This is a genomic window from Pseudoduganella ginsengisoli, assembly GCF_009720865.1.
Classification (GTDB): Bacteria; Pseudomonadota; Gammaproteobacteria; order Burkholderiales; family Burkholderiaceae_D; genus Rugamonas; species Rugamonas ginsengisoli.
The window spans coordinates 1-83,485 of record NZ_WNLA01000026.1; the positions used below are offsets into that span (position 1 = coordinate 1).

The following is an 83,485-nucleotide window of genomic DNA, read 5'->3' on the forward strand; positions in this document are numbered from 1 at the left end:
GCCGGTGGCAAACCAGCCTGCCGTGGCCGGCGCCGCCGTCAAGCCTGGCGCGCAGCCAGCTAACCCGGCAGCACCTGCCGCCGCGCCTGCGCCAGCCGCACCCGCCCCGGCGGGCGCCCTGGTGCTGACGGCCACCGAAGATTCGTGGATCACCATCCAGGTGCCAGGCATGAAGAAAGCACTGGTATCGCGCATGTTGAAAGCAGGCAGCACGGAAACCATCGACATTCCTGAACCGGCACTGCTGATCGTCGGCAAGCCCACCGGTGTGAAGGCCACCTTGCGCGGCGCAGCGCTGGATTTGCCAGCCGTTCCCGGCGGCACGATTTCGCGCGTGAACATTAAATAATTTGCAGATGATTAGGTAAGCAGCATGTCTGATACGAATATGGCCATCCCCTCCGGCCCGCTGGCGCGCCGCGGCAGCCGCCGCGTGCTGATCCAGCATGGCGAACGCAAGATCTGGGTCGGCGGCGACGCGCCCGTCGTGGTGCAATCGATGACCAATACCGACACGGCCGATGCCGTCGGTACGGCCATCCAGATCAAGGAACTGGCGCGTGCCGGTTCGGAACTGGTGCGCCTGACGGTGGACCGTCCGGAAGCAGCGCAAGCGGTGCCGTACATCCGCGACCAGCTCGATAAAATGGGCGTCGACGTGCCGCTGGTGGGCGACTTCCACTACAACGGCCATACGTTGCTGACCGAGTACCCGGACTGCGCGCGGGCGCTGTCGAAGTACCGCATCAATCCGGGCAACGTGGGCAAGGGCGCCAAGCGCGATACGCAATTCGCGCAAATGATTGAAGTGGCGATGAAGTATGACAAGCCGGTGCGTATCGGCGTCAACTGGGGCAGCCTGGACCAGGCGCTGCTGGCCCGCATCATGGATGAAAACGCTGCGCGCGCGACTCCATGGAGCGCACAAGCCGTCATGTATGAAGCGCTCATCACGTCGGCCATTGAAAACGCCGTGCGCGCGGAAGAGCTGGGCATGGGCCGCGACAAGATCATCCTGTCGTGCAAAGTGTCGGGCGTGCAGGATTTGATTGCCGTCTACCGCGAACTGGCAAAACGCTGTGATTACCCGCTGCACCTGGGCTTGACCGAAGCCGGCATGGGCAGCAAGGGCATCGTCGCCTCGACGGCGGCCTTGTCCGTCCTGCTGCAGGAAGGCATTGGCGACACCATCCGTGTTTCGCTGACGCCGGAACCGGGCGGCGACCGCACCAAGGAAGTGGTGGTCAGCCAGGAAATCCTGCAAACCATGGGCTTGCGCAAATTCACCCCGATGGTGATTGCCTGCCCGGGCTGCGGCCGCACCACGTCCACCGTATTCCAGGAATTGGCGGACGATATCCAGACCTTCTTGCGCGAGCAAATGCCGGAATGGAAAAAGACATATGCGGGCGTGGAAAACATGAACGTGGCCGTGATGGGCTGCATCGTCAACGGCCCTGGCGAATCGAAACACGCGAACATCGGCATCAGCTTGCCGGGCACGGGCGAATCGCCGGCGGCCCCGGTATTTGTCGATGGTGAAAAAGTGGCGACCCTGCGCGGCGATAACATCGTCGGCGAATTCCAGGCCATCGTCCTGAACTACGTTAAAACGAATTACGGTACTACTAAAAATGTCTGAAAATAAAAAAGCGGAAAAAATTGTCGGCATCAAAGGCATGAATGATTTGCTGCCGCTTGACGCGCACCTGTGGGAATTGTTTGAAAACACGGCGCAATCCGTGGTGCAAAGCTATGGCTTCCAGCAAATCCGCACGCCGATCGTGGAAGAGACGCGTTTGTTTGCGCGCGCCATCGGCGCCGTGACGGACATCGTTGAAAAAGAAATGTATTCGTTCACGGACTCGATGAACGGCGACCAGCTGACGCTGCGTCCGGAAGGCACGGCCGGTGTCGTGCGCTCCGTGCTGGAACACAACCTCGTGTACAACGGCCCGATGCGCATGTGGTACAAGGGCCCGATGTTCCGCCACGAAAAGCCGCAGCGCGGCCGCTACCGCCAGTTCCACCAGTTCGGCTGCGAAGCGGTCGGCTTCACGGGCCCGGACGTGGACGCGGAAATGATCATGATGTGCCGCCGCCTGTGGGATGACCTGGGCCTGGATAAAATCCGCCTGGAATTGAATTCCATTGGCGACGCGGCCGAGCGCGCCGCGCACCGCGTGGAACTCATTAAGTATTTCGAAGCCAACATCGATGTGCTCGATGAAGAAGCCAAGCGCCGCCTGCACGCGAATCCGCTACGCATCCTGGATACGAAAAATCCGGCCATGCAAGACCTGGTCAACAATGCACCGAAGCTGATGGCATACCTGGGCGAAGCGTCGCTGGCCCACTTCGAAGGCGTACAGAAAATCCTGAAGGCGAACAATATCCCGTTCACCATCAATACCCGGCTGGTGCGCGGCCTCGATTACTACAACCGCACCGTGTTTGAATGGGTGACGGATGAACTGGGCGCGCAGGGCACCGTGTGCGCCGGCGGCCGCTATGACCCGCTGATTGAATCGTTTGGCGGCAAGCCGACCCCGGCAGTGGGCTTTGCCATGGGCATCGAGCGCCTGATCGAACTGATGAAAGCCAATGGCGAACCGGCGGCAGCCAACCAGTGCGACGTGTACCTGGTGCACCAGGGCGAAGCCGCGCAAATGCAGGCATTCATACTGGGTGAGCGCTTGCGCGACGCGGGCCTGGATGTCGTCATGCACTGCGCAGCGCTGACGGGCGCGGGCAGCTTCAAGTCGCAAATGAAAAAAGCCGATGGCAGCGGCGCGTCGTTTGCCGTCATCATTGGCGAAGATGAAGTGACGAACAATACGGCTGCCGTGAAAGCCATGCGTGCTCAGGAAGGCGAGCAGCAGCAGGCAACGGTGGCGTTTGACGACGTGGTCGATTACATTGTCGACCAGATCGCTGACGGCGGGGAGGAGCACCACCACTTCCACGTGCACGACGAAAACTGCAAGCACTGATCTTAACCTTTTAACCCTCAAGACGAAGAAACATGGCATACGATCTCGAAGAACAAGAACAGATAGCCACCCTTAAAGCGTGGTGGAACCAGTACGGCAACCTGACGTCGTGGGTGCTGATCGCCGGCCTGGCCGCGTATTCGGGCTGGAATGGCTGGAACTGGTACCAGCGTGACCAGGCTTCGTCCGCATCGAACCTGTACTACGAACAGCAGGATGCACTGCAGGCGAAAGACAATGCCAAAGTCCAGCGCGCTACCGCCGACATCGAAAGCAAGTTTGCTTCCACGGCGTATGCGCCGATGGCGGCGCTGGCTGCCGCCAAGTACGCGTTCGACGCCAATGATTTGAAATCCGCCAAGACCCAGCTGCAATGGGTGATGGATCACGGCAACGATGAATACAAGGCGCTGGCGCGCGTGCGCATGGCTGGCGTGCTGCTGGATGAAAAAGCGTATGACGAAGCGCTGAAAGTGCTGTCGGTGGAAGTGCCGGCGCAGTTTGCCGCTGCCGTGGCGGACCGCAAGGGCGATATTCTGGCGGCGCAAAACAAGCTGGCTGAGGCGCGCACTGCCTACACGGCTGCTTTGGCTGCCACGGACAAGAAGAATCCTGGCCGTCAATTAATCCAGATCAAGCTGGAATCGGTGGGTGGTACGGCGCCGGCTGAGCCGAAAGCTGCTGCTTAAGCATTACGACATTACGTCGTCACGTTATTCTGCGGCGCTGTCGTTATGCTGGCATGGCGGATTACGCCTTCGGCTAATCCGCCCTACGGCAAGGACGGTAGGGCGGATTAGCGCGCAGCGCGTAATCCGCCATGCTCTGCCGCGAACCTAAGTAAGGATTTATATGCGCATCACCGGAAAAGTTCTCAGCGTCGCCCTGCTGGCCGCCATGGCTGCGGGTTGCAGCTCGCTGAACCCGTTTGCCAGCGAACCGAAAGACAAACCAGCCGCCCTGGTGGACATCAAGGGCGGCATGGCCGTCAAGACTGCATGGAAATACTCGCTGGGCAAAGCGGGCGCCTACACGTTCAATCCAGCATTTGCCGCCGGCAGCGTGTTTGTCGCCGACGCCGATGGCAACGTGGCGCGCCTGGACGCTGCCACCGGCCGCGAACAGTGGAAAGTCAAAGCCGGTTCCGATTTGACGGCCGGCGTGGGCGTCAGCCCGGACGGCAACCTGGTCGTGGTGGGCGGCGTCAAAGGCAATCTGATTGCGTTTGACGGCTCCGGCAAGCAGCTGTGGAAAGTGCAGGCCACCAGTGAAATCCTGTCGTCGCCCGTGGCGAACAGTGAAGTCGTCGTGGTGCGCAGCGGCGACAACCGCGTGACGGCGTATGAAGCAGCCACCGGCGCCAAGCGCTGGTCCGTGCTGCGTACGACGCCGGCGCTGACCCTGCGCAATGCGCCGGGCATCGTCATTGCCGGCGCCAACGTGTACGTCGGCCAGCCCGGCGGCAAGCTGCTGGCGCTGACCCTGGCGACCGGCGTGCCGCGCTTTGAAGTGGTGGTGGCCGAACCGCGTGGTGCAACGGAACTGGAACGCGTGTCCGACGTGTCCGGCACGCCGTTCGTGTATGAAAACGATATCTGTGCGGTGACGTACCAGGGCAAGGTCGGCTGCTTCGACCTGGCTGCCGGTACGGCGCGCTGGACCAAGCCAGCCTCGTCCGATGTGGGCGTGGGCGCCGACCAGCGCTTTGTATTTGTTTCGGACGCAGCGGGCGCCGTATTGGCGTTTGCCCGCGAAGGCGGCCAGAGCGCGTGGAAGAACGACAAGCTGGGCAACCGCCGCCTGTCGACGCCCGCGTCGTTTGGCCGTGCCGTCGCTGTCGGCGACCTGGAGGGCTATGTCCACCTGCTGTCGCGTGAAGACGGCGCCATGTTAGGTCGGGTCGCCACCGACGGTTCGGCCATCCGGTCGACTCCCGTCCTGGCGGGCTCGAATTTGATTTTCCAAACCCAGAATGGGACTGTGGCCGCCATCGCGGCCGAGTAAAAAAATAATGAAGCCGGTAATTGCACTTGTAGGTCGACCCAATGTCGGGAAATCGACCCTTTTTAACCGTCTGACCCGCTCGCGCGATGCGCTGGTGGCGGACATGCCTGGCCTGACGCGCGACCGCCACTATGGCGAAGGCCGCGTTGGCGAACGGCCTTTCCTCGTGGTCGATACGGGTGGTTTCGAGCCCGTCGCCAAGGAAGGCATCATGTTCCAGATGGCCTTGCAGACCAAACAGGCGGTGGCGGAAGCCGACGTGGTGATCTTCCTCGTCGATGGCCGCCAGGGTTTGACCCCGCACGATAAAACCATCGTCGACTTCCTGCGCAAATCCAACCGTCCCGTCATGCTGGTGGTAAACAAGGCCGAAGGCATGCGCTACACGTCCGTGGTGGCGGATTTCTACGAGCTGGGCATGGGCGATCCGTATGTGATCTCCGCGGCGCACGGCGACGGCGTGCATGATCTCGTCAATGAATCGCTGGACATCGCATTCCAGCAGCGTCCTGCCGACGCAGAAGAATTGCTGCCGGAAGCGGCCGGCGCAAAGATTGCGCTGGTGGGCCGCCCGAACGTGGGCAAGTCCACGTTGATCAACACGCTGCTGGGCGAAGAACGCGTGATCGCGTTCGACATGCCGGGCACGACGCGCGATTCAATTGAAATTCCGTTTGAACGCGACGGCAAAAAATATACGCTGATCGATACGGCCGGTATCCGCCGCCGCGGCAAAGTGTTTGAAGCCATCGAGAAATTCTCGGTGATCAAGACCTTGCAATCGATCTCGGAAGCCAACGTCGTCATCTTGATGCTGGATGCGCAGCAAGACATTTCCGAACAAGATGCGCACATTGCCGGCTTTATCCTGGAATCGGGCCGCGCACTGGTGGTGGCCGTCAATAAATGGGATGGCTTGCAGTCGGACGACCGCGACGAAATCAAGATCGACCTGGACCGCAAGCTGAATTTCCTCAGCTTCGCCAAGATGCACTTTATTTCGGCATTGAAAGCGCAAGGCATCGGCCCGCTGATGAAATCCGTGGACCAGGCGTACGCCGCCGCGATGGCCAAGCTGCCGACGCCAAAGCTGACGCGCGCGCTGGAAGAAGCCGTGGAAAAGCAGGAACCGAAGCGCAAGGGTGGCATGCGTCCGAAGATGCGTTATGCGCACCAGGGCGGCATGAATCCGCCGATTATCGTTATCCACGGCAACTCGCTGGATGCGATCGCGGAACCCTACAAGCGCTACCTGGAAAAGCATTTCCGCGATACGTTCAATCTGGTAGGGACGCCGCTGCGCATTGAATTCCGCACGGGTAAGAACCCATTCGATACCCGAGAGAAATAATCACGGTTTTTCTCTCGGTTTTCAGCGTACTGTGCGCTGCACAAAACGCAAAAACAGGTTACAGTAGCTTAGCAGCATTAATCCGCAGGCACGGATTAATGCTTGGCACTTGAAATCCAGCGAGTCGCCTCCAAATCTTACACAACAACATAAATGGAGCTGTTATGAGCAACAAAGGGCAATTGTTACAAGACCCATTCCTGAATGCACTGCGCAAGGAACACGTTCCTGTCTCGATCTACCTGGTCAATGGCATTAAATTGCAGGGCCATATCGAATCTTTCGACCAATACGTCGTACTGCTGCGTAACACCGTGACGCAAATGGTGTACAAGCACGCGATTTCCACCGTGGTACCAGCCCGCGCTGTTAACCTGAACATCGATAACGATTCGGAATAAGCATTGCGCCTGGCTTTACCTCTTCAACATAACCTGGCCGTCGTATGCGTGCAGCACTAGTCGGTGTGGACTTCGGTCAGGGCGATTTCGCCGCCAGCATCGAAGAATTGATGCTGCTTGCCCGTTCGGCCGGGGCCGAGCCCGTGACCACTATCACGGGCAAGCGTTCCAGTCCGGATGCCGCGTATTTCGTCGGCAGCGGCAAAGCTGATGAAATCGGTTTTGCCGTGCAAGACCACAAGCTGGAAATCGTCATTTTCAATCACGCGCTGTCGCCTGCACAGCAGCGTAACCTGGAAAAGCGCCTGAATGTGCGCGTGCTGGACCGCACCAGCCTGATCCTCGATATCTTTGCGCAGCGCGCGCAAAGCCATGAGGGCAAGCTGCAAGTGGAACTGGCGCAGCTGCAGCATTTGGCCACGCGCCTGATTCGCGGCTGGACCCACCTGGAACGTCAAAAGGGTGGTATCGGTTTGCGCGGCCCGGGTGAAACCCAGCTGGAAACTGACCGCCGCCTGATTGGCGAGCGCGTGAAAATGCTGCGTTCCCGCCTGGCCAAGCTGCGCAAGCAGCATGAAACCCAGCGCCGGTCCCGCGGCCGCAGCCATACGTTTTCCGTGTCGCTGGTCGGCTATACCAATGCCGGCAAATCCACCATGTTCAATGCCATGACCAAGGCCGGTGTCTATGTGGCGGACCAATTGTTCGCCACCTTGGATACCACGTCGCGCCGCGTCTATATGGGCGAGGAAGTGGGCAATGTCGTGGTGTCGGACACGGTAGGTTTCGTGCGCGAATTGCCGCACCAGCTGGTGGCGGCATTCCGCGCCACGCTGGAAGAAACCATCCATGCGGATTTGCTGCTGCACGTGGTGGATGCGGCCAGCCCCGTGCGCATGGAACAAATCGAGCAAGTCAATCTGGTGCTGAAGGAAATCGGCGCCGACCACATTCCGCAAATTCTTGTGTGGAACAAGATCGATGCGGCCGGTCTGGAACCGGCGGTCGAGCGTGGGGAAGATGGTAATATTTCCCGCGTTTTCACCAGCGCCCGTACGGGCTTAGGTCTGGATTTGCTGCGCGGCGCCATCACGGAAGCTGCCAAATCCGCACCTGGCATGGCATATTTGTACGAAGAGGCGGAAAGTGATTCCTCGCAGGAGGAGGAACTGGACGCCCATTCCACTTTCACCCAAGCCGGATCACATTAGATGCCTTTTTCCTCCTTAAAAAAAAGAATAGGCTTGAAGCTGAATTTGAACGATCCCCGCTGGGGCTCGGATAACAAGGACGGCAACAAGCAGGCCCAAGAAGGCAAGAAGCCCGATGGTCCTCCCGACCTCGACCAATTGTGGCGCGACTTCAACCAGCGCCTGAACAGCATGTTTGGCAACCGTAACCGCAATGGCGGTGGCGGCGGTGGTGGCAATGGCGGCGGCAGCGACATGCGCGGCGCCGGCATTACCGTGGGCGCTGTGGCGGCCGTGGCTGGCCTGATCTGGCTGGCCAGCGGTGCATTCATTGTGCAGGAAGGCCAGACCGGCGTGATTTTCACGTTCGGCGAATACAGCCATTCGACCGGCCCCGGTTTCAACTGGCGCTGGCCGTATCCATTCCAGCGCGATGACATCGTCAACCTGTCGCAAGTGCGGACCGTGGAAGTAGGGTATCGCGGCAGCGTGCGCAACAAGCAGGCGCGTGAATCGCTGATGCTGACGGACGATGAAAACATCATCGACATCCAGTTTGCCGTGCAATACAAGCTCAAGGATGCCGTGCAGTGGCTGACCATCAATGCCGAACCGGCTGAAACCGTGCGCCAGGTCGCGGAAACTGCGATCCGCGAAGTGGTGGGCCGCAGCAAGATGGACTTCGTCCTGTATGAAGGCCGTGAAAAAGTCGCGTATGACACGCAGCGCCTGATGCAAGCCATCCTCGACAGCTATAAGGTCGGTGCGCAAATCACCAACGTGACGATGCAGGGCGTGCAGCCGCCGGAGCAGGTGCAGGCGGCGTTTGACGATGCCGTCAAAGCCAGCCAGGACCGCGAGCGCCTGAAAAATGAAGGCCAGGCGTATGCCAATGACGTCATTCCGAAAGCGCGCGGCCTGGCGTCGCGCCTGACGCAGGAAGCGGAAGCGTACCGTTCGCAAGTGGTGGAAGTGGCCGAAGGTAATGCGGCCCGCTTCAAATCCGTGCTCAATGAATACCAGAAAGCCCCGGTCGTCACGCGCGACCGCATGTACCTGGACACCATGCAGCAAATCTTTTCGTCCACCAGTAAAGTCATGGTGGATTCCCGCAGTGGCAGCAACCTGCTGTATTTGCCGATGGATAAGCTGATTGCCCAGGCTGCGGCGCAGGATGTGGCGAAAGCCAATACCACGCCGCCTCCGCCGCAAGCGATCATGCTGCCGCCGGAAAGCATGCCGCAGGTTGAAATTTCCAGCCGCGCGCGCGACAGCCGTTCGCGTGACGCTTCGCGTGAGCGGGAGGGCCGTTAATGAATCGTTTGATTACCATCCTGGTCACCGGGTTTGTCGCATTGATGGTGCTGTCGTCGACCGTGTTCGTGGTTGACCAGCGCCGCTATGCCATCGTGTTTGCGCTGGGCAGCGTGAAGGAAGTGATTTCGTCGCCGGGCCTGCACTTCAAATTGCCGCCGCCATTCCAGAATGTGATTTACCTGGACAAGCGCATCATGACCATTGATTCGCCGGATGCCGACCGTTTCATTACGGCGGAAAAGATGAATATCCTGGTCGATGCATTCGTCAAATGGCGCATCGCGGAACCGCGCCTGTATTTCGTCAGCTTTGGCGGCGATGAAGGCCGTGCCCGCGACCGCATGTCGCAAATCGTGAAGGCTGCCATGAACGATGAAATCACCAAGCGCACCGTGCGCGAAGTGATTTCCGGCCAGCGCGGCGCCGTGATGGAGGCCATTCGTGCCAAGGTTGTCAAAGAAGCCAAGCAAATCGGCGTCGATATCGTCGACGTACGCCTGAAGCGCGTGGATTATGTTGAGCAGATTAACAACTCCGTGTATGAGCGCATGAAGGCCGAGCGCACGCGCGTGGCCAACGAATTGCGTTCGACGGGTGCGGCCGAGTCCGAGAAAATCCGTGCCGATGCGGACAGGCAGCGCACCGTGATCCTGGCGGAAGCGTACAAGGAAGCGGAGAGCATGAAAGGCGAGGGCGACGCAAAAGCCAGCCAGATTTACGCCGACGCGTTTGGCCGCAATCCTGAGTTCTACAAGTTCTACCGTTCGCTGGAAGCGTACCGCAGTTCATTCAAGAACCGCAGCGACGTGCTGGTGGTAGATCCGAATTCGGAATTCTTCAAGTACTTCAAGGGTAACGGCCCGGCCGGGAAATAAACCCCTCCCCATGAAACGCCGCCTCCGGGCGGCGTTGTCTTTCCGGCTTTCATTTCCAAAAATACCGTTTTTCGCGTACAATATGCGGTTCGGTCATTCCTTTTCCGAGCGGCGCCGGCAGGCGCGTTGACGTTCTTTTACGATATTTCTCTCCATGCCGAATTGGCTATTGCCTGAACATATTGCGGACGTATTGCCGTCCGAAGCGCGCAAAATCGAAGAATTGCGCCGCCTGATGCTGGACAACTTCCGCCGCTATGGCTACGAACTGGTCATGCCGCCGCTGCTCGAGTACGTCGAGTCGCTGATGACCGGCGCCGGCCAGGATGTTGAACTGCGCACTTTTAAACTGGTTGACCAGATTTCCGGCCGCATGCTGGGCCTGCGCGCCGACATGACCACGCAAGTGGCCCGTATCGATGCGCACTTGCTGAACCGTCATTCCGTGACGCGCCTGTGCTATGCGGGCAGCGTGCTGCATACCCGTCCGTCGGGCTTGCATACGACGCGCGAGCCGCTGCAGATCGGCGCCGAGATTTACGGCCATGCCGGCCTGGAAGCCGATGCGGAAATCCAGGAACTGGCGCTGGCGTCGCTGGCGCTGGCCAATTTCACGGACGTGCGCCTGGATTTGTCGCACGTGGGCGTGCTGCGCGCCATCATTGCGGAATGCCCGCAAGCGTCGAAAGACGAGGCAGCCTTGTCCACGCTGTTGCGCGGCAAGGATGTGCCGGGCCTGGAAGTGTTGACGGAAAATTATTCCCCGGTGGTGCGCGATGCATTGCGCGCGCTGCCGAACCTGTACGGCGACGTTGAAGTGCTGAAAAAAGCACGGCAAGTGTTGCCGGACGTGCCTGGCGTTGCCAAGGCGCTGGCCGAACTGGCCGCGCTGGCCGGCTCCGCCATTGGCCGTGCTGAAGTCGCCATCGACCTGGCCGACTTGCGCGGCTACCAGTACGAAAGCGGTGCGATGTTTGCGCTGTACGTGCCTGGCTTGCCCAACGCTGTGGCGCGCGGCGGCCGTTATGACCATGTCGGCGAAGCGTTTGGCCGGGCTCGTCCCGCCACCGGCTTCTCGATGGACTTGCGCGAACTGGCGCGCTTGCTGCCAACCGCGGAACGCAAGCATTCGATCCGCGCGCCGTGGGGCAATGCGCCTGAATTGAAGGAAAAAATTGCCGCGCTGCGCAAGGCCGGCGAAGTGGTGATCCAGAGCTTGCCGGGTCACAGCGAAGAACAGGACGAGTTCGAGTGCGACCGCGCGCTGGTGCTCGACGATAGTGGTAGCAACTGGATTCTTAAAAACTTAGGTTGATGTGATGTCGAAAAAAAATATGGCAAAGAACGTGGTTGTCATCGGCACCCAATGGGGCGATGAAGGTAAGGGCAAGATCGTCGATTGGCTGACCGATCACGCCCAGGGCGTGGTGCGCTTCCAGGGCGGCCACAATGCCGGCCATACCTTGGTGATCGGCGGCGTGAAAACCGCGCTGCAACTGATCCCTTCGGGCATCATGCGCCCGGGCGTGGCATGCTACATCGGTAACGGCGTGGTGCTGTCCGTGCCGGACGTGCTGCGTGAAATCGACAAGCTGGAAGCTGCCGGCGTCGAAGTGGCCAACCGCCTGAAAATTTCCGAAGCGTGCCCGGTCATCCTGCCTTACCACACCGCGCTGGACGCGGCCCGTGAAGCGGCCCGTGGCGCCGCCAAGATCGGCACCACCGGCAAAGGCATCGGCCCTGCGTACGAAGACAAAGTCGCGCGCCGCGCGATCCGCGTGGCCGACTTGCTGAACGCCGAGCGTTTCGCGGAAAAGCTGAAAGAAAACCTGGACTACCACAACTACGTGCTGGAAAACTATTTGAAAGCGCCGAAAGTGGATTACCAGAAGACCCTGGACGATGCGCTGGCTTACGTGCCGCGCCTGCGTCCGATGGTGTCGGACGTGTCGTCCGACCTGCACAAGACCTTTAAAGCCGGCGGCAACCTGCTGTTCGAAGGCGCACAAGGTTCGCTGCTGGACATCGACCACGGCACCTACCCGTTCGTGACGTCGTCGAACTGCGTGGCCGGCAATGCCGCCGCAGGCGCCGGCGTGGGTCCAGGCATGCTGCACTACATCCTGGGTATCACCAAGGCGTACACCACCCGCGTGGGTTCCGGTCCGTTCCCATCGGAACTGCCGACCGATGCCGGCGTGGGCCACCACCTGTCGTCCGTTGGCCATGAATTCGGCACCGTGACGGGCCGTGCCCGCCGCTGCGGCTGGTTCGACGCCGCGCTGCTGCGCCGCTCGACCCAGATCAACGGCGTGTCCGGCATGTGCATCACCAAGCTGGACGTGATGGACGGCCTGGAAACCATCAAAATCTGCACCGGCTACACGCTGGACGGCCGCACCGTGGACATCTTCCCGGTCGGCGCAGAAGACGCAGCTCGCTGCCAGCCTATCTACGAAGAGATGCCAGGCTGGACCGAGAGCACCGTTGGCGCCAAATCGCTGGCGGCGCTGCCTGCAAACGCGCGCGCTTACATCAAGCGTATCGAAGAACTGGTTGGCGTTCCAGTTGACATGGTTTCGACCGGCCCGGACCGCGAAGAAACCATCGTGCTGCGCCATCCTTACGAATAAGGACCGAAAACACAATGAGCACCCCTCCCTCCGACGACAAGCACCTGTGGGTGTCCTGGGACGAATACAACCGCCTGGTAGAGCGCCTTGCTCTGAAGGTGTATGAATCTGGTTGGAAATTCGATATGGTTCTGTGCCTGGCGCGCGGCGGCGTGCGTCCTGGCGACGTGTTCTCGCGTATCTTCGACGTACCGCTGGCTATCTTGTCGACCAGCTCGTACCGCGCCGACAAAGGCACCGTACAGGGCGACCTGGACATCGCCAAGTACATGACGATGACCCGTGGTCCGCTGTCGGGCAAGATCCTGCTGGTCGATGACCTGGCGGATTCCGGCGTGACCCTGATGAAGGTGGTGGACCACGTCAAGGCCAACTTCGAAGGCGTGACGGAAGTGAAAACCGCAGTGATCTGGACCAAAGGTTCGTCGGCCTTCAAGCCTGACTACCAGATGCAGGAACTGCCGCACAACCCATGGATCCACCAGCCGTTCGAAGACTACGACGGCATCCGCCCGCACCAGCTGGCGGCATGGATCAAGAAGGGCGAAGCTGCGAAGTAATTTGCGGATGAGCGAAGAAAGCGGGCTGCGGCCCGCTTTTTTTACGCTGGTGATCCGGACAGAGCACGTTTGAGTAAGTTTGAGCACGTTTGAGCAGCGAGTTTGAGCACTTTCGTGCGACAGGCGTGGCCAGGGCAGGGGCGCTGCCTCACGTCAAATGATTCCTCTGGGATACTCTCGTGGTGTAGACTGTATCATTCCGCCGAAAGCACGCTACCCATGACCCAAGACTTCTTCCAGACATTCATCCTGCTGTTGCTCGTGACCGACCCATTCGGCAACGTGCCGTTATTCGCAACCGCGCTGGCCACGGTGCCACCGGCGCGCCGCCCGAAAATCGTCGTGCGGGAATGCCTGATTGCGTTTGTCGTGCTGCTGGTGTTCATGTTTTTTGGCAGCCATTTCCTTAAGGCGCTGAGCCTGTCTGAAGCATCGCTGCGCATTGCCGGCAGTGTGATCTTGCTGCTGATCGCGATCCGCATGATTTTCCCGCATCCCGATGGCGTGCTCGGCCGTAGTGAAGGCGGCGAACCGTTCATCGTGCCGCTGGCCATTCCCGCGCTGGCCGGTCCCTCCGCGCTGGCGACTGTGCTGCTGTTTTCCCGTGAAAGCACGGGCGAAGTGGTGATCCACGTGGCGGCATTGGGCGCCGTGGTGATCGTGTGGCTGGCTGTCTTCCTCGGCGCCGAGCGCTTGCAGAAAGTACTGGGCCCGCAAGTCATGACGGCGTTTGAACGCTTGATGGGCTTGATCTTGGCAGCCATGTCGATTGAAATGCTGCTGGGCGGCATCCGGGAATTCGTGAAGACGCTGTAAAAAGCGAAACGCAACAAATTTAGTAACCAGCTCGCCTGATGTCGGTTGGTAGGCTATTGTTATATTTGCATTGCTTATTTTATCTAAGGAAAACTGTGCGTCATTTTATTGCTGTTGCTGCTTTATTTCCAGTGCCGCGCTGGCCAGCGAGCCGGCAGCTTGCTATGTGAACAGGGATCAGACGGGAGATTTTATCCCTGAAAAAGTCTTGCCTGTCCGCGCCAATACCGGCACTGGTGTACAAATACAGCGATTATTGAATGACAATAAACGCGCGATCGTAAAATGCATTCAGCGCAATGTTGAGAGAGAGGGGTGGCCGGTAACCGGAGCGGCCATCAAATACGGTTTGCGTATTTCTGCCGAAGGCAAACTGGCGCAAGTTTCTGTTTTGAATTTCGTCGGCACAAACGATGCTTTATTAATGGCTTGCATAGGCAGGCTGGTGTGTGATTGGAAGTTGGACGGCGGTACGGAAAGCCAGGAGCAGTTGCTTGAGTTGCCAATCAACTTGACGGAGCTCGTCCAGGGCCGTTCCGATGACCGCCTCAGGCATTAAGCTGCCATTGGCCTAGGCAGCTTAATGCCGCTTGGCTGGCGGGACTTGCGCGTACGCGTGCAGGCGCGGTCAATGCGGTCTGGCCTCTTCTTCTGCCAGTGGATCGGCATGCCGGTGTACCAGCAGCCATTGCCCATCCTTGCGCCGGAAGGTTTCCGTTACGCGCAAAGTCATCGCGACGGTTTCCGGTTTGCCGGCAAACCGGACTTTCGCGTGCTGTAGCCCGGTCCAGAACGCCAAGTCGCCGCTGGCGGACATTTGTAAGACTTTGAATTTGCTTTCGCCGGATTCAAATGTCCTGGCGCCGCCGGCATTGGCCTCGTTGACTTCATCGGCGCCCTGTATCACGCCGCCTTTCGGACCAAAAAAAGTGGCTGGCGACGTGGTGGCCGAGATCGCCGCCAGCGGTGCAACATCGCCATTGACGTACGCGTCCGATGCGCGTTCACGTTCTTTCATGAAATGTTTGAAGTCATCCAGCTCCTTGCTCATCTGTGCCTCCATTGGGGAACATCGTCAACACAATGAGCATCCGCAGCAGATGCATCGATGTCTATGCGGTAGCGCACGCAACCGTCATCGCTGTTCAGCCATGCGATAAGTCCAGCGCATATTTTCCTGCCACCGACGACAGCGCCGCATACGCGCCGTCAAAGTCATACTGGTCCAGGCACCGTTGTATCGAGCGGGCGTCTTCCGCACCAAAACTTGCCGTGAATTCATCACTGTGGCTGGCGAAGCAATCAACGGCATCGGAATCCATGCTGCGCATCAGCGCGGCCAGCTGTTGCAAGTCGGCTTGCCACTCCACGTGAGGGCGGCCGGCGACGTTGGCCGCCTTTTCCGGCGGATACCCGGCAACGATACCGTCGCACACCCTGGACAGTTCCCAGCGCAATTCATGCAGGTAGCCTTCCGTTGCCGCCATCGTGGCCGGGTTATGCAACGCATGTTCTATATCGTCGGCAAGCTGCTGGACACGCTGCGCGCCCAGGCTGCCGGCCAGGCCGCGCAGTGTGTGGGCATGGCGTACCGCGCTGGTGGTATCGTGCTGTTGCAGCGCGGTTTCAATGCGGTGCGCCGCATCGCGCTGGCCGTCGGCGAAACGCCGCAGCAGCTTGGCCAGCAAGGCTTCGTTGCCGTTGACACTGGTCCGTGCGCGCGCCAGGTCTATGCCGGGCAGCACGGCAGGCACGGCTGGCGCGTGGCCAGCGCCGCGTGGTGGCGGCTGGTCCGCGCTGAGGAACGCGGACAGGCGCTGCGCCAGCATGCGGTACAGGTCGGCCGGAATCAGCGGCTTGCTGATATGGTCGTTAAACCCTTCTTCCTTGCAGCGCTGGCGCTCTTCATACATGGCGCTGGCTGTCATGGCAATCACAGGCAGGGCAGCATAGCTGGCGTCGGCGCGGATGTGTTTGGTGGCCGCGTGGCCATCCATGTCCGGCATTTGCAAATCCATCAAGACCAGCTGGTAATAATCGGGCGCATGCGCGTGCAGGCATTCCAGCGCCAGCCGTCCATTGGCCGCCACGTCCACTTCAATGCCGCAGCGGGTCAGCAGCTCGATGGCGATTTGCTGGTTGATGTCGTTGTCTTCCGTCAGCAAAATGCGGACGCCTTCGAAGCGGGGTATCTGTCCCGCAGCGTGGTGCGATGCCGTACGGCGCGACGCCGTTGCGGGTGCCGTGTGCCGTGCCGTCTCAAACCACAGGTCGAATACAAAGCGGCTGCCCACGCCCGGCGTGCTTTCTGCGCGGATCGTGCCGCCCATCAGTTCAACCAGGTTTTTAGAAATACTCAAGCCCAGGCCCGTGCCGCCAAACCGGCGCGTGGTGGAGCCATCGGCTTGCGTGAACGCCTGGAACAGTTTGCCCAGCTGTTCCGCCGTCATGCCGATCCCCGTATCCCGCACGGCAAATTCCAGCCGCGTACGGCGCTGGTCAGCGCTGGATTCCAGCACGCGGATCGCCAGCTCGACTTCGCCCTCTGCCGTGAACTTGATCGCATTGTTGAGCAGGTTGATCAATACTTGCCCCAGCCGCAGCGCATCGCCGTGCAAGTGGCGCGGCACGTCGGCCGGGACGTCGACGTGGCAGTCCAACCCTTTGTCCACGGCGCGCCCGCCCGTGATGGCCGCCACGTGGGCGAGCGCGTCATCGAGGTCAAAGTCGGCAAGGTTGATATCGAGCTTGCCGGCTTCGATTTTTGACGAGTCCAGGATGTCGTTGATGATGCCCAGCAGTGAATTGCCGGCGTTGTGGATTTTTTGCACGTAGTCGCGCTGCTTGGGCGACAAGTCCGTGCCCAGCGCCAGGTGTGACAGGCCAATCACGGCATTCATCGGCGTACGGATTTCATGGCTCATATTGGCCAGGAACATGGATTTGGCCTGCGTCGCTTCTTCGGCCTTGCCGCGCGCCGCCTGCGCTTCCTTGAACAGCAGCGCATTTTGCAGCGCCACGCCGATGTGGGCTGCAATGGTTTCCAGCAAGCGCTGGTCGTTGGCGTGATAAATGCGGCCGGGCCGGATGCTTTGCACGGACACGACCCCTTGCGCCACGCCGCCCGCCATGATGGGGACGCCGAGGTAAGAATACACTTCGCGCCCCACCATGGCGGCGCCCGGGCCGCTGCGGCGCGCTTCGCCATTGCCGGCCACCAGCAGGCTTTGTCCGGTGTCGATGATGGTGCTGGTCACGCCTTCGCCATAACGCAGCGGTGTTTCATCTTCGGCGTAGACGTAGGGGAAGTGGAACCAGCCGGACGCGCGGTCGAGCAGGGCGACATAGGCAATGTCGGCATCGAACACGTCGCGCACCTGGCTGCCGACTGCCGCGATCAAGCCATCGAAGTCCAGCTTGCTGGCCAAATGCTGCGCCACCTGGTTGACGGTGGCCAGTTCGGCGCTGCGTTCGTCGGCTTCTTCTTTTTGCTGCACGACTTCCGCCGTGCGGGCCGCGATTTCCCTTTCAAACGTCTCGTGCAGCGCGGCCACCTGGCGCATGCGCCAGCGGTAAGCCGCATATAAAGTGCCGCCAAACAGCAGCGCCATGGCGCTGCGGAACCACCACGTCTGGTACCAGGCCGGCAGCACGTCGACGTCGATGGCCAGCATTTGTTCAGTCCACACGCCGGCGCGGTTGCTGCCCCGTACCTGCAGCGTGTAGTGGCCCGGCGCCAGGTTCGTGTACGACGCCAGGCGCCGGCTGGCGTCCGTGGCAATCCAGTCCTTGTCGAAACCGTCCAGGCGGTACGCGTAGCGGTTCAGTTCCGGCGCGCTGAAGTCGAGCGCGGAGAATTCAACGGCGAAACTGTTTGCGTCCGGCAGAATGGTCAACTGCGTACTGCCCGGCACTTGCTTACCGCCCACGCGGATATCGGCCGCCACCACGGGCGGACGCTGGCGCCATGGCTGCAAGCTTTCCGGCGCGATGACCGTCAAGCCCTCGGTACCGCCAAACAGCAATTCGCCCTCGGCCGTGACGGCGCCGGAATTATTCCAGTAGCCGGGATACGCCACGCCGTCGGCGCGCTTGAGCGTATCGATGGCGAACGTGGCCGGGTCGATGCGGGCGATGCCGTCATCGGTGCTGGCCCACATATAGCCCTGCCGGTCAGGCAGTAATTTACTGATGTTGAGGTTGGGTAAGCCCTGCGCAGCGCCCAGCCGGTGGAAGCGCGGCTGGCCATCCGCCCCCCGGCCCAGCATGACATCGATGCCGCCGAAACTGCCGATCCACAGCCGGCCCTGGCGGTCTTGCGCCAGCGCCGTGACCCAGCCATTGGACAAATTCTGGATGGTCTCGGCCACCGTGCCGGTGGCGGTATCGATACGGTGCAATCCGTTATTGCTGCCCGCCCACAATGAGCCGCCCGTACCATTCATGACGACTGTGACGTAGGAACTGGCCAGCCCCGGTATGCGCACGGATTGTGCACCGCCGGCCAGGGGCAGGGCAACGGCATGCAGGCCATTGTTCTTGGTGCCGATCCACAGCGTATCGCCGATCGGCTCCAGCACGCGGATATCTTCCTTGGAGTTCAGCCCGGCCACGGGCACCGGGGCCACGGCCTTGCCGCGGCTGTCGGTGCGGTACAGGCCGGAGGTGGTGCCGACCGCCACGTCGCCACTGGCCAGCGGCACCATGCTGGTCACGCCCGCTTGCGGCAGTGCGGCATGCGCACCGGCCGGTCCGCTCAGCAAACTGGTGATGGCGCCGCTGGAGGGTTCCAGGATGTGGATGGCGCCGCTCAGCGTTCCCAGCCACACTTGACCGGAAGCGGCGGGCATGACGGACAGTACTTCCAGTGCCGGGATGCGCTGGCTTTGCCCCACGGTGGCGGTGGCCCATCCGGAATACTGGCGGCTGATGCCGTTGTCGGTGGCCAGCCACAGCACGCCCGCGCTGTCGCGCAGCATGGCGCGCACGTTATTGTTGATCAGGCTGTCTTGCGAATAGGGATCGTGGCGGATCGTGTGCGTGCGCAGCGACGCGGTATCGACGGCAATCAAGCCATCGGCATAGCTGCTGAGCCAAATCTCGCCGGGACGGGGTTCGCCGATCGCGGGAATACTGCGCGGCGCCGGCATGGTTTTAATGGCGCCGGTTTTCGGATCCAGCACCATCGCGCCATGCGCGTGCGTGCCGATCCACAGTCGCCCATCGCTGGCGCTAAACAGGCTCGCTACCGTGATGGCGTCGCCGTTGGCGCTGGGCAGTTTGACCACGGCGAAGCGTTTGCTTTGCGCATCCCAGCGCGCCAGCCCATTGGTGGTGCCGGCCCACAGCGTGCCGGCCGCATCGCGGTGCAGGGCGCGCACGCCGTCCGACGGCAAGCCATCCGCTTGACGGTAATGGACGACGGCGCCGCGCCCTGGTTCGGCGTTGGCGGGAAGGCGGTCCAGTCCGCCATTGGTGCCGACCCACAAGCCGCCGTCGCCATCATCGGCCAGCGACGTGATCCAGTCGGCAGACAATCCCGTGGGGCCGGCGCGGAAATTGATGAAGTGATCGCGCGCGCGGTCGTAGCGCGCCAGTCCGCCGCTGCTGGTGCCGATCCACAGGCGGCCTGCGGCGTCGGCATGCAGCGTGTTGATGGGGTTGTCCGGCAGCGAATGAACGTCGCCGGGAATATGCAGGTAATTGCGGAAGCGGTAGCCATCCCAGCGCCCCAGGCCGCCCTGTGTGCCCACCCACATAAAGCCGTCGCGGTCTTGCGCCAGCGCCATGATGAGGGAGTTGGGCATGCCGGCTTGCGGCAAGATATGCTGGAACAACGGCGGCGCCAATTGCGCCCAGCGGGCCAGCGGCGGCGCCGATGGCGCAGCCGGCTGCGCCGCCAGGCAAGTCAGGCCGAGGAGGGCCGCAGCGCTTGAACGCCGGCACCGCCAAAGGAAGGAACGCATTTCAGGGCAGGACGCAAGTGGATGAGCGTTTCAGTATAGTTGATTATTTGAAATCAAAAATACTCCTGCCCCAAAATGTTAACTCAGACGCAACAATTTCACGAAATCACGTCTGTCCCCGGCGCGCCAAACAATTGCTCCTTCAGCTTGTGCAACTGGTCGCGCACCTGCGCCGCCTTTTCGAACTCCAGGTTCTTCGCGTGATCCAGCATGAGTTTTTCCAGGCGCTTGATTTCCTTGCTGATTTGCTTCTCGCTCATGGACTCGTACTTGGCCGCCGATTCCGCCACGGCCATTTCATCCTTGGCTTCCTGCGGGCTATACACGCCGTCGATCATGTCCTTGATGACTTTATGCACGCCGCGCGGCGTGATGCCGTTGGCTTCGTTGAAGGCAATCTGCTTGGCGCGGCGGCGCTCCGTTTCACCGATGGCTTTTTCCATGGATTCCGTGATGCGGTCCGCGTACAGCAGCGCCACGCCGTTCAAGTTACGCGCGGCGCGGCCGATGGTCTGGATCAGCGAACGTTCGGAACGCAGGAAACCTTCCTTGTCCGCATCGAGCACGGCCACCAGCGACACTTCCGGCAAGTCCAGCCCTTCGCGCAGCAAGTTAATGCCGACCACCACGTCAAACGTACCGATCCGCAAATCCCGCAGGATTTCCACGCGCTCCACGGTTTCAATATCCGAGTGCAGGTAGCGCACCTTGATGCCGTGGTCGGATAAATATTCCGTCAACTGTTCCGCCATGCGCTTGGTTAAGGTCGTGACCAGCGTACGTTCATTCTTGGCAATGCGGTCCTGGATTTCCGACATCAAATCATCGACCTGCGTGCGGGCAGGGCGCACGATGACTTGCGGGTCCACCAGCCCGGTCGGGCGCACGACTTGCTCAACGACATTGTCCGCATGCTGCTTTTCATATTCCGCCGGCGTGGCGGACACGAAGATCGTTTGCCGCATTTTTGCTTCGAATTCTTCGAATTTCAGCGGCCGGTTATCCAGCGCCGAAGGCAGGCGGAAGCCATAATCGACCAGGTTGGTTTTACGGGAGCGGTCGCCGTTATACATGGCCGACAACTGGCCAATCAGCACGTGCGATTCATCGAGGAACATCAGGGCATCTTTAGGCAGGTAATCGACCAAGGTGGGCGGCGGTTCGCCCGGCATCGCGCCGCTCAGGTGGCGCGAATAGTTTTCAATGCCTTTGGTAAAGCCGATTTCCGCCATCATTTCCAGGTCGAAGCGCGTGCGCTGTTCCAGCCGCTGTTCTTCCAGCAACTTGTTTTGGCTGCGGAAAAATTCCAGCCGGTCGCGCAGTTCCGCCTTGATGGATTCAATCGCGCGCAGCACCGTGGAGCGCGGCGTCACGTAGTGCGAACCCGGATACACGGTGAAGCGGGGAATCTTGGTTTTGACTTTACCCGTCAGCGGATCGAACAGTTGAATGGAATCGATTTCATCATCGAACATATCCAAACGCACGGCCAAATCCGCGTGTTCGGCCGGGAAGATATCGATGGTATCGCCGCGCACGCGGAACGTGCCGCGGCCGAAATCCATTTCATTGCGCGTGTATTGCATCTGGATCAGGCGCGCAATCACGTCGCGCTGCGCGACCTTATCTTTCTGGCGCAACGTCAAAATCATCTGGTGGTATTCGTTGGGATTACCAATACCGTAAATCGCCGACACGGTGGCCACAATGACCACGTCGCGCCGCTCCATCAGCGACTTGGTGCACGACAAGCGCATCTGTTCAATGTGCTCGTTGATCGACGAATCTTTCTCGATGAACAAGTCGCGCTGGGGCACATATGCCTCCGGCTGATAGTAGTCATAGTAAGAGACGAAGTATTCCACCGCGTTTTCAGGGAAAAATTCCCTGAACTCGCTGTACAGCTGAGCCGCCAGCGTCTTGTTCGGTGCGAACACGATGGCCGGGCGGCCGCTGCGCGCGATGACGTTGGCCATCGTGTACGTCTTGCCGGAACCCGTCACCCCCAGCAAAGTCTGGAATGACAAGCCATCCTCGATGCCTTGCACCAAACCGTCAATCGCGGTCGGCTGGTCGCCGGCGGGAGGGAAGGGCTGGTGCAGCTTGTAGGGGGAATCGGGGAAGGTGACGACAGTGGCCGCTGATGCTGCGGATCCATGCAAATCTTGCATAGTGGTGGGACCTCAACTTTTGATAGAATATGCGATTGTTGGCGTGCGAGACCGGATTTTGTTCGGGCGCACACCCTTCTGCAGCGAAACGCTTCCAATTGACTTCAATCTTATCATGACGACTTCTTCCGTTTTCAGCGCCATCGAGATGGCTCCGCGCGACCCGATCCTCGGCATCACCGAGGCCTTCAATGCAGACACCAACCCAGCCAAAATCAACCTGGGCGTGGGTGTCTATTATGACGACAACGGCAAAGTGCCGCTGCTCGCCTGCGTGCAGAAAGCTGAAGCGATTCTGATTGAACAAGCTGCGCCGCGCACCTACCTGCCAATCGAAGGTCTGGCGACCTACGACAAGGCAGTGCAAGAGCTGGTATTTGGCGCCGACAGCGCGGTAATTCAAGAGAAGCGTGCCGTCACCGTGCAAGCCATCGGCGGCACCGGCGCCCTGAAAATCGGCGCGGACTTCCTGCAGCGTTTCGCTCCAGGCGCGCAAGTGTACATTTCCGACCCAAGCTGGGAAAACCACCGCGCGCTGTTTGAAAGCGCTGGTTTCAAAGTCAACAACTACACGTACTACGATCCAAGCACCGCCGGCGTGAACTTCGCCGGCATGCTGGCTGACCTGAAGGCCATGCCGGCCGGTTCCGTCGTGCTGCTGCACGCGTGCTGCCACAACCCGACCGGCGCCGACCTGGACGCCGACCAGTGGGGCCAGATTATTTCCGTCATCACTGCCAACGGCCTGATTCCATTCCTGGACATGGCTTACCAGGGCTTCGGCGCTGGTATCGCAGAAGACGGCGCCGTGGTACGCCGCTTCGCTGACGCCGGCGGCCCGCTGCTGATCTCGAACTCGTTCTCGAAATCGTTCTCGCTGTACGGCGAGCGCGTGGGCGCGCTGTCCGTGGTGGCTTCGTCGGCGGAAGAAGCTGCCCGCCTGCTGTCGCAATTGAAGCGCGTCGTGCGCACCAACTACTCGAACCCGCCAGTGCACGGCGGCAAGGTTGTATCGACCGTGCTGACCACCCCGGAACTGCGCCAGCTGTGGGAAGATGAACTGGCTGCGATGCGCGTGCGCATCAAGGAAATGCGCAATGCGTTCGTCCAGAAGCTGAAACAAAAAGCCCCGTCGAAAGATTTCGAATTCGTCAACAAGCAAGTTGGCATGTTCTCCTACTCGGGCCTGACCAAGGCGCAAGTGGAAGCGCTGCGCGCGGAATCGATCTACGCGGTTGATACCGGCCGTATCTGCGTGGCGGCCCTGAATTCGAAGAACATCGACAAGGTGGTTGACGCTATCGCCAAGGTGCTCTAAAATCTTTGTCTTCGGATGTTTCTGAAGACTAATCCCTGATAGCTCAGTCGGTAGAGCGACGGACTGTTAATCCGCAGGTCCCTGGTTCGAGTCCAGGTCGGGGAGCCAAAAGTCTTGAGTAACAACCTCTAATCCCTGATAGCTCAGTCGGTAGAGCGACGGACTGTTAATCCGCAGGTCCCTGGTTCGAGTCCAGGTCGGGGAGCCAGAATCTTCAGCATGAAGCCCAGCCCACATGGCTGGGCTTTTTGCATTCCGCCTTCCTTCTCAAGTGACCCACATGGACAATATCGATCAGCGTTACCTCGTACAGCAAAATAAAATCAGCGATGGCGAGAAAAAGCCGCCGGTGTTTGCCCGGGTCATGCGCAGCAAGGAAGGCGTGTTTGAAGGCGTGTCCTTTATCAAAAACAAGGAAAAGGCCACAGTGATGACGATGGCCGAAGCGGAAGAGGCAATTGCCTGGGCCACGAAAAAGAAATCCGGCGCCAAGGATTATGTGACCAAAATTATTTGCGTTGGCCAGTAATGCAAAAAGCCCAACTTTTAATGGTTGGGCTTTGGTATTTCCCGTTACAGACCTTTGACTTGCAGGGTCTGCTCTGCCGTTTTAATGTTGAACAGGCGGTCAATGTTCGGATGTTTGCCCGGGTTGGCAATGGCGTCCTGCGTGTGTTCCGCATAAATCTTCACGCCCAGCGCTGCTGCTTCCGGGGTAATCGCGCCCAGCGTTTGCGCCAGCCACGCATACACGCGCAGCGAGCCGGCCTGGCCCGGCTTATTTTCAATCTTGGCGACCGAAGTACCGGACTGGTCGATCAGTTCGATGGCGGGCACTGTATCCAAAACAGGAAGCAGGGACAGGTTGTCGGAAAATTTGTCGCTAAAGTTTGGAAGCTGCATAAGGACTCTTGCCAGTCTTAATTTGGTTAAAACCCGTATTTTGTCACATATTGCGCTTTGCCTGCTGCCTGCCACCGGTGCCGTTCTTCGCAGCAAATGGTACGACGCTGTGCGCCGCGACCGCATGCTGCGCCTTCCGGCGGCCTTTCAACCAGTGCCAGATAAACGGCGGCGCCAGCGCAACGCCCAGTCCCAGGTGCGTCAACGCCGTCAGCGGACCCAGGCCGTCATCGCCAAGGTAATAAATACCGACGGCGGTGAAGCACAGCAGCACCATATTGGCGGCCAGCAGCGCGCCGCTGACCCGCTGCTTTTTCTTGCGCCAGCCGGCCCGCATATGCACGCTCCACAACGAGCCGATGAATGCCGCCGCGATAAAGGCGGCAGTGGCGTGCAAGGCGGCCGTGACTATGCGGGCTGTGCCGGAAACGCGCCAGGGGACATCGATCTCGCCTTTGAGGAACAGCGTTTCAGGCGCCAGCAGCAGCCCGCTCAAGAACAGGAACAACAGGGCTGCCAGCAGCGCCCGCAAATAGTGTTTGGGATAGCCCTTCATGATTCAATGTGGAGTTGGAAAGCCAGGCAGATAACCGCCTAAACCCAAGACTGTAGCATGCCGCATGTCAGCCGGCGTGACTGCGGCGACTTTGGCCAGTGCATCGGCGCGCCATGCGGACCGGGCGATCACGGTGTGCACGCCCGCATGCGCCGTGGCGCCGTCCGGTGCGATCACGAGGGCAGGGAAGCTGTCATCGCGCTGCGAGGCCACCAGCGACGTGGCGACAGCCGCGTTGCGCAGCTGGCCCAGCTGCACGATGCGCCCGTCCGGTTCGCGCCGCGATACCGGCAGCGCCAGTTCGCCATACACGCGCAAATCGCCGCCGGCATTGACCCAGCCTGCGGGCGCACCGGCGCGGCGCAGCGCCTGGATACCGGCATCGACCGCATAGCCTTTGGCGATGCCATCGAGCGTCAGGCGCAGCGGACGGCGCAGGCGCACGGCGCCGGGCGCCAGTTCAATGTCGTCGGCGCAGCCGCGCGGCAGCGGGGCGGGGCCGCCATGGTCCGGCAATACACCGGCCATGACCAGATGGCCGCCGACGGTGATATCAAAGCGGCCTTGCGTGCACCGCATCAGTGCGCGCGCCAGCACCAGCAGCCGCACGGTCGCCCGGCTGGCCGGTACGAACGCACCGTTGCCGGCGTTAATGCGGGACAGTTCGCTGGCGCTGTCCTGGAAACTCCACCGCTGCTGGGCCGCTGCGATGGCGGCGAACGCCGCCTGGATCGCCTTCTCGGCGCCAGCGCCGACAGCGGCCGCCTCGACAAAGGTGCCCAGCAGCGGCCGCATGCGGCGCACCGTTTCCATGTCAAGCCTTGCGCAGGTAAAGCTGGTGTATCGTCAGCAAGCGCTTGACGCCATCCGTGACATTGCGGCACGACAGCGTCGCGCCACTGATGTTCTGGATGTCCTGGTCCAGCTTGAAGGGATCGGCCAGCGTCTTGCCAACGAACTGCTTGCGCCAGCCCGCTTCACGGATTTGGCCGCCATGGGTTTCACGGTAGCTCAGCACTTCGACACCCAGCACGCGGCCGTCCGGCGAGATAGCTGTTGCATACGTGATGAACTCGTGCTTGCCGACCACTTCATCGACGATCAGCCAGCCCTCGAGTTTGCCATCCTTGTCAGCGCGCCAGACTTTTTGTTCATCCCAGCGCTGGCGCAGGCCGGAGGCGGCCTTGATGCGGTCGCGCTGGTCTGCCGACAGTTTCAGCGCATGGTCCGTCATCTGTGCACCCGGGAACATCTGCGCCTGGGCCTGGGCCACGGTCAGGTAGTCCGCCGCATAGCCGCTGGGGGCGGCAAGGGCCGCCACGGGAATAAAAAAGGCGCTCCAGTCGCGCATACTCATGGTGGACTCGCTTTAAAAGTTATAGCCAATCTTGACACGGATTTCATTCTTGGTTTTTTCAATCAAGTGCAGGCGCGTATTGGTCTGCCCCTCGTATTGCTCGCCGCCGCCGCGCAACTGGTGGAAGTAAGTGACCGTGGCCCACCATTGCTTGCCGCCATAGTGCAGCGACGGACCGGCAAATGCGGACCAGCGCTCCAGGCCCACTTCCGTTTCATATTCGTGTTCCAGCATGGCTTCGCAGCCGATGTACCAGCCGGGCGCAAAGCGGTACGACAGCCCGGTACCCAGCTTGGTGGAAATCTCCATTTCAGGTTCGGTCGGCCAGTCAAAGCCTTCCGGCAAGCCGGCGATCGGCGCGCGTTTTTCATGCGCGGCGCGCAGGCCGATATTGCCGACCCATGTCAATTCCCCCTCCATGAAGTATTTTTGCGCCTGCAACTGCGCTTCTACTTCGAATTCGCGCTTCTTCTGGCCGGAATGCACATCCAGGCGGCCGTATTCAATCGACATGTAGCCGGACAGGCCGAAGTCATCCTTGGCCGGGCTGAGGAAATTGTATTTGGCCGCCACTTCCACGCCTTGCAGGCGCAGGCCGTTGTGTTTTTCTTTCGGCAGATAGCCATCGATGGTCAGGCCGCTGGTATGGAGCGCCAGGCCATTGAGTTCAGCCGATACTTGGAAGCGGTCAGTGACGCCGTATTCGATTTCCGTTTTGCTATCAGTGGCGCGGTAATGGCCGGCGCCTTTATCGGAGCGCTGCGTGAACCACTGGTAAAACTCGGCTTGGCCTTTCGGTAATACTTCGGCGCCGCGCACGTAACCAAACAGGTTTTCGTCAGCGTGGGCGGAAGAGGCGAGAGTGAGCAGGGCGAGGCAAACCAGCGTACGGCGGAAAGTCATGGTGCAGTCCAGTAGGGAGTGTAAAGGTGATCATTATAAATGAGACTGATTCGCATTATCAATCTTGGTGACACACTCGCATGCCGAACTGTTTTGCCGCTTACCGCACGATGCCGTAGGGCTGTAGCCGGGGAATCCAATGCTGTTCAAAAATCCGCTTGAACCCTGCACTGGTAGGATGCAGCTCGTTGGTCCAGTCTGATTTGTAAGCTGGATCGGGATAGTGCCGCAATGTCCCCCGGCTATCGATGTAATGCACTTCATTGCCCGGCACATCAAATGGCGCCAGCGCTTCCACGTTCAAGCGGTCAATCAAGATCCGCATGATGCCGCAGCGCAGCGGCATGTCTTGCGGAACGTTACGGGCATTCATGGCTTTGGCCAGCCATGGCCCGGTCTGGACCGGCCCTAATTTGAATCCCCGGTTATCCGGCGTCGGGTAGTCATAGCCATGGACGAAGATGGGCCGGGTGACGTCATCGTCGCGGTATGCCCAGCGGATATTGTGGATCAGTGCGCCCAGCGCTTCCGACACCCTGCGCAGCAATTCATCGGCGCCTTGCGGATCAAGGCAGTCCGCTGCCGACGCTGCTCCGGTGCAGTCCGGCTTCAGCGCCAACTGGTAGTCCACCGCATCATTGCCGGCGCCGCTGATATAAAACTCGGAAAAATCATTGAAGTTCGGCGACAGCCAGTGCCGCACTTGTCCTGCATAGCGTCCCGCGCCCACATAATCCTGCAATTGCGCGCCCAGATAGCCGACCAGCCGCACGTTGGCGTGGTCGACGGACGTACGTTTGTGGCGGACGAGGGTTTCCAGCAAATTCGTGTTCGGGTACCAGAACCACGAATCGCCAATGGCCAGCGCCGAGCAAAACTCGCCTGGTTCATCCTGGTCGCCCGGATAGTAGACTTTACCCATTCAGCCTCCTGTAGAAAGGCTCACAGGTTAGCTGATCCGTACCACCGGCCCCCGCACGGTTCAGCTTTTCTTGTACGCGCCCAGGAATTCCACGACCTTGAATTGCTCGCACACCAGCTTCATGGCCGGCGTAAATCCGCCGTTGCGGGCAAAGTGGCGCGAATGGGAAATGCGCCACGCGTCGAGCGACGGCTCGCCCTCGGCGCGGGCAAATTCTTCCGTCACTTCATCGAAACGGCACGTGGTGACTGCCACGGTTTCCACGGTGCAGGCCGGGACGCCGTCGCCATCGAGCACGACGTCGCGTTTGCCCGGTTCCGGGATCGGGGTGCCGGCGGCAGTCAATTTTGCCAGCGGCATGCAGGTCGCGGTTTTTCTGCCGGCCAGGACCAGCAGCAGCATGTCTTCAGCCAGCATGGCCGATGCGCATTGAGACGAGGTATTCGGCATGGTGAAACCTCTGGGAGTCGGATGTTCCATTGTAGCGTTGCTTGAGCAAAAGGCAATCTTTTGCAACGCCCTGCGAGCCTGCAAGCATGTCACGGGCTATGACGTCATGGTATCCGTAATTTTCGATAATTGCTATGTGGAAATTTAAATTGCCGTACGGAAATGAAAGGTGCTATCATAGTGATAGTTAATTGGTTTTCCGTCCACTTCGCCGAGGCCGCTGCAATGTCTGCCCTGAACGCACTTCCCGTCAACAAGCATTACCTCGGCAAGGTCATGGACGTGGCCGAGACGATGGCGGTGGAAGTCATAGTCGACATCCTCGACGTGCGCGGCATGAAGCTGGTGGCCAAGGGCGCCAGGGTCACGCGCGCGCTGCAGGAAAAGCTCATCATGCACAAGCTCAAACGCCCGTTCGAGAGCTGCGTACGGGTGCGGGACGGCGTCGATGCCAATGCCATCGTGACGATAGCCACGCGCCTGATCGATACCAGCGCGCCCGTTGCCCACATCTTGCGCGCCACCAGCACGGGCGGCTCGTCCGCGCTGGCGCACTTGTCGCGCATGGAGTTCGGCAATGCGCTGTCGCTGATGCTGACCGTCTCTGAACGCAATGGCGCCAATGCGCTGGAACACGCGGTCCTGGTCAGCCTGCTGTCGATTTGCATGGCCAAGAAACTGGGGCTGCGCGAAGACGACGTCACCATCGCGGGCCTGGCCGGGCTGCTGCACGATATCGGCGAATTGTATATCGACCCGGCGTATCTGGCGCGCGGCAAGCGCTTGCTGCCGCACGAATGGTCGCACATTGTCGTGCACCCGCGCATCGGCCAGATGCTGATCGATGAACTGGGCGGTTATCCGGCCGCCGTGGGGCGCGCGGTGGCGGAACACCACGAACGCTATGACGGCACCGGTTACCCGCGCCAGATTTCCGGCAACCAGATCAGCGCTGCGGGGCAGGCGGTGTCGGTGGCGGAAATGATTGCCGGTGTGCTGCTGAAAGACCATCCGCTGCAGCGCGCCGAACTGGCATTGAAAATCATCCCCGGCGAACATTCGCATGATTTGCTGTCCGCGATTTCCGGCGCGCTGCGTATCGCCGGGCCGGAGCAGGGCGGCGACGTGCGCGCGCAGGGCGGGGAAAGCGTGGAGCGCCTGTTCTGGCGCATTTCAACCATCCTGGAAATCGGCAAGAACCTGCTGGACGGTCCCGCCGCGAAATCGCCCACCACGCGCCAGCTGCTGGACGCCACGTTGACCCGCGTGCGCCACATCCAGCGCGCCTTCATCAGCACGGGGCTGGACGTCTACGTGCGCCAGCAGCCCGGGTTCAATGGCGGCTGCGATGCCTTGCTGTTTGAGCGCGAAGTGGCGTGCCGCGAATTGCAATGGCGGCTGCGCGACATTGCGCGCGACATGGCGCTGCATACGGCGACGCCCGATGAAAAAGTCGTGCTGGCGCCGCTGGTGCGCATGCTCGATGACGACCGGTCAATGGCTGCGCCCGCGCCTGTGCAGTCCGCGCAGCCGAAATTGTTCATGCCATCCACCACTATTGCCAGCGTGCGCCGCTACGGTACCTGACGCACTGTGGCCGGCCCAGTGGCCGCGTTTCACTCCTGCCGGACGCGGTTTCGCGCCATCACGCAACGGTTTCGTCGTATACAGGTTGCCTTAAAGGTAACGGCACGAGAGAATGCGGCATCCTTTCATCCGTGCGCCTTATGATTGCCCAGAAGTTATCCCGTTTCCCGTTCCTCCGCATGGCGCGCGATTTCCGCTATGCCATGGTGTTCAATGTGGCCTGCGCGCTGGTGGTCACATATGTGCTGAAATCGGATGGCAACTTTTGGAGCAGCCTGGTGATTTCGACTTGCATCGGCACCACGGCCTTCCTGTTGATCGACGGCATCCGGCTGGCAGTGTGGGGCGAAGACGGCGATCCGAACTGGGTGGTGTTTGGCTTGATCATTGCCGCCGTTGCACCGGTGGCGCAAATGGCCGGCGGCTGGCTGGCGGGACAATTCCTCGGCTATCGGTTGCATGGCTTGTTTTCCTTTACCAGTTCCAGCGCCATCAGCAGCCTGACGATCACGCTGATCGCCGCCGCTGCCGCATCGGTATTCTTTGCGCACCGTGAAAAAGTCATGCGCGCGGAAGCGGAGCTGGCGCAGGAAAAAGCCCGCACGGAAACCGTGGCGCGCCAGGCGCTGCAAGCGCAATTGCAGTCGCTGCAGGCGCAAATCGAGCCGCACATGCTGTTCAACACACTGGCCAACCTGCAGGGCCTGATTGCCATCGACCCGCCCCGCGCCCAGCAAATGCTGGACTTGCTGATTCAATACCTGCGCGCCACGCTGACGTCGTCGCGCGCCAGCAGCAATACCCTGGAACAGGAATTCGCGCTGATGGAGGCGTATCTCGGCCTGATGCAAATCCGCATGGGCGAGCGCCTCAGTTATTCGTTTGACTTGCCGCCGGCGCTGCGCGCCCATGAAGTGCCGCCCATGCTGTTGCAGCCGCTGGTGGAAAACGCCATTGCGCACGGGCTGGAGCCAAAGATCGAAGGCGGCCACATCGCTGTCGGCGCCGCGCTGCGCGATGGTGTGCTGGCGCTGACGGTGCAGGATACGGGCCGCGGCCCGGAAGCCGGTCCTGGCAAGAAAGGCACGCATGTCGGCCTGGCCAATACGCGCGAACGCTTGCGCGCCCTATATGGCGACAACGCCAGTCTTACCCTGGAACCAGCGCAGCCTGAGGGCGCGCTGGCCCGAATTACTTTACCTGTCTGATTCCTGCCTGATTCTTATGACCCTGCAAGCCATCATTGCCGAAGACGAAGCTATTCTCGCCGCCACCCTGGCCCATGCTTTGAGCCGCCTGTGGCCGGAGTTGCACATTGCCGCGACCTGTCCGCATGGCGTGGCCGCCGTGGAGAAAACGCTGGCGCTGCGTCCCGACGTGCTGTTCCTGGATATCAAAATGCCCGGCAAGACCGGGCTGGAAGCTGCGGAAGAATTATCGGAGCTGTGGGAAGGGGATAAACCGTTTCCGCAAATCGTGTTTGTCACGGCCTATGACGACTATGCGGTGCAAGCGTTTGAGCGCGAAGCAGCTGATTATGTGCTCAAGCCGGTCAGCGATGCGCGTCTGGCGCGGACGGTGGAGCGCCTGAAGGCGCGGCTGGCAGTCAAGGCGCCCCGTGGCGGGCTGGAAGATTTGCTGGGGCAGATGCGGGCGCTGATGCCGGCATTGCCGGCCGCGCCGGAGCGCCTGTCGGTGGTGCGCGCCGCGGTCGGCAACCAGGTCAAAATGATCCCCATTGGCGACGTCGTGTATTTTGAAGCGCTGGATAAATACGTCAACGTCGTCACGCACGATGGTGAAGCGCTGATCCGCACCAGCCTGAAGGAATTGCTGCCGCAGCTGGACGATAAAGTGTTCTGGCAAGTGCATCGCGGCACGATCGTGAATTCCACGTGCGTGCTGTCGGCGGTGAAGGATGAGGCGGGGAAGCTGGCGTTGAACATGCGCGGGCGCAGCGACAAGGTGCGCGTGAGCCCTTTGTATGCGCATTTGTTCCGGCAGATGTGACGCCAGCAGGGCGGCCAACGTTTCAACGTCCGCGCCGCAAACTCCGTAGGGTGGGTTTTACAAACCCGCCATGTTTGCGCCGCGTTGGCGCACGCACGGCGGATTTGAAAAATCCGCCCTACGTCAAAACGCATACTGCACGTTGGCCACCATCACGTTGCGGGCAACATAGCTGGCGGCGCCACTGTAATGCCGCAAACTGGCGCTCACCAGCCAGGGCGACGCATTCCATGCCGCCCCCACTGAAGCAATCCTGCTTCCTCCATTAGCCCCCTGGCGCACCTGCCACAGCACATCCGCCGCCACTTCCAGGTCGCCGCTGGTCTGCGCCGCCCGCAGCAGCGCATTCCGCTGCCGCCCCCGCGCGGCAGTACGGTCCACCCACGCTTCTCCCAGCACGGCAAACTTGCTCTCCGTCGTCCACGTGAAGCCCGCCAGCGCCTTGCCGCCGCCATCGAAGCGCTGCCACCGTGGCGGCGCCGTGCGGCTGATTACCCACTCGTCATGCCGCTGCTGCAGCAGCACGGAGCCATGCACCTCCATTTCATCGCTGGCCACGTGGGAGAACGACACACCGCCTTCCACGCCATTGCGCTGTGACGCGCGCAGCACCGCATACTGGTCGGTGGAGCCTTGTTGGCGGTACAGCCGCACAGCCAGCGCGCCATCGCCTTTCGGCTGGTCACGCTTACCGTGCCCCGGATTGGTCCACACCACGGTGATGGCGCGGCTGTCGTCAAATGCTTCCCATGCCACCATGGGCACGCCTTCCAGCGTGACGGGATTCAAGGCGCGCCGGTCTTCCTGCTGCACCACATCCAGCGGCCGGAATGCATAGCCGACATCCCAGCTCATGACTTTCTTGCCCACCGTGGCAAAACCGCCGCCCAGCGGGCGCTCCAGCGACAATTCATTCACGCGCAGCAGGTCGCCATCGCGGGTATCGTGCCGCGCCGTGAAAACGCCACGCAGCATATCGCGCTGCCAGCGCAGCTCACCCATGCCGAAACTGTGCGTGGCGCTGCCCAGCGCAGTTTCGACGGACTCGGTTTGCGCCCGCAGGTATAGGGCCGTGCTGTCGTCAGCCAGCGCCGCCTGAGACAACACCAGCAGCGCGCAAGGGATCAAAGACTTCATTGGACGTTGTTTTCGCTTCGGCTTAAATACATGGGATTGAACAGCTCATCGCCAAACTGGCGCGGCTTGCGGCTGACCGTTGCCACCAGCGTGACCCTGTTCGACTGCACTTCATCGACCAGCTTCATTTCCGTGACAGCAGGACGGCCATCGCGCTGTTCCACCTTGAAGTGCGCCTGCTTCAGCTTGCGGTCGGACGCTGCGTACAAGTCCGCATGCACGGGGCGGTAATCGCTTTTCGCCACTTGCAGCACGATGCGCTGGTAACTGAGCGACTTGCGCAGCGCCGTCAAATCCAGTTCCAGGCAAGGCATGCCGTCAACGTCCAGTTCCCGCACAACGGTACCCTGGTAATCGCCCGACCATGTCATGCTGGCGATATCGCCGGTCGATGCCTCGCCCAGCAGCTTTTGCATGGGCGTGATGCGCATCGGCCGCGCGCTACCGGGCGCCAGCAGCCAGAAGTCGTCGCCCGACATCAGCACCTTCAAGCCGATTTCGCCGGGCGTGCGCGCCAGCACGAGCGACTTGCCGCCCGGTTTGATCAACACTTGAAAACGCTTTTCCTTATCCGGCTTGCCGCCTTTGAAGGTTTGCACCAACGTTTCCACTTGCGACGACGCATCCGGCAAGCGGTAGCTGTCGGCTTTTTTCAAGATGGCTTCCGCATCCGGCGCGGACGCATAGGCCAGCGGAACGGCCAGCAGCAGGGCGGCCAAGGCAGGGAGCTTAAACATGGGACAGCGCCTCCACGACAGATTGATGGGCAGCCCGGCGGCTGACGATCCACGATGCGCAAGCCGACAGCAGCGCGACGGTGACAGCTGCACCGGCATACATGGGAATGGAAACCGCAACGGCCAGCGGATAGCCATCCGTGCGGCCCGGGGGCGGCGGCATTTGCACGCCGGCCACCAGCAGGAACAGCGCGACGCCGCCTGCCAGCGCCATGCCGGCCAGCGCACCGCCGGAACCCAGCGCCATGCCTTCCAGCGTAAACACCCGCATCACTTCGCCGGGCGTCGCACCCATGGCGCGCAAGGTGCCGATTTCACGGGTGCGTTCCAGGACGGCCATGGCCAGCGTATTGGTAATGGCGAACAGCACGATGACCAGCACAATCACGCCCAGGAAGCCGAAGATGCGGTCGTACAGGCTTTTCACGCTCAGGTAGAACATGGCTTGCTGCAGCCACGTGCGCACTTCCAGTTTGGCGCCGTGCTGCGCGCGCAATTGTTCGGCCACCGTATCGGACAGCGCCAGGTCTTTTAAATACACGCTGAGCGTGCTGACCTTTTGGGTTTGCAGCAGCGTTTGCGCCGTCGATAAATCCACCATGGCGAGGCGCTTGTCCACGTCGGCAATGCCGGTGCTGACCACGCCCGTCACCACCACGTCAGCGGCATTGAGCGCGCCGTTGACGGTGGTGGACATCAAGGTCAGGGCGCTGCCCGGCTGTGCGTTGAGGATTTTTGCCAGGCCCTTGCCGATCACGATGCCGGGTGCGGAACCGGGTATTTGCGCGTCCAGCAATTCGCCTGCTTCACGCTTCATGAACGGACCCTTGACGACAAATTCCTGCATGGCGTCGACACCGGTGCCGAGGAAGATTTCACTTTTGTCGCCATTGCTGATCAAGCCGGAAAACTGCAGGCGCGGCAGCACGCGCTTGACGTCTGGCCGCGCCATCAATTGCTGCGCGACGGCTTCTGGCTGTTCCAGGCCGTGTTCCAGCGGCAGGTTGTCGATGCCGTCAAATTGGCCGGGAGCGGCAACCACGAGGTGGCCCGTGTCGCGCGCACTGGCTTGCGCCAGCGATTCATACGTGTACAGCGCAAAGCCGCCGCCCAGCAGCGCAGCCGCCGTGCCGGTGGCTGTGATGGCAACCGTCACCAGCGACCGGCGGCGGTTGCGCATCGCGTTTTTCAGCGCCATCGACAGCCATTTGAATTTAGTGAACATGGCGTGCTCCTTCAACCAGGACGCCATCGGCGAGGCGCAGTGCGCGGTCGCAGTGGCCCAGCATGCGGTCGTCATGGGTGGCGACGAGGAACGTCGTGCCTTGCTGATGCGCCAGTTCGCGCATCAGGCTGACAATTTGCGCGGCCGTGACGGCGTCGAGGTTGGCCGTGGGTTCGTCGGCAATCACCAGTTGTGGGCGTTTGACGATGGCGCGGGCAATGGCCACGCGCTGGCGCTGGCCGCCGGACAGCTGGTCGGGACGGTGTTCTTCCAGGCCGCCCAGCCCGACCCGTTCCAGCGCCTCGTGCACGCGGCGGCGGCGCTCGGCGGCATCCACGCCCAGCAAATACAGGGGGAATTCCACGTTGTCATACGCATTCATGACGGGCACCAGGTTAAAACTCTGGAACACGAAGCCGATGGTCTGGCGCCGCAATTGCGTGCGGCGCACGTCGTCGGCGGCAGGCAAGGGTTCGCCGCCATACAGCAGCTCACCCTTGTCGGCGCGGTCCAGCAGGCCGCACAAGTTCAGCAAGGTGCTTTTGCCGCTGCCGGACGGACCCGTGACGGCGGCGATTTCACCCCGTACGACGGCCAGTTCCACGTCGCGCAGCGCGTGGATTGTGTTGCCGCCCAGCGTGAACGATTTGCTGATGCCGCGCAGCGACATCAATGGCTCGCCGGCGCGGCTCACAGGCCCAGCTCCTTCAGGCGGCTGGCGGCGTGCTGTCCTTCCGCCGTTTGCGGCGCCAGTTGCACCACTTGTTTCAGGTACGCGGCTTCCTCGGGTACGCGTTTGTCGGCGGCGGCGGTTTTTGCCGCCAGTGCATACAGGCGGGTGCGTACCGGTACTGGCGCCTGCTCGAACACGGGCGACTTCAGCGCGGCATCCAGCGCGCGCTTGCCGGCCGCGCGGCGGTTCATGAAGTCGGGCAGGGCCAGCAGGGTAGTGGCAGCCACCATGCGCGTCTCCACGCTTTCCGGCGTGCCGTGGAACAGGGCTTCGTCATGCGCCGGCGTCAGCTGCGCCAGCGCTTTTTCAATCGCATCGGCGCCATCTTCCGAATACTTCATCTTATTCCACGGCATCATCGCATCGCGCCCGGCCAGCGACGTGGCCGAACCAGCGTAAGCGGCCAGCAGCGGGTGGCCCGGATTGGCGGCCGCCATTTGCGTAAAGGTGCTGATGGCGGCATCGCGCGCCTTGCCGTCGCCGGCCACACCGGCCATGAATTGCTGGCGGGCTTCCGTAAAGCCTTGCGGTGCGACTTCCTGTGGCGCGGCATGGACAAAGGCGCTGAAGATGGCGGCGGCGCTGCCGAACAGCACTGCGAGGATGGCTGGTTTCATGGTGGTCTCCTTGGTGGGTTGATGGAGACAGCTTAGGAATGGCGGGGCGGGGCAGCCACCGGTGTGCGACGAAACCGGGATTCGCGGGAGCGAAACCGGCGCCGTGCGGAGCGGGATTTTTTTAAGTGGCCTTTGCAAATTGAAAATCAGCCGCTATAATGCGGCCTCTTTTCCCTGATAGCTCAGTCGGTAGAGCGACGGACTGTTAATCCGCAGGTCCCTGGTTCGAGTCCAGGTCGGGGAGCCAGAATTCAAACCACCCGCGCTGGCCGCGGGTGTTTTTATTTCCGGTTGTCACGGCCGGCCTGTTGAGCGCCGGCAGGCAAATGGCGGACAAGGTGGTTGATGGCGATGCCCAGCTCCGCCCGCCACCAGTTTCCCTGTTCCGTGTCCGCATTGCGAACGCTTTCATGTGCCAGCGTCTGTTCGATCCAGCTCAGCGCCCGGATTTTTTGCTGTATCGTGCCGTGCGGGTAGGCTTCGACCGTTGCCATCAGCATCCATGGCATGGTCAATTGCACGAAATGGTCAATTTGCCTGGTTTCGCTTGATTTGATTTCGACATAGGAGTTTTCCCCAAGCGAGGCGGGCACGGGCGACTCCGGGATGTTTTCCAGCCAATCCTGCTCGAGTGAACTGACTTGCCTGGGCATGGCTTCATGCAGGGTATGCATGGCCAAGCCTGAAATACTGCCGGAAATGCTGCTTGCTGTCTGATAAGGATAGGGTTTCCAGCGCGCTTTAGGTTGCCGCACATTTAACAGCCACGCGGCGCCGCGGCTGGCTGCGTCACTGGCGCTCTTCGCCATGGCAGTATCCTTGATGAGTGCAGCGTTCGATTGCTTCAGCAAGCCCAGCGTAGCCCAGGCTGTTGCGTAGACGGATGCATATTGGGGCAGCGTCTTGTCGGGAATCGATGACCAGGAGCCATCTGCATTCTGATGGTTGAGCAGGAATTCGATCTCCACCGGTTCCGCCTCGGTACCGTGGGCGGCAAGGGCGGCCAGAACCCAGCCCGTAATGAAGGTCCAGCCTTTGTTTTCCTTGTCGTCGTTTAGCTCGGCCCAGCAGTTGCACGGGGCAAGCCGCCGTGCGCGGATATAACCGGTTAACTGCGCACCCTGTTGGCTGTTGCGAAGTTCCGCAATGGACAATAGCGTCTGGGACGCGGACCAGCCGGTTAAACCCAAGGTCGGGATCAGATGCGTATCGTTCTGGTTGACGGTATGCAGGCGGTCTTGAATGTCCAGTACAGTGACCTGCATTTCGCTGGTAAGGGGGATGACGTCCGGTGCGGCCATTGCAACCCGGATTACCCTGCCTGAGAACGTCCAGCCTTTGCTCAGGATGTCCGGGTTTTGCTCAAGCATTGCGGCTGCTGCGCCCGCCAACACGATGCTGGCGCGTTTGGCCCAGGATAGCTTGTGGACCCACTCCGCGATCGGGTCCAGTACCGAGTCCAGTAGTCGTTGCCATAATTGCACCAATTTTTCGTTCATGGTCGCCTCCTTTGCGTCCCGTGGTTTCATCGGTTCCGATGGTTAGACCGCTGGCACTGCGCGAAGTTTCATGAACGAGCGAAAAAGAGGCTACTTAGGCTCCATTCTGTTAATTCGAAAATCCCCCAGGTAAGGAAACGGCTGTGGTCGGCGTTCACGTCCTGCACTGCAGCGCGCCGCGCGCAGCGCCCGCTCGCACATGCACGGCTTCATCTCGGCTTTCCGCGCAACCGCCCGGTGCGCCGCGTTGGCGCCAGTCACTAGCAGAACGCTAGGAAAAATTAAAAAATAATTAAGATTGCCTTTTATGTTTGTCAATTTGATATGTTAAAATCATTTCGCTCCAGCAATAGTTTATTTTTCAGTAATGTTTCATCAGCATGGAGCCATTCAAGCCTGGAGGTACAGGCTGAACCTATGTAGTTACTTTTAACCTAACAAAAGTTGCCAATGAAATTGAAATATACAAAGTGTGCTTTAGCCATTGCTTCGTTCGCGGCTGCAATTTCTGCCGCCCATGCACAATCATCGCTGGCGAATCCGTTCGGCGCCACCCCGGCCAATTCGACGGCCGTTTCCGCGATGAACAAGGCGCAAGCCCTGGCGGCATTGCCGGCTGCGGCAAAGGCGCGGGTTACGCAAAAGTTTCTCGATAAATTGCTGGAAAACGAATCAAACGAATTTATCGTGGTGTTCGACGATGAAACACCGCCAACCGTCGCCGCGACGACCGACCTGAACCAGCGGTTGGCCGCCCAGCGCGCGGCCTTTAAGAATACCCGCGCTCGCGTGCGCCAGGCGGTGGCCGGCCATGATGTCGATTTCCGTGACGAACTGACAAACCTGCCGCATGCGCTGGTCCGTACGCGCAACCGCGCCGCCCTGGTCGCACTGCTGAACCAGCCCGGCGTGCAAGGCGTGTACGAGAACGTGACGGTGAAGCCGCACATGAGCATCAGCAATCCGATGATTCATCAGACGAGCGCTCCCGCCAGCCTGCACAAAGGTAACGGCACCACGGTGGCGGTGATCGACACCGGTACCGATTACCGGGTCGCCGACTTCGGCTCCTGCGCGGCGCCCGGCGGCTCTTGCCGCGTTTCCCATGCGGTGAGCGTCGCCGATACCCCCTATACGCTCGATTCGAAGAGTCACGGCACCAACGTGGCAGCCATTGTCGCCAGCGTGGCGCCCGAAACGCGCATCGCCGCCATCGACGCTTTCGATCTGGTCATGGAAGACAATAAGCTGGTAGACAGGACCAGCGCCTATAAGGTCAGCAAAGCAGTCGACTGGATCCTCGCCAACAAGACGGCGCTGAATATTGTTGCCGCCAACATGAGCCTGGGAGGGGGAAAATACACCAGCGCCTGCCCGGCGACGACGCCAGGCACCAGTGAGACCTATTTCGCGATGGCGATTTCGGGGTTGCGTAACGCCAACGTCTTACCGATCGTTTCCGCTGGCAATGATGCGTACACCGACGCGATCAGCATGCCGGCATGTACGCCAGGTGCGATTTCGGTCGGGGCGCTGTACACAGCGAGCTGGAATTCGACAACCAGCAGCGGCTTCAGCTACGGTCCGGAGGGCGCCCCGGTTTGCTTCGATGCGAATGGCACGCCGGCAGCGTACCGCGTGGCGTGTTTCTCCAATTCGAGCAGCGCGTTGACCTTGTACGCGCCTGGCGCCTTCATCACGGCAGGGGGGCTGAAAATGGCCGGCACCTCGCAGGCAGCGCCGCATGTGGCGGGCACCGTGGCCCTGCTGCGCGCTGCGGACGTGGCGCCGAACGAGTCGCTGGACCAGATCCAGGCACGCTTGACGAACTCCTCCCCGACCGGGGCGTCCCTGGGCGTCAAAGATTGGCGCAACAATTTGGTGAAACCACGCCTGGACGTGTTGAGCGCGCTCGCCAATGCGCATTATCAAGTGATGCAAAAAGTGTATATCGCGTACTATGGCCGTCCAGCCGACCCGGGTGGTCTGGCGTTCTGGGCCGTCGCTTTGTTCCGCGGTAACGCCCCGACCACGCTCACTGATTTGGAGGCCGCCTACAGCACGAACGCCGCCGTCAAGGAAGTGGTCGACAGTTTCGCCAATTCCGCCGAGTCGGCCTCGCTGTACGGTGGCAAACCTACCCGTGATTTCGTCACCGCTGTCTACCGCAATGCGTTCAATCGTGAACCGGACATCGCCGGCCGCGACTGGTGGGCAGCACAAATTGACAGCGGCGCCCTGACGCGAGGCAAAGCGGCGCTGTCGATCATGGCGGGGGCGCAAAATTCCGATATCGAAGCGGTCAACCGCAAGACCATTGTGGCGGGCAACTTCACGACCTTGATGGATACCTCGGCCGAGTATAATGCCTTCCTCAAACCCGGCGGCACTGGTCCTGCGCGTGCACGCACCATGCTGTCGTCGGTAGGCGCCACGACCGACACGACTGGATTCTTGCAGACGGTTGCCCAAACCCTGCAAACCATCGTCAGCGAAAACCCATAATCGATTGCAGGGCCGCGCAGGCTGAGTCGGGCCTGCGCGGCTTGGCAAGATCGACAGCGAAAACGCCAGCCTTCACGGGTTGGCGTTTTTTTTGGGTTATCTCACCGGAGCCAGTTATTGATGGTTTGATAATTTCCTGTGGTCAAATGTGAACGCGCCGCTTATCATGGAGGCTTCTTGATCATCACTTGTTCGCCATGTCTCTGATCCGAACCGCCGTTGGCATCCTGCTCCTGTTGGGCAGCATGTCGGCCTGGGCTGAAAACACACCGGTACGCAGCTATGCCGTGCTGTCCCTGGCTGGCGACGCACTTGCGCTGCATGTGCACCGCCACCAGGTCGGCAGCCGAACAGAAAGCGCGCCCAGGGAGGTCAATGCGATCGACGATCCAGTCTTTGATCAGGCGGCTGTCATCGCAGCTCGCGCAGCGTTCCTTCGCCTGCACCCCGGCGCCAAGCTGCAATTGATGACGACCCAGGACAGGGGACTGTACCTGGCTCAAAACAGCATGTTCGAGCGTGCCGAAGCGCATGAGGAAGACCGCGCGTACCTGAAAAAGCTGTTGAAGGAACTGGGCGTAACGCACGCTCTGGTGATCACCAAATTCCGCAGTGTCCCTGAGTTGAAACTGGTGAATACGACGGTAGGAAGCGGGTATCTTGAAGGGCTTGGCTTCTACATCGACGACATGATCGAAACCCGCAACCTCAAGGACCAGACCTCGTCGCGCGGTATGGTCGTGCCATTCGCCTATCTGCGTGTCCGGCTGATCGATGCCGAGACATTAAGTGTGCTGAAGGAGGCCATGTCCAAGCAATCCTTCATTATTACCCGGCCTTCCGCCGACTCTTCGGGCATGGAGACGTTCTTGAACATGCCAAGTGGGGAAAAGACCGGGCATATTCGCCAGGTGCTGGAAGATGCAATCGCCAGCACAGTACAGAACGTCGCGGCGGAACCGCCAATCTCAGTGGAACGGGATCGTAAGAACTAGCGTCGTCTTGCAGTTCAGCAGGGAGGGGCCGTGGCTTGGTCGCTGGGCGAGCCGCGCAACGGGTAAAATGCCCCCCATGTCCACCCAGCTTCCCCTCCTCACGCCAACCGATAAGCTCTTGTCCGGATTGATGGCCCTGATCCAGGATGAGCACGGCGTGGCAGTCCAGCGCCTGCTGGATGTGTGGCAGCGCCCGCTGGAAGAAAAAATCACCAAAGGCTGGACCCAGCGTTTTACCCATCTCGAACGGGGCGAAGAGCCGGGCACGTTGTGGGCCTATCCCGATGCCAGCGAATCGCGCTTCCGCGAAGGGGATTTTTTGTTCCTGCATCAGGGCAACTGGCAAGATGCCCTGTGCCGCCAGCTCACGTTTGAATTCGAAGACGACGAACGGTGGCTGTTGCGGGGCCACCGCGCCGGGGCGGCATTGAACGCTTACCAGGGCGGATTGTGCTATGCCGAAGCCGACTTGAAGGACTTGACGAAGTTTTACAAGATCGCGTTCGATGAGATTGAAGCCGGCTACGTGGGCCGCGAAGTCGTGATGCCGCTGCTGTTGAACCAGTTGCGCATTGAGTTCGACGAGCGCGACATGGCCGATGCCGGCCGCGTTGCACGCGCCGAAGGGTGCAACGACAAGCAGGCCGAAGCCGTCAGCTGGGCGCATGGCGCGCGCCACGTTGCCTGCATCCAGGGCCCGCCCGGCACGGGCAAGACCCGGGTGCTGGCCCTGATTGCGCGGCTAGCCGTGGAGCGCGGCGAGCGCATCCTGATGACGTCCCACACGCATACGGCCATCAACCACGCGCTCAATAAAATCCACGAGCAGGGCGTGCCGGTCGTCAAAGTCGGCGTGCCGACGCAGCGGCGCGGGCTGTCCGCGCAGATCCGCAACGTCGACAGCCTCGATGGCTGGAACGAGCGCCCCACCAATGGCTACGTGGTGGGGGCGACGCCGTTTGCCACCTGCACCGCGCGGCTGCAGAACTATGCGTTCGACACGATTATTTTCGATGAAGCGAGCCAGGTGACGGTTCCGCTGGCGCTGATGGCCATGCGCAAAGGCAAGCGCTTCATTTTCATCGGCGACCAGAAGCAATTGCCGCCCGTGCTGCAATCGCGCTCGGTGCTGGACAAGCACGCGTACTCGGTGTTTGCGCGCCTGACGTCGCCCAAGGCGGAGCACCTGGTCATGCTGGAGGAAACGTACCGCATGAACCGCTGGCTGACCGCATGGCCCAGCAATACGTTTTATGGCGGCGCGCTGCGCGCGGCTGGCGGCAACCGCGAGCGGCGCCTGCAACTGGGGGCCGTGCCGCCGCGTTTTGCACAAGTGCTCGACGGCGCGTATCCGGCCGTGTTTATAGGCACGCCGGACCGCACAGCCCGCATGAAAAACTGGGAAGAAGCCAGGCTGGTGGCCGAAATTTGCGCGGCCGCTGCCGAAGGCGGCCTGGCGCTGTCCGACATCGGCATCGTCACGCCTTACCGCGCACAGGGCAGGGCGATCCGCAATTGCCTGGCGCAGCGCTTCGGCCATGCGGCGGCGCGCCAGGTGGTGGCCGATACAGTGGAACGCATGCAGGGCCAGGAACGTGAAATGATCATCCTGTCTCTGGCGACCGGCGATGAAGTGTTCCTGGGCGCCGTAGCCGAATTCTTTTTCCAGCCGGAGCGGCTGAACGTGTCGGTCACGCGCGCCATGACCAAGCTGATCGTGATCGGCCCCGATGTGCCGGAAGCATCCGGCCATGAAAGTCCCGCATTGCGTACGTGGGTGCACTGGTATCGTGAAATGACCGCGCAATGCCACCGGGTGGACGTATAAGTTATGGCGACGTTCATTCCTGCCCGGGTCGGCGCCCTGGGCGCGCGCAGCATCCACATCAAGCGTGCGCTGGGCCGGCTATCCGACGACTACGTGGTCCGCACGCCGCTGCGTCCTGCTGGCTGGGCGCCTGACTTTTTTATCCAGCACCCGGTGCAAGGCTGGCTGGCGATTGCCGTCAGCGACGCACCGTACGAAGCGCTGGCGGCCGATCAATTATTCGGCGATGGCGAAAGCGACGCATTCGATGTGCTGCTGGCCCGGATGGCGGCGCTGCCGGTGCCGGCCAAGCTCGTGGTGCTGTGGACGTGCAGCGCGGAAGAAGTCCGGCGTGCCGCTGCGCGCTATGAAGCGCAGTGGGGCTTACGGCTGGTGTCGAAGGCCGAATTTCTCGACAACGGTGAAACGCTGTTGCCGCGCCTCGCCGCGCCCATCGCCACCGGCACGGAACAGGCGCTGATGGCGCAGTATTTCGCGGAAGCGGAAATTGCCGCCAGTTGCACCACGCGCCGCCATTTCAACCGCGATAACACGGCCACCTTGCAGCGCTATTTCCTCGACGTGCAACAGGAGAGCGCCGCCAAGCAAGACTTGCTGCTGCCGCAAGGGCAGGCTGCCACCATCCGGGATCATGCGCTGCCGCAGGAGCAGGCCGCCATCAGCCGCGACATCGCCGTGCGCCTGGTGAACGGCGTGGCAGGCAGCGGCAAGACGCTGATTGCGCTGTCGCGCGCCTTGCTGCTGGCGGAACTGCACCCGCAGCAGCGCATCCTCGTGCTGATCCATAATGCGCCCGTGGTAGCCGACGTCAACGCGCAGCTGCGCCGCATACGGGAAGGCAGCGGCTTGCCGGCCAACCTGGAAATCAATACGTTTTCAGCGTGGGTGCACCGGCAATGGCGCAACGTGCACCAGCGCTATCCGCACATGCCGCCCAACAGCCGCATGGTGGAAGAACTGATCCAGCATTTCCGCAGCGGCTATCCGGAGCTGCGGCTGCCCGTGCGCCGGCTCAGGGAAGAACTGGATTTCATCAACGAGTCCCTGATCACCAGCGAAGCGCAGTATTGCCACGCCAGCAGGAGCGGGCGCGGTTTTGCGCTGCGGCCCGCCGAGCGCAACGCCGTATGGGCGCTGCATGGCGCGGTGACGGCGTCGCTGCGCGCACAAGGCATGTCGCTGTGGAGCGCGCTGCCGCTGGACATTAGCCAGTCGGAAGACCGGCATCGGCTGGAAAAATACCATCACGTCTTGATGGATGAAGCGCAGTTTTGCGCGCCGTCGTGGTTCCATATGGTGCGGCTGGCCATGCATCCTGGCAGTTCACTGTTCCTGTGCGCCGATCCGAACCAGGGTTTCATGAAAAGCCGCCTGAGCTGGAAAAGCGTGGGGCTGGATGTGGCGGGGCGGACCCGCAAATTGCGCAAATCCTACCGCACCACGCAAGCGAACCTGGCGTCCGCCAGCATGATCCTGTCGCGCCACACGCAGGGCGACCCGGAAGACTTCCTGGTGCCGGACCTGGACGGCATGGAACCGGGCGTCAAGCCGGCACTCGTCTATACCGACTCGCCGCAAGACGCGGTCGACCGCCTCGTCAATGAATTGGGCGCGTGCGTGCAGGATGGGCGGTTTGCTTTGTCCGACTTGCTGGTGATCTATGGCGACCAGGTCCAGAAAACCCTGCTGTACGGCCGCCTGTGCCAGCGCTTTGGCGCCGGCAGCGTGTGGTGGCTGAACAAGAGCGACCAGCGCAAGGCGCCGCCTGGCGGTGTCCGGCGCAGCCATTTGCGGCTGGCCAACCTTGATACCGCGACGGGACTGGAAGCGGGCGTGGTATTTTTGATCGGCGTGGAAAAACTGCTGGCCGTGGGCCGCTATGCCGGCGTGGACCTCGAGGAAAACGCGCGCAAGCTGTACATGGCCATGACGCGCGCCGGCTTGCGGCTGGTTGTCATTTCGTCGGAGCGGGTGCAGGACAGCATACGGGATGCATTCACCGAATGGACGCCGCCAGCGGCCGGGCAGTGAACCGCCATGCGCCGCATACCAGTCAGCCTGGGGCGATCGGGCTTGCGCGCTGCAGCCGTTGCCACAAGCGCTGCGCCACCGGCCCGTGGCTGGCCTCGCGCAGCCGCATGGCGTGGTGCTGCAGCGTCGCGCCCCGCAAATGTTCGCCAGCCAGCGAAACCAGCCGTCCGGCCGCCAGGTCGGACTGCACCAGGTGTTCCGGCATATGGCCCCAGGCCAAGCCTTGCAATATCACTTCGCGCTTGGTGGCCTGGTCGCCCACGCTGACTTGCTGCGCGCCATCGAGCAAGTGATAGGACGGCGCGGCCCAGTCGGGTGCGCCGTCGCGCAAGATGCATTGGCGCAGGGGCCGCAAGTCCGCCGGCTGCAATAACCTGCCGGATGCTTGAGGCACGAAGCCCGGCGCCGCCACGGGAATCACGCTGACGTCGAACAGGTACAGCGTTTCCAGTTCCGGGCGTGGCTGGTCAAGGTGGTGGATGGCCAAATCGGCTTCTCCGCGCAGCAATTTTGCCCAGGGCGCCGCCAGCACATCGTGGTGGAGCACGGGGCGCGTATGCGGCTCGTCGCGGAAGAACGCGATGAACTGGGACAGCGTGCTGTCCAGCGGGCACAGGTCGCCAATGGTGATGCGCAATTCAGGTTCGGCCCCGCTGCGCAACTGCATCGCGTGGCTGGCCAGCGCCGCGTGCGAACGGACGACTCGTTCGGCTTCCGCGCGGAACGACAAGCCTGCCGCCGTCAGTGTGACGCGGTAGCCGCCGCGGTCCAGCAGCGCCACCCCCACGGTGTCTTCCAGGTTGCGGATGGTGGCGAAAACCGCCGTGTGCGACTTGTTGAGGCGCTGTGCCGCGGCCGCATAGCTGCCTTCCGCCGCCAGGGCAAGAAAGCATTCAAGCTGGTACAGGCTGGGGATGCGTGACATGTTCAGGTTATTGAAACAAGATGGTTCGAATTCGCCAATATCCGTGGCGGCCAGGCCCATTTAAGCTGCGCTTCTCTCAACTCACAAGGAGTACAGCATGCGCGCCATTGTACGGCACCAATTCGGCGGTCCAGAAGTCCTCATCGAGGAAGAGCGGCCCCGGCCCCGGCCTGAACCGGGCCAGGTCTTGATTCAAGTCCAGGCATTCGGCCTCAACCACGCGGAACTCTACATGCGGCGGGGCGAATGGGGCGACGTGGCGCCGGTCAGCGGCATCGAGTGCGCCGGGACAGTGGTGGAAGATCCGGATGGCGTTCTGGCGCCCGGACAAACCGTGCTGGCAGCCATGGGTGGCATGGGGCGCACCATGGCAGGCAGTTATGCGCAATACGTCGTGGTCCGGCGCGCAAACGTAGTGCCGGTGGCATCGGATTTACCGTGGGACCGGCTGGCCATGCTGCCGGAATCCTATGGCGTGGCATGGAGCTGCCTGCAACAGTGCCTGAACGTGCAGCCGGGCCAGCGCTTGCTGGTGCGCGGGGCAAGTTCCGCGCTGGGCCGCGCCGCACTCGACCTGGCCACCATGCTGGGCGTGCGCGCCATCGGGACCACGCGCTCTGCCCGGCACGTGGCCGGACTGCAAGCGCTGGGCGCAGAACGGGTCTTGATTGCAGGCGTGCCGCTGTCCGTGGAAGAGGCGGGGCAGTTTGATGCTGTGCTGGATTTGCTGGGCAACAGTGCTTTGCGCGATTCGCTACGCCTTGCCGCGCCCGGCGGCAGGGTGTGCGTGGCGGGTTTCCTGGCCGGTCTGGCGCCAGTTGAAGCATTCAATCCGCTGGCCGACATGCCGTCCACCGTGCAACTGAGCTTCTTCGGCAGTTTTAATTTTGGCGCGGCAGGACACCCGATGGACGCCATTCCCTACCAGCACATGGCCGACGCCATGGCGGACGGCCGCTTGCGGGGTACGCCCGCCCGGACTTTCCCCTTCAGCGGCATACAGGAAGCGCACGCGCTGATGGAACGCAACCAGGCAAACGGCAAGCTGGTGGTGCGGCTGGACCACTGATCAACAGCCCGCGATCAGCGTGAAAACGGCGTGTTATGGATCATCTGGTCCGGCGCGTCGAACTTGACGGGCTGCCCTTGCAGGTAATTGCGGGCGGCTTCCGCGCCGGCGCTGCGGATCACGTCTTGCATCACGCTGTCATTGGCCACCGTCCATTCACGGAACACGTGGCTGGCCGGCGCGCGGCGCAGCTCTGCCAGCAGCTCGCCACGGCCGATGCCGGCCGCCAGGCGTGCCTCCCATTGCGACGCCCACGCGGCCATGGCGGGATCGTGCCGGTCATGCGCCAGCATGCTGAGCGCCTGGCGCCACTTGCCTGTGTTGCCGGCATACGCGTGCATCAGGGCAGCCATGCGCGTGTATTCGCTGACTTCGCGCCCGTTGCTCCAGGCCAGCTGTGCGGCCGTCATGGTGACTGGGGGTAGCTTGCGCCGTCATCTTGCGCAGCAGCGCTTCGCCGGTGGCGCGGTCGGGACAGGCGGTCAGCGTGGCGGCCATCAGCGCATAGCTGGTGACCGTGTCCGGCAGGCTGGTGTAAGTGATTTGCGCGGCAGGCAGGTCAGGCACGTCCACCTGCAGCACTTTGACGGACGACAGGCGGTAGCGCCACAGCTTTTCGCCGAGCTGGTCCGGCGTGATGCCAAACGCGGTTTCAAACGCCTTCGGCGCAGGTATATCGCGGTTGGCCAGGTTCAGGTAGCGGGCCAGGCGGGCGCGGTTGTCTTCCGACGCCAGCGTGAAGTGCGTCAGCAGCCAGGAGCGGGCCGTGAATTCCAGGCGGTGGCCAGCCGTGCATTGTCCAGCTGGACGATCGGGGCGAATTGCACGCCTGCCGCCTGGACGCCCGGGCTGCAACTGTTAATGACGCCAACTGCATTGGCGGGGAGTTTAGGGGCATGCACTTCCAGTGTGCCGAGCCGGTTATGGTAATACAGTGTCAGTTTGGATTCGTGCTGCTGCTCTTTAAAATACGCCTTGGTATAAACGCGCAGCAGGAAATCCAATCGCTCCATATTGTTCAATAAATCTGTCACGTCTTGCCGCGATGTATTGGAATACACGATGAAATGCTGGCTCTCCGCTTTAAACCAGGCGGAAGGGTTTTTCTGACCCTGTATCGTGATGAGTTCACCGGCCGGCGCCGGGCTGGTTTCCTGTGCACCGGCTGCGTGGGCGCCCAGCAGGGCCATGGCGGCCAGCGCGCAGCCGCCAAGTTGACGTATCAAAGAAAAGGCCATTGCAAATAATAGATAAGTTTTAAATGGGTAGGTATTGCTTTTAAATAATTGCATAATTTCAGATATGCGCCAACTCGTTGGCGGAATAAATTCGCGAATGAAAATACTATTTTCTTTTCCTTATTATGTTTTTTATTAATGCAAGATTTTTATTGATCAAATCGTGCCGTGCGACAGTGCTTGCTGATGGATCGTGTTGAAATATATAATTCGTACACTTCCCAGCCCGGGAATAGCGAAAGGTGAAGGCCGCGACTGACGCGGCCTTTTGTTTTCCGGGCCAACTATAACTACAGCGGAAGAGGGAGACGCCTTGTCAACTGACACACCCACATAAGGAATGTGATGACCAAGATGTCCAACATGCAGAACTTGTCGCTGCTGGCGCTGTCCGCGCTGGCCCCATCGATCGCTGTGGCGCAGGAGGCGCAGCCGGCCAAAGCCGGCCAGCTGGAGACTGTGACCGTAACGGCGCAGCGCCGTACGGAAAACATCCGTGACGTGCCGGTTTCCGTCTCGGCGATCAAGGATGAAAAACTCGATGTATTGATTTCCGGCGGCCAGGATATCCGTGTCCTGGCGGGCAAAGTGCCCAGCCTGAACGTGGAATCGTCGACCGGCCGCGTATTCCCCCGCTTTTATATCCGCGGCTATGGCAATGCCGACTTTTCCACATTCGCATCGCAGCCGGTATCGTTGATCTATGACGACGTGGTGCAGGAAAACCCGATTTTGAAGGGTTTCCCGATGTTCGACCTGGCTGGCGTGGAAGTGCTGCGCGGCCCGCAGGGCACGCTGTTTGGCCGCAATACGCCGGCCGGCGTCGTGAAGTTCGAATCCGCGAAGCCGTCGCTGAAGGGCGTCGAGGGTTACTACAACCTTTCGTATGCGACGCACGCCACGGCCAATGTGGAAGCGGCTGTCAACGTGCCGCTGTCGTCCGAATGGGCGCTGCGCGCATCGACCTTGCGCGCGCACCGCGACGATTACGTATCGAACGTGTACCAGAACCAGCCGGACTCGATGGAAGGCTACAACGAGCACGCCGAGCGCGTGCAGTTGCTGTACAAGCCGAATGGTGATTTCAATGCGCTGTTCAACGTGCACCAGCGTTCCGGCGCCGGCAGCTCGCGCCTGTTCCGCGCCAACATCATCAAGAAGGGTACCAATGATTTCGCGGACGGCTTCGACGCGGAAAAGATTTATACCAATGGCCTGAATTACCAGAACCTGACCACGCGCGGCGCCAACGCCCGCCTGTCGTGGGACTTGGGCGCCGTCAAACTGTATTCGATCACCGGCTATGAAACCGTGGCGCGCTACGTGAGCCGCGGCGACATCGATGGCGGCAACCCGGTCAGCGGTCCGGGCACCGTGCCGTTCCAGGTTGAGACGGCGGGCAGCATTCCCGACTTGAAGCAGTATTCGCAGGAATTCCGCGTTGAATCGAAAGCGTCCGGCCCGTTGAACTGGCAGGCCGGCGTGTATTACTTCGATGAAGACGCCACTGGCAGTACCGATAACTTCAACGTGGCCGGCGCCCGCACCACGCGCGTGACCAGCAACCAGAAAAACAAGGCGTGGGCCGCTTTCGGTTCGGCCAACTACGCGGTCAGCGACGTGTTCACCGTGCGCGGCGGCGTGCGCTACACGAAGGATGAAAAAGACTTCGCCACGCTGGAAACCATCAACACCAAGCTGACTGGCCCGCAAGCCGTCAGCACCAGCAAGGACAAGGTCAACTGGGATTTGAGCGGCACCTATGCGCTGAACAAGGACGTCAGCGTGTATGCCCGTGTGGCGACCGGCTTCCGCGCGCCGAGTATCGCGGCGGCGTCGGCCTCCGTGCCGATCACCGTGGCCGATGCGGAAACGCTGGTGTCGTATGAAGCGGGCATCAAGGCGGACTTGCTGAACCGCCGCGCACGCGCCGCGCTGTCGGTGTACGACTATGACGTGAAGAACCAGCAGTTGACGGTAGTGGGCGGCAATTCCAACGTCACCAAGCTGATCAACGCGGCCAAGACCCGCGGCCGCGGCGTGGAAGGCGAGATCGAAGGCTTCGTCACCAACGACTTCAAGGTATCGCTGTCCGGCTCGTACAACTTCACGGAAATCCGCGATCCTTCGCTGTCCGTCAACAAGTGCGCGCAGTGCACGGTGCTGGACCCGATCAACGCGGCAGGCCGCGTGGTCATCGACGGCAATGCATTGCCGCAGGCGCCGAAGTGGATCATCAACGCCAGCGCGCGCTACAACGTGCCGCTGGCCGATGGCAACCTGTTCGTGCTGACCGACTGGTCGTACCGCAGCAAGGTGAACTTCTTCCTGTATGAAGCCGTGGAATTCACGGGCAAGCCGCTGACCGAAGGCGGCCTGCGCGTGGGCTACAACTGGGCAGGCGGCAAGTATGAAGTGGCCGCGTTTGGCCGCAACATCACCAACACCCAGCGCATCACGGGCGCCATCGACTTCAACAACCTGACCGGCTTCATCAACGAGCCGCGCCAGTGGGGCGTGCAGTTCAAGGGCAGTTTCTAACTTTTGCCCGGGCTGGACAGGCCGCAGTTAGTTGTCTATAATGCGGCCTCTTTTCCCTGATAGCTCAGTCGGTAGAGCGACGGACTGTTAATCCGCAGGTCCCTGGTTCGAGTCCAGGTCGGGGAGCCAGAATACAAGCGGCCCCGCGAGCAATCGCGGGGCCGTTTTCGTTTGCATATTTCCCCAATATTACCCAGTTGGGTAATATTCCAGATTCTGCGCTCCTAGCTGACTATTCGATCTTGGCTTGTCGCTGAGGGTACGCGTGCAAGGGCTGAAACCTGAATACAGAATCTCAGGATTTGGATGTTTGTCGTTTTGCAATAGTGAAGCGCTTTGCTGAACTCTAGATGAATCTCCATATACTGCTGCGAAATCGAAAAAATACTAATTGCTAGGTAGGTCAATGAACAAAACAACTTGTTTCGATGTTTTCGAAAAATGTGTCGCCGCAGTTCAAGCTGGTGAGCTAATTGAGAGCGCGAGTTCCAAAGACAAGGAGTTCCACTTCCAAAACTGGTTTCAATCTCGCCTGCAGGATCTGGCGGTCCATTTCGAGGGCTCCGGCCGCAACACTTATCCTGACTTCTCGCTGGTCGAATTCACCGAAGGTTACGAAATCAAGGGGCTTGCTTGGCCGGGCAGAGAGCGGGACTACGACTCCAATAGCCAAGTCCCGACCGGCTACCATAACGGTCGGCAGATCTTCTATGTTTTTGGACGATACCCTGCAGACCAGAACACCCATATCGACATCGGTAACGGAAAGCGCCAATACCCGGTCGTAGACCTGGTCATTTGTCATGGCGACTTCTTGAATGCGGACCATCATTACGTCCACAAGAACAAAAGCATTAAGGGGTTCGGAACGTACGGCGACATCATGATTCGCGATAGGAAGATGTACGTAGCGCCTACTCCGTTCGCGTTGACGGAAGGCACGACCGGACTAATGACTCTTATCCTGCCGGAAGGCATGGAATACGATGCCGACAAGTTCCAAATAGTCGGCAATCTGCGTCGTGTGGAGGCGGACACGTTGGTTGTCGGCTACAACTTTGACTTGCGGACTAACTCGCTGACCGCAGATCGCATTCCTAATCCGAAGGCTGGCACTGAGCATAAATTCGTAGCCTACCGCCTTCTCAGCCAATCGTCCAAAGCCGTCTCGATGACCGGTGCTGTTCAGCCTATTGATGACAACGTTGGAATTGAAGACGAATGAACGCGATAGTTGAGCATGCCAAGGTCCAGGCATTGGCAGGAGATACAGAACTTGAGCGTGATTTCCCAATGGTGGAAATCAGCCGGGTCGCTGAGCAGGAAAGTTGGCGGAAGGAGATCAACCGTCCGATCTACCACATCCATAAATGGTGGGCCACTCGCCTCGGATCGGTATTTCGAGGAATATCCCTCGCCGCACTGAGCAAGCCGGGGACCGAGACATGGAAGCAGTTCTATCAGCGCCAGAATTTTGCAGGGAAAGTAGTTCTCGACCCATTCATGGGAAGCGGGACCACGTTGGGCGAGGCAGCGAAACTCGGAGCAAATGTGGTGGGGTGCGACGTGAATCCAGTCAGCACCTTCCTCGTTCGTCAGGCGTTCACTCGTGTAGATGAGGCTCAACTGCGTGCTACCTTTGCTAAGCTTGAGCAGGAGGTGGCTCTGCAAATTCGGCGTTATTACCAAACACGGGACCCGCAAACGGGGGAACTGATTCCGGTTTTGTACTTCTTTTGGGTCAAGACCGTAACAACTCCTGGCGGCGAGACAATTCCGCTCCTATCCCGTTATGTATTCTCGCAAGACGCGTATCCGAAGAAGAAGCCGAAGGCGCAAATCATCTGCCCGGGCTGCTGGCAGGTAGTGGAGGGCCGCTATGATGCAACAGATGTGACTTGCCCTCACTGCTCAATCCAGTTCAACCCGCAAGAAGGGCCCGCATCTGGGCAGTACGTTACGTCGAACGCAGGTGAGCGCTTCCGCATTAAGGACCTCCTGCCTTCTGATGGTTCGCCACCTGCGCACAAGCTGTACGCAATGCTGGCATTACGCCCCGACGGCGAAAAGATCTACCTACCGGCCCGTGAGGAGGATCTTTCGCTATTCGCTGAAGCTGAGAGCCGATTGCCACAGGAAACTCTGCCGCTTCCAACTCTTGCTGTGCGGCCTGGCCACAATACTGACCAGGCGCGGGGTTACAACTACAGCAACTGGCGAGATTTCTTTAATTCGAGGCAGTTGCTCTGCCTCGGCATGCTTTTGGAAGCAATCCTCCGCATTGAAGACATACGAATTCAGGAACAATTCTTATGCCTGTTCTCCGGCACCTTGGAGTTCAACAATCTATTTTGCAGCTTCAAGGGAGAGGGGACCGGCGCAGTGAGGCATATGTTTTCCAACCATATCCTGAAGCCTGAACGCGCGCCTTTGGAAAACTCAATTTGGGGCACGAACAAGAGCAGCGGCACTTTCAGTACGCTGTTTGAATCGCGGCTGATACGGGCCAAGCGCTATCTCGACGAACCGTTTGACCTCGAATTCGAAGAAGACCTGCTAGGTGAGCGTGGCAAGACTGCGAAAAAAGTCGTAAGCGATCCATTGCGTGCGAGGCTCGTCAACGAATGGTCCGAGCTGTCGACGGGGGAGCAAGGGATGCTGGTGCTCAACGGGGACAGCTCAAGGCTCCCCGTTCCGGACGCGTCCGTCGATGCCGTCGTTACTGATCCCCCCTATTTTGACTTTGTGCATTACAGTGAACTGAGCGATTTCTTTTTTGCCTGGCTCGCTCCTGTGCTCAAGGGGCGTTATCCATGGTTCAACCGGAGCGATTCCTCGGACAAGGGGGAAGTGCAGCATAAAGATCCACGAGTATTCTCCAAGCAGCTTGCGTCGGTCTTGTCAGAGTGCTGTCGTGTGTTGAAACCTGAGGGTGTGCTTGCGTTCAGCTTCCATCACTCCCGGCCTGAGGGATGGGCCGCGATCCACGAGGCTATCGACGCCGCAGGATTTTCAGTGGTCGCAGCGCATCCCGTCCACGCGGAACTGCGGGCGGCGAGCCCAAAGACGGCGGCCAAGGAACCTATCAGCTTGGATGCAATTCTGGTTTGCAAGAAGAAGGGCCCTCTGGCCAAGCCTTCTCTGGATGACTCAGAGATAGCTCTGCGAACAGCCTCACTTGCAGCAAGGCTTGAAGGCGCGGAAATGAAGATATCGGCAGGAGACAGATTCGTAATCGCAGCCTCACAGGTGCTGGTTGCCGCCACTGATGAGAAGTCTGGTTATGAGGAAATCGTGGCGAGGATAGACTCGATGCGAGAAAGGCTTGCTAGCTCTGCAACTATTACCACAACGGATTAATTTGAGGTGGATAGACATACCCTGATGTTAGCATTTGGGGAGTTTGGGCATTGCGGAACGTTGAGCGGCAATGCCGAATCCGTCGCCTACCGAGCCGGTGCCGGCGCAAACAGGAAGTACTCCGGATGCGCCCGTATCATTTCCGCCGTCTGCGGCGACAGCAGCGGATTCGGCAAATGAAATACTTGCCGGTGTTTGAGGTTGGTGGACAGCAGCTGCTTGCTCCAGCGCTTGTCGAACAGCGCATTGAACGATCCATCGTCCATCATTTTTAACAGCCCCTTTTCGATGCGCTCCGCCAGCCCTTTCTTTTGGGGCGAGACAAAGAAGAACACGGGCGCCGGATACGACAGCGCGATATTCTTCTCGATGACGAAGTCCGGGTCGGGATGCTTGGCCAGTTCATCGTCGATTTCATTGGCGCCCAGCGCAATGCCGTCAAAGCGCTTCACCTTCAGCATCTGGTACAGCGTGTCGTAAGACGCCGACGTCATGACATTGAAGCCGGCGGCCTTGATGATGGCGGTGTCGGGCCAGTCGTGGCCCTGGCCGATGGTGACATTGTTTTTCAAGTCGCCCAGCGTTTTTACGGCAGCGAGCTTGTCCACGCTGTCCTTGCGGATGATCAGCAGGCGTGTGCCCAAGACACCTTTGAGCAGCGGGATCCGCACTGTCAGCACCCCCTGTTCGCGGGCGGCGGACGTCATGCTCCAGAACACATCGAGTTCCTGGCCGCGGCGCAGCTGGGCGAAAGCGCGGTCTTGCGTCATGCGCGTGTCCACCATCTGCCATTGGTCCGGCTCATTGCCCGGCGCCTTGGCCAGCGCGGTTTCCAGCAATTCCATGATATAGCCGGCCCACGGCTCGCGCTCGCTGAACTTCGGCACGCGCAATGGTTCCGCTTGCACGGCGGCGCAGGTGATAGACAGGATCAGGGCTGAGATTAGTCGCATGGATGGGCTCCCAGCCCAGTCTAATGTATTTTGCGGGCCGTGGGCAGGGAGCAGGGGGCGCAGCGTTTGATTCGCGCTACTTCAGTACGGCCTGTACATCGACGATATCGACGCCGTGGCCCAATGCCAGCACCCGCTCCAGCCAAGGCTTGTGCATCGCGCCCACAATGACCAGTACGCGTGCGCCGGGACGTTCACGAAACGACGCCATAATATTCGATGCCATCCGCAAGTTGCGGGTTTCCCAGCCAGCGACATACATGCGCCCATACTGTTGTGGCGACTTGTCCTTTAGCGCCGCGCCAAAGTCGGCGGCGCTGAAAACTTGCTGCACATCGTAGCGATTGATATAGCGGTACAGCGGGACGAAGTCCGATCCCGCGCTTAACTCATCTTCGCGCTGCCGCAAAGGTTGAGTAAGGCCAGCGGCGCCTTCCCACGCCTGCCCGACTGTTTTCCAAAATGCCTGATCATCTGGCACGTCGACGTCGTCGCCAGTATGGTCGTCCATGGGAACCACGCGCGCCAACCCAAGGCGGGCGGCCAGCGGAGCCCCCAGCAGGTAGTTTTCGTTTTGTTTGACTGCCAGTGCCTTCAGCATGGCCACGAGGGATGCGGGGAGTTCCGGTGATTCATGCCGCTCGCTTTCCGGCAATTGCAGCCATTGCGCCAGCGCCGATGCCCGCTCATTGGCTGCCAGGAATATGGCCGCCATGCGGCGGCGCTGGCTGGCAGCGGGTTGCGCCGGCCAGTTTTTCAGCAGCGTGTTCATTTCCGCGATGGCGGAGGGGACATCCAGACCGGTTGCCTGGTACGCGGCCTTCGTATCGCTGCAGAAGGTCGTGACAGAATCGGCGTAAATAGACGGATGGCGCAGCCCCAGGTCGCATCCTTCGCCGGAAATGGCTTCAATCGCGATGATGTCCGGCTTAAATGCGGCCAGCTTGTCCAGCAGCGGCGCCAATGCTTCGCGTTTGAAATCCTTGGGCAGCCCTGACAGATGCATCGTGCCCAATACGAGCACCTGGCTGCGCTGGCCGGGCATGTCCTTGGTCAAGGACGCGAAATCGACTTGCGCCAGCGCCTGAGTGGATAGCAATGTAGCGACTAACAGCGAGTGTTTTAGCCAGTGTTTTTGCATGCACACCTCCTTGTGTTGGGATGCCCATTCTAGGAAGTGTTGCGCCATTCCACATGGCCTATGTGATAGAACGCAGGATTATGCGGCTGGATGGCAGATTCAGTCGTCCAGCCCTTTGCCTTCCATGATTTTAGGGATGCATTTCTCCACCCGCGACTCGCGCGTCTTGGCTTGCTTGGCGCTGGAAAAATGCAGCAGGTAGCCGCGCTGGCGGCCCGGTGTCAGCGCTTCAAAGGCGGCTTTCAGTTCGGGCAATTCATCAAGCTGGATCTGGAATTCCAGCGGCATGTTGAATTCGTCGGTTTTCTTGAATGCCACTTCTGCGCCGGATTTTTCCACGGCGATCGCGTCTTCCACATAGACCTTCAGCACGTGCTGCATTTCCTCGACTTGCGCTGCGCTGGTAAAGCGGATCTGGCGCGACGATTGCACGTTCGCTGTCTGCTGCACAAGGATGGCGTTGAAGTCCTTCATCAGCACGCCCTTGAAGAACAGCAGCGCGCAGTATTCCTTGAAACCGTGGATCAGCACCACGTTGTGGCCACCCTCCGTATAGCAAGGCACGCCCCACTTCAATTCCTCCGTCAGCCCGCAACCCAGCAGGATGGACCGCAGCTTGGCATAGGCATCCTTCCACGGCGTATCTTTATCAAAAAACCAGTCGACCTTCGGATTCTTTTTCGTCATTGCGCACCTTTTCGATGGGAGGGACAGCATGACCCGATGTTAGCATTTTGCGCACCCCGGGTCATGTACGCTCACATTCAGTGCACGAGGCGGTGTTTATCCGCGAACGCCAGGATGCTGCGGGCAATCACATCGTTATCTTCTTCCAGCGCGAAGTGTCCCGTATCGAGCAGTTTCAGTTCCGCGTTCGGCAAATCTTTGAGGAAGGCGCGCGCACCGGCTTCCGTGAACAGCGGATCGTTTTTACCCCACACCACCAATGCAGGCGGCTGCGCAGTGCGGAAATACTGCTGCCATGCGCCGTATTGCGCGACATTGCTGTGATAATCCACCAGCAAGCCTTTTTGCACGGCTTTGGCCGATGGCTTGCGCAGCACGGCGCTGTCCAGCGTCCACGTGGCGGCGTCCAGACGTTCCGGCTGGCGCGTGCCATGGCGGTACATGAATTGCACGCCGTCCGGGCTCAGGATCTGTTCCAGCACCGCGTCGGTTTGCGGGTTGATGCCTACTTTCAGTGTCCGGATATTGTCCGCAATTTGCTCCGACAAGCCTTCGTCATACGCGTTGGCGTTCTGGATCACCAGCGCACTGACCCGCTCGGGATGGCGTGCCGCGATGCGGAAGCCCACTGGACCGCCGAAATCCTGCACGTACAGCGTGTAGCGCTGCACGCCTTTTTTAGCAAGGAAGTGTTCCATCACGACGCTCAGCTGTTCGAAAGTCGGCGTGTAGCCTTGCGGCGCCACGCTGTCGCCGCTGCCTGGATAGTCCGGCGCAATCACGTGGAAGCGCTGCGCCAATTGTGGGATCAGGTTGCGGTACATATACGACGACGATGGGAAGCCGTGCAGCAGGACGATGGCGGGCTGCGACGGGTCGCCGGCTTCGCGGTAGGCGATGGGCATGCCGTCGACGTCGATCGTGTTCTGGCGGACGGCGTTGGCTGCCTGGGCCGGTTGGGCCAGCAGGGCGGCGGCAGTGGCAATGGCGGCGGCGATGTGAGCGGGTTTCATGGCATTCTCCTGGAAGGATTTCGTTTAGTGCTGCGATGGATTCAGAATACGCCTTGGCATTGTGTTTGATAAGATAGCTAATTAATAAAATACTGTGCGCTCAAAACTTACAATGGAACCGCTGGCCAATTTCAACCTGAACCGTTTGCTGGTGTTCGTCACAGTGGTCGATGCGGGATCGCTGACGGCGGCTGCCGTACGGCTGGGATTAACGAAAACCGTGGTCAGTGCGCATATCCGCAAGCTGGAGCAGGAGACGGGCGCATCGCTGCTGTTGCGCACCACGCGCAGCCTCAGTTTGACGGATGCGGGGGAAGCGTTTTATGAGGCCAGCAGGCGCATCGTGCATGACGCGGCGGATGCTGTCGCCGAGGCTGGGCAGGCGGCCATGGCGCCGCGCGGTTTGCTGCGGGTGACGGCGCCTATCGATTACTGTGGCCCCGTGGTTGCGGTGGCGGCGCAGTTGCGGCAGCGCTATCCGGAACTGGACATTGAATTGCTGTCTGGCGATGGCCTCGCCGACCTGGTGAAAGAGGGCATCGACGTGGCTGTGCGCATTGGCCGCTTGCGCGATTCGGCCTTGCAGGCGGCGCGGCTGGCGGAATTTGAAGAGTGGGTCGTGGCGCCGCCGCAGCTATTCAAGGCGATGCCGGAAAGCCCTGCATCGCTGGAGGGGGCGCCGTTTGTCGGCTTGTCGGTCTTGCCGAAACCGTGGAGCTGGACCTTTACGCGCGGCGGCGAACAGCACGCAGTCAAGCTGCGGCAGGGTTTTGCGTGCAATAGCGCGCTGGCCGTGCTGGGCGCCGTGCTGCATGGCGCAGGCTTTTGCATTTTGCCGCACCATGTGGTCGAAGCCCATGTGCGGGCCGGGCTGCTGGTGCGGCTGCTGCCGGAATGGACGTTGCCGGGCGGCGGCGTGCATGCAGTCTTTCCCGCCACGCGCTACCGGCCCAAGAAGACGCGCGTGTTTGTCGATGCGCTGCGCGAACAGCTGGCGCACGGCGTCCGCTAGCTATGGCGTGGCGCTTTCCGGCGCATAGCGCGCATAGCGTGCCAGGATGCGGTCGACCGTGCCGTCGGCGCGCATCTCGGCCAAACTCTGGTTCAGTTTGCGAATGACGTCGTCCGGTGTATTGCGGTGGCAGCCAACATATAAATCCGAATGGCCGAAGGTCAGCACGGGTGCGACTTTTCCTGTCAGGCCAGCGAGGGCTGTGGTGGTCGCGCCGCGCTGGCGCGATACGGCCCAGTAGTCAAAGCGTCCTGCCACCAGCTTGGCGGGATTGAGGCCATCGGTGGCCGTCTGGTCCACCTTGAATTTGCTGGCCACCAGCCATTGCGTAATGACGTCGAGCGCGGCGCCGCCAATCAGCGTGCCGCGCACGTCTTCCAGCGACGCGGGCGGCGCACGCTTGTCGTCCACCCGCGCGTACAAGGTCCACTCGATTTGCGCAATGGGGCCGATCCAGCGGAATTTTTCTTCGCGGTCGTGCGAACGGGCCATGGAAAACGCGCAGTGGCCAGGCACGTCGAGCGCAGACTAGTAGGCGCGCGGCCACGGTGTGATGCGTATCGTGTAGGGGAGCGCGGCGCGGCGAAACATTTCTTCCACCTGTTCCGTCGACTGGCCAATGATGCGGGTATCGGCCAGCATATTGTGCGGCGGGTCGTTTGGGGCTTGCAGTACGAGCGGCGATTTCAGCGGCGGCTGTGCCTGTGTCGGCAGCAGTGCGCACAGCAGGGACAGCAACAGGAACAAGTAGCGCCGCATGTTCAATCCTTGCCGGAAGCGGAATGCCTTCTGGCGATTATAGTCTTCACGCTCTACAATAAAAGAGTACGCAAGAAACTTGCAATTCCTACTGGACAGGCGGCAAACCGTCGCCTATAATGTGGCCTCTTTTCCCTGATAGCTCAGTCGGTAGAGCGACGGACTGTTAATCCGCAGGTCCCTGGTTCGAGTCCAGGTCGGGGAGCCAGAATTTAGCGAAGCCCAGCCATCACCGGTTGGGCTTTTTGCATTTGACGGCTTTTTTGTGTTCAACTGCGGCATTGGATACTTTTGATCTAGCCGGCCCGGCTGGATCAATTTTGAAACGAAATTTTCCAATGGCTGACAGCGACAGCCGTCATCAGTTCTGAAGAAACGTAATAAATTTGTTGAAGTCAGTCTGGTCTGTGAAGGACGCTCGCAATTTATCTGACAATAACAATGGGATAGCGCTGCTATCTTTACATCCATCCAAACTGAGCGGGATAACTCTCCGGCTCGTATCTCCGCTGAACTCCCGATGCAAAATGGCACCATATTCGGCACGACACCATCCGGAACGGGCAAATTTTTCACTAAGACAGACGACAATATATTTGCTTTTTCTTAAGCCGTCCTCAATTTTCGCGACGATAGGATCTCCATATTCGATATTTTCATGATCGACCCAATATGAAATATTGTTTCGTTTGAATGATTCAATAACTTTCAGTACAGTCTCCTTGTCGGCGCTGGAGTGGGACAGAAAAACGGAGTAAGGATAGATAGCGGGGTCGTCGGCACCTTTTTCATCCCTCTCGGGCAAAATTGGAGCGACTGATATTTTTTCTATCTGTATCTTCCGTGCTACGGTAGTTGTGTTGTAGAAGCGAATGAGACCGCAATTGCCTGGAAATGGAACTTCGGCAACGGTGTACGAAAGCGTATGGTGTTCTGGTCCAGCGGCGATTTCACCAATAATGTCACCTGAAAAGAACTGTAGGGATATGTGGAATTGATGGTCGGGAATCGAAATAGTTTTTTTTAGCTTGGCAGACAAAACGATTCTACCCTCCTTAAATGCGGCCAAGTGAACGTGATACTGGCCGGCTGCGATGTCGCTGGTGACGACATAAAATGCAACAAATGTGCGAATTTCGTTCGCTCGGCAAATTAACCCGGCTCCGGCGACCGAGCGGTTTGAGGTAATATGTATCATTGCGGACACGCGGCCGTTTAAAAATGATTCCGTGCCAGTTTCGATGGCATAGGAGGTTCGATATGGCCCCTCACTCGCACCGAGCCCGATCAATGTTTGTCCGGTAACTGACCACGACTTAGTTGGCAAGCTTTTCCAGTTGCTCATGTATTCTCCCGTGGATTCCGGTTAGTTCTTCATGGTAATCCGGTATTTCTTCCATTGCATGCGCTATGACGTCCAATGCACTTATCAGAAGGCCGTGAACGGATTGCTCATCCATGATGCTATGATAATCATTGCAATAGTATCGGCTGGTTCTTTGATAGTGATATTTGGAAGAGATGTTGAAGAGAGACGTTGTCAAGTGCTGCTTTCCTAACGCATTCAATAGCTTAATTAATTCGTCCACACAGACCAAGGACTCGCTTTCTTGTATTTCGCTCCGTAGATTGGTAAGTTCAAAGTCCATCCACTCTTCCGCCTTGCTTTTTTCCGCTTCCGCCATGGATTCCCAGCTCATGCTGGTGCTGCCAGCCAGTTTCTCTTCCAGATTCTTCATGAAATCATTGTGTGTCTTCAGCATCTCCAATCGTGTGGTGATGTGGGACGAATCTTTTTCTTGATTGATCTGTTCTCCCGAGGTGGACGCGAAGTATTTTGCTTTGGCGATCGCAACCCGGGGATCTTCTGCGCTGTTCACGTATTCTTCGAGACTGCCGAGTTTCAGGATGGTGAACGCTTCCTGTATCAGGTCCGTGTTGTCATACAAAGAAACTTTGATGGTTACGTCGGGAGAAGTAATTTTTTCAGGATTTATCCGCAGCTGTAGGGCGAAGCAAAATTGATCGTTGGCTTTAATGGGACGGGTTCGATAGCGATTTGCTGTTTTTTGAAGATTGTTCAGTTCACGTTGTAAGCTCACCCCTTCCGGCAATGTTACTTCTACTCTTGGCCGCTCCAGGCGTACTGATAGTGCGCCGCTGAACTCTTCCTTGATAATATCTTCTATTTTTGTTTCCTCAATAAACCAGAATCGTCCACCAGATTCGTTAGCCAATGTCGACAGGATTTCCTCCTCGAAATCCGAGCCGATTCCTATGGTTGACGTGGTGATGCCCATTTCATTTCTGGCCCGAGCAGACTCACTGCCCAGTATGCTGGACTTGGTTTCCCCGACCGTTGCCTGGCCATCTGATAGCAGAACAAGGCGATTGATATGTTTATCCGTTGCATAAGTTTGAAGCTCTAAAATCCCTAGATACCATCCTTTTGACAAGTTGGTTGATCCACCGGACTCCAATGACATAATTCTTTCTTTAATGAGGTTGGGAGGTGTTTGCGGATTGGTAACAGTGACGACCTCGTCATCGAATGCCAATACTGTAAACCTGTCATTGCTATTCAGGTTTTCGTAAATGGCGACGCAACCATTCTTCGCTTGGTTCAGCTTGTCACCTGTCATGCTGCCACTTCTGTCAAGAACGATGCAAAGATTAATGGCATGGTGCTTGGATTCTGCGCCAATTACAGTTTTCGTTGCAATGTCGATAGCTATATCGATGTCGGAAACATGGTCATTGCGGAAAATTGGCCGCTCAGGAATAACTTCCAGTGTCAAATTGTCAGCTAACATAGCTATCTCCAGTGGACTGTTGTCGTGATGCATTCAATTTAAATCTTCAATATCGGATATTCTGGCTAATAGCTTTCCATACTCCGTTAAATCATCTTGAAGAGACGCCAGCTCACTTCGAAATTGGACGGATTTGTTTTTTTCTAGATGAGAACAGTGATCGAATTCTGTATGCCAACGCGTCAGAAATGGCCGCAGTATGACGTTCAGAGTTGCAATGGCGACTCGAGCAAACCGTTGCGCCGAGGGGCCATGGCGCTTGAGAATTTCCCGTGTGGTTGGAAAAAGCATATAAATGCTTTGCAGGGCTTGCTTCTCACTGCCTTCTTCATCGGGAAGCCGTTGCAGGCTTACGCGTGTTACCAGTTCGATATAAAGCTCCCATGCCGCAAGTCGATCATTGTCTTGGGCAAGAAATTCTCCTTCAATGAAGCCAAGCTTCAGTTGCAGTTTCGAAAGACCCCATTCGCCCAGCATGTCGCGCCACTTCATGATGTCTCCTTGATGTTGGGAAGGTTCAATGAACTGGCGGCCTGTATCACCGGCCACCGACAGCGCCTGCTGTAATTGCGGCATTGGCGAACGGAGCGTCAGTCTATTTTTTCATAGTGCTTGGTGGCAGTAGGCCGTGCCGCTTTAATGGGGACATTAAGTCGTTGAGCACCAACTATTTCGGCGATACTTCCGCGTGATATGCGGTGCGCTTTTCTGCTTGCTAGTTGTTTTTTCTTGATTGCGAGACGTTTCGATGCGGCGGCATCGCCTGCCAGGGCAAATGTCTCGTGGGTCTGCGTCAATGGATCATAAAAACCGATGTAGCCTCCTGGATTGATACCGAAGGAGGTTAACGTTGCACCGTCGTGTTTTATTCCAAGGAAGTCATTTCGACTGCCGGGCTCTGCATCGGGGGTGAAGTACAGTGGCAGCACGAAATTGGATACGCTGACGCTGTCAATTTGATAGGTTTCGTTTTGTACCGCATCGGACATTTCGTACCAGTGGAATACCGTTCTGTCTTGCGCGGGATGGGGGCCGGCCACCAGCAGATTGACTTGGGGATCGGCAATCAGTTCCAGTGCTTCGTGGGAAAGCGTTACGGACCAATCTTCCCCCAGTTGTTTGGCCAACTCAGTAAAGACGAAGCCGTATGGTATACCTCGTGCATTTTGATCGTGATAGCCAAGTGCACCGGCCACGTCTGTATGGTCCCACAAATAAAGTATCGCCTCGCCGCGCATATCTGGTGGCCACAGCTTATCCGGTTGACTTGTACTACGTCCTTCCAGCCGCAACTTGGCCTGCAACCCCCAATGTGGGGCAAAGTCCTCGCTGATCTGGCGATTAATCGCGCGTAACACGCGCTGTAATTCTTCGTCGGAAATCGTATCAGTGTGGTTGATAACAGTGATAAACATAAGAGCTCCCTGTAGTTGGTTTGGACGCTGTGACCGGCGATGGTCGCTGCGTATTCAATATAGGAACTCTCGTGATGTCATATTGTCACCAATTGTCACTGCCAGTGTATCTCGTGAACTGGACCTATGATTAAGCGGATGCAGCTTGACGGGTCTTCTAATAGGTAGAAGCACCGGCTGTCACGGTTGGGCTTTTTGCGTTTTAACGTCGTTCGTGGAGCTCACCCTACGTAAAAGTTTCATACTGCAAGGTTTTCCAGTATCGTTGTTTGACGCATCCCGGCGCCGACCGGGAGCAAACAGGGGAGAGCCGCGATGAAACTGCGCAACAAGATGGTGCTGTGCATGGCGATAGTCTGTTTCGCGTTTTTTGGGGCGCTGGCGGTGGCGCTATCGGGCATGAAAAGCGCCCGCGACCAGTTCCAGCATTTCCTTGAAGTGGACCTGGCCCAGTTGCAGACCGCTACCAACCTGTATGCGCAAGGTTTGCAGATGGGGCAGGCGTTGCGCAATGTCGTGATCGACCCCAGCAATAAAACCGGCTACAAAAACCTGGAAGATGCGGGGAAATCGTTCCAGGAATACCTGGTGGCGGCAAAAGAATTGACGGATCCGCAAAGCGCCACCGGCAACATGTTCGCGGAAGTGGCGCAATTGCGCGAAAAGCAGGCTGCGCTGCACACCAAGGTGCTGGGTCTGGCGGCCAGCGACCAGCCCGCCGCCGTGCAAACGCTGAACAAGGAAGAGACGCCGGTGTGGCGCGACATGCGCGGACGCTTGCTGGATTTCATCAAGGCCAAGAAGGAAGACGTCAAAACCGCTGAATCGGCCGTGATTGCTTCGACCCAGCGCATGCTGTGGATCAGCGTGGGCCTGGCGGCGGCGGCACTGGTGGCGGCCGGTGGCGTGACGTACCTGTTGTCCGGCAGCGTGATGCGCCAATTGGGCGGCGAACCGGATTATGCGGCCGGCATTGCGCATCGCATTGCCGCTGGCGACTTTACGGAACAAATCGCTACCGCCCACGGCGACCGCAGCAGCCTGCTGTCCGCCATGAAAGCCATGCAGCAAAGCCTGGCGGGCATCGTGTCGCAGATCCGCAGCGGCGCCGATACCATTACCGCCGCGTCGCGCAACATCGCCGATAGCAATCTTGACTTGTCCACCCGCACCGAACAGCAAGCCCATTCGCTGGGACAGACTGCCAGCGCGATGGACGAGTTGATCGGCACCGTCAAGCAAAATGCCGGCAATGCGCGGCAGGCCAGCACGCTGGTGGCGGCCACGTCGGAAGTGGCGTTGAAGGGCGGGACGGTGGTGTCGGAAGTGGTGGCGACCATGGGGGCCATCAACGCGTCGTCGCGCCGTATTGTCGACATCATCGGCGTGATTGACGGCATTGCCTTCCAGACCAATATCCTCGCGCTGAATGCCGCCGTGGAGGCGGCGCGCGCGGGTGAACAAGGCAGGGGCTTTGCCGTGGTGGCGGCGGAAGTGCGCAGCCTCGCGCAGCGTTCAGCCACGGCCGCCAAGGAAATCAAGGAATTGATCGGTGAATCCGTGCACAGCGTGGAGCAGGGCGCGCACCTGGTCGAGCAGGCGGGCGCTACCATGGATGAGATTGTCGCCAGCGTCACCCGCGTCAGTTCCATCATGGGGGAAATCGCGTCGGCCAGCGAAGAGCAAGCGTCCGGCATCGAGCACATCAACGGCGCTATTGTGCAGATGGACCAGGTGACGCAGCAAAACGCCGCCCTGGTGCAGGAAGCCACCAGTGCTGCGCAAGCCATGCAGGAACAGGCGGCCGCACTGGCCGGAGCGGTCAGCGTCTTTAAACTGCGGCACACGGGATAAAATGGCGCCTTCCCCATGCAACATGGCATCAAAGAGGCAACAAAATGGCAAAAAAGAAAGAAGAGCTGGACCCGGAAACCATGGAATTGATCCAGTGGTGTATCGAAGTGGAGGGCTGGCTGGTCAAGGGTGGCGCCACGGTGCAGCAGGCGCAAGAGCACATTGAAGAGCAGGTCGAGTGGTTCACCGACTTGTTTTATGACGGCTTGTCGCCAGAGGAAGCAGCCAAGGAAGCCCTGGCTTAACCACGCTGTGGCAGCGGCAATGTTAAAATCTTGCTTTTTAACATTTCCGCTGCAGCATTTCCACGGAATCAGCGATTACGGTGGACGAGACAGGGGCGCTTCAGTATTCTCATGGTATTAACTACGGGCAAACTGCGTTTGCCGGTGCGACAAGACCAAAACAGGGGGCAGCATGGCAGTGGAAGTAGATGATAAGAGCATTGTGTACGGTACAGAAGATTTATTGACAAGTTTGTGCAATTCGGTGACCCGCGTGCTGGGCATCGCCACGCAAAGCAAGGTGCACTATTCCGCCATGGTGCAGCGCATCACCAAGGTGGGCCTGAAACCGGATATTGGCTGCTTCGTCCTGTTCGATGGCGGCTTTACCGGCCTGGTGGTACTGAATTTCTCCGCCGATACGGCGATGGAAATTTACGAGCGCTACATGCTGCACATGGGCATGCCGAAGTCGGAACTGGCCAGTTCGCACACGTCCGACGAAGTGTCGAACATCATGGGCGAACTGATGAACCAGATCGTCGGCGACTTCACCGGCAAAGTGCGCCGTGAACTGCAAACCAACATCACGCAAAACCAGCCGAAAATGCTGGTGCTGACCAAGCAGGTGATGCTGAACGTGGATACGCCGCTGGACCGCCCGGAAATGCGCCGCGTCTCGTTCTACACGGAAAAGAACAATGTGTTCTACCTGGAACTGGCAATCGACCGCACGGAATTCATCCGCCTGTACGACTTCGACCCGATCGACGTGCCGGATCCGGACAAGCTGCTGGCTGAAGAGCAGGCAACCGGCGGCGCTCCGGCGGGCCAATCGCAGCAACTGTCGGCCGATGACAGCGATGAATTGCTGAAATCGCTGGGTATGTAAAAACGCGGTTCAGTGCTTCAAATGAAAAACCTTGCGGGTGACAGCGCAAGGTTTTTTTTCGCGCCTCCTGGTTTTTACCGGTACTTTTGCAGGATTTTTTCCAGGACACCCGCTTGCAGCAGCCGCTCCTGCGCGGCAGACAATTCCTGCAACGACACCACGCTGTACTTGGGCCGCGCACAATACATGGGGAAGCGGCTCACGACGAATGGCGAGAGCGCCAGGCCCGCCATGCGCGGGTCGTTGCGGCGCAGGTAGTGGAAATCCAGCGTGCGCATCACCGAATAATCCGTGCGCCCCGCCAGTTGCTTGAGCAGCAGCGCAGTTTCGCCCGGCGCATCATCACGTTTGGCTTTACCCGATGAAAATAGCGGATCGAGCTTGCGGTATGAATAGCCGTGTACGCCGCCGATGGTTTTCCCTTCCAGGTCGTGCAACGATTGCACAGGCAGCCCGCCGGCGGGGCCGATGACCCGTTCTTCCACGTCCATGAATGGAGCGGGCCAGTCATATTCGGCGGCAATGTCCGCCGTCAGCCAGTCCGGACTGACAAAGCAGCGCAAATCCACTTTGCGGCCTTCCACCGCCCAATCCTGCCGCTTGCGGGGCAACACCACGTGGACGGGGCGGCGCCCCAGTTCGCGGGCCAGCGCCTCTTGCCAATCCTTGATTAAGCCATCCGCCAATTCCGGGCCATGCGCGGTATTGCGGATCAGCCCCATGGGCAATGAACGGCCATCGACCACGAGGAAACGCACAGGATCCTGCGCCTGCACGGCTGTGCTGCCTGCACATGCAGCCAGCGCCAGGATGGCGGTCAATGTGGCTTTCAAGGTGGAATGCATAATGTGGCCATCTTATGACATTGAATCCATGCGGCGATGTATATGTGAACTGTGTGTGGCTATTTTGTTTGCACTCTTGCTTATCTCAGACAGATGGGCTTGCATGTACACTTAGGCAACATTACAGGAGAGCGCATGGACACCCTTCGACACCACACGATCACCCTGGCGCTGCTGGCCGCCACCGCCGCCGTGCCTGCTGCAGCGGCAGAACAGCAGCAGCCATTTATTTGCCGCACGCAGGAATCCGGCTTGGGGCAGCCGCTGATTGATAATCAGGATGGCGCCGGCCATCCCGTGCTGGATGCTGCCACCGGCAAAGTCGTCGGCTACAGCCGCCTGTGCCACATCGCGCCCCGTACGGAATATTTTTATTTCAATGGCAGCGCCTTTAAGCCGTTCGATCCGGCCACCGGCTATGCGCAGCCGCCTGCCGACTTGAAAACCATCGCGTATGACGGCGCCCCGGCGCCGTTTGTGATCCGCGTGGAAGGCGGCGTCATCAACCGCTTCATGTACACGGTGGCCATGCTGGCCCCGCGCCCGCCGTCAAGCGAAGCCCCGGCCACGGGCAAGTCGCCATCGCTGGCGTGGAATGGCAAGCTGATTTACTGGCTGCGGGGCGGTGTCGGCATCGGCCACCAGCAGGGATTGGCCATGTGGTTCAACGGCCAGCTTGGTTCGTCGGAAAAGGCGCTGATGCCGCATTTGCTGGGCAAAGGCTATGCCGTGGTGACGTCGTCCGGCAATGAAACCGGCGTGCACTACAACATGCGGCTGGCGGAACAAACTGCCCGCATGACGAAAGCGTACTTTGTATCGGCCTACGGCCAGCCGTCGTACACGCTGGGCATCGGCGGTTCCGGCGGCGCCGTGCAGCAATATATGTTTGCGCAAAACGCCCCCGGCCTGCTCGATGGCGGCATTCCGATTTATTCGTATCCGGACATGGTGACGCAAACCATCCCCGTGTCGGATTGCCCGCTGCTGGGCCAGTACTTTGCCGATGCCGTGGCGCGCGACCCGCAATCGCCATGGGCGAAATGGAGCAGCCAGGAACTGGTCGAAGGCATGCATGCCAGCGATACGGCGCGCAATGCACTGACGGGCGGCACGGGATCGACGGAGTGCATCAATGGCTGGAAATTCGCCATGCCCACCGTGATCAATCCCGTGTACCGCGATCCCCGTTTCGACAAGGGCGCGAAAGCCTATGGCTACCAGCCCGGCGTGCTCGATGCCGTCAAATGGACGCACTGGAATGACCTGGCCGACATTTATGGCACGGACAGCCAGGGCTATGCGCCTATCCCCGTCGATAACGTGGGCGTGCAATATGGGCTGGCGGCGCTGGCGGGCGGCAAGCTGGCGCCGGATGAATTCCTGCGCATCAATGCCTGCGTCGGCAGCTGGAAAGAACAGCCGGAATTCGTGCAGTGGGACATGAATGCGGACCCGTTTGACAGCCGCAATATGCGCCGCAGCGCTTCCTGCCGCGAGCCCGATGGCGTCCCGGCGCCGCGGCGGGCCGGCAGTGTCGATGCGATGCGTAAAGCGTATACGTCCGGCCACGTGTTTACCGGCGCGAAGCTGGGCATCCCCATGATAGATTTGCGGCCGTACCTGGAGCCGGAATTGAACATGCACAATGCACGGCAATCGTTCTCCGTGCGCGCCCGCCTGCAGCACGCCAATCCGGCGGAAGTGAACAACCAGGTGGTGTGGTTTGCGCAAACGGATCCAGACCTCGTGAAAGCGGTATTGACCGCGGTGGACGTCATGGACCGCTACCTGTCCACCAAGGCGGCGCCGCGGGAATTTACCGATACGTGTTTTGGCGCGCAGGGCGCCGTGCTGGCGTCCGGCGCTGGCGTGTGGGACGGCATCCTGGACAGCAAGCCGGCCGGCGCGTGCACGCGCGCCTATCCCGTCTATAGCAGCCCGCGCATGGTGGCAGGCGACGGTATCCGGGGCGACTTGTTCAAGTGTGCGCTGAAGCCGTTAGCCGCTGCGCTGGCCGATGGCACCTATGGCAGTGTGCATTTCACTGCGCAGCAGCAGGCATGGCTGGCGCGCATCTTCCCGCAGGGCGTTTGCGACTACAGCAAAGGGGATCTTGGCAAGCCGTAAAGGCATTTGGTAAAAAAACCACTGAAAACCATGGAAAACCCCTGATGATTCCCGTGCGGAAGGAGTAGAATCGCGCAAATTCGGTGATTCCGCCGGGAAACATGGTAGCTTACTCTGTAAGCCGGTAAAGTCAATGATTTTCGTTGCCCTGTTGCAACTATAGATGAAGGAGGCGGATGGTATGGTGGAGTTGTTCAGTGTGGACCTGGTGTATCTGCCCCAGCAGGGTGGCAGTGTGATCAGTGAAGATGCATTGCTGTCGCTGTATTCTGTTCCAAACGTGCCGGGCCAGGCGCAGACGCTGGCAGAGGCCATCGAACACTGGTTCGGCATGACGTTGCTGCATGACCGCTTCGCGCACAGCCAGGGTCTCGATCCACAGTGCCTGCACGTGAAAGCGCAGCCGGGCGCGCCGTGGCGCATTACCGTCGCTTACAGCGGCGACGCGGCCCGCAGCGATTGCAGTGAATATGGCAGCCGCTGCCAGACCGGCCTGTCCAGCCTGCTGACGCATGGCGCTTCCGCGTTCTTTGACACGATTCCGAAATTGCGTGAGCTGGGCATGTGGGATCCGCTGCCGCGCGCACCGAACGCCAAGCCATGGCGCCCCTTCCTCGGTATTGGCCTGCCGCTGGTGAACCAGAAGGCCGTGCAATTCTTCCACTATCCGCCGATCCGCCTGCTGGAAGGCACGCAGAATTACCTGGCCGACCCTGTGCCGACCCGCTGGGAACATTTATTGTGGGTCAATGGCGTGGAGCGCGACGGCGTGTCGCTGTATGAATCCGTGATCGATTGCGCGCCGATTGCCGCCGACGATGACCAGGGCAGCGGCCCGTTTGCGCACATTCCGCCCACCGTGCCGTATTTTTCGCAATACCAGGCCGACCAGCTGCGCGCGCTGCTGGAACGGGGGCGCAGCGAATTCGGCGTGACGCCGCCCGTGGTGGCGTATGGCGGCAAGGCCGTCCCGCAATTCAACAAGCTGTTTGGCACGAACTTGTCGACCGCGCAAAGCGCCGCCGTCACAGGCAACGTGATTCCCGGCCGCCGCACGGCCGTGCTGGGCACGGGCCACCCGTACAATTTTTACTATCAGGCGCAGCAAGCCCGCCACGATGATGACCCGGCCCATTACTATGTCGGCAATGGCCATTTGACGCCGGAAGTGGCGGAACGCGGTTCGGCGGCGCGTGAAAAAGTCGTACGCATTGCCGTCGATGACCTGGTGGCGGCGCGCTGGCAAATCCGCATGGCGGCGCAGCCCGATGCGGACCCGGTGGACATGCTCGACAAGTGCCGCGCCGATTGCGGACTCCAGCGCCAGGATGGGCAGGGCAGCCAGTGGGTGCTGCAGGCGGCCGGTCCGCTGCGCGACCTGGCGGAATACCTGACCGACTACCATGGTTCGCTGCTGTATCCGGACTATGGCAGCAGCGATGCGCAAGCGGCGCTGCGCTACCAGTACCGCACGGAATGGCCTGAAATGCGCCATCCGTCGCCAGCCATTTAAAAAATAATGATCCTAGGGAGAACAGCGTGAACACGGGTGCAATCAACCTCGAAAGCCTGATGAGCCGGGCCAACATTTTTTTCACCAGCGGCTACCGCCTGCGCGGTGAATTGCACATCGGCTGGTTGCAGCAGAGTGTCGAACAAGTGGTGGCGTCGGTGGCCAAGTTTGGCCACGCGCTGGCGTATGAAGCGCAAAACCGCTACCAGTGGGTGCAGGCAGGCCCGATGGCGCCATGCTTCCACGTGACGGAGTGCGATGATTTGCAGGCCGGCTTTGAAGCGCTGTGCCGCGACAGCCTGGCGTTTCACGGCGACGGCCGCCATTGCCCGATGACCGTTACCGTGCTGCGCCAGCGCGGCAATTCCCATGAATTCATCATTGCGCAAACGTGCGAGCACACGTACGTCGATGCGCGCGGCGCGGAAGCCGTGTTCAACCTGGTGGCCGACCATTACAACGCGCTGTGCAACGGCGACGCCGCTGCGCAGGCCGCAGCGCTGGCTGCCGCGCGCCGCATGGAAACCATGCCCGGCAAGGACATGGGCGCGCTGCTGGGCAGCGAGCGCCATGACCGTGAAGCCAACCTGGCCGTGCTGGGCAAGTACCCGCTGGCCGATGAAGGCCGCTTCGTGATCCAGCTGCATGAATTGCCGCCGCTGCTGGAACAATACCGCAGCGAGCGCCACACGCCGCTGGTGGGCTTCCATGACATCAGTGAGCGGCTGGCCGAATGCCGCGCCCAGTATCCGGAAGTCACGCAAAACAGCGTGATTTGCGCCGTGCTGGCCAAGGCCACCCACGACCTGGGCGTGCAGCGCCGCCAGGTCAAGCCGGGCCATACGGTCAGCTTCAAGATGCTGTCGGATTTGCTGGAACCGGCGCTGCGCGAGCGCTATTGCGGCAATTACATTGCCTTCGTGCCGGTCAGCGTCGATGGCAGCCTGCCATTGCCGGAAATGGCCAAGGCCGTGCATGACCGCATCCGCGACTTCAAGGAAACCCGCCAGGACGTGACGATCTTCCAGCTGACGGAAGAAGCCGTCGATGCTGGTGTCGTCGGCGAAGCAACCGATTCGCTGTCGTTCGTCGTCACCAACTGGAACAATTACCGCTACCTGAGCGGAAAGGAATACCTGCAGGGCTGCCAGTCCGTGCGGCACCAGAGCGGCGTCAATATTTCGCCGCGCGATACGCTGGGCGCGGGCCTGGTCAACCGTCCCGTGATGGTGGTGAACATGTCGGCGCCGGGCGAAGCGTGCATTTCCTTCTTCCCGTCGCTGCGCGCGCAGCAGGAAAACCGCGAACTGGCGGGACACATCGAAGCGCTGTTCGGCAGTGCATCGGCATTGGCTGCGCAGGCGGCATAAGCCGCGGGCGCGGCGTTTCAGGCAGGCTTATTGCAGATTATTTATGCAAATTAATTCGCAGTTCACGCTGTTCGAAGAGTTGTACGGTTCCGCCAGCACGCGTATCTGGCGCGCGGCCGCCGTGGCCGATGGCCGCCCCGTCGTGCTGAAGATCTTGTCGGAAGACGAAGCGTCGCACCAGCCGCACTATGCGCAATTCCAGCGCGAGTTCCAGCTCATGCGCACGCTGCATGACGTGGATGGCGTGAACCGCGCCTATGCGCTGGAAAACGTCAATGACGCATTGATGATCGTCAGTGAAGACATAGGCGGGCGCTCGCTGGCGCAATTGCTGGAAGGCGGCCCGCTGGCGCTGGCTGCCGGCTTGCCGCTGGCGATCCGGCTGGCGGATATCCTGGCGGGCGTGCATGCGAAAGGCATCATCCATAAAGACTTGACGCCCGCGAACATCGTATGGAACCGCGCCACCGGCGCGCTACGGCTGATCGACTTTGGCATCGCGTCGCAGCTGGACCATGAGCGCAGCGGGTTCCAGAGCGTGCATGAACTGGAAGGCACGCTGCATTACGTATCGCCGGAACAGACGGGCCGCGTCAACCGCGGCATGGACAGCCGGTCCGACCTGTATTCGCTGGGCGTGACGCTGTACCACCTGTTCACCGGCATGCTGCCATTCGCAGGGCGCGCCGGCATTGAACTGGTGCACGCGCATATCGCGCTGACGCCCAAAGCCCCCCACCAGTGCAATCCCGCCGTGCCGCAGCCGCTGTCCGACATCATCATGCGGCTGATGGCGAAAAACGCCGATGACCGTTACCAGAGCGCGGCCGGCCTGGCGCACGATTTGCGCCTGTGTTCTGAAGCGCTGGCCGATGCAACCGCGTCGGCCATGCCGGTGCAGGGCTTCACGCTGGGCGCCCATGATGCGCTGGGCAGCTTCCGCATCCCCGGCAAGCTGTATGGCCGCGAGCGCGAAGTGGAAGCCATCGTGGCGGCTTTTGAGCGGGCGGCCAGCGGACCGGCGGAACTGTTGCTGGTCGGCGGCTTTGCCGGCAGCGGCAAGACTGCGCTGGTACATGAAGTCCACCAGCCGCTGACGCAGCGCCACGGCGGCTATATCGAGGGCAAGTTCGACCAATACCAGCGCGATGTGCCGTTTTACGCGTGGCGCATGGCGTTCGAAGGTTTTTGCCACCAGTTGCTGAAGGAAGACGAAGCGGTGCTGGGCCGCTGGCGCGAACGCATCTTGCGCGCCGTGGACGGGCAGGGCAAAGTGCTGGCCGAAGTCATTCCATCGATTGAACTGGTGATCGGCGCGCAGCCGGACGTGATTCCGCTGTCCGGCAGCCAGGCGCTGAACCGCCTGCACTATGTGTTTGGCGCTTTCCTGCTGGCCGTGTGCCGCGCCGAGCATCCGCTTGCCGTGTTTATCGATGACTGGCAATGGGCCGACGCGGGTTCGCTGTCGCTGCTGGAAGCCGTGATGGCGCAGCCGCGGCTGGAATCGCTGCTGCTCATTTGCGCCTACCGCGATAACGAAACGCCGCCATCGCACCCGTTTTCGCAAGCCGTGGCGCGGCTGCGCGCCGTGTCGGCGCCGGTCAATATGCTGGAAGTACAGGCGCTGGCGATTGAAGACGTACAGCAAATGGTGTCTGACACCTTGGCCGGTTCGCCCGGCTGCGACGCGCTGGCGCAACTGTTGTACGGCAAAACCCACGGCAATGCCTTCTTCCTGCGCCAGCTGCTGGCCGAGCTGCATGGCAGCGGCGCGCTGCGCTACGACCTGGTTCAGCGCCAGTGGCACTGGCACGATGAAAACATCGCCGCGCTGGCGATTGCCGATAACGTCGTCAGCCTGATGAGCGCAAAAATCGCGCGCCAGCCCGGCCCCGTGCGCCAGGCATTGCTGTATGCATCGTGCATCGGCGACCGCTTTGAACTGGCGACGCTGGCGGCATTGCTGGGGCAGCCGCCGCATGAAGTGGCGGCCGAACTGGAAACCGCGCTGCAAGCAGGGATCCTGGCGCCAGTGGGGGTCAAATACCGCACGGCGCGCCAGCCGGGCCATACGGATGGCGTGCATTACCAGTTCATCCATGACCGCGTGCGGCAAGCCGCGCACGGCATGCTGGGCGAAGACACCAGGGCGCGCCTGCACCATTCGATTGCGCGCCAGTGGCTCGACAGCTGGGATGACAGCTTGCGCCGCGCGCGCATCTTCGATATCGCCAACCAGTTCAATGCGGGCCGCGCGCTGGCGCAAGATGCGCGCGAGCGCGGCGAACTGGCCGAAGTCAACCTGGAAGCAGGCAAACGGGCCCGCGCTGCGGCAGCGTATTCGTCGGCGCAGGCGTACTTCACGCTGGCGATTGAATCCGGTCCGGCGGCCATCTGGGAACAGCAGCCGTCGCTGGCGATGGAACTGTACCTGGCGGCGGCGGAAACCGCGTTCCTGGCCAAGGATTACCCTGCCATGGACCAGTGGGTCGACGAATTCCTCGCGCGCCGCACGGACCCGGTGGAACGGGCGCAGGCGCTGAAAATCCAGGTGCAGGCGTGCGTCGCGCAAAACCGCCTGTCCGATGCGGTCGACGTGGCGCTGCATGCACTGTCCATCCTCGGCATGCCGCTGCAGCGCACGCCGCGCCAGCTGCGCGTATTGTGCCAGGTGATGGCTACCAAGCTGGCGTTGCGCAACCGCTCCATTGAACAGTTGCAGGCATTGCCGGCCATGACGGATCCGTCGATGCTGGCCGTGATGGATTTGCTGGGGCTGATTTTGCCGCCCGCGTACTGGATTTCCGAAGGCTTGCTGGCGCTGGTCGTGTGCAAGATGGTGGCGGTGTCGCTGTCGCATGGCCACTCGCCGAACGCCGGCTATGGCTTCGCGTGGTGGGGAATTACCGAATGCGCGCTGCTGGGCAACATCGAGCTGGGCGTGAAGTTTGGCGAATTCGCCAATGACCTGGCGCGCCGCCACAATCTGAATCTGCAGCAGCCGCTGTTCTTCGCCGCGTGGATTATCCATAAGTTCCGCCACCCGCTGCGCACCACCATCCCCATGTTTGAAGAAACCTATGCGCTGTCGCTGCAAAAGGGTGACTTCGAATATGCGTCGTATGCGCGCAATAACCACATGCAGGCGCTGTTCCACACGGCGTGCCCGCTGCCGGATTTGCTGTCGCGGATGGAACAGGCGCATGCCGACTTGCAGCGCTTCCAGGTGGGGTCGTCGCTGTACTGGCATGCGATCTGGTGGCAGGCGGCGCACAATTTCGTCGAACCTGGCGATGCGCCGTCGCTGCTCAATGGCGAAGCGTACCGCGAGTCGGAATTGCTGCCGCAGCACCAGAAAGCCAACGACGCCAGTTCGCTGTTCCTGCTGTACAGCGCCAAGCTGATGCTGGCGATCCATTTCAACGAGAGCACCAATGCGCTGTCCTTTGCACGCAGCGCGCGCCAATACCTGAAAGCCGGCGTCGGCATGCACGCATTCGTGCTGCACCATTTCCACGAATCGCTGGCGCTGCTGTTGCACAGCACGGCCGCAGATTGGGCGGCGCGCCGCCGCGTGCTGCGGGTGGTCGACGGCAACCAGGCAAAACTGAAATTGTGGGCGCATCACGCGCCGGATAACTACCGTTACCACTGGCTGCTGTGCGAAGCGCTGCGCATGAAGTTCAAGGGCAAGCTTGATGCGGCGTGGCAATTGCTGGACGAAGCGATTGACTGCGCGCGGTCGCAGGGCCAGCTGCATGAAGAAGCGCTGGCCTGCGAAATCGCGGCGCGCGCCTTTATGGCGCAGCAGCGGGAACGGCTGGCCGGCCATTATTTGCGCCAGGCGTTGCTGATGTACGAGCGCTGGGGCGCGGAAGCCAAGATATTGCAATTGTCCGGCGAATTCGCCGGCCTGCTGGCCACGTCGACCTTGCATGGCGAGCACACGCTGCAGGCGGGCGGGCGCACCATCACCTTGCGCGGCGGCCGCACCATCGGCACCGGTGCGATGGCGCAAAATGCGTTCGACATGCAGGCCGTGACGTCGGCGTCGCAGGCGATTTCCAAGGAAATCCGCATTGCCGACATGGTGCGCACCTTGCTGACCATCGTGGTTGAACACTCGGGAGCGCAAAAGGCGCTGCTGATGCTGCGCCAGGGCGAATCGTGGCGTGTGGTGGCCAATGCTGAAGCGGGCAGCGATTTGGGCGGCGAATCCGGCATCGAAGTGGGCACGTGCGACGTGCTGCTCGACAGCGGCGCACAAGCCATGCTGCCGGTATCGCTGGCGCAGTACGTGCGCCGCACCATGCGTCCGCAAGTGCTGCAAGACGCGCGCCAGCAATCGATCTTCTCGGGCGACCCGTATCTGCAAAGGGCGCGTCCGCGCTCGCTGCTGTGCGAACCAATCGCGCACCAGGGCAGCCTGCTGGGCATGCTGTACCTGGAAAATACCTTGACCGTGGGCGCATTCCCGGAAGAGCGGCTGGAACTGTTGCGGGTATTGGCCGCGCAGGCTGCGATTTCGCTGGAAAATGCGCGCCTGTATGCGGATATGGAAGCGCGCGTGCGGGCCCGCACCCGTGAACTGGCGGAATCGCTGGAAACCGTGCGCGTCACGGGTGAACAGGTGGCGGCGCTGCTCGATAATGCAGGCCAGGGCTTCCTGTCCTTTGGCGCGAACATGGTGGTGGCGCCGCAGTACAGCCGCGCGTGTGAAACCATGCTGGGCCAACCGCCGGCCGGCCGCCACGCGGGCAGCCTGCTGTTCCCGTCCGACCCGCACAGCGCCGACCTGCTGGCCGACGCCACCGCGCGCGTGCTGGCCACCGACGATCCCGACCGGCGCGAAGTCATGCTGTCGCTGCTGCCATCGGAATGGACACGCGAAGGGCGCCAGTTGTCGGCCGCGTATGCGGTGCTCAATACGGGCCGCCTGATGGTGACCTTGACGGACGTGACGGAAGAGCGCCGCCTGGCCGAGCAAGTGGCGCAAGAACATGGCCGCCTGAAAATGGTGCACGCGGCCGTGGCGGAGAGCGCGGAATTCCTCGACAGCGTGGCCGCGTTCCGCCAGTTCGCGCGCGACGAATTGCCGCAATTGCTGGCCATGCCGCTGCCGCCGCAAGCGCTGCTGGAGCGCGTCTACCGCGAAGTGCACACGTACAAAGGCGTACTGGGCCAGTTCTGTTTCCAGCATGCGCCGCAAACGCTGCATATCGTGGAAAGCGGACTGGAAGCGCTGAAAGAGCAGGGCGATGCGCTGACGTTGCGGGGATTGGCCGATTATGTGGGCTCGCTGGCGCTGGACCAGGCGGTGGCGGCGGACTTGGCGGCGCTGGAAAGCGTGCTGGGGCCGGCCTTCCTGTCCGGCGGCAAGCGCTTGTCCGTGACGGACGAGCAGGCGCGCCAGATGGAGTCGCTGGTGATGCGGCTGCTGCGGGGCGAACAAGTCGACATGGCGGAAGCGGGCAAGCGCAAATTGCTGATGATTGGCAACCTGCACAAGGTGGCCGTGCGCGATGCGCTGTCCAGCCATGACCGCACGATGGCTGCCGTGGCGGCGCGCCAGCGCAAATTGCTGGCGCCGCTGCGCTTTGCCGATACGGAATCTGTATGGCTCGATCCGGCCGTGTGCCGGCCCTTCCTGCGCTCGCTGGCGCACGTGTTCCGCAACGCCGTGGCGCACGGAATCGAAGCGCCGCAGCAGCGCCGCGCGGCGGGCAAGCCGGATGCGGGACAAATCACGTGCACCATCGTGCGCAGCGATGACTGGCTGACCTTGGAAATCGCCGACGATGGCGCAGGAATCGACTGCGCCGCGCTGCGCGGCAAGGCGCGCGAGCGGGGCTTGTATGACGATGTACAACTCGATGCAATGGGGGAAACAGGATTGCTGGAACTGGTATTTGCCGATGGGGTCAGCACTGCAGCGCGCGCTGACCAGTTTTCCGGGCGCGGCGTCGGCCTGGCGGCGGTGCGGGCGGAAACTGTGAAGCTGGGCGGCAAGGTGACGGTGGCCAGTACGCGGGGGCAGGGGACGCGCTTTACGTTCCGCCTGCCGCTGGCTGCGCTGGCGGCCACGGTGGAAAGCGAGGTGCTGTAATGGACGCTGAGATGATGGGACGCATGATGGCGTCCGCGCGCCAGCGCACCCGGCAATTCCTCAGCGAAGAATTACAACTGGAAGTGATCGGGCATAGCCAGTCGATGGGCAATGTCGATGTGCTGGCGCTGCGGGACACCACAGTGGTCGTGGGGATCGGCGGCGCCGTCAATGTGCTGATTGCGTTTGGTTTTCAGCCGGAACTGCTCGATGTGTTGTTTTCCCGCTTCACTGCCGACATCACGGTTCCAGAAGCCCAGCAGCAGCGCTACCGCATGGCGTCGGCGACAGAAATAGCCAATATCATTGCCGGCCACTGCACCGATGATTTACCCCAGGTGGGAGCGGCGCTCCCGCTGTCGGCGCCCGTTGTCTTGGACGAAGTGCGTGATATCCTTCGTCCCCGCGAAGCGCAATTTGCCAGCATGTCACTGCGCACGCAAGCCGGCAGTATGGAAATCAGCTTTATTGGCCCGGCGGCATTGTTCGACCAACAGTTGAACTATGTAGATTAAAATATGCAAGTAAAGTTTCAAGGATGAAATATGGCGGCACTGAATGCACTGGTTGTAGATGATTCAATCATTACTACAGACAAACTTGTTAATATGTTAACCGAGCTGGGCCACAATGTATTGCAAGTGGCCGGCACCGGGCAAGAAGCGCTGGCAGCGTACCGTCAGTTGCAGCCGGATTTCGTCACGATGGATATTACGATGCCGGATATGGATGGCGTGCAGGCAACGCGCCTGATTGTGGAAGAGTTTCCGCATGCCAATATCATCATGGCAACCTCGCACGGCCAGGAAAAAATGGTCCTGGCGGCGATCGATGCCGGCGCCCGTGGTTACATCCTGAAGCCGATCCGCAAGGAAAAGCTGCAGGAATCCATCGCCAAAGTAATGCGTCCGCGCGCCTGATAACTGTTTTTTTGTGATGCCTTCTCCGCTAGTGTTTACCAATCCTGCCATGCCCGAGTATTGGGCCAGCGCCTTCGACGTGGTGCCATTCCCCATTTATGTGGTGGATATGCAAACGTTGGAGCTCATCAATGTGAACCGTGCCATGCGCAAGCGCACGGGCGAAATCGACGGCAGGAAATGCTATGAAGCGATTTATGGCAAGGACAAGCCTTGCGCATTTTGCGCCATCGGCAACATGCAGAACGGAGAAATGGGGCAAACCGTCATCTTCGAGCATTTCAATGACACGGATGACCGCTGGTACCAGTTGCAGGAAACCCGCATCGCGTGGTTCGATGGCCGTCCCGCCAAGTATTCGATTGCCGTCGATGTGACCCAGCTGAAAGGCGCGCAAAACGCGCTGGCCGAAGCGCATGCCGACCTGGCTATCAAAAACCGGGAACTGGAACGGCTGACCGTGACGGACAGCCTGACGGGGATCGGCAACCGCCGCCACCTGACGGCGGTGCTGGACCATGAATTGGCCAGTGCGCGCCGCAGCCACTTGCCGCTGTCGGTGCTGCTGATCGACGTCGACCGCTTCAAGCAAGTCAACGATACGTTTGGCCACCAGACCGGCGACTCCGTGCTGGCGCAAGTGGCGGGCATCATCGTGCGTAATATCCGTGCCACCGATGCGGCGGGACGCTGGGGCGGCGAGGAATTTATCGTCGCATGCCCTGGCACGTCGGCACAGGCCGGCGCCGCCGTGGCGGAAAAGCTGCGTGCGGCAATTGCCGCCCATGCTTTCCCGACCGTGGGTTCCATCACGTGTTCGATCGGCGTGGCGGAATGGGCGGAAGGGGAAACCGCCGGGCTGCTGCTGGCGCGCGCCGATGCCGCGCTGTACGTCGCCAAAGGTGCGGGCAGGAACCGCACGTCCGTGGCGGGCGGCCCGCTGTCCGGCTAATCCCGTAATTTGAGCCGCACCGGCATGCTCGATGGCCGCATCGTGAACGCGGATTCTTCCTTGATGTCATCCGGGTTGCCGGCAAATTCCATCGTAAAGTGACGCGCCAGCATCGACAGCACGAGCCGCTGTTCGACGCTGGCCAGGTGCCGCCCCGGACACACGCGGGGCCCGCCGCCAAATTGCAGGAAGCCGTGCGCGTCGTGCGGCTGCACGTGCTCATGTCCCGCCGCCCACCGCTCCGGCAAAAACGCATCGGGCTGGCCGAAACGGTGCGGATCCTGCATCGCGGGCCGCAGCACGAAAAATATCGGCGTGCCGGCCGGCAGCGCCACGCCGCCCAGCACCACATCCACCAACGGTTCAAAGAATAACAGCGGCGCGATGGGTTTCAAGCGCATGGCTTCATGCGCGACACCATCGAAGTAATCGAGTTTGCGCACGTCGTCAAACGTGGGGCACAGGGGAGCGTCGCCAAATACCTGGCGCGCCGCGTCATGCATGCGTTCCTGGATGTGCGGGTTTTTGCACAGGCAATACATGGCCCACGCGAGCGAAAACGCGGTCGTGTCTTCGCCCGCCATCAATACCGTGAACGTGTTGGCAAAGATGGCGTCATCGGACATGGGCGACCCGGTTTCTTCGCCTGCCGCCAGCATGGCTTCCAGCAAGTTGTGCGGCGGCTCACCCGGGTGGGCGGCGCGCCGTGCGCGGGCCCCGGTAATCAGGCCAGCCACGTAGTGCTGCACTTCACTGAGCGCATGGTCGAATTGCCGGTCGCGCGGCAGCTTGACGTAGCGCCACCACGGGAATGGCGCATTCACGCGCGACAGGATGGTGGGGAAGATGTACGCCATGTGATCCTGGATCGCGCCGCCGCTTTGTTCCAGCGTGTTGGGATCGACGCCGAACGCCAGGGTGGTGGTGGTATCGACTGTGTAGCGCGTCAGGTCGCGGCACATGTCGATGGTGTCGCCGTTGCGCGCGGCGCGCTGCCATTGATTGAGCAGGCGTTGCGTGATCGCGTGCATGGACGGGAAGAAAGTGCGGAAGTGGTTCGACGCCAGCGCATGCATGATGAGTTTGCGCTGCGGCAGCCAGGCGTCGCCTTCGGCGGAAAAAACGCCATTGCCGCCCATTTCCGACAGTACCGACTCGATCGGCGAAAAGCGCCGGTAGCGGTGGGGGCGTTCGTGCAGTACCGTGTGCATCAGGCTCATATCGGAGGTGACGAAGACTTGCTTTGGGCCCAGCCGGATTGTCAGGGCCGGGCCATATTGCTTGACCCAGTCTTCCAGTATCGTGTGAATGCGCACGGGATCCAGTTGCAGGGCGTTGCCCAGCAGCGGTATGCCTTTGGGGCCGGGCAAGTCCGCCAGCGTGCGGACGCCGGGGTCGATGGTGTCAGGCGCCATGAAAACCTCCCGAGTTCCTTGCACCATGCGTGCCGGATGGCGGCGCATGGGCATTGCTGATTGGATTATAGCCACGCGGGACGCTTTGCACGGTACGCGGCGTTGCAGTGCCGCGTCAGGTGCGTTAATCGAGGTCGTAAGCGCTCAGTTGCTTGCGCTCGCCGTTGCCGGGCGCCGGCGATTCCAGCAACAGCATGCCGTTGACGGGCGACCACACGGCGTCGGTGGCCTTGTCGATGGGAATGCGCGCCAGGCGGCGGCGTTTCGCGGCGTCATAGACCGACACCGCGTCCGCTTCCACATAAGCGCCGATGGCGCCACCGAGGCCGATAACCGTGCCAGGTTTGCGCAGCGGCACATCGCCCGGCTGGGCTTCCAGCCCGGACCACATGACTGTCCCCAGCCCGGCGCGCGTGGCGCGCACGCTGTCGAAATAGCCCGGCAGCCAGCGGTAGCCGCCTTTGGGGGCCACGGCAAGGGCGGCAGCTTCCGGCGCAAACACGGAACCGCCATCCTGTTCGGCGGCAAACACGGGACGGCTATTGGCGACCTTGCCCTGCACCTGGCGCAGCGGTTTGCCTTCCGCCGAGTAGACGATGGCGATCGCGCTGCCCATACCGCCGCGCTGGATCGGCGTGTTGGCGATGGCGGCCCGCAATGGCGACGGGGCGGCAGCCGTGGCGGCAACGGGAACGGGCGCTTCCTGCGTTGCCACGGGCGCAGGCGCCGGGGCGGCGGCGGCCGGTGG

General features: G+C 60.4%; 72 protein-coding genes and 5 tRNA genes. 44 read left to right on the plus strand and 33 right to left on the minus strand.

Annotation, left to right across the window (positions count from 1 at the left end; genetic code table 11):
* From GM668_RS25950 to GM668_RS26020, 15 genes are all read left to right on the plus strand, one after another.
* A partial coding sequence (locus GM668_RS25950; RefSeq protein WP_155441881.1) for a DUF4115 domain-containing protein occupies nt 1–349 on the plus strand: 349 nt, incomplete at its 5' end.
* A 24-nt stretch (nt 350–373) separates the two neighbouring features.
* Entirely contained in the window at nt 374–1,642 is a 1,269-nt protein-coding gene (gene ispG / locus GM668_RS25955; protein WP_155441882.1) for a flavodoxin-dependent (E)-4-hydroxy-3-methylbut-2-enyl-diphosphate synthase, read from the plus strand.
* Nucleotides 1,635–2,993: a histidine--tRNA ligase gene (gene hisS / locus GM668_RS25960; protein WP_155441883.1), complete on the plus strand. Its 1,359-nt coding sequence runs from the start codon at nt 1,635–1,637 to the stop codon at nt 2,991–2,993. Before ispG ends, hisS begins: the two co-directional genes overlap by 8 nt.
* 32 nt (nt 2,994–3,025) lie before the next feature.
* Nucleotides 3,026–3,682 carry a YfgM family protein gene (locus GM668_RS25965; RefSeq protein ID WP_155441884.1) on the plus strand — a complete coding sequence of 219 codons (657 nt, stop codon included), beginning with the start codon at nt 3,026–3,028 and terminating at the stop codon, nt 3,680–3,682.
* 163 nt (nt 3,683–3,845) lie between these two features.
* A complete protein-coding gene (bamB, locus tag GM668_RS25970) occupies nt 3,846–4,997 on the plus strand; it encodes an outer membrane protein assembly factor BamB (RefSeq protein WP_155441885.1) in 1,152 nt (383 codons plus the stop codon).
* Nucleotides 4,998–5,004: 7 nt separating this feature from the next.
* Complete coding sequence (der, locus tag GM668_RS25975; RefSeq protein ID WP_155441886.1) at nt 5,005–6,348, plus strand: ribosome biogenesis GTPase Der; 1,344 nt, start codon at nt 5,005–5,007, stop codon at nt 6,346–6,348.
* Between the two features lie 164 nt (nt 6,349–6,512).
* On the plus strand, nt 6,513–6,749 hold the full coding sequence (hfq, locus tag GM668_RS25980; protein ID WP_154381312.1) for an RNA chaperone Hfq: 237 nt from the start codon (nt 6,513–6,515) through the stop codon (nt 6,747–6,749).
* 44 nt (nt 6,750–6,793) lie between these two features.
* On the plus strand, nt 6,794–7,960 hold the full coding sequence (hflX, locus tag GM668_RS25985) for a GTPase HflX (protein WP_155441887.1): 1,167 nt from the start codon (nt 6,794–6,796) through the stop codon (nt 7,958–7,960).
* Nucleotides 7,961–9,253: an FtsH protease activity modulator HflK gene (gene hflK, locus GM668_RS25990; protein ID WP_155441888.1), complete on the plus strand. Its 1,293-nt coding sequence runs from the start codon at nt 7,961–7,963 to the stop codon at nt 9,251–9,253. It begins immediately after the preceding gene.
* Nucleotides 9,253–10,131 carry a protease modulator HflC gene (gene hflC, locus GM668_RS25995; RefSeq protein ID WP_155441889.1) on the plus strand — a complete coding sequence of 293 codons (879 nt, stop codon included), beginning with the start codon at nt 9,253–9,255 and terminating at the stop codon, nt 10,129–10,131. Before hflK ends, hflC begins: the two co-directional genes overlap by 1 nt.
* A 154-nt stretch (nt 10,132–10,285) precedes the next feature.
* Nucleotides 10,286–11,446: an ATP phosphoribosyltransferase regulatory subunit gene (locus GM668_RS26000; RefSeq protein WP_155441890.1), complete on the plus strand. Its 1,161-nt coding sequence runs from the start codon at nt 10,286–10,288 to the stop codon at nt 11,444–11,446.
* Nucleotides 11,447–11,450: 4 nt separating this feature from the next.
* Nucleotides 11,451–12,764, plus strand: coding sequence for an adenylosuccinate synthase (locus GM668_RS26005; RefSeq protein ID WP_155441891.1), 1,314 nt, complete (start codon nt 11,451–11,453; stop codon nt 12,762–12,764).
* Nucleotides 12,765–12,778: 14 nt separating this feature from the next.
* Nucleotides 12,779–13,324: a phosphoribosyltransferase gene (locus GM668_RS26010; RefSeq protein ID WP_155441892.1), complete on the plus strand. Its 546-nt coding sequence runs from the start codon at nt 12,779–12,781 to the stop codon at nt 13,322–13,324.
* A 219-nt stretch (nt 13,325–13,543) separates the two neighbouring features.
* Complete coding sequence (locus GM668_RS26015; RefSeq protein WP_155441893.1) at nt 13,544–14,140, plus strand: MarC family protein; 597 nt, start codon at nt 13,544–13,546, stop codon at nt 14,138–14,140.
* A 166-nt stretch (nt 14,141–14,306) separates the two neighbouring features.
* Nucleotides 14,307–14,699 (plus strand): hypothetical protein, encoded by a 393-nt coding sequence (locus GM668_RS26020; protein ID WP_170305840.1) that lies wholly within the window; start codon nt 14,307–14,309, stop codon nt 14,697–14,699.
* A 69-nt stretch (nt 14,700–14,768) separates the two neighbouring features.
* Here GM668_RS26020 and GM668_RS26025 read toward each other — a convergent pair whose 3' ends face one another.
* The 3 genes from GM668_RS26025 to uvrB all read right to left on the minus strand — a co-directional run bounded on the left by GM668_RS26025 (nt 14,769) and on the right by uvrB (nt 22,277).
* On the minus strand, nt 14,769–15,191 hold the full coding sequence (locus GM668_RS26025; protein WP_155441895.1) for a YybH family protein: 423 nt from the start codon (nt 15,189–15,191) through the stop codon (nt 14,769–14,771).
* A gap of 94 nt (nt 15,192–15,285) precedes the next feature.
* Entirely contained in the window at nt 15,286–20,106 is a 4,821-nt protein-coding gene (locus GM668_RS26030) for a two-component regulator propeller domain-containing protein (protein WP_155441896.1), read from the minus strand.
* Between the two features lie 98 nt (nt 20,107–20,204).
* Nucleotides 20,205–22,277 carry an excinuclease ABC subunit UvrB gene (gene uvrB / locus GM668_RS26035; protein WP_155441897.1) on the minus strand — a complete coding sequence of 691 codons (2,073 nt, stop codon included), beginning with the start codon at nt 22,275–22,277 and terminating at the stop codon, nt 20,205–20,207.
* A 115-nt stretch (nt 22,278–22,392) separates the two neighbouring features.
* On the opposite strand from uvrB, the gene GM668_RS26040 reads away from it, so the two are divergent.
* The 4 genes from GM668_RS26040 (at nt 22,393) to GM668_RS26055 (ending at nt 24,124) form a co-directional block, all read left to right on the plus strand.
* Nucleotides 22,393–23,595: an amino acid aminotransferase gene (locus GM668_RS26040; RefSeq protein WP_155441898.1), complete on the plus strand. Its 1,203-nt coding sequence runs from the start codon at nt 22,393–22,395 to the stop codon at nt 23,593–23,595.
* Nucleotides 23,596–23,627: 32 nt separating this feature from the next.
* Nucleotides 23,628–23,703: transfer RNA gene (locus GM668_RS26045), tRNA-Asn, on the plus strand.
* 24 nt (nt 23,704–23,727) lie between these two features.
* Nucleotides 23,728–23,803, plus strand: a tRNA-Asn gene (locus GM668_RS26050).
* A 72-nt stretch (nt 23,804–23,875) separates the two neighbouring features.
* Nucleotides 23,876–24,124, plus strand: a complete 249-nt coding sequence (locus tag GM668_RS26055; RefSeq protein ID WP_155441899.1) for a hypothetical protein — start codon at nt 23,876–23,878, stop codon at nt 24,122–24,124.
* A gap of 44 nt (nt 24,125–24,168) precedes the next feature.
* Here the strand turns inward: GM668_RS26055 and GM668_RS26060 are convergent, their stop codons facing one another.
* From GM668_RS26060 to GM668_RS26090, 7 genes are all read right to left on the minus strand, one after another.
* A complete protein-coding gene (locus GM668_RS26060; RefSeq protein ID WP_155441900.1) occupies nt 24,169–24,498 on the minus strand; it encodes a DUF2322 family protein in 330 nt (109 codons plus the stop codon).
* Between the two features lie 43 nt (nt 24,499–24,541).
* Nucleotides 24,542–25,054, minus strand: coding sequence for a hypothetical protein (locus tag GM668_RS26065; protein WP_155441901.1), 513 nt, complete (start codon nt 25,052–25,054; stop codon nt 24,542–24,544).
* Nucleotides 25,055–25,057: 3 nt separating this feature from the next.
* A complete protein-coding gene (locus GM668_RS26070) occupies nt 25,058–25,867 on the minus strand; it encodes an FAD:protein FMN transferase (protein ID WP_155441902.1) in 810 nt (269 codons plus the stop codon).
* 1 nt (nt 25,868) lies between these two features.
* Complete coding sequence (locus GM668_RS26075) at nt 25,869–26,411, minus strand: FMN-binding protein (protein WP_155441903.1); 543 nt, start codon at nt 26,409–26,411, stop codon at nt 25,869–25,871.
* A gap of 12 nt (nt 26,412–26,423) precedes the next feature.
* Entirely contained in the window at nt 26,424–27,314 is an 891-nt protein-coding gene (locus GM668_RS26080; RefSeq protein ID WP_155441904.1) for a DUF6662 family protein, read from the minus strand.
* Nucleotides 27,315–27,414: 100 nt separating this feature from the next.
* Nucleotides 27,415–28,236: a hypothetical protein gene (locus GM668_RS26085; RefSeq protein ID WP_155441905.1), complete on the minus strand. Its 822-nt coding sequence runs from the start codon at nt 28,234–28,236 to the stop codon at nt 27,415–27,417.
* Between the two features lie 60 nt (nt 28,237–28,296).
* The gene (locus GM668_RS26090) at nt 28,297–28,686 is read right to left on the minus strand and encodes an ASCH domain-containing protein (protein WP_155441906.1); all 390 of its coding nucleotides are present in this window, start codon (nt 28,684–28,686) and stop codon (nt 28,297–28,299) included.
* Between the two features lie 225 nt (nt 28,687–28,911).
* Between GM668_RS26090 and GM668_RS26095 the strand changes: the two genes are divergently transcribed.
* The 3 genes from GM668_RS26095 to GM668_RS26105 all read left to right on the plus strand — a co-directional run bounded on the left by GM668_RS26095 (nt 28,912) and on the right by GM668_RS26105 (nt 32,283).
* The gene (locus GM668_RS26095; protein ID WP_170305841.1) at nt 28,912–30,273 is read left to right on the plus strand and encodes an HD-GYP domain-containing protein; all 1,362 of its coding nucleotides are present in this window, start codon (nt 28,912–28,914) and stop codon (nt 30,271–30,273) included.
* 140 nt (nt 30,274–30,413) lie between these two features.
* Nucleotides 30,414–31,481: a sensor histidine kinase gene (locus GM668_RS26100; RefSeq protein ID WP_155441908.1), complete on the plus strand. Its 1,068-nt coding sequence runs from the start codon at nt 30,414–30,416 to the stop codon at nt 31,479–31,481.
* 16 nt (nt 31,482–31,497) lie between these two features.
* A complete protein-coding gene (locus tag GM668_RS26105; RefSeq protein WP_155441909.1) occupies nt 31,498–32,283 on the plus strand; it encodes a LytR/AlgR family response regulator transcription factor in 786 nt (261 codons plus the stop codon).
* A gap of 123 nt (nt 32,284–32,406) precedes the next feature.
* Here GM668_RS26105 and GM668_RS26110 read toward each other — a convergent pair whose 3' ends face one another.
* Genes GM668_RS26110 through GM668_RS26130 form a run of 5 tightly spaced genes read right to left on the minus strand, consistent with a single transcriptional unit; the run spans nt 32,407 to nt 36,732 of the window.
* A complete protein-coding gene (locus GM668_RS26110; RefSeq protein ID WP_155441910.1) occupies nt 32,407–33,420 on the minus strand; it encodes a hypothetical protein in 1,014 nt (337 codons plus the stop codon).
* Nucleotides 33,417–34,157, minus strand: a complete 741-nt coding sequence (locus GM668_RS26115) for an outer membrane lipoprotein-sorting protein (protein WP_155441911.1) — start codon at nt 34,155–34,157, stop codon at nt 33,417–33,419. The genes GM668_RS26110 and GM668_RS26115 overlap by 4 nt, the downstream gene beginning before the upstream one ends.
* Complete coding sequence (locus GM668_RS26120; protein WP_155441912.1) at nt 34,150–35,382, minus strand: ABC transporter permease; 1,233 nt, start codon at nt 35,380–35,382, stop codon at nt 34,150–34,152. Before GM668_RS26120 ends, GM668_RS26115 begins: the two co-directional genes overlap by 8 nt.
* On the minus strand, nt 35,372–36,076 hold the full coding sequence (locus GM668_RS26125; RefSeq protein ID WP_371868783.1) for an ABC transporter ATP-binding protein: 705 nt from the start codon (nt 36,074–36,076) through the stop codon (nt 35,372–35,374). Before GM668_RS26125 ends, GM668_RS26120 begins: the two co-directional genes overlap by 11 nt.
* Nucleotides 36,073–36,732, minus strand: a complete 660-nt coding sequence (locus GM668_RS26130; protein WP_155441913.1) for a hypothetical protein — start codon at nt 36,730–36,732, stop codon at nt 36,073–36,075. The genes GM668_RS26125 and GM668_RS26130 overlap by 4 nt, the downstream gene beginning before the upstream one ends.
* Before the next feature lie 171 nt (nt 36,733–36,903).
* On the opposite strand from GM668_RS26130, the gene GM668_RS26135 reads away from it, so the two are divergent.
* A tRNA-Asn gene (locus tag GM668_RS26135) sits at nt 36,904–36,979 on the plus strand.
* Nucleotides 36,980–37,013: 34 nt separating this feature from the next.
* Here GM668_RS26135 and GM668_RS26140 read toward each other — a convergent pair.
* Nucleotides 37,014–38,231 carry a prenyltransferase/squalene oxidase repeat-containing protein gene (locus tag GM668_RS26140; protein ID WP_170305842.1) on the minus strand — a complete coding sequence of 406 codons (1,218 nt, stop codon included), beginning with the start codon at nt 38,229–38,231 and terminating at the stop codon, nt 37,014–37,016.
* A 450-nt stretch (nt 38,232–38,681) separates the two neighbouring features.
* Here GM668_RS26140 and GM668_RS26145 point away from each other — a divergent pair, with 450 nt between their 5' ends.
* The 4 genes from GM668_RS26145 (at nt 38,682) to GM668_RS26160 (ending at nt 45,590) form a co-directional block, all read left to right on the plus strand.
* Nucleotides 38,682–40,736, plus strand: coding sequence for a S8 family serine peptidase (locus GM668_RS26145; RefSeq protein ID WP_155441915.1), 2,055 nt, complete (start codon nt 38,682–38,684; stop codon nt 40,734–40,736).
* A gap of 188 nt (nt 40,737–40,924) precedes the next feature.
* Nucleotides 40,925–41,731 (plus strand): hypothetical protein, encoded by an 807-nt coding sequence (locus GM668_RS26150; RefSeq protein ID WP_155441916.1) that lies wholly within the window; start codon nt 40,925–40,927, stop codon nt 41,729–41,731.
* Between the two features lie 76 nt (nt 41,732–41,807).
* Nucleotides 41,808–43,559, plus strand: a complete 1,752-nt coding sequence (locus GM668_RS26155) for a DEAD/DEAH box helicase (protein WP_170305843.1) — start codon at nt 41,808–41,810, stop codon at nt 43,557–43,559.
* Between the two features lie 3 nt (nt 43,560–43,562).
* Nucleotides 43,563–45,590 carry a DEAD/DEAH box helicase gene (locus GM668_RS26160; RefSeq protein WP_211923457.1) on the plus strand — a complete coding sequence of 676 codons (2,028 nt, stop codon included), beginning with the start codon at nt 43,563–43,565 and terminating at the stop codon, nt 45,588–45,590.
* A gap of 22 nt (nt 45,591–45,612) precedes the next feature.
* Here GM668_RS26160 and GM668_RS26165 read toward each other — a convergent pair whose 3' ends face one another.
* Nucleotides 45,613–46,515 (minus strand): LysR family transcriptional regulator, encoded by a 903-nt coding sequence (locus GM668_RS26165; RefSeq protein WP_155441918.1) that lies wholly within the window; start codon nt 46,513–46,515, stop codon nt 45,613–45,615.
* A gap of 97 nt (nt 46,516–46,612) precedes the next feature.
* On the opposite strand from GM668_RS26165, the gene GM668_RS26170 reads away from it, so the two are divergent.
* Complete coding sequence (locus GM668_RS26170; protein ID WP_155441919.1) at nt 46,613–47,584, plus strand: zinc-binding dehydrogenase; 972 nt, start codon at nt 46,613–46,615, stop codon at nt 47,582–47,584.
* Nucleotides 47,585–47,598: 14 nt separating this feature from the next.
* Here the strand turns inward: GM668_RS26170 and GM668_RS26175 are convergent, their stop codons facing one another.
* Genes GM668_RS26175 through GM668_RS26185 form a run of 3 tightly spaced genes read right to left on the minus strand, consistent with a single transcriptional unit; the run spans nt 47,599 to nt 48,810 of the window.
* Nucleotides 47,599–47,877, minus strand: a complete 279-nt coding sequence (locus tag GM668_RS26175) for a hypothetical protein (RefSeq protein WP_170305844.1) — start codon at nt 47,875–47,877, stop codon at nt 47,599–47,601.
* The gene (locus GM668_RS26180) at nt 47,864–48,439 is read right to left on the minus strand and encodes a hypothetical protein (protein WP_155441921.1); all 576 of its coding nucleotides are present in this window, start codon (nt 48,437–48,439) and stop codon (nt 47,864–47,866) included. Before GM668_RS26180 ends, GM668_RS26175 begins: the two co-directional genes overlap by 14 nt.
* Nucleotides 48,331–48,810, minus strand: coding sequence for a hypothetical protein (locus GM668_RS26185; RefSeq protein WP_155441922.1), 480 nt, complete (start codon nt 48,808–48,810; stop codon nt 48,331–48,333). The genes GM668_RS26180 and GM668_RS26185 overlap by 109 nt, the downstream gene beginning before the upstream one ends.
* 357 nt (nt 48,811–49,167) lie before the next feature.
* On the opposite strand from GM668_RS26185, the gene GM668_RS26190 reads away from it, so the two are divergent.
* The 4 genes from GM668_RS26190 (at nt 49,168) to GM668_RS26205 (ending at nt 54,723) form a co-directional block, all read left to right on the plus strand.
* Nucleotides 49,168–51,363: a TonB-dependent receptor gene (locus GM668_RS26190; protein WP_155441923.1), complete on the plus strand. Its 2,196-nt coding sequence runs from the start codon at nt 49,168–49,170 to the stop codon at nt 51,361–51,363.
* Between the two features lie 53 nt (nt 51,364–51,416).
* Nucleotides 51,417–51,492, plus strand: a tRNA-Asn gene (locus GM668_RS26195).
* Between the two features lie 277 nt (nt 51,493–51,769).
* Nucleotides 51,770–52,588, plus strand: a complete 819-nt coding sequence (locus GM668_RS26200) for a hypothetical protein (RefSeq protein ID WP_155441924.1) — start codon at nt 51,770–51,772, stop codon at nt 52,586–52,588.
* A complete protein-coding gene (locus GM668_RS26205; protein ID WP_155441925.1) occupies nt 52,585–54,723 on the plus strand; it encodes a DNA methyltransferase in 2,139 nt (712 codons plus the stop codon). Before GM668_RS26200 ends, GM668_RS26205 begins: the two co-directional genes overlap by 4 nt.
* Before the next feature lie 86 nt (nt 54,724–54,809).
* Here the strand turns inward: GM668_RS26205 and GM668_RS26210 are convergent, their stop codons facing one another.
* The 4 genes from GM668_RS26210 to GM668_RS26225 all read right to left on the minus strand — a co-directional run bounded on the left by GM668_RS26210 (nt 54,810) and on the right by GM668_RS26225 (nt 58,517).
* Nucleotides 54,810–55,676: a substrate-binding periplasmic protein gene (locus GM668_RS26210; protein WP_155441926.1), complete on the minus strand. Its 867-nt coding sequence runs from the start codon at nt 55,674–55,676 to the stop codon at nt 54,810–54,812.
* A 76-nt stretch (nt 55,677–55,752) separates the two neighbouring features.
* Nucleotides 55,753–56,817, minus strand: a complete 1,065-nt coding sequence (locus tag GM668_RS26215; RefSeq protein WP_155441927.1) for a DUF5694 domain-containing protein — start codon at nt 56,815–56,817, stop codon at nt 55,753–55,755.
* Nucleotides 56,818–56,916: 99 nt separating this feature from the next.
* Nucleotides 56,917–57,504: a YdeI/OmpD-associated family protein gene (locus tag GM668_RS26220; RefSeq protein WP_155441928.1), complete on the minus strand. Its 588-nt coding sequence runs from the start codon at nt 57,502–57,504 to the stop codon at nt 56,917–56,919.
* 77 nt (nt 57,505–57,581) lie between these two features.
* Nucleotides 57,582–58,517 carry an alpha/beta fold hydrolase gene (locus GM668_RS26225; RefSeq protein WP_155441929.1) on the minus strand — a complete coding sequence of 312 codons (936 nt, stop codon included), beginning with the start codon at nt 58,515–58,517 and terminating at the stop codon, nt 57,582–57,584.
* A gap of 112 nt (nt 58,518–58,629) precedes the next feature.
* Between GM668_RS26225 and GM668_RS26230 the strand changes: the two genes are divergently transcribed.
* Nucleotides 58,630–59,529: a LysR family transcriptional regulator gene (locus tag GM668_RS26230; RefSeq protein WP_155441930.1), complete on the plus strand. Its 900-nt coding sequence runs from the start codon at nt 58,630–58,632 to the stop codon at nt 59,527–59,529.
* On the opposite strand, the gene GM668_RS26235 is transcribed toward GM668_RS26230, so the two are convergent.
* Together GM668_RS26235 and GM668_RS26240 are read right to left on the minus strand one after the other, a co-directional pair.
* Nucleotides 59,530–60,021: a substrate-binding periplasmic protein gene (locus tag GM668_RS26235; protein WP_155441931.1), complete on the minus strand. Its 492-nt coding sequence runs from the start codon at nt 60,019–60,021 to the stop codon at nt 59,530–59,532.
* A gap of 36 nt (nt 60,022–60,057) precedes the next feature.
* Complete coding sequence (locus tag GM668_RS26240) at nt 60,058–60,288, minus strand: hypothetical protein (protein ID WP_155441932.1); 231 nt, start codon at nt 60,286–60,288, stop codon at nt 60,058–60,060.
* Between the two features lie 132 nt (nt 60,289–60,420).
* Here GM668_RS26240 and GM668_RS26245 point away from each other — a divergent pair.
* Nucleotides 60,421–60,496: transfer RNA gene (locus GM668_RS26245), tRNA-Asn, on the plus strand.
* A 153-nt stretch (nt 60,497–60,649) separates the two neighbouring features.
* On the opposite strand, the gene GM668_RS26250 is transcribed toward GM668_RS26245, so the two are convergent.
* The 4 genes from GM668_RS26250 to GM668_RS26265 all read right to left on the minus strand — a co-directional run bounded on the left by GM668_RS26250 (nt 60,650) and on the right by GM668_RS26265 (nt 64,516).
* Nucleotides 60,650–61,633 (minus strand): toll/interleukin-1 receptor domain-containing protein, encoded by a 984-nt coding sequence (locus GM668_RS26250; RefSeq protein ID WP_155441933.1) that lies wholly within the window; start codon nt 61,631–61,633, stop codon nt 60,650–60,652.
* Nucleotides 61,605–63,101 (minus strand): vWA domain-containing protein, encoded by a 1,497-nt coding sequence (locus GM668_RS26255; protein WP_170305845.1) that lies wholly within the window; start codon nt 63,099–63,101, stop codon nt 61,605–61,607. The genes GM668_RS26250 and GM668_RS26255 overlap by 29 nt, the downstream gene beginning before the upstream one ends.
* Before the next feature lie 33 nt (nt 63,102–63,134).
* Nucleotides 63,135–63,593, minus strand: coding sequence for a hypothetical protein (locus GM668_RS26260; protein ID WP_155441935.1), 459 nt, complete (start codon nt 63,591–63,593; stop codon nt 63,135–63,137).
* 98 nt (nt 63,594–63,691) lie between these two features.
* The gene (locus tag GM668_RS26265; RefSeq protein ID WP_155441936.1) at nt 63,692–64,516 is read right to left on the minus strand and encodes a hypothetical protein; all 825 of its coding nucleotides are present in this window, start codon (nt 64,514–64,516) and stop codon (nt 63,692–63,694) included.
* Between the two features lie 315 nt (nt 64,517–64,831).
* On the opposite strand from GM668_RS26265, the gene GM668_RS31640 reads away from it, so the two are divergent.
* The 3 genes from GM668_RS31640 (at nt 64,832) to GM668_RS26280 (ending at nt 67,486) form a co-directional block, all read left to right on the plus strand.
* Nucleotides 64,832–66,370 carry a methyl-accepting chemotaxis protein gene (locus GM668_RS31640; protein WP_155441937.1) on the plus strand — a complete coding sequence of 513 codons (1,539 nt, stop codon included), beginning with the start codon at nt 64,832–64,834 and terminating at the stop codon, nt 66,368–66,370.
* A 44-nt stretch (nt 66,371–66,414) separates the two neighbouring features.
* Nucleotides 66,415–66,615, plus strand: coding sequence for a hypothetical protein (locus tag GM668_RS26275; RefSeq protein ID WP_155441938.1), 201 nt, complete (start codon nt 66,415–66,417; stop codon nt 66,613–66,615).
* A gap of 172 nt (nt 66,616–66,787) precedes the next feature.
* The gene (locus GM668_RS26280) at nt 66,788–67,486 is read left to right on the plus strand and encodes a DUF3334 family protein (RefSeq protein ID WP_155441939.1); all 699 of its coding nucleotides are present in this window, start codon (nt 66,788–66,790) and stop codon (nt 67,484–67,486) included.
* A gap of 74 nt (nt 67,487–67,560) precedes the next feature.
* Here GM668_RS26280 and GM668_RS26285 read toward each other — a convergent pair whose 3' ends face one another.
* Complete coding sequence (locus GM668_RS26285) at nt 67,561–68,331, minus strand: substrate-binding periplasmic protein (RefSeq protein WP_229499937.1); 771 nt, start codon at nt 68,329–68,331, stop codon at nt 67,561–67,563.
* Nucleotides 68,332–68,466: 135 nt separating this feature from the next.
* Here GM668_RS26285 and GM668_RS26290 point away from each other — a divergent pair, with 135 nt between their 5' ends.
* The 7 genes from GM668_RS26290 (at nt 68,467) to GM668_RS26320 (ending at nt 81,322) form a co-directional block, all read left to right on the plus strand.
* On the plus strand, nt 68,467–70,461 hold the full coding sequence (locus GM668_RS26290; RefSeq protein WP_155441940.1) for a DUF6351 family protein: 1,995 nt from the start codon (nt 68,467–68,469) through the stop codon (nt 70,459–70,461).
* 181 nt (nt 70,462–70,642) lie between these two features.
* Complete coding sequence (locus tag GM668_RS26295; protein ID WP_155441941.1) at nt 70,643–71,974, plus strand: hypothetical protein; 1,332 nt, start codon at nt 70,643–70,645, stop codon at nt 71,972–71,974.
* Between the two features lie 26 nt (nt 71,975–72,000).
* The gene (locus GM668_RS26300; protein WP_155441942.1) at nt 72,001–73,344 is read left to right on the plus strand and encodes a hypothetical protein; all 1,344 of its coding nucleotides are present in this window, start codon (nt 72,001–72,003) and stop codon (nt 73,342–73,344) included.
* A gap of 43 nt (nt 73,345–73,387) precedes the next feature.
* Nucleotides 73,388–79,450 carry an AAA family ATPase gene (locus GM668_RS26305; RefSeq protein WP_155441943.1) on the plus strand — a complete coding sequence of 2,021 codons (6,063 nt, stop codon included), beginning with the start codon at nt 73,388–73,390 and terminating at the stop codon, nt 79,448–79,450.
* Nucleotides 79,450–79,965 carry a chemotaxis protein CheX gene (locus tag GM668_RS26310; protein WP_155441944.1) on the plus strand — a complete coding sequence of 172 codons (516 nt, stop codon included), beginning with the start codon at nt 79,450–79,452 and terminating at the stop codon, nt 79,963–79,965. Before GM668_RS26305 ends, GM668_RS26310 begins: the two co-directional genes overlap by 1 nt.
* Nucleotides 79,966–79,995: 30 nt before the next feature.
* Nucleotides 79,996–80,370 carry a response regulator gene (locus GM668_RS26315; protein ID WP_155441945.1) on the plus strand — a complete coding sequence of 125 codons (375 nt, stop codon included), beginning with the start codon at nt 79,996–79,998 and terminating at the stop codon, nt 80,368–80,370.
* Between the two features lie 49 nt (nt 80,371–80,419).
* Complete coding sequence (locus GM668_RS26320) at nt 80,420–81,322, plus strand: sensor domain-containing diguanylate cyclase (RefSeq protein ID WP_211923458.1); 903 nt, start codon at nt 80,420–80,422, stop codon at nt 81,320–81,322.
* Here the strand turns inward: GM668_RS26320 and GM668_RS26325 are convergent.
* Nucleotides 81,319–82,737 carry a cytochrome P450 gene (locus tag GM668_RS26325; protein ID WP_155441947.1) on the minus strand — a complete coding sequence of 473 codons (1,419 nt, stop codon included), beginning with the start codon at nt 82,735–82,737 and terminating at the stop codon, nt 81,319–81,321. The genes GM668_RS26320 and GM668_RS26325 overlap by 4 nt on opposite strands.
* Nucleotides 82,738–82,861: 124 nt before the next feature.
* Nucleotides 82,862–83,485: hypothetical protein (locus GM668_RS30625; protein WP_211923459.1), on the minus strand; the 624-nt coding region annotated here is incomplete at its 5' end.

Excerpts from the sequence above, each read along its gene's own strand:
- ispG (WP_155441882.1), top strand. The coding sequence starts at position 374 with ATGTCTGATACGAATATGGCCATCCCCTCCGGCCCGCTGGCGCGCCGC.
- hisS (WP_155441883.1), top strand. The coding sequence starts at position 1,635 with ATGTCTGAAAATAAAAAAGCGGAAAAAATTGTCGGCATCAAAGGCATG.
- GM668_RS25965 (WP_155441884.1), top strand. The coding sequence starts at position 3,026 with ATGGCATACGATCTCGAAGAACAAGAACAGATAGCCACCCTTAAAGCG.
- bamB (WP_155441885.1), top strand. The coding sequence starts at position 3,846 with ATGCGCATCACCGGAAAAGTTCTCAGCGTCGCCCTGCTGGCCGCCATG.
- der (WP_155441886.1), top strand. The coding sequence starts at position 5,005 with ATGAAGCCGGTAATTGCACTTGTAGGTCGACCCAATGTCGGGAAATCG.
- hfq (WP_154381312.1), top strand. The coding sequence starts at position 6,513 with ATGAGCAACAAAGGGCAATTGTTACAAGACCCATTCCTGAATGCACTG.
- hflX (WP_155441887.1), top strand. The coding sequence starts at position 6,794 with ATGCGTGCAGCACTAGTCGGTGTGGACTTCGGTCAGGGCGATTTCGCC.
- hflK (WP_155441888.1), top strand. The coding sequence starts at position 7,961 with ATGCCTTTTTCCTCCTTAAAAAAAAGAATAGGCTTGAAGCTGAATTTG.
- hflC (WP_155441889.1), top strand. The coding sequence starts at position 9,253 with ATGAATCGTTTGATTACCATCCTGGTCACCGGGTTTGTCGCATTGATG.
- GM668_RS26000 (WP_155441890.1), top strand. The coding sequence starts at position 10,286 with ATGCCGAATTGGCTATTGCCTGAACATATTGCGGACGTATTGCCGTCC.
- GM668_RS26005 (WP_155441891.1), top strand. The coding sequence starts at position 11,451 with ATGTCGAAAAAAAATATGGCAAAGAACGTGGTTGTCATCGGCACCCAA.
- GM668_RS26010 (WP_155441892.1), top strand. The coding sequence starts at position 12,779 with ATGAGCACCCCTCCCTCCGACGACAAGCACCTGTGGGTGTCCTGGGAC.
- GM668_RS26015 (WP_155441893.1), top strand. The coding sequence starts at position 13,544 with ATGACCCAAGACTTCTTCCAGACATTCATCCTGCTGTTGCTCGTGACC.
- GM668_RS26025 (WP_155441895.1), bottom strand. The coding sequence starts at position 15,191 with ATGAGCAAGGAGCTGGATGACTTCAAACATTTCATGAAAGAACGTGAA.
- GM668_RS26030 (WP_155441896.1), bottom strand. The coding sequence starts at position 20,106 with ATGCGTTCCTTCCTTTGGCGGTGCCGGCGTTCAAGCGCTGCGGCCCTC.
- uvrB (WP_155441897.1), bottom strand. The coding sequence starts at position 22,277 with ATGCAAGATTTGCATGGATCCGCAGCATCAGCGGCCACTGTCGTCACC.
- GM668_RS26040 (WP_155441898.1), top strand. The coding sequence starts at position 22,393 with ATGACGACTTCTTCCGTTTTCAGCGCCATCGAGATGGCTCCGCGCGAC.
- GM668_RS26055 (WP_155441899.1), top strand. The coding sequence starts at position 23,876 with ATGGACAATATCGATCAGCGTTACCTCGTACAGCAAAATAAAATCAGC.
- GM668_RS26060 (WP_155441900.1), bottom strand. The coding sequence starts at position 24,498 with ATGCAGCTTCCAAACTTTAGCGACAAATTTTCCGACAACCTGTCCCTG.
- GM668_RS26065 (WP_155441901.1), bottom strand. The coding sequence starts at position 25,054 with ATGAAGGGCTATCCCAAACACTATTTGCGGGCGCTGCTGGCAGCCCTG.
- GM668_RS26070 (WP_155441902.1), bottom strand. The coding sequence starts at position 25,867 with ATGGAAACGGTGCGCCGCATGCGGCCGCTGCTGGGCACCTTTGTCGAG.
- GM668_RS26075 (WP_155441903.1), bottom strand. The coding sequence starts at position 26,411 with ATGAGTATGCGCGACTGGAGCGCCTTTTTTATTCCCGTGGCGGCCCTT.
- GM668_RS26080 (WP_155441904.1), bottom strand. The coding sequence starts at position 27,314 with ATGACTTTCCGCCGTACGCTGGTTTGCCTCGCCCTGCTCACTCTCGCC.
- GM668_RS26085 (WP_155441905.1), bottom strand. The coding sequence starts at position 28,236 with ATGGGTAAAGTCTACTATCCGGGCGACCAGGATGAACCAGGCGAGTTT.
- GM668_RS26090 (WP_155441906.1), bottom strand. The coding sequence starts at position 28,686 with ATGCCGAATACCTCGTCTCAATGCGCATCGGCCATGCTGGCTGAAGAC.
- GM668_RS26095 (WP_170305841.1), top strand. The coding sequence starts at position 28,912 with ATGTCTGCCCTGAACGCACTTCCCGTCAACAAGCATTACCTCGGCAAG.
- GM668_RS26100 (WP_155441908.1), top strand. The coding sequence starts at position 30,414 with ATGATTGCCCAGAAGTTATCCCGTTTCCCGTTCCTCCGCATGGCGCGC.
- GM668_RS26105 (WP_155441909.1), top strand. The coding sequence starts at position 31,498 with ATGACCCTGCAAGCCATCATTGCCGAAGACGAAGCTATTCTCGCCGCC.
- GM668_RS26110 (WP_155441910.1), bottom strand. The coding sequence starts at position 33,420 with ATGAAGTCTTTGATCCCTTGCGCGCTGCTGGTGTTGTCTCAGGCGGCG.
- GM668_RS26115 (WP_155441911.1), bottom strand. The coding sequence starts at position 34,157 with ATGTTTAAGCTCCCTGCCTTGGCCGCCCTGCTGCTGGCCGTTCCGCTG.
- GM668_RS26120 (WP_155441912.1), bottom strand. The coding sequence starts at position 35,382 with ATGTTCACTAAATTCAAATGGCTGTCGATGGCGCTGAAAAACGCGATG.
- GM668_RS26130 (WP_155441913.1), bottom strand. The coding sequence starts at position 36,732 with ATGAAACCAGCCATCCTCGCAGTGCTGTTCGGCAGCGCCGCCGCCATC.
- GM668_RS26140 (WP_170305842.1), bottom strand. The coding sequence starts at position 38,231 with ATGAACGAAAAATTGGTGCAATTATGGCAACGACTACTGGACTCGGTA.
- GM668_RS26145 (WP_155441915.1), top strand. The coding sequence starts at position 38,682 with ATGAAATTGAAATATACAAAGTGTGCTTTAGCCATTGCTTCGTTCGCG.
- GM668_RS26155 (WP_170305843.1), top strand. The coding sequence starts at position 41,808 with ATGTCCACCCAGCTTCCCCTCCTCACGCCAACCGATAAGCTCTTGTCC.
- GM668_RS26160 (WP_211923457.1), top strand. The coding sequence starts at position 43,563 with ATGGCGACGTTCATTCCTGCCCGGGTCGGCGCCCTGGGCGCGCGCAGC.
- GM668_RS26165 (WP_155441918.1), bottom strand. The coding sequence starts at position 46,515 with ATGTCACGCATCCCCAGCCTGTACCAGCTTGAATGCTTTCTTGCCCTG.
- GM668_RS26170 (WP_155441919.1), top strand. The coding sequence starts at position 46,613 with ATGCGCGCCATTGTACGGCACCAATTCGGCGGTCCAGAAGTCCTCATC.
- GM668_RS26175 (WP_170305844.1), bottom strand. The coding sequence starts at position 47,877 with ATGCTGGCGCATGACCGGCACGATCCCGCCATGGCCGCGTGGGCGTCG.
- GM668_RS26190 (WP_155441923.1), top strand. The coding sequence starts at position 49,168 with ATGACCAAGATGTCCAACATGCAGAACTTGTCGCTGCTGGCGCTGTCC.
- GM668_RS26200 (WP_155441924.1), top strand. The coding sequence starts at position 51,770 with ATGAACAAAACAACTTGTTTCGATGTTTTCGAAAAATGTGTCGCCGCA.
- GM668_RS26205 (WP_155441925.1), top strand. The coding sequence starts at position 52,585 with ATGAACGCGATAGTTGAGCATGCCAAGGTCCAGGCATTGGCAGGAGAT.
- GM668_RS26210 (WP_155441926.1), bottom strand. The coding sequence starts at position 55,676 with ATGCGACTAATCTCAGCCCTGATCCTGTCTATCACCTGCGCCGCCGTG.
- GM668_RS26215 (WP_155441927.1), bottom strand. The coding sequence starts at position 56,817 with ATGCAAAAACACTGGCTAAAACACTCGCTGTTAGTCGCTACATTGCTA.
- GM668_RS26220 (WP_155441928.1), bottom strand. The coding sequence starts at position 57,504 with ATGACGAAAAAGAATCCGAAGGTCGACTGGTTTTTTGATAAAGATACG.
- GM668_RS26225 (WP_155441929.1), bottom strand. The coding sequence starts at position 58,517 with ATGAAACCCGCTCACATCGCCGCCGCCATTGCCACTGCCGCCGCCCTG.
- GM668_RS26230 (WP_155441930.1), top strand. The coding sequence starts at position 58,630 with ATGGAACCGCTGGCCAATTTCAACCTGAACCGTTTGCTGGTGTTCGTC.
- GM668_RS26235 (WP_155441931.1), bottom strand. The coding sequence starts at position 60,021 with ATGGCCCGTTCGCACGACCGCGAAGAAAAATTCCGCTGGATCGGCCCC.
- GM668_RS26240 (WP_155441932.1), bottom strand. The coding sequence starts at position 60,288 with ATGCGGCGCTACTTGTTCCTGTTGCTGTCCCTGCTGTGCGCACTGCTG.
- GM668_RS26250 (WP_155441933.1), bottom strand. The coding sequence starts at position 61,633 with ATGAGCAACTGGAAAAGCTTGCCAACTAAGTCGTGGTCAGTTACCGGA.
- GM668_RS26255 (WP_170305845.1), bottom strand. The coding sequence starts at position 63,101 with ATGTTAGCTGACAATTTGACACTGGAAGTTATTCCTGAGCGGCCAATT.
- GM668_RS26260 (WP_155441935.1), bottom strand. The coding sequence starts at position 63,593 with ATGAAGTGGCGCGACATGCTGGGCGAATGGGGTCTTTCGAAACTGCAA.
- GM668_RS26265 (WP_155441936.1), bottom strand. The coding sequence starts at position 64,516 with ATGTTTATCACTGTTATCAACCACACTGATACGATTTCCGACGAAGAA.
- GM668_RS31640 (WP_155441937.1), top strand. The coding sequence starts at position 64,832 with ATGAAACTGCGCAACAAGATGGTGCTGTGCATGGCGATAGTCTGTTTC.
- GM668_RS26275 (WP_155441938.1), top strand. The coding sequence starts at position 66,415 with ATGGCAAAAAAGAAAGAAGAGCTGGACCCGGAAACCATGGAATTGATC.
- GM668_RS26280 (WP_155441939.1), top strand. The coding sequence starts at position 66,788 with ATGGCAGTGGAAGTAGATGATAAGAGCATTGTGTACGGTACAGAAGAT.
- GM668_RS26285 (WP_229499937.1), bottom strand. The coding sequence starts at position 68,331 with ATGCATTCCACCTTGAAAGCCACATTGACCGCCATCCTGGCGCTGGCT.
- GM668_RS26290 (WP_155441940.1), top strand. The coding sequence starts at position 68,467 with ATGGACACCCTTCGACACCACACGATCACCCTGGCGCTGCTGGCCGCC.
- GM668_RS26295 (WP_155441941.1), top strand. The coding sequence starts at position 70,643 with ATGGTGGAGTTGTTCAGTGTGGACCTGGTGTATCTGCCCCAGCAGGGT.
- GM668_RS26305 (WP_155441943.1), top strand. The coding sequence starts at position 73,388 with ATGCAAATTAATTCGCAGTTCACGCTGTTCGAAGAGTTGTACGGTTCC.
- GM668_RS26310 (WP_155441944.1), top strand. The coding sequence starts at position 79,450 with ATGGACGCTGAGATGATGGGACGCATGATGGCGTCCGCGCGCCAGCGC.
- GM668_RS26315 (WP_155441945.1), top strand. The coding sequence starts at position 79,996 with ATGGCGGCACTGAATGCACTGGTTGTAGATGATTCAATCATTACTACA.
- GM668_RS26320 (WP_211923458.1), top strand. The coding sequence starts at position 80,420 with ATGCCCGAGTATTGGGCCAGCGCCTTCGACGTGGTGCCATTCCCCATT.
- GM668_RS26325 (WP_155441947.1), bottom strand. The coding sequence starts at position 82,737 with ATGGCGCCTGACACCATCGACCCCGGCGTCCGCACGCTGGCGGACTTG.